We start from the raw sequence: 111,742 nt of genomic DNA, 5'->3' as shown, positions 1-111,742 counted from the left end.
CCGGTCCGGGGGGCTGGGTTAGGTCCAGAGTAAGCGCGGCTCGGCAATTGCCTTCTCTCACAGGCTCTCAGCGCGCCGAACAGACGCGCTGAGGGTGATCAGCGGTCACGGGGTTATGCGGCCTTTACCGTGATCTTCTTCTCGGCCTTCTGCGCTTCGGCCGTCTTGGGCAATTTGACCGTCAGCACGCCCTTGGCGAAAGTCGCCTCGATCTTGTCGGCATCGACCCCTTCAGGCAACTGGAAGGAGCGCTGGAAGGAACCGTAGCGGCGCTCGGACAGGTAGTAGTCCTTGTCCTTCTCTTCTTTTTCCTCCTGCTTCTCGCCCTTGATGGTCAGCATGCGGTTGGCGAGTTTGATCTCGACATTCTTTTCGTCGATGCCAGGCAGTTCTGCCGTGATTTCGTACTCCTTCTCCTTCTCGACCAGATCCATGGCCGGCGCGACCGGCCAGCCCGCATTGCGCAGGGATGGCAGCTCACGACCGAACAGGGAGCGCGTCGAGGGCAGGCGAAAATCGAAAGGATGGAAGTCTTCGAACAGACGGTCGACTTCGCGACGCAGGCTTTCGAACGGAGCGGTCCAATTGCCGGCTGGTGTCGGCGCGGCGCTCTTCTCTGTCTTGACAGGTAGCTTGGTGGCAGTTTCGGCCATGGTTCTTCTCCTTTGGCGAGTTTGATCAGCAGGTGCCGCCGCCTCCGTTCTTCCACCTTAGGTCTCCCAGGAGGCGCTAGAGCTGGAGGTCGGCGGACCCACTTGCCAAGTGTCGTCGTCGAATTGGCCCATTGCTTCGCGAATCCGCGGTTTTGCCGCTGTCCATCGCGCCCGCGTCGCCAAATTTGGCTCGGCCTGGCAAGAACAGCATCAAATCAGCTGAAAAGGGGAGGCTCCTTGATTGGGATCAATTGCGACAGAAAATGTCTTCCGCTGGAGCCCGGACGGAGATGCGCGACCAGCAAGGGATCGCACAGCGGCGGCAGCCAAACGCCGTCCGTCAGCAGTCCAGGGCGCTCCGCTGACTAAAAGTGCTCGCGCTCAAATTCGACGCAGGAGTAGCCGAGTGTCGAAAGACCATCGGCGAGATGGTCCGCGAGCAGCGGCGTCCCACAGAGATAGTCGGCGGTGTGCTCGTTGTGCGCGTCAGCTGCCTGCTGGCGGACACTTTGCCACTCGTCGGCGGACTGGTCGTCGCGTCCCAGCCACATCAGGGCGACCAGGTCGATTTGTGCGTCGACGGAAAGATCGGAAATCAGCGACTGCAGTTCTTCGAGAACCGGGTCGTCGTCATGATCCTCTAGGATCGCGGCGGACTGATCGTCGGACGGATTGGACGCGGGGCTGGGTTCGGTCACCGGATCCTTCGCATCGAACTCGCGCGCCTTCATGATGATAAAGCATACGGTTTCGAGCGGAACTTCAAGTTCCGTTTCGCCGTCGCCAGTCGTGTTCGCCGCTTTTCCCATCATACCGGTTCCTTCGGTTGCTGTTCGTCTTCCCGTCCCCGGACGACGCGCTTGCCTGCCATCGGCCCCCTTGTTTCGGTGACGACGGTGCATCGTCCCTCCGGTTGGCCTTCGGCCTGGAAATAGATCACGACCCAGTCGCTCGTCCGTGCCAGTTCGTGCGCCAGCCTGGTGTTCGAGAAGAACGCGGTGAAATGCCAGTTGTCATGTCGCGCATGCAGGACCGGCAACCAGGCCTCGCCCTTCGGATTGAAGCGCTTCGGCGCAATTTTGCGGAGCACTCCGGCTGCCGCCTTTTCGCGATACATGCGATCGACATCGAGCAGCATCGACACTGGCGGCAGCGGTTGAGGTTGATGGGTCGTGCTCAGGCGAGCCCTGCCGAGCCGCTCGGCGAGGGCTGCCCCCAGCATCTCCTTGCGCCTGTGACCGATGCCCTTGACATGAAGCGCGCCGCTATGGAGCGCGTTTTCGAGGTCTTCGAGGGTCTCGAGCTGTCCGTCCTCGGCGAGGCTGTGCGCGTATCGTGGTCCGATTCCGGGGATCGACCGAAACAGCGCCTCCGGCTCCATATCGCCGCGCAGCCGTTCCAGTTGGGACCAGCGCCCGGTTGCAACCATCTCGGCTATCGCGCCAGCCAGGCCTGTTCCGATGGCCGGGAGGGCGATGAGGCCGTCGCGGCCTTCCTTTGCCAGGATCTCGCCCAAGGGCCGTTCCAGCTTGGAAACGACTTCCGCCGCCCTTCTGTAGGCCCGTGCGCGGAAACCGTCGGCGCCCTGGCTATCGAGGAGATCGGCAAAATCGCGGAATTTTGCCGCCACCCCGATGTTCTCGAGGAGTGGCTTTGTCGCCAATGGCGTCATTGGCTTGACGCTTGGGTTCGGCCTCGCGGTCTGAAGCGGCTCCGGCATGGTTCTCCCCGGCACAGGGGTTGAAGATTGTCGATTGCCCCTCCTAGGCCATTCGATGGCTCGCATCCTTGACGCGCATCAATCCATCAGTGTTCGAAACTGGATAGAAGAAAAACATGCGTTTCTTCGCACTCAAAGGTTCGGAACAACTCGGCGCGGCCGCGGCGCGGGCGCTTTCGATCGAGCTTGATCCGCATGAAGAGCGAGATTTCGAGGACGGGGAGCACAAGGCGCGTCCGCTGGTCAGCGTGCGCGGCCGGGATGTCTATGTGCTGCACAGCCTGGCCGGAAGGGAGGGCGCATCCGCCAACGACAAGCTATGCAAGCTCCTGTTCTTCCTGGCGACATGCAAGGAGAACGGCGCCGCGCGAGTAACCGCGGTCGTTCCCTATCTTGCCTATGCGCGCAAGGACCGGCAGACCAAGGCGCGTGACCCGGTCACCACGCGCTATGTGGCGCAACTCTTCGAGGCAATGGGTACCGACCGGATCATGACGCTCGACGTCCACAATTTCGCGGCTTACCAGAACGCCTTTCGGTGCGAGAGCATCCATCTCGATACGCGAAAGCTCTTTGCCCCGCTGATAGGCAAATTGGCTGGCGATCTGCCGATCACCATTTTTTCACCCGACAGTGGCGGCGTAAAGCGCGCGCAATTGCTCAAGGAGGCCCTGGAGGCGGAAACCGGGAAAGAAATCGGATTTGGCTTCATGGAAAAGCGCCGCAGCCGGAACGTGGTTTCCGGTGAACTGTTTGCAGGCGACGTCGCGGACAAAGCCGTTTTCATTGTCGACGACATGATCAGCACGGGTGGCACGATTCTGCGCGCCGCCCTGGCCTGTCGTGAGCGTGGCGCCAAGGCAGTTTATGCGATCGCCACGCACGGATTGTTTGGCAAGGGGGCCGACGTGCTGTTCGGCAGCCAGGCGATAGACCGCATCATCGTCACTGACAGCGTGGAGGCGGCGGCAGTCGCCAAGGCCCGTTACCCGCAAGCGCCCTTGGACATTGTGCCGATCGGCCGTCTGATCGGCAAGGCGATCAGGCGTCTCCACGCACAGGGGTCGATTTCCGACCTGATCGGGATTGATGACTGAAAATCTCGCGCTCCGCCTGCCTGATGTAGCGGATCGCCTGGGGGCGCCATTTTTCCGGATGACGGATCGGCGTCTCGAGGAGGTGCGCGACCCCGAGACGGGCCTTCAGCAATGCCCGGAAACCGCCATAGAGTGCCAGCAGTTCGGCATCGGGGCTGTCCGGCAGCCGGCTTTGCAGGGCCTTGACCAGCAGCGGCCTGATCCAGGGCGCGCCCAGCATCTCGCATTCCAGGCCCAGATAGTTGATCTCGTCATAGGGATCGATGATGCGCATCGACCGGTTGAACTCGAGGCAGTCGATGATCTGGAGCGGCTGGCAAAGGCAGACGTGTTCGGGGCGCAGGTCGCCATGCCCTTCGACGATCGCGCCGCGAAGGATGCGCGTTTCTATCCGCGGCCTCAATCGCTGCAGCAGGCCGTCCACCATGTCCAAGGCGCCGGACACGATATCCGCCAGCGCGAATTCGGGCCGCAGCAGGATGGCGCGGTTGATGCGCTGTTCTCCTGTGAGGTGGTGCAGATAGGCGCCGCCGTCGTCAATCTCCGCCCGGCGTTGCGCATAAAAGTCCGCCAGCGTCTTGGCAACGTCATCGATCTCCGCCGTGTCCAAGCGACCGCAGGCGATGCGCTCGTCCAGCATGTCGCCTTGCGGCAGGCGCTTCATTTCGACCAGCCAGTCGACCACGCGCCCGCTGCCGTCGAGGGAGAAGCGGCCCGATGCGTCACGGCGAAGAGGAAGGACCCGCCGATAGGTTTCGGCGGCAAGACGGGCGTTCAGCCGCAATTCCTCGCCACAGTTGAAGTGCCGCTTCCTGATCGTGCTGAAGTCGAGGAAGGCATGCCTGACCGGCTTCTTGAGCTTGTAGACCAGGTCGTCCGTGAGGAAGACCCAGGACATATGCGTCTCGCGGACATCCACATGTGTCGTTCCGCTCCCGTATGCCGCCGGATCGCTGAGAAAGCGCACCTTCGTTGCCAGGTCCGCAATTTGCCGGTGCCCCATCATCGACGGTACCATGATGATCAGCAGCGATCCGCACTTTGATGCGCGTCAAGGACGCGCCCGCTGGTCGTGACATTTTGCCTATGAGTGCAATTTCCGGCTGGATGTCATGGATCGCAAACATACCTTCAATATAGGCTACGTCATCGTTGCCATCCTGATCATTGAGCTGTTTCAGGTCTGGTTCGCCTATCGCGACACTGCCCAGCTTTCCTACAGTGACGTGATCCGCCTCACCGAGGAGGGCAAGGTTGCGTCCGTCACGTTGACCGAGACCATGATCGAGGGCGCGTTCAAGGAGCCGCAGGATGGCAAGAAGACGTTCCTTGCCAACCGCGTCGACCCGGCGGCGGTTGCGGTTTTCGAGAAGGCCGGCGTCAAGATCACCGGCGCTTCCGACAGCAACTGGCTGACGACAGTTCTCTCCTGGATATTGCCTGCGCTGATTTTCGTCGGCATCTGGATGTTCTTTTTCCGCGGGTTCGCCGACAGGCAAGGCATGGGCGGCCTGATTAACATCGGCAAGTCGAAGGCGAAGGTCTATCTGGAACGCAAGACAGGTGTGACTTTCGAAGACGTGGCGGGCGTCGACGAAGCCAAGGCCGAACTGCAGGAAATCGTCTCCTTCCTCAAGGACAAGGACAAATACGGTCGCCTCGGCGCGCGTATCCCTAAGGGCATACTGCTGGTCGGGCCGCCCGGAACCGGCAAGACATTGATGGCGCGCGCCGTCGCCGGCGAGGCGGGGGTGCCCTTCTTTTCCATCTCAGGCTCGGAATTCGTCGAGATGTTCGTCGGCGTGGGTGCGGCCAGGGTACGAGACCTGTTCGAGCAGGCCCGGCAGGCCGCGCCTTGCATCATCTTCATCGATGAACTCGACGCGCTGGGTCGCGCCCGCAGCCCGTTCGCGGGTTATGGCGGCGGTGACGAAAAAGAGCAGACATTGAACCAACTGCTCTCGGAACTCGACGGTTTCGATCCGCGTGTTGGTATCGTGCTGCTTGCCGCCACCAATCGGCCCGAAATCCTGGATCCGGCGCTGCTGCGCGCCGGGCGCTTCGACCGGCAGGTCGTGCTGGACCGGCCCGACCGCAAGGGCAGGGAGGCCATCGTCAAGGTCCACATCAAGAACGTCTCGACCGCGCCTGGCGTCAGCACGGACGAGATTGCCGCGATAACCCCCGGTTTCACCGGTGCCGATCTCGCCAATCTGGTCAACGAGGCGGCCATCATCGCCACGCGGCGTGGCGCCGACAAGGTGACGATGGATGACTTCACCAATGCGGTCGAGCGCATCGTCGCAGGGTCGGAACGCAAGAGCCGATTGCTGAAACCGCAGGAGCGTGAGCGTGTCGCCTTTCACGAAATGGGGCATGCCCTGGTGGCGGTCGCGACGCGAAGCGCCGATCCGGTGCATAAGGTATCCATCATCCCGCGCTCGATCGGCGCCCTCGGTTTCACCATGCAGCGTCCGACCGAGGACCGGTTTCTGATCACGGTCGGTGAACTCAAGGACCGCATGGTCGTCCTCATGGGCGGCCGCGCGGCCGAGGAAGTCATATTCGGCGAAGTCTCGACCGGGGCGGCCGACGACCTCGCCAAGGTCACGGATATTGCCCGGCAATGTGTCACCCGCTTCGGCATGGACCCGACGGTGGGACAGGCAGTCCTCGAAGAGCAGCGCCTGCAATGGCTGGGTGACGGTCCTGGCCTGCCGAACAAGAAGGACTATTCGGAGGCCACGGCGCGTGAGGTCGACCTGGCAGTCCGCGGCATGATCGACGAGGCCTTTGCCAGTGCCAGGGATGTGCTCCGCGAAAGGATCACCGATCTGCGCGCCGGCGCGAAGCTGCTGCTCGAGAAAGAAACGCTGACGCCTGACGACTTCGCGCCGTTGCGGCGAACCGCGGTGCTGGTCCCGGCGGCGTGAAGGCGACGCCGGCCATGAAGCCGGCCACCCTTGAACAAACGAGGAGAGTGTCATGAAACACAAGCTTCAGCAGAAGATGATCGCCATCCTGGCGCGTTGCATGGACATGACGATTGCCACGACCCGCGCCGACGGCTCGCCACAGGCGACGGTGGTTTCGTTCGTCCATGACGGTGTGCTGCTCTATTTCGGCTGCGGAGCCGGCTCGCAGAAGGCTATGAACATTTCTCGCGACCCGCGCGTTTCGGTCACCATGACCGCACCTTATGAGAACTGGCTGCAGATCGAGGGGTTGTCGATGGCGGCGACCGCGACGGAGGTCGTTTTGCCTTCCGAACTCTCAGAAATCGGCCGCATGATGGTGCAGCGCTTCCCGCAGATTTCGGCTATCCAGCCTACTGAGGCCGCACCCGTGAAGCTGTTCAGGGTACGGCCCACGATCATCTCTGTACTCGACTACTCCTTGGGTTTTGGTCACGCCGATCTGGTCAAGATCGAGGCTGATGACATCGCCGAGACCCTGGACAGCATGCGACACCATTGGCTTGTAGGCACTTCCGCGACCTCGTGACGGTCGTGCTAGTCGTCCAGCCAACTGATTATTCGACCGGACATTGAGCCGGATCAATGAGCAGGGACGCAAAGGATGCTTTTTGTTTTCGCAGCGGGAGAAGAGCCCACTCAACAAACAGGAGACAGACCATGACGGATCTAGCGTTGCGTCAGAACATTCTCGATGAGTTGGAATTCGAGCCGAGCATTGACGCTGCCCACATCGGCGTCGCCGTGGAAGATGGCATCGTCACCCTGACCGGGCATGTTTCTTCCTATTGGGAAAAGACAACCGCCGAAAATGTGGTCAAGCGGGTCAAGGGCGTGAAGGGCCTCGCCGAGGAAATCGAAGTCCGGCTGGTTGGCTTGAAAGGAACCGCCGACGACGAGATCGCCAAGCGCGCGGTCGATGCGATTACCTGGAATGTCTCCATCCCGAGGGACAAGGTGCAGGTCAAGGTACAGGACGGATGGATCACGCTGACGGGGAGACTCGAATGGCAGTACCAGAAGAATGCCGCGGCCGAGGCCGTGCGCGGGCTGGCGGGCGTCGTCGGTGTTGCCAACCAGATCGAAATCAATCCACGAGCCTCGGTATCCGACATCAAGAAGCGCATCGAGAACGCCCTGAAGCGCAATGCGGAAACCGAAGCACAGACGATCCGCGTCATCGTTCAGGATGGCAAGGTTACCCTTGAAGGCAAGGTCCGGGCGTTGTCCGAGCGTCAGGCAGCCGAGCGTGCAGCCTGGTCCTCGCCGGGCGTCCGGGCGGTGGAAGATCGGATTTCCATAATCTGATAGGGCCAAGCTCGGCGCGGCGGCTTCCATGAGTTGCCGGCGCGCCGAAGCAGGGCGCCGTGTCCAAGAGGCGACGAAGATCGTTGCCAAGGATGGCGAGGGAGTGCGTTGGACCTCGACCAAAAACCACGTCAAAGGAGAAACAAAATGATTCTGGCTAATGGCACTATCATCGTGGTCACCGACGGCGAGAAGCTGCGTCTCTTCCGCAACAAGAGCCGCGAACCCCGGATCGACCTGGTGGAATTGCCCGAACCGGTGCTGCACTCGGCTAACACGGGTTCGGGCGGACGGCATCGCAGTTCCGCGGCCAATCCAGACGATTCCCGCCTGCGCGAAGACGACTTTGCCGCCACCGTGGCAGCCTATCTCAATCGCGAGGCGCTGACGGAAGCGTTCCAGCATGTGGTGGTGATCGCCGATCCGCGCACGCTTGGCGAACTGCGCAAGCACTTCCAGGCTTCGCTGAAGGCAAAGCTGGTGGGCGAGCTGGCCAAGGATCTCGCGAAACATCCCATCGAGGCCATCGAGAACACATTGGCGGCGGATTGAGTCCCGCCCAGGTCATGCACCTGCCAGAGACCGCATGCCACGACCTTGATCGGCATCGATCAAGGGACGTCCCAGGGCGTCGGCTACGTCACCGCCGCGGCTAGAGGAGAGAGAAGTTTGAACCGAGAAAGACGAGAACCTGGCCGGTAATGAGGGGAATTCTCAGCATGGGACCATCCTCGCCGCTATCCTGGATTGGCGATCCCGCGACGTAAGGGTGCCCCTTCAGGACGTCTTTCCATATCGTCGGGAAATCCGCTCCCTTGTTTCTCATGGCGTTGCACGCATTGAGAAGCCTCGCAACGATGTCGGTCATTGAACCTGCATTACTTATCAAGTGATTGATTTCAAATCATATGGAATGAATATGGCGGGGATGGTTTGATCTGGATCAAAAATGCCCTGGCTGCTCAGAGAGGCACCCAGTCCCTGCCTTCCTTGCGATAAAGGCGCTTTACGGCCGCCCAAGCGACGCGGTGCGCTATTTCTTCACGCTCGTGGCCTCGGTCGGCATATTCGTCCCAGGCGCTATTGAAGGCAGCGCGAAAGATCTCCTGGGCATGCAGGGGCAGATGCGTCCTGACGGGCGGTGGAAGATCTTCCTCGGTCGCATAGGGCATTGCTATCCTCACCGCCAAGCCAAACCGACGCCCTTGGCTGGAATGTGGCTGACGAACACGCCACGGCACGTCGAGGGGCGGACGATCAGCTTGACATGAAGCGACAGAGCCGCGTGTTGTCGAGCAGCGAGCGGGTAACGCCGCCGAATACCCATTCCCTGATCCGGCTGTGTCCATAGGCGCCTGACACGATCAGGTCGGCGTTGGCGGAGCTCAGGAGGTCGATCAGCTTGTCGCTCTCGTCGTCGGCCTTCAGCACTTCTGTGCGAGCCGTGATGCCATGCGTGGCCAGGAAGGTCGCGACATCCTTTATGCCGGCCGTGGTCCGGTCGTCCGGCTCGGAGCCGACCGTGACCACGATCACGTCGTCTGCCATCTCCATCAGCGGCACGGCGTCGGCCACCGCGCGCCTCGCTTCGCGCGTGTCCTTCCAGGCGACCACGATCCTGCCTGTCGGCGCATGCTCCGCGCCGCTTGACGCGATCAGCAGCGGCCTGCCGGCGCGCAGCGCGAGGGTGCCGGGATCGACGGTCCGATAGGAATCGCCGGAGGAAGCCCCCTGAGCCGCACCGGTGATGATGAGATCCGCGATCCTCGATGTCGCGACCAAAGCGTGGTTCGGGTTGTCGAGTGCTTCGCGCCATTCCGTCGCCACCGACCCGGCAACCAGGCTGTCAAACTCGGCATGCAGGTCCTTGAACCGTTTCTGGATGTCATCCCTCAATTGCTGCCAGACCTCGGCGGCTATCGCGGCACCCTCGGGCGCCATCGTCACCGGCAAGGGTGCGTCTGCTGCGCAGAAGCCGATCAGCCGAGCCTCGGAACGCCTGGCAAGATCGATGGCGATCTTGGTGATCGGCCCGATTGGACCGTCTACGTCAACATTCAGCAGAATGGATTTGTAGCTCATCGGTGGCGCTCTTTTCCTGTATCGATTGGATGAACCGAAGCTAGACCGGGCAAGGCGTAGCGTTCTTTGATGCCGATCAAGTGGCCGGCTTCAAGGCATGCTTGACTCGAAATGGACGATCTCTCCGTCCACCACGAAGGCTCCATTTCCAACATGGTGGATGGTCTTCGGCCTTGGCTGTTCCGGATCAACCCAGGCCTTCACAACTTCCAGGACGAAGAGATTGTATTTGTTGACCAGCCGGGTATCGACGACGCGGCATTCGAGATTGGCGAAGCATTCAGCGACCAGGGGTGCAGCGACATGCTCGGCGGGCAGCGGCGTCAGCCAGATCGTCGCGAATTTATCTCTGTCGCGGCCTGAGCAGTTGCCGACCTCCACCACTTTTTCCGCCAGCCCCACGGCCGGAATCGCGATCACGCATTCCTTCGTGTCGCGCAACGCGGCAAAAGAGAAGTCGCCGCTCGATACGACACAGGCAATTGTCGGCGGCGTGAACTCCACCATGGTGTGCCATGACATTGTCATGACGTTGGCGCGGCCCCTGGCCCGCGTTGTCAGCAGAACAACGGGACCAGGCTCGATCAGCCGGTAGACGTCGGCAAGCGGCAGTTCCTTCATCTTCATAGCTCCGTCGCATCCCCATATTAGCCAGCGCAAGGCGGTCGCCACTCAGGCGAACGGCCTGTATTCGGCGATATCGTCAGTTCGAAAACAACCGGTTGACCGAGCCTTGCTTGAGCAGGGAGCGGGTCATGCCTCCAAAGGCCCATTCGCGGACCCGGCTGTGACCGTAGCCGCCAGCAACCACAAGTTCGGCACCCATGCCGCGGGCGAGTTCGATGACGGTTTCGCAGGCGTCCGCATGACCGACGCCCAGCACCTCCGATCTCGCCTTGACGCCGTGCCTCATCAGGAACCGGATGACGTCGCTGATACTTTCGCGCGCGTCCCTCTGGTTCTGTTCCTCGACCGTCGCCACCAGCACATCTTGCGCGCCGGTGAGAAAGGGAAGCGCATCGACGACTGCGCGCCTCGCCTCGCGGCTATCCTTCCACGCCACCACAACCTTTTTGGGGTCGAGCGGGGCAAGTCCGTCGGACGCAATCAGCACGGGCCGCCCGGCCGACAGCACCAGCGTTCCTGTATCGACCGCCCGGTGGTGGTCACCGGCAACTCCCGAGGCCGACGCTCCGGTCACGATCAGGTCCGCTGCGCGGGCATGTGTCGCTAGCAGACGTGTCGGATCGCCGATCTCCTCGCGCCATGAGGCCTCGTCTCCGACGACGGCCAGGAATTCTTCCTTCAGGATCTTCAGGCGATCCTCGATCTCGGTTTGGCGTTGACGCATGATTTCCGCCGCCGCCATGCCGCCATCGTCGCCAGGAACAAACACATATGAATCGGCCGCGGCAAAACCGATCAGCGTGGCTTCGAAGCGCCGTGCCAAATCCAGCGCATAGGTCGTTCGCGGTGCCGCCGGAGAATCGACATCGAGTTGAACCATGATGGTGTTGAAGATCATTTTCGTGCCCTCCGATGACATTTGTCGCAGGATCACCGGATGTCCGATCCTGCGCCTTGATGCGCATCAAAGCCTGCATCTCTTGCAAGTCCGTCAGGGCACATCGTCAGGAGAGAACGCGACCTGGGGCGGCGCGGCACTGCCGCGCCGAAATCGTCATCGAGTCGTCTATTTCCACCTCATAAACGACGCTTCGCGCGGTACTACATCGTCATTTCCGGTTCGAGAGCGCGTTCTTTCGCCGGTTCGGGAATTTCGGTCATGGTTGCCTCGGTCAAGAGCAGAACGCTTGCGACCGAGACCGCGTTTTCAAGCGCGATGCGCACCACCTTGGTCGGGTCGATGATGCCGGCTTCGACGAGGTCGACATACACTTTTTGCCCCGCATCGAAGCCGAAATTGCCCGTGCCTTCAATCATCTTGGCAATGACAACGCCACCGTCGACCGCGGAATTCTCGGCGATCTGCCGGACCGGTGCTTCAAGTGCGCGCTTGAGGATCTGTACGCCCGTCCGCTCGTCGCCTTCGCAATGCTGCTCCTCGTCAGCCACCGTCGCGATGCAGCGCAACAGGGCAAGCCCGCCGCCTGGCACTATCCCTTCGGCGACCGCGGCCTTGGTGGCGCTGATGGCATCGTCGAGCGCTTCCTTTTTCGACTTCATTTCGGCCTCCGTCGGCGCGCCGACCTTTATGACCGCGACGCCGCCCGCAAGCTTGGCCAGCCGTTCCTGCAGCTTTTCGCGATCATAGTCGCTGGTCGTGTCGTCGATCTCGCGCCGGATCTGTTCCACTCGACCCTTGATCGCCTTGGCGTCACCGCTACCGCCGATGATTGTCGTATTGTCCTTGTCGACGACCACGCGCTTTGCGCGCCCCAACTGCTCCATCGTGACATTTTCCAGTTTGAGCCCGAGGTCTTCGGAAATAACCTGACCGCCGGTCAGGATGGCGATGTCCTGCAGCATGGCCTTGCGACGGTCGCCGAAACCTGGCGCCTTGACGGCGCAGTTCTTGAACGTACCCCGGATCTGATTGACGATGAGCGTCGCAAGCGCCTCGCCTTCGACTTCCTCGGCGACAACCAGCAAGGGCGAGCCCGACTTTGCCACGGCTTCCAAAAGCTTGATGAGATCGTTCAGCGAAGCGATCTTCTTTTCGACGATGAGCACGACCGCGTCTTCCAGGACCGCTTCCATCTTCTCGGGATCGGTCACGAAATAAGGTGACAGGAAACCCCGATCGAACTGCATGCCCTCGACAACCTCCAGAACCGTTTCCGTGGTCTTCGCTTCCTCGACCGTGATGACGCCTTCGCCGCCGACCTTCTCCATCGCCTCGCCGACGAGTTTGCCGATGAGCGGGTCGTTATGCGCGGAGATCGTCGCCACCTGCTCTTTCTCGCGGCGGGTCGAGACTGGTCGGGATATCTGCTTGAGCGTCTCTATTGCCCGTTTTGTTGCACGATCGAGACCACGTTTGATATCGATCGCGCTGGCGCCGGCGACAACGTTGCGCACGCCGTCGGCGAATATCGCATGGGCCAGAATGGTTGACGTGCTGGTGCCGTCCCCGACCATGTCGCCGGTTTTCTCGGCCGCCTGCCTGAGCATCCGCGCGCCAAGGTTCTCCTCGGGATCCTTCAGGTCGAATTCCTTGGCGATGGTCACCCCGTCGTTGCAGACGATGGGAGCGCCCCATTTCTTTTCGATCAGGACCGACTTCGAGCGCGGCCCGAGCGTCACGCGCACGGCGTCGGCGAGTTGGGTCGCGCCACGAAGGATCTTTTCGCGCGCCGCTGAACGAAACAACACTTGCTTGTGAGCCATGACCACCTCCGAACCGCTGTCCGCTTTAACTAACCGGCATACGTTCCGTCGGCTTTGATGCGCATCAATCGGTATTTCGGGCGATATTGACGAGGATCAACGATGGGTGGGCCTTCACAGGAGTGATATCCCGGCGACGGTCGAAGGGGTTACCCGCCCGCAGTATCGATGGCCTTGGGAAGAGCGCTATGGCCGGGTTTCTCGGCTCCAGAAAAACAGCCTGCCGATAGCAGCGGCGACGAACGCGTCGTGGCATCCAGTTTGCGCGAGCGCAAAGACCCGACGCTTCAAGTCCGGTAGCTTTTCTTCTTTGGCACCGGCTGACGGACAGAACATCGACATGTCGACGCGCGCTTCGGTGCGGCGAATGGTTCTCCCTGCAACGCCAACAAAGCGAAGTGAGACGAACATGAAATTCCAGATCGAGAAGCAAGACGTGCTCGAAGAGCGCCCAAGCCTCGTATTCAGCACTGAAGCGGCAAGCGGCGCAAAGGCAGGCAATACGTTGCTGCCCATGCTTATCGCTGGACTGGCCCTGGTTGTCGTGGGTGGCGTGGTCGTAATGGCCTTCGTGTAGAAAGGAAGTCTGCTCCGTGCTGGCGGTGGATGCATGCATCCCCGTCACGCCGAACTCCAGAGCCGCCACGGGGCCGCGGGGTGAAAGCTACCGACGCCCAACGTCAGCTTGAAGACGTATCAGACAGTTTCTGGCTACTTCAGCAGGCCGACCAGCACGTCGAAAGCCGCGTCGATGTCGGCGCGGACCGCGGCCCGAACCGCCTCCGCATCTCGGTCGCGCAGTGCTGCGAACATCTCCTGATGGTGTTCGTTCGCCGTGGAGTAGTTTCCCGAATCGTGCAGCATGTTGAAGTAGGGGCTGATCTGCAGCCAAAGGTTCTCGATGATATTGAGCATGTTCTCGGAGCCGGCCGCCCGATAGATCGAGAAATGAAAGGCGTAGTTGGCCCTGAGATAGGATTTGACGTCTCCGGCCGCATTGGCCTGTTCGAGCGCATCCAGGTGTTGGCGCAGCAGCGCCACGCCCTGGTCGTCCATGCGCTCCGCCGCCCATGCGGCCGCGATCGCTTCGATCTCGAACCGGACGTTCCTGAGGTCGATGAGGCGCGCTCGGCTTAGTGCCGGAATGCCGATCGAGCGGCCCGAAACCACCATCAGCGCGTTGGCGGCCGTCAGGCGCCGCAGCGCTTCCCTGACCGGCATCGGGCTGACACCAAAAGCGTCGGCGAGGCTTTGAACCGTGACCATCTCGCCAGGGACGATGCTGCCGTCGAGGATCAGTTCGGTGACGTGGCGGTAGACCCTGTCCTGCAAGGTTTCCCTGGACAGGGGCGTGATCTCGACCCCCGGCTTCCTGAACGCCGATCCAGCCATCTCCCGTCAACCTTCCCGCCCAAGGGCGACCCTATCGCCTGTGCCCGGAATGCAAGGTTCGGGATGCCGCGTCAAGCGCCCCGACCGCCGGTTTTGATATTAAGTGATTTCATCATTGATCTTTGATCAAATCATGTTACGGTCGATGGCATCGAATGACAAGGGTTACGTTTCGTGCCCTTGGGAGGCATTCGGTCGTTCGGATTGGGAGGAGTTTAATATGGGTATCGGATTGAAAGTCCGGCGGCTCGCGCTGCTGGCCGGCATGGCTGCGTGCGCCTTCGGCCTGTCCGCCGCGGAAGCGGCCGAAAAGCACAAGATCTTTCTCAGCATGAGCTTCATCGGCAATGACTGGCAGGCCGAGGCCGCCAACATGGTCAAGGCGATGGCGTCGCACAAGAGCCTGGCCGACAAGGTCGACCTGCAGGTCCAGGTGGCCGGGCCGAACGCGCAGCGCCAGATCCAGCAGGTCAACGCGATGGTGCAGGCGGGCGCCGAAGCCATCGTGATCTTCCCGATCTCGCCGACCGCGCTCAACCAGGTGGTCAAGAATGCCTGTGACAAGGGCGTCAAGGTTTTTGCCTATGACGCGGAGATCACCGAGCCCTGTGCCTACAACGTGCATATCGACCAGGAGGAAGCGGGCCGGGTGACGGCCGAATGGCTGGTCAAGAAGCTCAACGGCAAGGGCAACATCATCGCGGTGACCGGCGTTCCCGGCACGTCGGTCGACGATCTGCGCACCAAGGCCGCCAAGGAAGTCTTCGCCAAGTATCCCGATATCAAGATCGTCGGCGAGGCCGTCGGCATGTGGAGCCAGGCCGTCGCTCGCACCGAGCTTTCGAAGATCCTGGCGACGCGCAGCTGGAGCGATATCAACGGGCTGTGGATGCAGGTCGGCTGCTTCACCGCCAACTCCATGCAGCTCGAGGCCGGCAAGAAGACCAGCGAACTCCTGCCTTGCGCTGGTGAGGGCTCCAATGGTGGCCGCATCCAGATGCTGCCGGAGGGCACGGAAGTCGAAGGCGCGGCGTCGCCATATGCGCCGCTCGGCGCGCCCCGCATTTCCTACGCCTCGCCGCCCTACTCCGGGGCGCTTGCACTGAAGCTCGCCGTCGAGGCGATCGAAGGCAAGGACGTGCCGAAGACCACCATCCTGCCGCTGCCGGTCGTCACCAACGAGACGATCAAGCTGTGCAATGAGGGTACCTGGGCGGAGATGAAGGCCGGCTGCAACGCCTTCAAGCCGTCGCTGGTCTCCAACCCCGGCTGGTTCGCTTCGATCTTTTCGGACCAGACACCCGAGATCGGCCTGAGCGCTGCCCTCGTCGGCCAGCCGGAAGACTGAGCCTCCCAAGGCAAATCGCGACGATGCGCGGACATCCTGTCCGTGCATCGTCGATCCGCGCTAATGCATGTCGCCCAGAAGTGCGCAGCCCGGCGATCGAGGACAATGACAGACCACTCCGAGCTTCCCGCCATCGAGATCGACGGCATCAGCAAGGCGTTCGGCCCGACCGTCGCGCTGGACGGCGTGTCGTTCCGGATCGCGTCCGGCAGCGTCCACGCGCTGCTGGGTGAAAATGGAGCCGGCAAGTCGACCCTGGTGAAACTGCTGTCCGGACTGGTCCGGCCGAGCGCGGGTCATGTCCATGTCTTCGGCAAGGAGATCGGCTACGGCGCACCGCGCGCCGCGCATGCGCTGGGCGTGCAGACGGCATTCCAGGAGATGACCCTGGTGCGCGATCTCTCCGTCCTCGACAACATGCTGCTGCCCTACGCCCCCGTGGGCATCTCCGGCCTGATCCGGCGCGCCGCCGCCCGCAAGGCAGTTCGCCGCCACATCGACGATCTCGGCTTTTCCGTCGATCTCGATGCCGAAGTGAGCGAGCTCGAGCTTTCGGTGCGCCAGAAGATCGAGATCGCGCGTGCGGTCTACCGCAAGCCGCGCATCCTGCTGCTCGATGAACCGACCTCGACGCTCGCCGGCCGCGACGTCGACTGGCTGGGCGAGATCATCGCCAGGCTGAAGGCCGCGGGCACGACCATCGTCTTCATCACCCATCGCATGCGCGAGGTCCGCGCCTTTTGCGACACGCTGACGATCCTGAGAAACGGCCGCCACATCGTCACCGCGCCGGTTGCCGACGTCTCGGACGGCGACGTGATCGAAAAGATCATCGGCCGCAGCATCGAGCAGACCTTCCCGCCCAAGCCCGACAGTGCCCAGGCCTTCGGTCCACCGGTTCTGGGCGTGCGCGACCTCAAGGTCGGACGCAAGCTCGACGGTGCCGGCTTCGACCTGCGCCGGGGCGAGATCCTCGGCGTTGCCGGATTGCAGGGCATGGGCCAGCAGGATCTGTTCCTGGCCTGCTTCGGCATGGCTGAAATCACCCGCGGCGATATCCTCGTCGACGGCCGCAAGGTCTGGCTCGGCTCGCCCGCCGATGCCTTGCTGCCCAACATGGCGATCGGCCTGGTGCCGGAAGACCGCAAATCCGAGGGCCTGTTCCTGAAACTGTCGGGCAGCCAGAACGCCACGCTGCCCGTGGTGTCGCGATTTACACGCTTCGGCCTTGTCGACATGGAAGCCGAGGCCCGTTCCGTCGAGGAGGCATTCGCCACCGTCGAGGTCGACCGCCGCGCGCTGTGGACTCGGGCTGGCGCGTTTTCCGGCGGCAATCAGCAGAAGATCGCCATCGCCAAATGGCTGGTGGCGCAGAGCCGCATCCTGCTTTTGTTCGATCCCACCCGCGGCATCGATGTCGGCACCAAGCACGAGCTCTACGTAATGATGCGCAACTACGTGGCCGCTGGCGGCTCGATCGTGCTGCACTCGACGGAGATTCCCGAACTCGTCCACCAATGCGACCGGGTGCTGGTTCTCTACGACGGGCGCATCGCGGCCGAGCTCGAAGGTGACGCCATCACCGAACCGGCCATCATGCGTCCGGCGCTCGGCCATGCCGGGGAAGCCGCGGCATGAGCAGCACGGCAGCTTCATCCCCTGTTTCCGGTGGCTTTGGGCTACGCCGCGCGCTGATGCGCAATCGCGGCGCGCTGATCGCCGCCGCCGTCCTTGCGATCCTGCTCTTCATTGTCGACTGGATCAGTGCTGGGGCGCTGACCTATTTCGATGTGTCGTTCCTGTCGAGCGGCGGCGCGACCTCGGCGCTCGCGGCGATCGGCCAGACGATCGTCATCCTGTCGGGTGGCTTCGACCTGTCCGCCGGCGCGGCGATATCGCTGGTCAATGTCGTGCTGGCATCGAGCATGGACCCGATGGTACCAGGCGCCAGCATCCTGCTGTGGACGGCAGTCGGGATCGGCGTCGGCATGGCTGTCGGTGCCTTCAACGGCTTCTTCATCGCCGTGCTGCGCATGCAGCCGATCGTGGTGACACTGTCCACCATGTTCATCCTGCAGGGTGTCACACTGCTGGTGATGGACAAGCCCGGCGGTTTCGTGTCGCCCGATCTCGGCACGTTCTACCTTGGCGACGCGATCACCAACTGGCTGCCGATGCCGCTGGTGGTGCTGGGCGTCGTCCTGCTCGCCTGGTTCTGGCTGAAAGGAACCCGCTTCGGCACGGCGCTCTACGCGGTTGGCAGCGACGCGGATTCGGCCGCTTCCGTCGGCATCAATGTCGTGCTGGTGCGCTTTGCCGTCTATGTGATCGCCGGCGGCTGCTACGGCCTTGCCGGCGTGTTCATCAGCGCCCAGACCGGCAGCGGCGATCCGCTTGTCGGCAATCCGCTGCTGTTGTCGATGTTCGCGGCGGTCGTCGTCGGCGGCACGCGTCTTGGCGGCGGGCAGGGCGGCCCGGTCGGCACGGTCTTCGGCGCCTATATCCTGATGATGGTGGTGAACATCCTGCTGGTGCTCAATGTGTCGGCCTATTACTCGACCATAGCCGAAGGCACCATTCTCGTGCTGGCGGCTCTCGCCGGCTCGATCTCGCACGCATCGGTGCTTGCCGTGCAATTGCGCGCCGCGCGCGCTAGGCTTGCCGCCTGGCGCGCCGGCATATTGCCCTCGCAACTCGAGCGCGTGGACCGGCGTCTCAGGATCGCCGGACCATCGCATGGCCAACGCACGGCCGCATCGCCGCGCCCTGCCTTCCATCTGCGCAACGCGGAGACGCTGCGTTATGCACTGCCTGCCTATGTCTGCCTGCTCATCATCGTCATCGTCACGCAGATCTGGCTCGGCCGCGCCATCCTCAATCCGGGTTACTGGAATTCGCTGCTCGTGCTGTCGTCCTTCCTCGCCGTCCTGGCGCTCGGGCAAGGAACGGTCATCCTGACCGGCGGCCTTGATCTCTCAGTGCCGTGGACGATCGGCATTTCCGGCATCATCCTGGCCGGCATGGTCAACGGCTCCGATGCCGCGCTCGTCTATGCCTTGCCGGTGGTATTGCTGATGGCCTGCGCCATCGGCTTCGCCAATGGCTTCGGCATCGTCTATCTCGGCATCTCGCCGATCGTCATGACGCTCGCCACCAATGGCATTCTGCAGGGCTGTGCGCTGCTTTATTCGCAGGGAACACCGGCCGGTTTTTCCTCGCCGATGCTGCGCTGGTTCATGACGGCCAAGCTCGGCTTCGTGACGCCGGTCGTCCTGCTGATGGTCGTGTTCGTGGTCGTGGCAGTGCTGCTGCTTGGACGCACGCCTTTCGGACGCCGGGTCTACGGCATCGGCAACGGGCTGCGCGCGGCGCGATTGTCCGGCATCGGCGTCGAACGCACGCTGATCCTGGTTTACATGCTGTCGGCCGTCTGCGCGGCGATCGTCGGCATCATGCTGACCGGCTTTTCGGGCCAGGCAAGCCTCGGCATGGGCGACGACTATCTCTTGCCGTCGATCGCCGTGGTGGTTGTGGGCGGCGCGCTGATCACTGGCGGGCGCGGCCACTATCTCGGCATGCTCGGCGGGGTATTGTTGCTGACGGCGCTGCAGATGCTGCTGGCCGGCACCACGCTTCCCTACGCCACAAGGGCAATTCTTTACGGGCTGGTCGTTCTGGGTGCCGTCATGGCGCTGCGCGAACGGCGGCTGCAATGAGAAGGACAGGACCATGAGCGCAAGCGCACCGGCATCTGCGGACGAATTTCTGAGCGGGCTGAAAGGCCAGCGCGTGCTGGTGACAGCGGGCGCCGGCGGCATCGGTTTTGCCATAGCCGACACGCTGTCGCGGCTCGGCGCGCGCATCGTCGTCTGCGACGTTTCCGACGAGGCGCTAGCCGCCGCTCCCGACAAGATCGACCTGGTCGCGGCGATCAAGGCGGATGTCTCGCGTGACGTGGACGTCGACCGGCTGTTCGAGGCCGTGGAGGAAAAGCTCGGCGGCCTCGACGCGCTGATCAACAATGCCGGCATTGCCGGGCCGACAGGCGGTGTCGACGAGATCGATCCGGCCGACTGGCGGCGCTGCATCGACATCTGCCTGACCGGCCAGTTCCTGTGCGCCCGGCGCGCCGTGCCGCTGATCAAGGCGGCGGGCGGTGGCTCGATCGTGTCGATGTCGTCGGCGGCCGGCCGCCACGGCTATGCGTTCCGCACGCCCTATTCGGCGGCCAAGTTCGGTGTCATCGGTTTCACGCAGAGCCTTGCCAAGGAGCTTGGGCCGCATGGGATCAGGGTCAATGCCATCCTGCCTGGCATCATCGAGGGACCACGTATCGAAGGCGTCATCTCGGCCCGCGCCAAGCAGATCGGCATCAGCCACGAGGAGATGACCGGGCGCTATCTGCAGAACATCTCGCTGCGCCGCATGACCAGCCCCTATGATGTGGCTTCGATGATCGCCTTCCTGCTGTCCGATGCCGGGATCAACATTTCCGGCCAGTCGCTCGGCGTCGACGGCAATGTCGAGACCCTTTGAGGAACCGATCCATGGCCAATGTCGCGATTGTCGGAAGCGGGTTTATCGGCCGGGCCTGGGCGATCAGCTTCGCCCGCGCCGGCCATGATGTGCGGATGTGGGACCAGTCGCCTGCCGCGACAGGCGGTGCCCGCGACTACATTGCCGGCGTGCTCGGCGACCTCGCCTCGAACGACCTGCTGCGCGGTCAATCCGTCGACACCGTGCTCGGCCGCATCGCCATTGTCGCCGAGCTGGCGGAAGCGGTGGCCGATGCAGTCCATGTCCAGGAGAACACGCCCGAAAACCTCGAGGTCAAGCGGGAGGTGTTCTCCCTGATCGACGCCCTTGCCGGCCCGCAAACGGTCATCGCCAGTTCCACCTCGGCACTGTTGCCGTCGAAGTTCACCGATCATCTGCAAGGGCGGCATCGCTGCCTGGTCGTGCATCCGATCAATCCACCCTATCTCATTCCGGCGGCCGAAGTCGTGCCGGCGCCGTGGACGTCCGCTGACACGCTCGAAAGGACCCGCGCCTTCCTCGTCGACGCCGGCCATGCACCGCTGGTGATGAAGCGCGAGCTTGACGGCTTCATCATGAACCGCTTGCAAGGAGCCTTGCTGGAGGAGGCTTTCAGGCTCGTCGCCGACGGCTACGCCAGCGTCGAGGATGTCGATATCGGCATCCGCGACGGGTTGGCGCTGCGCTGGTCGTTCATGGGGCCGTTCGAGACCATTGACCTCAATGCGCCGGGCGGCGTGCGCGACTATGTCGAGCGCTATCAGTCGATCTATTCGAACATCTTCCCGCAGATGCTGCGCCGGGTCGACTGGGCGGGCGAGGTCATGGCGACCGTCGAGGCCGACCGTCGCAAGCGCCTGCCACGGGACAGTCTTGGCGCCCGGCAGGTGTGGCGCGATCGCCGGCTGATGGCGCTGGCGGCGCACAAGAAAAAATCGGATCAGGAGTTCGGAGAATGACCCAAACAAACCGCAAGCCGGGTGCTACCCAAACCAAGGGCAAGGTCATCATCACCTGCGCGGTGACGGGAGCGATCCATACGCCGACCATGTCGCCCTATCTGCCGATCACGCCGGACCAGATCGCCTCCGAGGCGATCGCCGCGGCGGAGGCCGGTGCCGCGATCCTGCATCTGCACGCCCGCGACCCGGAGACCGGCAAGCCCGACCAGACGCCGGAGGCGTTTGCCCGCTTCCTGCCGCGCGTCAAGCAGGGCACCAATGCCGCCATCAACATCACCACCGGCGGCAGCCCCTACATGAAGGTCGAGGAGCGCGTGCGCCCGGCCGCTCAGTTCAAACCGGAGGTTGCCTCGCTCAACATGGGCTCGATCAATTTCGGGCTCTATCACCTCGCCGACAAATACGAGACCTTCAAGTTCGATTGGGAAAAGCCGCATCTGGAGGCGACGCGCGACCTGGTTTTCCGCAACTCGTTCAAGGACATCGAATACATTCTGGCCACCTGCTACGACAACGGCACGCGCTTCGAGTTCGAGTGCTACGACATCGCCCATCTCTACAACCTTTCCCACTTCGCCGATCGCGGGCTGGTGAAGCCGCCTTTCTTCGTGCAGTCGGTGTTCGGGCTGCTCGGCGGCATCGGCACCCATCCAGAAGACGTCGCCCATATGAAACGCACCGCCGACCGGTTGTTCGGTGACCAGTTCCGTTGGTCGGTGCTGGGCGCCGGCGCCAGCCAGCTTCGCATCGCCGCGCAATCGGCAGCGCTTGGCGGCAACATCCGCGTCGGGCTGGAGGACAGCCTGTGGGCGGGCAAGGGTAGGCTGGCGAAGTCGAATGCCGAACAGGTGTTGCTTGCGCGCAAGATCATCGAGGGGCTTGGCATGGAGGTGGCGACGCCCGACGAGGCGCGCGAGATCCTGTCATTGAAAGGCGGCGACAAGGTCGCTTTCTGACGCGGCCTGACCAATCGCTGCACGGCACGAAACAGAGGAGGACGGTATGAAGATCGAAGTCGTGGTGGACGTGAAGACCACACTGGGCGAGGGCCCGCTGTGGGATGTCGAGCAGGAGCGCCTCTACTGGATCGACAGTTTCGACGGGCGGGTGTTCCGCGCGACCGCCGACGGGCGTGAAATCCGCTGCTGGGACGTGCCGATGAAGATCGGCTCGATGGCGCTGCGCAAGGATGGCAGTGGCGCCGTGGTGTCGCTGCAGCGCGGCTTCCATCTGCTCGATTTCGCCACCGGCGACGTGACGCTGATCCACGATCCCGAGCCGGACCGGCCAATGAACCGTCTCAACGACGGCAAGGTCGACCGGCGCGGCCGCTTCTTCGCCGGCTCGATGGACACGATGGAGGAGGGGCCGTCCGGTGGTCTCTACAGGCTCGACCCGGACTTCTCCGTCACCAGGATCGATTCCGGCATCATCTGCTCCAACGGCCCGTGCTGGAGCCCCGACGACCGCACTTTCTATTTCGCCGACACCTGGACCGGCGAGATCTGGGCCTACGACTACGACATCGCCACCGGCGCGGCCACCAACCGACGCACCTTCACCCGCGTCGACACCAGCCGTGGTGGTGCGGCCGACGGCTCGACCGTCGATGCCGAAGGCTATCTGTGGAATGCTCTGGTCTATGACGGAAGGCTGGTGCGTTACGCGCCGGACGGCAGCATCGACCGCGTCATCGACATGCCGGTGAAGAAGATCACCAGCGTCATGTTCGGCGGACCGAAGCTCGACACACTGTACGTCACCTCGATGGCCAAGCCGCCGCTGCCGCGATTTCCCGGCGATGGTGTCTTGCGCGGCAGCCTGTTCGCCATCACCGGTCTCGGTGTGACCGGAATAGCCGAGCCCAGGTTTGCCGGGTAAGAAAGGGGGCGCATTTCCGCCGCCGTATTCTCCTCGGACACCTTGCGACGTCTTGCGTTCTTTCCTGACTGATTGGATGATTGGAGACGTCGTTGCTGCCGAAGCAATCCCGTTCAGCCTCGCAAAGGGCCCAGGGCGTTCAAATCGGTGTTCGCGTGTGAGTGCTAACGACTGTTCGGAATGTAGAACGTCTGCCTGAAATAGGACCGAAATGCTTCCATGGCGGGGGTGAACTGGGCATTGCGCCGCCAGGCCAGGCCGACATCCATTGCCGGGATCGGGTCGCTGGGCACCAGTGTTTCGATGCGCTTGCCTTCCAGCGACCATGGCCGCAAAACCATGTCCGAGAGAATTGCGACGCCCTGTCCGTTGGCGACCATCGAGCGCACCGCCTCGACGGAGGATGTTCGCAGCGTGACCGACGGCTGGTAGGGTGTCTTGCTCCAGTATTTCAGTGAGGTGTGCGCCGCCTCGTCGACGGTCAGCATGATGTAGGGCTCTTGCGAGATTTCCTTCAGGCCCACGGATTCCCGCTGCAGCAGATGATGCTTCGAGGCGACCCAGAGCCGCCGCCGCGAACCCATCAATGTCTCGGTCGTCAGATCCGGATTGAGCACGTTCGAGGTGAGCAGCACGGCGATGTCGTACCGGTTGGACAGAAGACCCTCCTCGATTGCCTCGCGGTTGAGCTCGAAAAGCTGGATGTCGAGCTTCGGGAAATTTCGCTTCAGCTTCTCCAGGTGGTTGGGCAGGAAGTAGCCGATCACCGTATAGGTCGCCGCGACGGTGAGGCTGCCCTCAAGAGTGTTCGCCGGCACATTCAGGCTGGTCGCTTCCTGGACCTTGTTGAGGATGTCATAGGCGTGGAACAGGAACTGGCGCCCGGCGGCGGTCAGTTCCATGCCCTGGGGAGAGCGGACGAACAGGTCGGCGCCGACCTCGCTCTCCAGTTCCTTGATCGCCGTCGTGATCGCCGACTGCGAAATGGCGAGATCGACCGCCGCTTGCGAAATCTGGCCCTGCTCGGCGGTCGAGACGAAATAGCGGATCTGGCGCAGGCTGATTGGCAAAGGACGTAGCTTTCCGTTTATCTGATATCGGAGGCATGCATTTTCTGAAAACACGATACACGCAATTTCTTTGGGCAGCCATTGCCTTTTTGAGTCGCAATGGATGCCAAGGTTTCTGGCGGTATCGCGCGCTTTCTCGTTCAGGCGCATCTCCGATAGGTATCTGAAAATCAGAAAGTCAAATTCTGAGAATAGAATTTTCCAATGTCACGCTCCCGCGTTAACGTTCAAAAAAAACAAGAAGACGGGAACCGCGCTGTCGATCGGCGCATGAATGCAAAGGGAGCAACGTGCCAGTCACGGTTGTCGACATCAATTGCGATATGGGTGAAGCGTTCGGCCAATGGCGGCTGAGCGACACCGACGATGCCAGGCTGATGGAACTGATCAGTTCCGCCAACATCGCCGCCGGTTTCCACGCCGGTGATCCCAATCTGATGGACGCCACCGTACGGCTTGCGACCCAGCACGGCGTCGGCATCGGCGTGCATCCGGGCTATCGGGATCTGCAAGGGTTTGGCCGCCGCAAGATCAACGGCAGCGGCGACGAGATCGTCAACGACATCGTCTATCAGATCGGCGCGCTCAGGGAATTTGCTCGGCGTCATGGCGCCGTCCTGCAGCACGTCAAGCCGCACGGCGCCCTCTACATGGAACTCGCCGCCGACGAGGCGCTGTCACGATCCTTCATCAAGCTGATGCGCACCGTGGCACCCAATGCCTTCGTCTTCTGCATGGGCATGTCGCAGACCTATCGCACCGCGCTCGAAGCCGGCCAACCGGTAATCAGGGAATTCTATGCCGATCGGGACTACGATCGCTCCGGCTCGATCGTGTTCACGCGGCATGTCGGCAAGCTCGATCCGGCAGGCATTGCCGACAAGGTCGTGCGCGCCTGTCTGGAGGGCAAGGTCCGCACCGTCGATGGCGCCGACATCGACATCGATTTCGAGTCGATCTGCTTTCATTCCGACACGCCGGGTTGCCTGGAGATCGCCGCCACCATGCGTTCCGCTTTGGTCGCGAACGGGATCCGGATCGCACCGGTGACGGAAGTGTCCGCCCAACAGACCCATGCCGCAAGGGGATCAAAATGAGCAAAGCCGAAATCAAGTCGCCGCTGCCAGGCATGTTCTACCGCAGGCCATCGCCGGACAGTGCGCCGTTCAAGAACGATGGCGATGCCGTTTCCGCCACCGATGTGATCGGCGTTGTCGAGGTGATGAAGTCTTTCCATGAAGTGACGGCGGGCATCGACGGCAAGGCGATCCGCTTCCTCGTCGACGACGCCGATGCGGTCATGGCCGGCCAGGCGCTTGCCGAGGTCGAGGCATGACCATCGGTTCCGTCCTGATTGCCAATCGAGGCGAGATCGCGGTGCGGATCATCCGCGCGGCGAAGGCCCTGGGGCTGAGGACAGTGCAGGTGTACAGCCACGCCGATGCCGGCTCGCTGGCGGTGCAACTGGCCGACGAGGCGATCGACATCGGGCCGCCGGCGGCGAAGAAATCCTACCTGAACGTCGAGGCGGTGCTCGCGGCGGCCAAGGCGGCCAAGGTCGATGCCATCCATCCGGGCTATGGCTTCCTGTCGGAGAATGCCGACTTCGCCGAAGCCGTGGTTGCAGCGGGAATGAAATTCGTCGGGCCGGACGCCTCGGCCATCAGGCTGCTTGGCGACAAGGTGGCGGCGCGCCAGGTCGCGGCCAAGGCCGGCGTGCCGACCGTGCCCGGCAGCGACGGGCGCGTCTCCGACATCACCGAGGCGGCGGCGATTGTCGCGCGCATCGGCTTGCCCGTGATGATCAAGGCGGCCGCCGGCGGCGGCGGCAGGGGCATCCGCATCGCACACACCTTCGAGGACTTCGAACGTCACTTCCCACAAGCTTCGGCCGAGGCCGCGGCGGCCTTCGGTGATGGCGGCCTCTACATCGAGAAGGTGATCGAGAAGGCGCGTCATGTCGAGGTGCAGATCCTCGGCGACGGCAGGAATTTCGTTCATTGCTACGAGCGCGAATGCTCGCTGCAGCGGCGTCGGCAGAAGGTCTGGGAGGAAGCCCCGGCCGTCGGACTGCCGGCCGATGTGCGCAAGAGCCTGTGCGACAGCGCCGTCGCCCTGGCGCGCTCGGTCGGCTACAGCGGCGCCGGAACGGTCGAATATCTCTACGACGACGCCAGCCGCGACTTCTATTTCATCGAGGTCAACACCCGCATCCAGGTCGAGCATCCGGTGACGGAGATGATCACCGGTCTCGATCTCGTGCAGGAGATGCTGCGCATCGCCGGTGGCCAGCCTCTGTCGGTCAGACAGGAAGACATTTCCATTGCCGGCCACGCCATCGAATGCCGGATCAACGCCGAGGACCCACACAGGGGTTTCATGCCCGGTCCTGGCACCATCGAGACGCTCGTCGTGCCGCAGGGCGAGGGCATCCGCTTCGACACCATGCTGTTTGCCGGCTACACGGTGCCGCCCTTCTACGATTCGCTTTTGGGAAAGCTCATCGTGCATGGCGCCGATCGCGCCGCCTGCCTGGCGAAGCTGCGCACGGCACTTGCCGGTCTCAGGATTACCGGCATCCCGACGACCGTGCCGCTGCATCAGGCGCTCGCCGCCGATGCCGACGTGGCGGCCGGGCGCTTCCATACGCGTTTTCTCGAGGACTGGCTGGAAACGAAATTCGCCGCTTCGCCAGGCGGCGCGAGGGAGGTGGCCTGATGAAGAACCGCTATTCATTCGGTGGCGACGAGCATCTCTTCGTCGAATGCGACGAGAGCATGTCGCTGGAGGCGTTCTTCAAGAGCCTCTCGATGACCAATGCCGTGCGCGACAGTCAGATCAGAGGCGTGACCGAGATCTGCCCGGCGAACGCCTCGTTCCAGATCAAGTTCAATCCCGACATCATCCGGCCCGACGACATGCTGCGCGAGGTGCAGGCCATCGAAAGTGCGGCCAGCAAGACCGATCCGGTGATCGCCACCAGGATCATCGAAATCCCTGTTTTCTACCAGGATCCCTGGACACACGAGACGCTGATGCGTTTCCGCGAGCGGCACCAGGATCCCCAAGCCACCGATCTCGAATACGCCGCCCGCATCAACAACTACGCCACGGTCGACGACTTCATCGCCGCCCATGCCGGCTCTCCGTGGTTCGTGTCGATGGTCGGCTTCGTCGCCGGATTGCCGTTCATGTACCAGATGGTCGACCGGCCGCGGCAGATCCAGGTGCCGAAATACCTCAGGCCGCGCACCGATACACCAAAGCTCACCATCGGCTATGGCGGCTGCTTCTCCTGCATCTATTCCGTGCGCGGCGCCGGCGGCTACCAGATGTTCGGCATCACGCCGATGCCGATCTTCGATCCGGAGCAGAAGACCAGCTACCTCCGTGACTTCATGGTGTTCTTCCGCCCGGGCGACATCGTCAAGTTCAAGCCGATCGGCCGCGAGGAATACGACCATACCGTCGAGGAAGTCGCCGCCGGCCGGTTTGCCCCGGCAATCAGTGACGTCACCTTCGACCTGCGTGAATTCCAGAAGGACATCGACGGCTACAACGCCAGGCTGGAGGGCATGATCAATGGCCGTTAAGGTACTCAATCCGGGGCTTTCGACCACGGTTCAGGATCTTGGCCGTCCCGGCTACTTTCATCTCGGCATCCCGATCGGCGGTGCCATGGACCGGCTGGCGCTGCGAGCCGCCAATCTGATCGTCGGCAATGACGAGGGTGCGGCCGGTCTCGAGGCGGTGTTTATCGGGCCGCAGCTCGAATTCACCCGCGACGCGCTGATCGCGGTGACCGGTGCCGACATGCCGATCAAGCTCGACGGCGAGGAAAAGCCGTCCTGGACCGGGCTGAATGTCAAGGCTGGCCAGGTGCTGAGCTTTGGCTTCCTGCAGACAGGCGCGCGCATCTACATCGCAATCGCCGGCGGCATCGACGTGCCGATCGCGCTCGGCAGCCGCTCGACCTACCCGATCGGCGCGCTGGGCGGCTTCAAGGGCCGCGCCATCGCCAAGGGCGACGAGTTGCCTGTCGGCAACGCCACTTCCGGCAAGGAAGGGCGAAGTGTCCCGGAAGCTTTGCGTCGGCGACCGGGAATGCCGGCCGAACTGCGGGTCCTGCCGGGCCTCTATTGGCATCGCGTCACCGAGCAGTCGCATCAGAACTTCTTCGACGACCAATGGAAGGTGGCGCCCGAGGCAGACCGCATGGGTTATCGCTTCCGCGGCGGCCGGCCGTTGCAATTCGTCGAACGCGACCAGCCGTTCGGGGCAGGGTCGGATCCCTCCAACATCGTCGACAGCTGCTATCCCTACGGTTCGATCCAGGTGCCGGGCGGCACCGAGCCGATCATCCTGCACCGCGACGCCGTCTCGGGTGGCGGCTACTTCATGGTCGGCACCGTGGTCTCGGCCGACATGGACCTGATCGGCCAGCTGCAGCCGAACACACCGACACGTTTCGTCAAGGTCGACATGGACGGCGCGCTGAAGGCCCGCGCCGACCGGGCGGCATTGCTGGGCAGGATCAGGAGCGTTTTCAACTGACATTTGGGTAAGTGCGGCCGAACCGTCCTCGAGGCGGCGGCCGATAACAAGGAAGGGGAATGACATGAAAAATCTCGGAAAAATGATGCTTGTGACGGCGACGACCTTGATTGCCGGCGCCGCCTATGCCGCCGACTGGTATCCATACGACGCGGCCAAGATCGAGCCGCCTTTTGCGGCCGACGGCAAGTCGGTCGATGTCACCTACGTGCCGCTCGACAAGGCGTCGAAACCCTGGAACATCTGCGTTTCCTTTCCGCACATGAAGGACGCCTACTGGCTCGGTGTCGATTACGGCGTGGCGGAGGAGGCCAAGCGGCTCGGCGTCAAGATGAACCTGTTCGAAGCTGGCGGCTATACCGAGCTCGACAAGCAGATTTCGCAGATCGAGGATTGCGTCGCCGCCGGCGCGCAAGCGGTCGTCATCGGAGCGATCTCCGCCGACGGCCTCAACAATCTCGTTTCGGAAATCCACAAGAAGAACATCCCGGTGATCGACGTAATCAACGGCATCTCATCGCCGGACATCTCGGCGAAGTCGCTGGTGTCCTTCTACACGATGGGTTCGGAAGCTGGCGCCTATCTGGCCAAGAAACATCCGGCGGGCAGCGAAGAGGTGGAGGTGGGCTGGTTCCCCGGACCGGCGGGGGCCGGCTGGGTGGGCGCGGCGAACCAGGGCTTCCTCGACGCCGTCAAGGGCTCCGCTGTCAAGGTGCTGGAACCCAAGTTCGGCGACACCGGCAAGGAAGTGCAGCTGAAGCTCGTCGAGGACGCGCTGCAGGCCAATCCGAACATCCGCTACATCGCGGGCACCGCGGTGACGGCGGAAGCCGCGCAGGGCGTCATTCGCGAGCGCGGCCTGCAAGGCAAGGTCGACCTGCTGTCCTTCTACATGACGCCTGGCGTCTATGAGGGCATCAAGCGCGGCTTCATCCTCGCTTCCCCGGCCGACTCGATGGTCATCCAGGGTCGTATTGCCGTGGACCAGGCGGTCCGCATCCTGGAGGGCAAGGACTACATCAAGCACGTCGGTCCGAAAATCTTCGTTGTCGATCCGTCCAATATCAAGGACGTTTCGCCGACGAACATCTTGCCGCCGGATGGCTACAAGCCGGTCTTCAACGTGAACTGATCGCGACAAGCGCTGTCCGGTTCCGCCAGGCAAGGCGGGACCGGATCGACCGGGTTGGCAAATGGACAACGCAAACACCCCACTGGTGGAAATGACCCGGATCTCGAAGGAGTTTCCCGGCGTCAAGGCTCTCGATGGCGTCGATTTCAGGCTCGAGCGTGGAGAGGTCCATGTGCTGTTCGGCGAGAACGGTGCCGGAAAGTCGACGCTCATCTCGATCCTCTCCGGCCTCTACAGGCCGACATCGGGTTCGCTGCGCATCGATGGCGAGGAAGTCGACCTGCGTTCGGTGCATGACGCCGCCAGGCATGGCATCGGCACCGTGTTTCAGGAATTCTCGCTGATCCCGACATTGCGTGTTTTCGAGAACGTCTATCTCGGCCGCGAGCTCAAGCGCGGTCCTTTGACCGACCGGCGCGCCATGGCCGAGGGCGCACGCGCTTTGTTCCAGGACCTGGGCTTCGAGATCGACATCCGACGGCGCGTTTCCACTCTGTCGCGTGCCGAGCAGCAGATGGTGGAGATCGCCAAGGTGTTTCTGGGCAAGGCGAGGGTCCTGATCCTCGACGAGCCGACCGCCTCGCTTACCGAGAAGGAAACGCGCAAGCTTTTCGCCTTCATCGCCAAGGCGAAGGCCGACGGCGTCGGCATCATCTACATTTCACATCGCATCCAGGAATTTCGCGAAATCGCCGACAACATCAGCGTGCTTCGTGACGGCCGTCTGATCGGGACCGTGTCGGCGCGCGACACCTCCGAGAAGACGCTCGTCGAGCTGATGACCGGTCGGGCGATCGATCAGATCTATCCCGAGATCGGCCGCCAGCCGGATGGCAAGACGCTGATGACGCTGCGCGGGATGCACGGCGCCGGCTTTCATGGCGTTGATATCGACGTGCGCGCCGGCGAGGTGCTGGGCGTTGCCGGCCTGGTCGGCAGCGGCAAGTCGCGGATCTGGCGCAGTGTTCTTGGCTTGCAGCCGATCCGGTCAGGCACGGTCACGCTCAAGGGGCGCGACGTGACCCATGCGGCGACGAGGCATATGCTGCGCGGCGGCGTCCACTATTTGCCGCCTGACCGCAAGGGCGAGGGCCTGCAATTGGCGGCGACGGCACGCGAAAACATCAAGCTCAACCTGCTCGGCCGGGCCGAGATCGTGGGGCGCCTCGGAATTGTTGCGCCGCGTCGCGCAAGGGCGCTGGCCGACAAGATCGGCGAGCGCGTCGGCATTGCTTCAGCCCATATGGGCCGCATTGTCTCGAAGCTTTCGGGCGGCAACCAGCAGAAGGTGCTGTTCGGCAAGGGATTTGGCGAGGAGCGGGACATCTACATCTTCGATGAGCCGACGGTCGGCGTCGACATGGGCACCCGCGCCGCGCTCTACCGGTTGATCAAGGAGATCGCCGAGGCCGGCAAGGCGGTGGTGGTGATCTCCTCCGACCTGCCGGAGGTGATGAACCTTGCGCACCGCCTGCTGGTCTTCTCGAAGGGCAGAGTATCGGCCGAACTCACCGGCGCCGAGATCGCGGAGGAAAATGTCCTGAAATATTTCTTTGCGGAGACGGGAATCCAGCCATGACCATTCAGAGCAGCCGAACCGAGGATGCAGGGGCGCCACGAACCCGCGCCACCATTCTGCTGGCGGCCATAAGATTCGTGTTCCTGCGTGTCGGGGTGCTGCCGTTTTTCCTGGTCTTTTCGCTGATCGTCTTCTCACTGATCTCGAACCAGTTCCTGTCGATCCAGAACCTGACCAACGTCGCCAGGCAGTCTGTCTATCTGGTTCTGGTTTCGCTGGGTCAGATGCTGGTCCTCATCACCGGAGGTTTTGATCTCTCGGTTGGCACGGCGATCGCGATGACCTCGGTTGTGTCGGCGATGGCGATGGTCGCGCTGGCGCCGGTCATGCCAGACATGATCTGGCTGGCGATCCTGCTTGGCGCCGGTGCGGGATTGGGCGCCGCGCTGCTGATCGGATGCCTGAACGGGCTCGGTATCGCCCAGTTCGACGTCTCGCCATTCATCATGACCCTTGGCGTGCAGTCGGTCGGTGCGGGCATCGCGCTGTTCCTTACCGGCGGCGTTCCGATATCCGGACTGCCCTACGATTTCGGCAATTTCTTCGGCTTCGGGCGGGTGCTCGGCATTCCCGTGCCGGTGATGATCGCCTTGCTGGCGATCGTTGGCATCTGGCTCTTGATGAACCGAACGAAACTGGGTTCTCACATCTACGCGGTCGGCGGCAATGTCAGGGCGGCCAACCTCTCGGGCGTCAACACCAAGCGGGTGCTGTTCCTGGCCTATGTCCTGTGCGCGATGCTGGCTTCTCTGGCAGGTCTTCTGCTCACGGCCCGGGTCGAGTCCGGCGAAACCAATCTTGGCGGCACGATCGCGCTGGAATCGATCGCCGCCTGTGTCATCGGCGGGGTTTCCCTGCGCGGAGGGCTGGGCCGTGTGGAGAATGTCGTTCTCGGCGCCTTCTTCATCGTGCTGCTGCAGAACGGCATGAACATCGCCCAGATCGGCTCGTACATGCAGATGGTGCTGCTCGGCTCGCTGCTGGTTCTCGCCGTCATCCTCGACCAATTCCGCTACCGCATGCTGGTTGGCGACCGCTGACGGCAATCACTCAACACCGAAAGGAAAGACCATGATTTCCTCAACCTATCCCACGCTTGCAGAACAGGCCTTCTCCGGCCGCACGACAGCGCTCAGGAATGGTGTTCTGGCCATCGCCGGATCGCTGGCCCTGTGGCTGTCAGCCAAACTGCAGGTTCCGTTCTACCCGGTGCCGATGACCATGCAGACCTTTGTCGTCCTGTCGATCGGGACAAGTTTCGGATGGCGGCTGGGCGCTGCCACAGTCGCTCTCTATCTCATCGAAGGCGCGCTCGGGCTTCCGGTTTTCGCCGGAACACCTGAGAAAGGCATCGGTCTCGCCTACATGGTCGGTCCGACCGGCGGCTACCTCCTCGGCTATCTGCCCGCCGCGGCACTTTGCGGCCTCCTCGCCAGCCACGGCTGGGATCGCAGGATCGTCACGACGGCGCTTTCCATGCTTTTGGGAACGGTCGTCATCTATGCCTTCGGACTTTCCTGGCTGGGCACCGTCGTTGGGTGGGACAAGCCGATCCTGGCCTGGGGTCTCACGCCCTTCGTCCTCGGCGATCTGCTCAAGCTGGCGCTTGCCACCGCGGTCCTGCCGCTGGCCTGGAAATTTGTTGGCCGGACGCGCGACGGCGATCGCTGAAAGCGGAATTGCCAAGGTTGCGCAGCGATCCTCAGATCCATCCGGCAGGAGGGACCCAATAGCGTGCCCGGACAGAATGGAGAGCGCTTCCATGCAGCGACGTCGCTGGCCGATGCGATAGCCGCTCTTGCCGATCGCGGGTCGGCTGGAGCAGCTCTTGCCGGCGCGACCTGGATCATGCGGGCTCCGCTCAGGCACGAGCGGCGGGAGCTGTCCTATGTGGCGATTTGCAAGATCGACGAGTTGCGGCGGCTGGATATTCTCGATCGCGAGATCAGCATAGGTGCCTGCGTTACCCATGCCGAACTGGCAAGCTCGCTTGGATCGCTGCCCGAATGCCGCGCGCTGGCACAGGCCGCCGTCAACGCCGCAAATCCCGCAGTCCGCAACGTTGCCACGATCGGCGGAAATCTCTGCGCTTCGGCCTTTGCCGCGGCTGATCTGGTGCCCGCCCTGCTATGCCTCGATGCCGAGCTCGAAATAGAAGGTGCGAAAGGGTCCGAACGGATGACGGTGAAGCGTTTCCTGGAGGTGAGGACAGGCATTGGACCCGACCGTCTCGTCCGCCGTGTGATCGTTCCGCGCACGGCTCGGCGCTCGGCGCATATAAGGCTCCCGCTGCGCAAGGCGGGAGATTACCCCGTGGCAATCGTGAGCCTGGCGGCGACCTTGAACCCGACCGGCGTCGTCGAAAGCGCCAGGGTGGCGGTCGGCTCGGTCGAACCCGTTGCGCGCCGCTGGGAGCAGCTCGAAACAAGCCTTGTCGGCCATAGCCTCGATCCACACCGCGCGACCGAACAAGCCGAACGGTTTTGCGGAGATTTTTTGGGCCGCGAAGGCGTCGAGGCGCCAGGCTGGTACCGGGTGAAAGTGCTTCCCAGCCTCGTGCGCCGCGCCGTGCTCGCCCTTCAAGAGCAGTCCTAAAGCTCGTACCCGGAAGAGATCAAGCCGATGTCCTTGCGTCTCGTTGTCAATGGTGAAGACCGAGTTTCGCGCGCCGAACCGCTCACGCCGCTTGTCGACGTGCTGAAGGACGAGTTCCATCTGACCGGAGCGAAAGTCGCATGCCGCGAGGGCTTCTGCGGGGCCTGCACCGTCCATCTCGACGGACAGCCGGTCGTGTCCTGCCTGGTGCCGCTCGGCATGGCCGAGGGACGAGAGGTCTACACGGTCGAATCGCTTGCGACGGCGGGCGAGCTATCGCCTCTGCAGCGGATCATGGAAGAGCACGATGTCGTCCAGTGCGGCATGTGCTTTCCCGGTATCCTGATGGTCCTCACGAGCTTCTTCCAGGAGCATCCGCGGGCCGAGAGGGATGAAATCAAGGCGGCGCTTGTCGGCAATATCTGCCGGTGTACCGGCTATGAGCGCCTGGTCGATGCGGCCGTGGCGTTGGCGAAGCGGAGCTGAGCAATGGCAACGGCCGACCCGTCAAACGTCACGATGAACCTGCGACGGCGCGACGCACGCGACAAGCTGCTCGGCCGCACGCGCTACACCGTCGACCGTATGCTGCCGCGCATGCTTCACGCGGCGATCTTGCGATCGGAGGTCGCGTCGGCCCGCATCCTGAAGATCGACATCACGCGCGCCCGTCAAATGCCGGGCGTGCGCGCCATAGCGCTTGCCGAAGACGCCCCGGGAATGCACGGTATCGGCATCGCCGATCATCCGCTCTTCGCCTCGGGCGTCATCCGCTTTCATGGCGAGCAGATCGCCGCGGTGGCCGCCGACACTTACGAGCAAGCCCGGGCGGCGGCACGCGCGATCGAAGTCGAACTTGAACCCCTTCCCATCGTGCTCACCATGGCGGATGCGCTGGCGCCTGGCGCTCGCTTGGTTCACCCTGACTGGAAGAACTACGAACTTCTGTTCGAAGGCGGCGCTCGTGGCGGCAACGTTGCCTGGGAAGCGGCGGTGGTCCGGGGCGATACCGAGGCAGCATTCGCCCGCGATGACGTCGTGGTCGTGGAGAGCTGCTTTCGGGTCGGCCGGCAGAACCATGTCTCGCTCGAACCCCGGGCCGTCGTCGCCTCCTACGAAGACGGCCGCTACCATATCGAGACGTCGACACAGGTCCCATGGACGGTTCGCAACATGACGGCGAAGCTGCTTGGTGTTCCTGCCTCTCAGGTGCATGTCACGGTGCCGCCCGTGGGCGGGGGGTTCGGTCAGAAATTCGACTGCACGCTGGAGCCTTATGCCGCGATCCTGGCGCGCAAATCCGGGCAGCCAGTGCGCCTCGTCTATTCGAGGCAGGAGGAGATGCTGACCTGCCTCTGCCGCGAAAACGCCGAAATCAAGATCCGATCCGCGGTGACCCAAAGCGGCGACATCGCTGGACGCGAAGCCGTCGTGCTGATGGACTGCGGCGCCTATGGCGGCGAGCAGATATTCCTCACGACGATGACGGCGCACACACTCGGCGGCAACTACAGGCTTGGCTCGGTCAAGCTGGCGAGCCGTGCCGTCTACACCAACACTCCCCCCAACGGGGCCTTTCGTGCCTGCAACGGTGTCTACAACACATTCGCACTGGAGCGGCATACGGACGAGATCTGCCAGGCCATTGGGATGGATCCGCTCGAATTCAGGCGGCGGAACGTCCTGGGCGACGGAGACCTTGGCGCAACGGGACAGGTCTTCGAAGGCGACGTGCTCGGCCCGATGCTTGATCGGATGGCAAGGCTGCGGGAAGCGTCTCCCAGCAAGGAGCCTTTGGCGGGCGGGCGCCTGTACGGCCGGGCCACCGTGGTGGGCACCTGGTTCATCTTCGTCGGCCCCTCGACGGCCACCATCAACCTGAATGCCGACGGCAGCGCGACGCTCATCACCGCCGGGGTCGAGCTAGGCCAGGGCACGATGGTGCAGGCGTTGCCGCAGATCGTCGCCTATGAGCTCGGAATTCACCCGAATGACGTGATCGTTCGCAATGCCGATACGGATGCAGCCGGTTTCGATCTCGGCGTCGGCGGAGGCCGCACGACCGTTTCCGTCGGCGCGGCGAGCCTCGCCGCTGCCGCGGACGTGCGCAACAAGATCCTGCACACGGCGAGTGAGCTGCTGCAGACCCAGCCGGAACGGCTGGTCTTGCGCAATGGACGGGTTGAGATCGCCGGCATCGAGGGATCGGGTATGACCATTGCCAAGGCCGTGCAGCACGCGCACCGGTTGACGGGTCCAGTGGTCGGCAGCGGCTCGTTCACCAATCCCGGCGTGCCGGCGATGCCCGGCTGCGCGGCGGGCCATTTCATCGACGCAATCGATATTCCCGTCTTCAATGTCCATGATTGCGAGGTCGCCGTGGACCCCGACACCGGCCATGTCGAAATCCTGAGCTACAAGGTGGTGCAGGATGTCGGCCGGGCGCTCAACCCGCGCGCCATCCACGGGCAGATCCAGGGCGGGGTCACGCAGGGGCTCGGCTACGCGCTGCATGAAGAGCACACCATCGGCGAGGACGGGTGCATCCGACAGGGCAGCCTCGAGACCTATCGCGTCCCACTCGCGTTGGATACCGTGCCTGTCGAGATCGACCTCTACGAAGGCGCGCCTTCCATCGGCCCGCTCGGCGCCAAGGGCGCGGGCGAGGTGCCCATTCTCAATCCCCCGGCAGCCGTCGCCTGCGCCGTCGCCAATGCAACAGGGTGCCGTGTCCAGCAAATGCCGCTCACGCCGCCGCGTGTGCTGGGGCTGCTGCTGGGCAAGGAACCTGCCGTCGAACTGACTCACATCGCCGACAACTGGTGGGACAATGTGCTGATGAGGCCCAGGCCCATTGATCGATGAGGGATCCTTCCCGTGATCCCGGCGCGCAAATGACCGTCCGTCGGGGGCTGCGTCGAGCGAGCGGTTGTCGCGCAAGCACCGGCGGCAACTACATTTCCGTCACGAACTTGGTCCGCAGGTAGGCGTCGAGGCCTTCGATGCCGCTCTCCGAGCCATAGCCGGATTCGTTGACGCCGCCGAAGGGCGTTTCGGGCGTCGAGACCATCATGTGGTTGACGCCGACCATACCGGCTTCCAGCGCCGCTTCGGTCTTTTGGGCAAGGCTGAGGTTGCGGGTGAACACAAACGAGGCCAGCCCGTAAGGCAGCGAGTTTGCCCGCTCGATCATGTCGTCGAAGGTTGAGAACGGGGTCGTCGGGGCGATCGGCCCGAATGGCTCCTCGGACATGATGCGCGCCGTGTCTGGCACGTCCTTCAGCAATGTCGGGGCATAGAAATAGCCCTTGTTGCCGATACGCTTGCCGCCGGTGACGACGGCCGCGCCCTTCGCCGTTGCGTCGCTGACGAAAGCGTCCATGGCATCCAGCCGTCGTGGCGCGATCATTGGACCCATCTGCACGTTTGTGTCGAGGCCGCCGCCAATCCTGAGCTTTTCGGCGCGGGTGGCGAAGCCGTCGATGAAGCGGTCATAGACAGCCTCATGCACGTAGAAACGGGTCGGCGAGGTACACACCTGGCCGGCATTGCGAAACTTGAATGCGACGACCGTATCGAGCGTCCTTTCGAGATCGGCGTCCTCATAGACGATGACGGGGGCGTGGCCGCCGAGCTCCATGGTGCAGCGCTTCAACGTGTCCGCCGCCTGCTTCTGCAGCAGCTTTCCAACCGCGGTCGAGCCGGTCAGCGAGACTTTCTTCGGGATCTGCGAGGCGATCAGATAGGACGAGACGTTGGCCGGTTCGCCGAAGACGATGTTGAGTACGCCCGCCGGCAGTCCTGCGTCCTGGAAGCAGCGGGCGATGGCCACGGCGGTTCCGGGCGTTTCCTCCGCCGGCTTCAGGATGATCGAGCAGCCGGCGCCAAGCGCGCCGGAAATTTTGCGGATGACATTGCTGGCCGGAAAGTTCCAGGCGGCGAAAGCGACGACCGGTCCGACCGGCTCCTTGAAGACCATCTGCCGTACGCCGGGCAGCCGGGCAGGGACGATGCGCCCGTAAGCGCGCTTGCCTTCTTCCGCGTACCAGCGGGTCGCATCGGCGGCGAACTGCACCTCGCCGGTGGCCTCGGCCAGCGCCTTGCCATTCTCCATCGTCAGGATGCGGGCGATGGTCTCCTTGCGCTGTTCGATCACGTCGGCGGCCTTGTCCATGATCGCCCAGCGCTGCATCGCGGTCATCGCCTTCCACAGCTTGAAGCCCTTGGCCGAGGCCGCAAGAGCGCGGTCGAGATCGGCCTCCGTGGCGTGCGGCACGGATGCCAGCACCTCTTCGGTGGCGGGATTGATCAACGGTTCGGACTTGCCGTCCGATCCCTGGCACCACGCACCGTCAATCAGCAGCTCGATCGTCTCTGGATACATGTCCTGGCCCCTTTCAGCCCGGCGGTCCGCGGAAGGCCGCCGGCAGATTGCACGTCAAAAGAAATTACCGCGATGGCTTGACCTGTACATTGTATACAGTATGGTGTCGACATGATTTTAGCACGCTTTCAGAAATTGTCGGTCGCCATCCCCGAGAATCTCGCCGAGATGCTGGAGGAAGAGATCATCTTCGGCCGCATCAAATCCCGGGAGCGACTGACCGAGGAAATGGTCGCCGAACGATACGGCGTCAGCCGGTCGCCGGTGCGTGAGGCGTTGCGGCTGCTCGAGCGCGATGGCCTGGTGATGCGCGAGGCCCGGCGCGGCATCTGGGTTTCACCGATGTCGCAGCGCGACTTCGATGAGGTCTATATGTGCCGCATCGAGCTGGAAGGACTGGTCGCCAAGCAGGCCGCCGAATCCAACGACATCGAGAAGAAGGCCGAGTTCAAGATCCTGCTGTCCGAGCTGAAGGAGGCGCAGTCCAGGAACGACGCCCGGCAGTTCTTCATCGTCGACGTGCGCGGATCCTTTCTGACCTACGATCTTGCCGGCAACAAGACGCTGACGCGCCTGCTTGGCGGGCTCGAAAAGCAGGCCTTGCGGTATCGCTACCACGCCTACGAGAAGGATCCGAAGATCATCCAGCTCTCCCTGGATGACACGGCCCGCATTTACGACGCGATCACCGAGGGCGATGGCGAAAGCGCCAAGGCGATGACCGAAAACCTCATTCGGGAAATCTGGCAGAGCATGCGGGCCGGCATTCGCGACGCCTTCGGAGAGGGCTAGTTCGTGACTACCATTTCGTCAGCGTTCAGCGTCATTGATTCTCATACGGCCGGTCATCCCACGCGAGTCATCCTGAGCGGTGTCCCGCAGCTTGCCGGTTCGAGCGTGCGGGACAAGCGCGACCATTTCCGTCAGCGCTTTGATCATCTCCGTCCGGCATTGCTTCATGAGCCGCGAGGTCATGCCGCCATGGTCGGCCTGGTGCCCGTCGCCTCCGACGTCGCCGACTATGGTGCGTTCTTCATCTCGTCCTATGTCTATCTCGACATGTGCGGTCACGGCACGATCGGCTTTGCCAGGACGCTGGCCTTCACCGGGCAGATCAGCGCTGAAACCGGTGACAGCTTCACGCTGGAAACGCCGGCCGGTATCGTAACGGTTCATCTGATCTGGAATGAACACGGCTCGCTCGATCGCGTGCGGATAGCCAATGTCCCAAGCTATGTCGGGCTCGAGCATCTGAGCGTTGTCGTCGAAGAGCTTGGCGCGGTCGATGCGGCAATCGTCTACGCCGGCATGTGGTATGCGCTGGTCGACGCCGCACCGCTCGGACTCGAGCTTGTTCCGGACAGCGCATCGACGCTGATGCGGGCGGGCGCCAGGATCAAGGACGCAATCAAGGCGGCAACGCAGGACATGCCGCTGTTTGCCGGCGCCGCCGCGCCGAGCGTTCTTTTCTACGATGCCGACAGCGAGAATTCGGCAACGCATTTCCTTGTTCTGGAATCGAACAAGTTCGACCGCTCGCCTTGCGGCACCGGGACCTCGGCGCGGCTGACTTTTCTGCTGGAGAAGGGGCTCATTGGCCCCGACCAGACCTACCATGCCAGGAACATACTCGGCATTCCGTTCGAGGCGCGCCTGCAGCAGCGCGTCCGGGCCGAAGGCCGGGACGCGATGATTGTCGAGATCGAAGGCGCCGCCTTCATCACCTCGACCCAGACCATCTTCTTCGAGAAAGGCGATCCTCTCTCGCAGGGATTTTTATGCCGCTAACCAACCAATAATTCAGAAAGGGGAATGAAATGAAACTCACAGTCATTCGTACGTTCATGGCCGCCTTGACCATCGGCCTGGGCCTGCTCTCGGCACCCATCGCCGCTTCGGCCGACGACAATCCATCCGCCGTCATCGAACAGATCCGTGCCAGCGGCGTGCTGAAAGTGCCGGTCATGACCGGCGAGGAGCCGGGCTACATCAAGGACCCGGCCACCGGCCAGTGGAGCGGCTTCTACTACGAATTCCTCGGCGAGATCGCGACCCAGCTCGGTGTCAAGCTCGAGCCTGTCGAGACGACCTGGGGCAACCTGGCCGCCGACTTCCAGTCCAACAAGATCGACATCGCCATCGGCGTCAATCCGAACCCGAAGCGCGGTCTCGTCGTCGACTATCTGTGGGAGCCGCTGTTCACCGACGCCTGGGCCGTGCTGACGCCTCCCGGCAAGCCGGTCAAGACCTGGGCCGAACTCAACTCGCCCGACAAGACCGTCGTCGTCCAGAAGGGCAGCACCATGCAGGTCGTCGCCGAAGCCTTGCTGCCGAAGGCGAAAATCACCCCGGTGGAGGATCGCGGCCTGGCGCTGATGGAACTCCAGGCTGGCCGCGCCGATGGCGTCGTCTTCTCCATTTTCGACGCTTTGCAGATCACCAACCAGAAGATCGGCAATGTGTCGCTTCCCGAGCCGATCTTGCGCAATCCGGCAACGCTTGCCGTGGCGCGCAAGCCCGGCAATGCCGGCTTCATCAACTTCCTGACCAACTGGATCCTGCAGGAGCGTTCGCTCGGCCTCGCCCAGGGCAAGCTTGCCCGCTCATGGGAAGCCCGTGGCATCGATCTGTCGATCCTTCCGGCAGGCTTCAGCTTCTGATCGCAAACAGCCTGACCGCCGCACAGCGCGGCGGTCAGGCCACCACTGGACGTGCATCGAACCAGTGAGGACGCCATGTTCGACTATACAGTCATAACCAACAACATCGGGCTGCTCTGGCAGGGCCTCCTGATGACGCTCTACTTCACCGTGATCACGATCGGCGCGGGCATGCTGATCGGCCTTTTCATCGGGCTCATCCAGCTGAGCAGGTTCCGTCCGCTGGTCATCCTCGGCCAGATCTACGTGGAGTTCTTCCGCAACATTCCGCTGCTCGTCACGCTGTTGTGGGTCTACTACGCCTTCCCGATCTTCGCCGGCATCAATGTCACCAAATTCTGGGCCGGCTTCATCGGGCTCAGCTGCTACGTCGGCTCCTTCTACGCCGAAATCCTGCGCGCCGGCGTCCAGTCGGTCGATCCCGGCCAGACGGATGCGGCGACCGCCATCGGCATGTCCTATGGCCAGCGCATGCGCCGGATTATCCTGCCGCAGGCCTTTCGAAAGATGATCCCGCCGCTCGCCGGTCAGTCGATCATCCAGATGAAGAACACGACGCTGCTGTCGATGATAACGGTCCCCGACCTTCTTTATCAGGCCAGCTACATCAGCAGTTTCACCTATCGGCCGATGGAGGTTTACACCGCCGTTGGCGTCATCTTCCTGATTATCCTGGTTCCGCTGACGCTGCTGTCCCGGAAACTCGAAAAGAGCGGGGCCAGCGTAAAATGAGCATCACCCAATCGAATGCCCCCGCGCCGGAGAAGAGCGACAAGCCGGTGCTGCGGCTGGATCGCATCTGCCTGAAGTTTGGCGACAAGCGGGTGCTGAACGGCATCGACCTCTCGGTCGTCGAAGGCGAGGTGGTCGTGCTGATCGGCGCCAGCGGATCGGGCAAGACATCGCTGCTGCGCTGCATCAACCTGCTCAACACTCCGACCAGCGGCAGCATCGTCATCGGCGACGAGGTTCTGTTCCAGAAGGAAGCTGACGGCAAGGGCGGGTCCCAGATTCCCAACCAGGAAGTCAACCGGATACGCTCGAAGACCGGCATGGTGTTCCAGCAGTTCAACCTCTTCCCGCACATGACGGCGCTCGAGAACGTCATGGAAGGCCCGGTCATCGTCAAGAAAGAGCCGAAGGAGCAGGCGCGTCAAACGGCGCTGAAGCTTCTCGATATCATGGGGCTGGCACAGCATGTGGAGAAATATCCGCGCCAGCTTTCCGGCGGCCAGCAGCAGCGGGTCGCGATCGCCAGGGCCATGGCCATGCAGCCCAAGGTGATGCTGTTCGACGAGCCGACCTCGGCGCTCGATCCCGAACTGGTCGGCGAAGTGATGAAGGCGATGGTCGAACTGGCCAAGAGCGGCATGACCATGGTGATCGTCACCCACGAACTGGGCTTTGCCTTCGAGGTCGCCGATCGGGTCGTATTTCTCGATCAGGGACTGGTTGCCGAGGAAGGGCCACCGTCCAAGGTGCTGCTGCATCCCGAACATCCGCGTCTGAAGAGTTTTGTCGGACGCTTCCACGAATCGGCGGATCTGCTTCGCCCGTTCCTCGAGGCGCGTGAGGCCGAGAAGGCGTGCTGAAGGCACGCCGCTTCACGCGCAACAGTCAAGTGGCCGTCGTCGGCAACGGGACCGCACCAATCCATGCGGACCCTTCGAGTTGGCCGCAGAAGGAAAGATATCAATGACGCTGAGTTTCGATCCCGCCACGGTTTCCATTCCCAAGGGCCATCACATCGGGGGGCAGTATGTTGAGCTGCCGGGCACGGAGATCGAGGTTCTCAGGCCTTCCGATCTCCAGCACATGGGCATGATCGCCGATGGCGGCGAAGCCGCGGTGCAGCAGTCGGTCGATGCCGCGAAAAAGGCGCTGGCGCAAAGCCGCTGGGCGAAGATCGCGCCGCGCGATCGCGCCGCCGTGCTGTTGCGCTTCGCGGCATTGATCGAACAGAACGCCACCTACCTCGGACAGCTGGAGGCGATGGGGTCGAGCCGGCTGATTTCGATGACGATTGCCCGCGACGCGGTGCGCACCGCCGGCGTCGTGCGCTACTACGCCGAGTTCTGCGACAAGATCGAAGGCACGGTCACCTCGACCGAGGCGAATGCGCTCAGCATCGTCAAGCATGAGCCTTACGGCGTCGTCGGCGCGATCGTTCCCTGGAACTTCCCGATGATCACGGCGGCCTGGAAATTCGCCCCGGCGCTGGCCGCCGGCAATGCGGTGGTGATGAAGACGTCGGAACTGACCCCGCACAGCCTTCTCGCCTTGGCTGAGCTTGCCGCCAAGGCCGGCATTCCCGCCGGCCTGTTCAATGTCGTCAACGGCTATGGCCACACGACCGGGGCGGCGATCGTGCGCCATCCCGATATCCTGAAGATCTCGTTCACCGGCTCGACACAGACGGGTGCCGCGATCATGACGCTGGCGGCTCAGTCCGGCATCAAGCCCGTCACCCTCGAGCTCGGTGGCAAGAGCCCGCAACTGGTGCTCGCCGATGCCGGCGATATCGACGTGGTGGCCGGCCGGGTCGCGGCGGCGTTCATGGACAATGCCGGCCAGGTCTGCACGGCGGGCTCGCGGCTGATCGTCGAGGACAGGATTGCGGACGAACTCGTCGAGCGCGTCATCGCCCGGACAAAGGCGATCAAGGCGGGACCGACTTGGGACGAGACGACGACCTTCGCACCGATCATCAGCCGCAAGCAGCTCGAGCGCATCGATACGATGGTCCGCGCCAGCGTCAATGAGGGCGCCTCGGTGGTCACCGGCGCGACGGTGCTCGAAGGCCGCAACGAGGGCAGCTTCTATGCGCCGACGATCCTGGAAAACGTCTCGGACGACAATATCGGTTTCAAGGAAGAGTTCTTTGGTCCGGTGCTGACCGTGCGCACCTTCGCCGATCTCGAGGAAGGCCTCGCCCAGGCGGCGCACCCGGTCTACGGGCTTGCCGCCAGTGTCCACACCACGGACCTGAAGAAGGCGCTCAAGGCAGCGGATTCGATCGAGGCCGGCATGGTCTGGATCAACCAGCACGGGCGCGGCCCGGAGTTCACCTATCCGGCCGGTGGCTACAAGGGGTCCGGCTTCGGCAAGGACATGGGCCGTGCCGGTATCGAGGCGTTCCTGCGCCAAAAGGCCATCTGGGCCAACTACGCCTGAAGCGAGCGCACGCCTATGCAATTCGACTACATCATCGTCGGTGGCGGCTCGGCCGGAGCCGTGCTTGCCAGCCGTCTTTCGGAAAACGGCACCAGGCAGGTCGCGCTTTTCGAGGCCGGGCCCGACACGCCTCCGGACGATGTCCCGGAGGTGATCGCGGACAGCTACCCCGGCCTTTCCTATTTCGACCCGAAATACCACTGGACGGAGCTGCGCGTCTTCAACCGCTCGCCGAAGCAGAACGCGCAAGTGGTCAAGACCGCCAAGCTCGAGCAAGCCAAGGTGATGGGCGGCGGCTCCAGCATCAACGGCCAGTTCGCGGTGCGCGGCCTGCCGCACGACTATGACGAATGGGAGGGCCTAGGCCTCACCGGATGGGGATGGGACGGCATGCTGCCCTATCTCAAGAAGCTCGAGCGCGACCTCGACTTCGATGGCGATCTCCACAACAAGACCGGCCGGATTCCCATCCGCCGGGTCTTTCCGCAGGACTGGGCCGGCTTCACCAAGTCGGTCCTCAAGGCGACGGAAGGCGAGTACCCCTATCGGCCGGACTACAATGGCAGCTTCGAGGACGGCTCGTTCCCGCTGCCCTTGTCGAACGAGAACGACCGCCGCGTGTCGACGGCCATCGGCTATCTCGACAGCGAGGCGCGCGCCCGCAAGAACCTGCACATCTTCGCCAATGCCTTCGTCGAGAGACTGGTGACCAAGGGGACGCGCATTACCGGCGTCGAGGTCACCATCGATGGCCAGACGAAGACCTACAGCGCCGGCGAGACAATCGTATCAGCCGGCGCCCTGCATTCGCCGGCGATCCTGCTGCGCGCCGGCATCGGTCCGGCGGCGCAACTGAAGCGGCTGGGCATCGAGGTCATTGCCGATCGCCCCGGCGTCGGCGAGAACCTGACCGATCATCCACATCTGGCGGTCGGCGCGCATTTCAAGAAATCGGCGCGTCTGAAACCCGGCCAGCGGCGCCATATCTTTCTCGGCGTCAGATACTCCTCGAATTATGCCGACTGCCATCTGGGCGACATGCTCTTGATGCCCGTCAACCGCGCCGGCTGGCATCCGCTCGGCAAGGCGATGGGTGCGCTCAATGTCTGCGTCAACAAATCCTATTCGCGCGGAACCGTCACCTTGAAGACAGCGGCCCAGACCGACGAACCGATCGTCGATCTGAATCTCGCCTCCGACGGCCGCGACCTCATGCGCCTGGTCGACGGCTTCAAGCGCATCTGCCGGATCATGGACACGCCTGACGTCCAGCAGCATGTGAACACCTGGTTCCTGGCCGGCTACAGCGACGAAGCCCGCGCGCTCAGCGTCCGCAAGCCGTGGAACTGGGTCAAGACGGCATCCGCCGCCTACCTCTTCGACTATGCGCCGCTGTTTCGCGAAACCTTGCTCAGGCGCAAGTTCGGCACCACCGACCGCATCCGCACGATGCTCGGCAACGAAGATCTGATCGCCGATTGGGCCAAGCAATCCGTCTGGTCCGGCTGGCATGTCTCCGGCACCTGCAAGATGGGCAGTGACAACGATCCGCTGGCGGTGCTCGACGCCGAGTGCCGGGTGCGCGGCGTTGAGGGGCTGCGGGTCGTCGACGCCTCGATCATGCCGACGATCATTGCCGCCAACACCAACATCACGACGATCGCCATCGCTGAAAAAGCGGCGGACCTGATTTTGCATTCCCGATAATCGAAAAGGACATCAAGGCTATGCGCAAGAACAAGGTGAAGGACATCTGGGCCGCCGGCGGCGAAGTGGTGACAGGCTGGCTGGGTATTCCCTCGTCGATCTCGGCGGAACTGATGGCCCAGCAGGGCTGGGACGCGCTGACCATCGATCTCCAGCATGGCGCGACCGACTATGTCGACGCGGTGCCGATGCTGCAGGCGATCTCGACCACGGACACGACGCCGATGGTGCGCGTGCCGTGGAACGATCCGGCGATCATCGGCAAGGTGCTCGATGCCGGCGCCTATGGCGTGATCTGCCCAATGGTCAACACCGCCGAGGAAGCGGACGCCTTCGTCAGGGCATGCCGCTATTTCCCCAAAGGCGGTCGCAGCGTCGGTCCGCTGCGCGCCTCGCTCTATGCCGGCGCGGACTACTTCCAGCACGCCAACGACACCATCATCACCATGGCGATGATCGAGAGCGATCAGGCGGTGAAGAACCTCGAGGACATCCTGAAGACGCCGAATCTCGACGCCATCTTCGTCGGTCCGTCGGACCTCGCCGTCACCATGGGCGAGGCGCCGGGCTTCGATCCGCGCTATCCGGCCGTCTACGAGGCGATCGAATACATCGCCGCCAAATGCAAGGAAGCCGGTGTCATTCCGGGCATCCATTGCGGCTCGGTCGCCTATGGCGTCGACATGCGCAGGATGGGCTATCGCTTCATGGCCTACCTGTCCGACTTCCGCATGCTGCAGCAAATGGTGTCGCGTTCACTGCCGGCCTTCCGCGCCGGCACGCCGAGCGCGATCGCACCCTGATCGGCATAATCCGGATCGATCGCCATGACATCGACAAGCACGCCGCGCGGCAAGGTGACGGTCATCGGCGCCGGCATCATCGGCGTCTGCACCGCGAACTACCTGCTTGAGCAGGGTTTTGCCGTCGAGGTGGTCGATCCTGCTTTGCCGGGGTCGGAGGAGCAGTGCTCTTTCGGCAATGCCGGCGGCATCTGTCCGGGATCCTGCATCCCGAACTCGATGCCGGGTGTGCTCGGCAACGTGCCGAAATGGCTGATGGATCCGGAAGGGCCGTTGATCGTGCGGCTGGCCTACCTGCCGCACGCGCTGCCCTGGCTGCTGCGCTTCCTTGCCGCCAGCCGCAAATCCCGCGTCGAGGAGATATCGTCGGCGATGCGCTCGCTGCACCGCTATACATTCGAGTGCTACGAACCATTGATCAAGGCTGCCGGCTGCGAGGACTTGCTGCAGAAACGCGGCCAGCTCTTCGTCCACGAAACGGCCGACGGGCCGTCCAAGGGCGCCTACGGCCTGGGGCTTCGGCGCGAGCATGGCGTCAAGGTGGATATCCTCGATGCCGACGAAATCCGTCAGCTCGAACCGGCGCTGGCGCCGATCTTCAAGAGCGCTGTCTATCTGCCCGAACAGGGGCAATGCCCCAATCCCGGCCGCCTTGTTGCAAAGCTCGCCGAACATGCAGCGCGCCAGGGCGCCCACTTCACCAGGGCAAAAGTGCTAGGCTTCGACATGGCCGCCTACGGTCCGTCGGCGCTGCGGCTTGAGGGCGGTGGCCGCATGCCGGTCGAGACCGTGGTGCTTTGCGCCGGCGCCTGGTCGGGCGACCTTGCCGGCAAGCTCGGCGACCGCATTCCGCTGGAGAGCGAGCGCGGCTACCACATCATGGTCAAGGGCGCCGATACGGGCCTGCGCATCCAGACCATCTCCGCCGACCGCAAGTTCGTGGCTTCGCCAATGGAGGACGGCCTGCGGATCGCCGGCAATGTCGAATTCGCCGGCCTGAAGGCGCCGGCAAACATGCACCGGGCGGACGTTCTTCTCAAACAGGCGCGGCCGATGTTCAGGAAACTGGAGGTTGGCGAAGTCACGCGCTGGATGGGTCATCGTCCCGGCACGCCCGACAGCATACCGGTCATCGACCGGGCGCCGCGGGCGAAGAACGTCATCTACGCCTTTGGCCACGGCCATCAGGGCCTGATCGGCGGCGCCGTCACCGGCAAGATCGTGTCGCAGCTTGCCGCCGGTTTGCCGCCGGCGATCGATCTCGCGCCGTTCCGGGCGGATAGGTTCTGATTATTCAGAGCGCGCTGCTGTACCGGCAGGCCTTTCCGTTCTTGCATGGGGAAACGACGTGACCGCAAACACCAATACACAGACTGTAGAGCCAATCGACCCGCAGCGCGTCTACACCGTGCTGATCTGCGATCTGGTCGGCCTGCGCTTCGGACCCGATGGCAAGCCTGACCCGAGCGAAGTGCGTGCCCACATCGAGGCCAAAGGCGGCCGCTTTCACGCAACGGCGCTAGCCGACAGGGCAGACCTAGAACATGGCCGCGTGCATTTCTTCTACCAGCCGGAGCTCAGCACTCGCGAAGAGCTGATCGATGCCGCCGGCGATGGACGCTATGACGCCGTCATCGCCGCCGCGACCTTCCTGCCCGCCGAAACCGTCTTTCCGCTCGCCGGCGTGCGGATTGGTGCCGGCACCGGCAATATGGGCTCACGCTCTTGGGGTGGCGGCAATGGCGAGGGTGGCACCGCGGTGCTGATGAACACGCCCGGCATCAACAGCCGTGCCACCGCGCAGATGGTGATGAAGGCGATCCTCAAAGTGTTGCCGGACCTTCCGGTCGACAGGCTTCACGAGCGGGTGGCGCACGGTGCGTTCGACACCGGCAGGGACCTGCGTGATTTTCCGACGGAAAAGCTCGAAGGCAAGACGATCGCGATCATCGGCTATGGCAATATAGGCCGCGAGGTGGCCAAGCTTGCCCGCGCCTTCGGCATGCGCGTGGTAATCCACGCACGACCCCGACACCGGGACTGGATAGAAGCCGAGGGCTTTGCCTATGCGCCGGACCTCGGCGACGCGGCTGAAGGCGCCGATGTGCTGAGTGTCCATGTCGGTCTGGGCAAGCAGGACGCGCAGAGCGGGCGCTATGCCAATGCCGGGCTCATCGGCGCGGATGTCCTGTCACGCATGAACAAGGGCGCGGTTCTGGTCAACTACGATCGCGGCGAGCTTGTCGACATTGCGGCCCTTGGCGACGCCCTGGACACAGGGCAGGTGCGCCATGCCGCCATCGATGCTGATCTGTTCAGGGATGCCTCGACCGGGAGCCTTTCCGGTCCGATGCTGCCCTATCTCGATCTCGTCGAAAAGCATGGTGCCAGGCTTGAACTTCTGCCGCATGCCGCGGCCGATACGGACCATCCTTCGCGTGTCGCCGGCGCCAGGCAGGCCGTCGACCAGATCTTCGACGCCATCTGCCGCAAATCGGTGACGAATGCCAAAGGCACCGTCCCGGAAGGGTATCTTGCGCTGGGGGTGACCACGCCTCCCGGCATCGGACCGGTGACGGCTCGCAACCTCAGGACATTGACCGCTGACGAATGCTCCGAATTGGCCGGTCTGTGTGAACGGCAAGCCCAGTTGTGGAAGGCTCTTTCAATCGCGCTGCCAGAGCAACGCGGCAAGGTCATCGCCGAACAAGGCGAGGAGCTTGTCCGGTTGACAAATCGGTTTTGCACTCTGGCTGGGAACCTGAACCTCAGAGGCCCGTATCAATAGGATCAAGCTGCCCCGGAGGTGGACACATGCCGGGGCAAGCCTCGCTGCATTCTTCCCGCCGGTGCCTGAGCGCTCGATCCTGCGCATCGAGGTTGCCGCGATCCCGACTGATGCCGTAGACACAGCGACTGTGGTTGGCGTTTTGAAATGGCGGAGAAGAAGCACATGTCAGAGCAGATGAAGATCATCTCCGCAGCCAAGTCACATGGCGGCATGCAAGGCGTCTATTCCCACGCTTCGGATGCCTGCGCCTGCGACATGACGTTTGCCGTTTTCGTGCCGCCGCAGGCCCGTGAAGCGCCTTGCCCGGTGGTGTGGTACCTCTCCGGCCTCACTTGCACCCATGCGAATGTGATGGACAAGGGCGAGTACAGGCGGATGGCCGCGGAGCTTGGCTTGATCGTCGTCTGTCCCGACACCAGTCCGCGTGGCGCCGACATTCCTGACGAGAAGGACAATTGGCAGTTTGGCTGTGGCGCCGGCTTCTACGTCGATGCGACGCAAGAGCCTTACGCGAAGAACTATCGCATGTACTCCTACATCACCGAGGAACTGCCGGCTCTGATCGCGCAGGAGTTTCCGGCCGACATGACGCGCCAGGCGATCTTTGGCCACTCGATGGGTGGCCACGGCGCGCTGACGATGGCGCTGAAAAATCCCGAGCGCTTCAAAAGCTGCTCGGCGTTTGCGCCGATCGTGCAGCCAGCCACCGCCGGCTGGTCGAGGCCGGCCTTCGAAAAATATCTCGGCAACGACGAGGCCTCGTGGCGGAGCTACGACGCCACCTCGCTTGTCGAGGACGGACATCGTTTCCCGGAATTTCTCATCGACCAGGGTACGTCTGACGGATTCCTCAACGATGGGCTGAGGCCCAGGCTGCTGGAAGCGGCCTGCGCCCAAGCCGGCATCCCGTTAAAATTGAGGATGCAGGACGGCTACGATCATTCCTATTTCTTCATTTCGACATTCATGGACGACCATCTGAAATGGCACTCCAAAAGATTGTCTGATCCAAAAGCCGGCGCATAAGGCCTTTTGCTATCCCGGCGGGTCGATTTCCTTCCGCGACGGACGCCGCCGAATGCAAGACTGAAATGACAGCGCTTAGCACTGCCGCTGGTGTATACGGGGATACCTATATCCATTACTCTGGCCATCGCGTGAAAATGGGAGCATTGCTTGCGAGGGTTTGCGGAAAGCGTGCAGGGGCCGCGGACCGTCGCCGAGCAGGTCGCGAATGTCCTGCGCGAGGCCATTGCCAACGGCAGTCTCGAGGCGGGCACACCGCTTCGCCAGGACGATTTGGCCGAGCAGTTCGGCTTCAGTCGGATGCCTATACGGGATGCCCTTCGTCAGCTGGAAACCGAGGGCATTGTTTCCATTCACCCGACAAAGGGCGCGCATGTCGCCAGGATGGACAGCGCCGAGATCAGCGAAATCTACGCGTTGCGCGAATTGCTCGAAAGCGAGGCGCTCCGGCTCTCGATTCCCAATCTCGCCGGCGCGAAGCTCGATGAGGCCGAACAGGTGTTCGGTCAGATCGACGCGGAGCGCGATGTCGGCCGTTGGGGAGCGCTGAACCGGGCCTTTCATCTGGCTCTCTACGATGGCTGTGGCAACCACCGATTGCTCGACCTGATCGAGGCGCACCACAATGCGGCCGACCGCTATGTCCGTATCCTGCTATCGAACCTGGACTATCGCAACCGCTCGCAGATGGAGCACCGCGACCTGCTGGCCGCCTGCCGGCGGCGCGACGGCGCCAAGGCCGTAAGCATTCTCAAGCAGCATCTTCGCGAAGGAAGCAAGACGCTCGTCAACGCGATAAAGCGAGACGGTCTGTCGCGAACATCCTAGGTCGTGTTGGAGCTTCAGCCCTGCGCCGGCTTGCGTTCGACGATGTAGATGTGGTCGGCCGCCAGCACCACTTCGCCGCGCTGGTTGATCACCTCGCAGCGCTCGATCACCCGTCCCGAACCTGGCCGCTTGGTATCGTCTTCCTTGGCCGCGATGGTGGTGCGCGTACGGATCGTGTCGCCGATGAACACCGGCTTGATGAAGCGCAGCCGGTCGTAGCCATAGGAAAAGGCGACGGGATTGACGACGCTTGCCGTCAGCCCGATGCCGACCGAGAACACCAGCGTGCCATGGGCGATGCGTTGGCCAAACGGCGTCGTCTTCATGTACTCGGCGTCCATGTGGTGTGGGAAGAAATCGCCGGTGTGGCCGGCATGGACGATGAAGTCGGTTTCGGTGATGGTGCGGCCGCTGGTGAGGCGCGAGGAGCCGATCTCGTAGTCCTCGAAATACTGGATCTGTTCCATCAGGGCCTTTCCGCGATCGGCGTCGCCGGCGCCGCGCTCGATTGATAGGCGGCCTCGACCAAAGCCATCGTGCTCCACGCATCCTCGACCGGGCTGATCAGCTCTACGTCTTCGCCCACTGCAAAGCGCTGGACATTGGCCATGCGGCCGACAAAGGCGTCCGGAAACCACTCGCCGGCCAATGGCACGGCAACCCAGTCCGTCCCACCTTTCGGGTAAATCTCCAATACATCCGGTTCGCCGCGCGGATAGTCGAGATTGAGGCCGAGCTTGAGATAGGCCGCTCCCTCGGTACCGCAGATGCGGAACTCGCAGGCCTGGTGCCGACGGCCGAATTTGTGATCGTGATTGATCGACAGTGCGCAGCGCACGCTGTCGCCATAGTCGAGAATGGCGCTGGTGCGCGTCTGCGCCACCGCATGGTTGGGGTGGCCGAGCGTCTTGGCGTGGACACCTTGCGGGTCGCCGAGCAACTGCCGGATCAGGTCGAGATAGTGGATCGAATGCATGGCGATCTCGACACGCGGCGCCTTGAGCAGGAATTCCCACAGCTCCCAAGGTGTCGCCACCGCCAGCCAGGCGTCGAAGTCGACGATCTCGCCGAGCCAGCCCTTGCCAATCGCATCCTTGAGCGCCAGCATCATTGGCGCGAAGCGCAGCTGGAAGTTCACCGCCGCATGGAGCTTCTTGGCGCGGCAGATCTCGAGGATCGTGGTCGCCTCGGCAAGGTTGCTGCCCATCGGTTTCTGGATCAGCGCCACGGCGCCGTCGGGCAAGGATTTCAGCACATCCGCATGGCGGGATGGTGGCGTGGCGAGGTCGAAGATCGCCCCCTCGACGGCGGCGGCTTCCTCGGCCGAGCGAAAGGCGGTTACACCCCATTGATCCGCCAGCCTTGCGGCCCTGGCATGATCGGGATCGTAAAGCCCGGTGACTGGAAAGCCGGCCTTCCTGTAGGCCGGGAAATGCGCGTCGCCGACGATCGATCCGGCGCCGAAGGTGACGATCGGCCGGGGCTTCGAAGGCTTGGGCCAGGACTGAACGAGTGAGGCAGGATCGAAACCGCCCTCAGTCATGATGGAAGACCTCGTCCATGGCTGCCCACCATTCACCATCCTTGCGCGTCGCCAGTGGCTCCTGGCAAGGCATGCAGACCGCCCACCATTCCTGCGTCCGGGGATCGGCCGCCATCCTGGCCATGTCGGCCCCGTAGTCGGTGCCATGGTATTCGAAAGTGCTGAACAGTAGGTTCTCCGGCCGCTTCAGGTAGATAGAATAGTTCCTGATGTTGCAGGCCGAGATCATGGTCAGCACGTCGGGCCACACGGCGGCATGAAGGCGGACATACTCCTCGACCTTTTCCGGCTTCAGCCCAAGAACCATCCCCATCCGCTGCATGCCAGTCTCCTATTTCGAGATCGCCGTGGTGAACTCGGCGATGCTCATGGCCTTGACCGCGTCCCAGTCCCAGTCGATGCCGATGCCCGGTTCGTCCGGCGCCAGCGCCTGGCCATCCTCGATGCGCATGTGCTTGCCGGTCAACTGGTCGAGCTGCGGAATGTACTCGACATATCTGCCGTTCTGAACAGCGCAGGTCAGGCTGACATGCAGTTCCATCAGGAAATGCGGGCAGACCGGAATGTCGAACGCCTCCGCCGCATGGGCAATCTTGAGCCAGGGCGTGATGCCGCCGATGCGGCCGACATCGACCTGGACGATCGAGCAGGCGCCTTTCTGCATGTATTCGCGGAAATGGCGGATGGAATAGAGCGACTCGCCGATGGCGATCGGCGTCGGCGTCGAATTCGACAATCGCACATGCCCATCAATGTCGTCGGCCGGCAGCGGCTCCTCGATCCAGGCGAGGTCGAGCTCGCGCAGCCTTGCCGCGCGCCGGATCGCCTCGTCGACCGAGAATCCCTGATTGGCGTCGGTCATGATCTCGTAGCCGTCGCCAACCGCCTTGCGCACCGCCGACAGGCGCGCAAGATCCTCCGCGCCATGCGGCTTGCCGATCTTCACCTTCGAGCCGCGAAAGCCCTTCGCCTTGGCAGCCAGCGCGTCGTCGACCAGAGCTTGTGTCTCGATGTGCAGCCAGCCGCCTTCGGTCGTATAGAGCGGGCAGCGGTCCTTGGCGCCACCGGCCAGTTTCCACAAAGGCAGGCCCTGTTTCTTCGCCCGCAGGTCCCAAAGCGCTGTGTCGATCGCAGCGATCGCGATTGCGGTGATCGCGCCGATCGTGGTGGCATGCGTGGCGAATTCGAGATCGTGCCAGATCGCCTCGATCATGTCGGGGTCGCGGCCGATCAGGCGCGGCACCAAATGGTCCGAGAGCAGCCGCATCACCGACGAGCCGCCGGTGCCGATCGTGTAGCTGTAGCCGGTGCCGACCGCACCGTCGGAATCGGTGATCGTGACGATCGGCGTTTCCTGGCTGATGAAACTCTGGATCGCATCGGTGCGCTTGACCTTGGGCACAAGGTCCACCATCCGCAGTTCGACTTTCTCGATTCTAGCCATGTCGATCAGCTCCGCAATGTCTTTCCGGTGTCGGCGGCAAACAGATGCGCCTGCGACATGTCGAGGCTCATGGCGACCCGCTCGCCCGACTTGAGCTGTCGCGGATTCAGCATGCGCGACACCCAGTCCGTGCCGTTGAACTCGACGAACACCAGCGTCTCGTTGCCGAGCGGTTCGGTGACCGTGATCGGCAGTTCGATCTGGTGGACGTCGGCGACGCCACCTGAGCTGATACCATGGCCGGTCGGATAGATGTCGTCCGGCCGCAGCCCGAACACCACCTTTTCGCCGGTGGCGACATTGGCCTTGAACTGACCGGGCAAAGGCAGTCTTTCGCCGCTGGCGAAAACCATCTGGCCGTCGTAGATCGTGGCTTCATGCAGGTTCATTGGTGGCGAGCCGATGAAGCCGGCAACGAAGCGTGTCGCCGGCCGCCGGAAAACCTCGTCGGGCGTGCCGACCTGTTCGATATGGCCGTCGCGCATGATGACGATGCGGTCGGCAAGCGTCATCGCCTCGACCTGGTCATGGGTGACATAGATCACCGTCGACTGCACTTTGGCATGCAGTTTCTTGATCTCGGTCCGCATCTGCGTGCGCAGCTTGGCGTCCAGGTTGGAAAGCGGCTCGTCGAACAGAAATACGTCAGGATCGCGCACGATGGCGCGGCCCATGGCAACACGCTGGCGCTGGCCGCCGGACAGTTGCGACGGGCGGCGATCCAGCAGCGCGTCGAGGCCGAGGATGGCAGAGGCTTCGGCGACGCGGCGATCCATGTCTTCCTTGGCCGCACCCGCGATCTTCAGGGAGAAGCCGAGATTCTCGCGCACCGTCATGTGCGGGTAGAGCGCGTAGGACTGGAACACCATCGAGATGTTGCGCGAGCGCGGCGGCAGATCGTTGACGACACGTCCGCCGATCTCGATCGAGCCCTGGCTGATCTCCTCGAGCCCGGCGATCATGCGCAACGTCGTCGACTTGCCGCAGCCGGAGGGGCCGACCAGCGCGATGAATTCGCGGTCGGTGATGTCGAGATCGATGCCATGCACGATCTCGATGTTGCCGTAGCGCTTGGTCAGCTTTTTGAGGGAAACGGTTGCCATTGGATCAGCCTTTCACCGCGCCGGAGGTCAGGCCGCCGACAAGGTGTTTCTGGACGATGTAGGTGAGGGTGAGAGCCGGAATGATCATCACCACGGCGAGCGCGCACATGCCGCGCCAGTCGATGGTGAACTCGGCGGTGTAGTCGAGCAGGCCGACCGGCAGCGTCTTGGCGCTCACCGAGCGGGTCAGCTGCGAGGCCAGCGCGAACTCGTTCCAGCAGGTCAGGAAGGCGAAGATCGCGGCGGACGCTATGCCCGGCCCGGCGAGCGGGAACTCGACCTGCCAGAAGGCCTGCCAGCGGGTGCATCCGTCGATCTGGGCTGCTTCGGCGAGGTCTTTGGGCACCTGGCGGAAAAAGCCATCGATCAGCCAGATCGTGAACGGCACGTTGAGCGCGACATAGGCCAGGATCAGCCCGAAATGTGTGTCGATGATGCCGAGACGCACATAGAGGAAGAACAGCGGCAGCGACAAAGCGATGCCCGGCACCGTGCGCGTCAGCATCAGGCCAAGGAACACGCTGGACTTGCCGCGGAAGCGGTAACGCGCGAAGGCGTAGCCGCCGGCCATGCCGATGGCGACCGCGATGATCGTCGAGGTGACCGAGATGATCAGCGAGTTGCGGAAATATTCGATCACCGGGATGCCGCCCTTGCCGATGCCGCTGAACATGGCGACATAGGCGTCGAGCGAGATCTCCTGCGGGATCCACACGGGCGGCTTGGCCATGATCTCGACGGTCGGCCGTAGCGACGAGATGACGATCCACAGGCCCGGCAGGCAGATCGTCAGCATCGCCAGGAACAGGCCGATGCGATAGACGATGCCCAGCAACCGACGCTTGAGGCGGGCGGAAGAATTCTCGTCCATTCTCACCACTCCGCACCGATCTGCGTGCGCGCCGCGGCGAGCTTGTTGAAGAAATAGACGGTGAAGGCGATCGACAGCAGGATCGAGAAATAGGCCATGGCGTTGGCCATGCCCATGCGCCCGTCGCTATAGGCGGTGCGCGCCACCAGCGTCCACAGCAGCTCGGTGCGGCCCGCCGGTCCGCCGTCGGTCATGATCTTGACGATGTCATAGGCGCGCGCGACGTCGAGCGAGCGGATGGTCATGGCGATGTAGGCGAAAGGCATGACGAAGGGCCAGGTCACATAGCGAAATGTCTGCCACGGCGTGCAGCCGTCGACCCGCGCCGCCTCGATCGGCTCCTTTGGCATGGCCAGCAGGCCGGCGAGGATCAGGATGGCGAAGATCGCCGTCGATGACCAGATCTCGGCGATCGAGATGGCGATGAAGGCGAGATGGCCTTCGATCAGCCACGGAATGGCGTCCTGCGTGATGCCGAGCGACTGCAAGGCATTGTTCACCAGGCCGATATTGTCGTTGAACATGAACTTGAACTGGAAGCCGACCAGGATCGGCGAGAACATCATCGGAAACATCATCAGCGTGCGCAGGATGCGCTGGCCGCGTGTCGCTTTCTCGACCAGCATCGCCAGGCCAAGGCCGAGCAGCATTTCGAGATTGAGCGCGATCGTCAGCAGCAGAACCGTGCGGCCGAACGCCCACCAGAAATCGGTGTTGGACAGGATCGACAGATAGTTCCGGATGCCGATGAAGACGTAAAAAGTCTCCGGCTTGGTCAGGCGGAATGGCGTGAAGCTGGAATAGAGCGATAGAAGCAGTGGCACGACGACGACCGCCGCCAGCACGATCATCGCCGGAAGCAGCAGCAGGAATGGCGCGGATGGCTTGAAGCCCTTCATAGAGGTCCTGTGTGGTGTTGCATGCGACTGTCGGTGCCTCTTCCACGCCGAAGCCCACGGCGGGCGGCGGAAGGGCCATCATGGATCGGCCCGCGGCTTCGCCCGGAAAGGCGCGATCGCCTCCCCCATCTTCCTGATGGGGGAGGCAGCCTTTGGGAGCGGTTGCTAGAGCTTGCCGGCGTCCTGGAGGATCTGCGTCGCCTTGGCAGCGGCTTCATCCAGGGCCTGCTTGGACGTCTTGTCGCCGAGGATCGCCGCCTGCAGTTCGGGATAGACGGCGTTCGAGATCTCGATCCACGAAGGGGTCTGCGGCACGGCGAAGGCGCTCTTTGCCTCTTCCTGGAAAGCCGCCAGCACTTCCTTCTTGTAAGGATCATTGGCTGCCTGCTGCAGGTCCCAGTCCCAGACCGCCGTGCGGGTCGGCAACGGGCCTGCGGCAGCCTCGAGCTTCTGGCTGTCCTCGTTGGTCAGCCACCATACCAGCGAGGCTGCGGCCTCCTTGTTCGGGCAGTTCTCGGTCACCGAGAAACCGTGGAAGCCGGACCAGCCGGTGCGCTTGCCCGACGAGCCCTTCGGCGCAACTTTCACGCCGACATTGCCCGCGACCTTCGACGACTTCGGATCGTTGAAGAAACCGGCCCAGCCCGGCCAGTCGAGATTGATGGCGACGGTGCCGGAGGCAAAGCCCTGGCCGAGATCGTCCCACAGGTAGTTGGTCGTTCCGGCTGGCACGGCCTTGGCCTTGTAGAGATTGACGAACCAGTCGAGCGCCCTGATGCCGGCCTCTGAGTTGAAGACGGGCTTGCCGTCCTTGTCGAGATACTCGCCGCCTTCGGCGACGACCATCTCGTAGAAGCGGCCATTGATCGCCTCTTCCTTGCCGGCGAATTGCGTGCCGTAGAAATTGGGCGGGTTGGCGAAGAACTCGGCCTGGTCGGTGACTTCCTTCCAGGTGTCCGGCGGCACCAAATCATAGCCGTATTTCGCCTTGAACTTCGTCTTGTTGTCGGCGTTCTCGTAAAGGCTCTTCTGGTAGTAGAGCGCCGAAACGTCGAACTGCGCGCGCGGCAGCATCTCCAGCTTGCCGTCGATGGTCGCCGCCTTGATCGTCGACGGCACGAAGGCGTCGATCTCTTCCTTGGGCAGCAGCTTGCCGAGGTCGGTGTAGAGGCTCGTATACTGCGGCGCGAACGATGAATGGTTCCAGCCGACGCACCAGTTGGTGCTGCCCGAGGCGATGTCGGACTTGAGTTCCTTGTCGATATCGAAGCCGTTCTTCTTGGTCAGGATGTTGACCTTGGCGCCGGTCAGCTTCTCCCATTCGGGGATCCGCTCGTAGAGTTTCTCATATTGCTGGCCGCCGATCAGTTTGGCGTCGATGGTCACGCCTTCGAACTTGCCGGGCAGGTCGCCGGCAAGGGCAGTGCCTGCACCGAATGCAAGCAACAATGCGCCGGCGGATACGCCGGAAAGCAGTCTGTTCATTGGTATCCTCCCTTGGTGCGCCTCAGCGGCGACCGCAACTCGTCTGATGACAAGAAGTGCTACATTCATATACAAACAAAACATTCATGGATACGTCAAGGCGAAATTTGTTTCCGCTGGTCACATTCCTGCGTATATGAAGGACAGAATTCACTGGAGGGACGAGCCATGGACGACAGCGAAGACGAGCGCTATCGCGCGCCGGCGCTCGACAAGGGGCTCGACATCCTTGAGCTGCTGGCGGGCGTCGACGGTGGCCTGACGCAAGCGGAAATCGCCAAGAAACTCGACCGCAGCCCGAACGAATTCTACCGCATGCTCGACCGGCTGGTGCGGCGCGGCTACGTCACGCGGTTGGATGGAGACCGCTATTCGCTGACCCTCAAGCTGTTCGGCCTGGCGCAATTGCATGCCCCGGTGCGCCGCCTCGTTTCCTACGCCACGCCGCTGATGCGTGAGTTGGCCGAGACGTCGCAGCAAGCCAATCAACTCGTTGTTTTTGATCGTGGTTCCGCCGTCGTGATCGGTCAGCAGGAGGCGCCGAACTACTGGGGCATATCGATCCGGGTCGGCTCGCATATCAGCCTGTTCGATACCGGTTCGGGACATGTCCTGCTTGCCTTCCGTTCGCCCGAAGAACGGCAGATGATGATTTCCGAGCATGTCCGCAGCACCGACAAGACGGCGCAATCGGCCGAATTCTTCACCCGTCTCGATCAGATCCGCGACCGTGGCTACGAGATGATGGCCTCGATGCAGACCGCCGGCGTCTTCAACCTGTCGGCGCCCGTGCGCAGTTCCGACGGCAAGGCGATCGCTGCGCTGTCGATTCCCTATATCACCGTCGTCAATGCACCTTCAGCGCCCGACATCACCAGGACGATCGAACTGTTGCTGGCCACGGCTGACAAGTTGTCGCGCCTGGCCGGGTCGGCGGTCGGCTCATCGGCGTAAATTCTTATTTGAATGAAGAATTCCTCCGTGAGATGATCTGAAAAAGCCAAGGAGGAGGGGAGCCACCATGATCATCGACACCCATCTGCATCTCATCGATCGCTCGGCCTTGCGCTATCCCTGGCTCGCTGGCGTGCCGGCGCTCAACCGCGATTTCTCCTACGAGGAATACGCTGTGGAGGCGCAGCGTGTCGGCGTCGAGCGCGTGCTGCACATGGAAGTCGATGTCGATCCAGCCGACATCGAGGCCGAGACCGCGCGTGTCCAAGGATTGTCTGGGCAGCCCGGCAGCATGCTGGCCGGGGCGATCGCATCCTGCCGGCCGGAAGAGACGGATTTTGCGGCCTATCTCGAACGCCAGCGAGCAAATCCCTTCGTCAAGGGTTTCCGCCGTGTCCTCCATGTCGTGCCGGATGATCTCTCGGAAGGCGCGCTGTTCCGGGACAACATCAAGCGGCTTGGCGGCACCGGCCTGACCTTCGATCTCGTCGTGCTGCCGCACCAGATTCCCAAGGCGATCGCGCTTGCCGACCTTGCGCCCGATGTAAGGTTCGTCCTCGACCATTGCGGCGTCCCCGACATCAAGGGCGGAGCCGAGCATCCCTGGCGCGAGCATATGAGCGAGATCGCACGGCGCCCGAATGTCATGGCCAAGATTTCCGGTGTCGTCGCCTATGCCGATCCCGGCAGCTGGACGGCCGAGACGTTGCGGCCTTATGTCGAGCACACCATCGGTGTGTTCGACTGGGACCGTGTCATCTGGGGCAGCGACTGGCCGGTCTGCACGCTCGGCGGCGGCCTCTCGACCTGGGTGGCGGCGACCCATGCGCTGCTTTCGGGTTGCAGCGTTTCGGAACGTGACAGGCTGTTGTCCGCGAATGCCCGCAAGCTGTGGCGGCTCGAATAGGCGGGTCCGCTTGGTATTGCGTCAGATCGTCGTCGAGACGTGCCGCTCGCGGCCATAGAGCGAGACCAGCAGCACGATGATGAAACCAAGCGCGGCCTGCACGGCCGAGGGTTGGAAGCCGAGGCCGATCAGCAGCGTGTTGATTTCGGTCAGCACCAGCACGCCGGCAATCGTGCCGAGATAACTGCCACGGCCACCGACCAGCGCCGCACCACCGACGACGACCGCCGCGATGGTCTGGAACAGATAGGGCTGGCCGACATCACCATAGGCCGAACCGGTGAAGCCGAGCAGCAGCACGCCCGCGACCGCAGCGAAGAAGGCGCTCGCCGCATAGGTAATGACCCACATGCGAACCGGGTCGATCAATGCCAGCGGTGCCGCGCCCGGATTGCTGCCCAGCGCATAGAGCCGACGCCCATAGGGCGTCCGCTCCAGCACCAGGACGACGAGTGCCGCCAGCACGACCAGGCTCGGCACCAGCCATGGAACCGGCAGCGGCCCGGCCGATCCGCCGATCGACACGAAGCTGGAAACCGCTTGCGGTGCCGAGCCTGACGGGAAACCGGCTGTCCACAACAGCACCAGCCCTTGCACGACCATGCCGATGCCCAGCGTGACGATGAGCGGCTGGATGTCGAGGCTGCGCGAGATCAGCCCGTTCAGGCCGCCGATGACGAGTGCCAGCACCGCGACGAGGCCGCAGACGAGAAAAAAGTTCCAGCCGTCGCCGTAAAGCTGTGCCGCCACGACATTGGCGAAACCGATGACGAAGGGGATGGACAGGTCGATGCCACCCATGATGACGACCAGCGTCTGCCCGATCGAGGCGACCGCCAGCAGCGAGGCGAGCACCAGCATCGCGCGCACCGCGAATGGCGAGGAGTAGCCGGGGATGAGGACTGTGCCGGCGAGATGCAGAACGGCGGCGACGCAAAACGCACCGACGACGCGGGCATTGGTTGTCGCGAACAGGTTTCGCCCAGTGGCCATGTCAGCGTCCCCTCATGGCAACACGTTCCTGCAGCGCGGTCAGCATCACCGCCAGCACCAGTATGGCGCCATAGGCGATCTGCAGCACGAAGGTCGAAACGTTGAACGTCGTCAGCACGCTTTGCAGGAGAAAGATGTCGATGGCGCCGATCGCAGCCCCCGCGACACCGCCGCGGCCGCCGGCCAGGCTGACGCCGCCGAGAGCGACGGCGGCGATGGCGATCAGCGTGTAGGTCGGCCCGATATTGGGATCCGCGGAGCCGATCAGCGCCGTCAGCATCAGCCCGGCGCATCCGCCAAGAAGTCCGGTCATGACATAGGCGATGAAGCGCACGCGCGTGACATCGACACCGGCAGTGTAGGCGGCGCGGTCGTCGCTGCCGACCGCCATCAGCTGGTCGTAGTATGGAGTGCGCCGAACCAGCCACCAGGCAAGGAACATCGCCGCCAGCGGCAGCATCGAAAGCGGGCCGGACAGCGCCTTGAGCCAGGCAGGCGCGGGGCCGATCGGTGCCGGCAGGATCGTCAGCGTCACGCCGGTGAGGATCAGATAGGTGCCGAGCGTAGCAACGATCGGCTGGATGCGAACGACCGTCGCCAGGAAGCCGTTCGCCGCGCCCACCAGCGCGCCAACGAGCAGCGCTGCCGGAACGAGCACCAGGGGCGACGAGATGCCGGCGCCGAGGAACAGCACCTGGATCGCAAAAGCGTTGACAAAGCCCATCAGCGGGCCGACCGAAATATCGATGCCGCCACGGCCGGCGAGGATCACCGGTGTCGAAGCGATGGCCGCACCAATCAAGGGCGCGGCCAGCCCGAGCAGGGCGCCCCAGGATCCTGGCTGAAACCGCGCCGGACTGAGGATGAGATTGACCGCAAGCAGGATGACCAGCAGCACGACGGCGAAACCGACGCTTCGTCCAAGAGACAGGAGGCGATTAACTGGGGTCATGCCGCCCGTCCGAACATGGCAGCGATTACGCTGTCGGTGGTGAGCCGCTCACCGGCGATTTCGGCCGCGACTTCATTCTCCCGGAACACCAGCACGCGATGGCACAGGAGAAGAATCTCCTCGATCTCGCTGGACAGGATGACGAGCCCCATGCCGTCGGTGGCCAATCCGCGAAAGACGTCGTAGAGGACATGCCGCGTCGCCACATCGACGCCGCGTGTCGGGTCGTTGAGCAGCAGGATCGCGGGTTCCAGCGCCAGCGCCCGTGCCAGCAGAACCTTCTGCTGGTTGCCGCCCGACAGGGTGGTGATCGGCGCATCGGGCCGGGGCGCGACGATCGACAGTTTCTCGCGATAGATGTCGTAGCGCGCCTTGCGCGCCGCCGGGCTGATCAGGCCGAGGCGTGTATCGCGCGACAGTGTCGAGACAGCGAAATTGTCGAGCACCGACTGTGTCGGGAAAATGCCGTTCGCCCGCCGGTCGCGCGGCAGATAGGCGATGCCGCTGGAGACGGCTTTGCGGAACCCGGTGATCTTGCGGGGTGCGCCGGGCATGCCGATTTCAATCGAGCCGCCAAGTGGTGGCACGAGGCCGGCGAGCATCTTGAGGAACAGCTCCTGGCCGTGGCCGTCGAGCCCGGCAAGGCCTACGATCTCGCCGGGAGCGATCGCTTGCGTGATCGGGCTGGCGCCCGGCGCAATGACAAGGTCACGAACGGTGAGGCCGCGAAAATCAGGAGCCATGCGCCAGCTCCGCCGCCGTGCGTGGCGCCATGGCCTTGAGGAGTTCCGCCGGTGTCGAGGCGCCCCGTTCTTCGGTGCGCACGACGCGGCCGCCGCGCAGGATCGAGATGCGATCCGAAAGTGACATCACCTCGTCCATGCGATGGGTGATGAACAGGATGAGGCAGCCGTCGCCAGCAAAAGCGCGCATCAACGAGAAGACAGACTCGCGATCGGCGAAGTCGAGCGCGGCGGTGACCTCGTCGAGGATCAGGATTTTTGGATTGCGCACGATCGCGCGGGCGAGGACGACCAGTTGCTGCGCGGCAAGCGGCAACAGGCCGGCGCGCGTATCGAGCGGAACGTCGCTGACGGCGAAGCGCTTCAGCGCGGCCGCCGCCCGGTCGCGGCGCTCGTTGCGGGGGACAGTGCGTCGGATCATCCCGTCGAGGCCGAGCAGGATGTTGTCTGTCACGCTGCGGTCCGGTGCGACCAACACCTCCTGGAACACCGTGGCGAAACCTTGCGCCTGGAAGGCCGAGGGGCCGGCGCCTGAGAACGGCTTGCCTTGCAAAAGGATCGCGCCACTGTCCGGCTGGACGATGCCGGACAGAAGCTTGACCATCGTGCTCTTGCCTGAACCGTTCTCACCCAGAATGGTATGGATGGTCCCCGCCCGGAACGCGATCGAAGCGTCCGCGAGCGCGATCGTTTCGCCGTAGCGTTTGGATATGTTTCTGATTTCAAGCATGTCGTGTTTCGATGCTAGCTGGCCGGCTCCCCGAAAGGAGCCGGCTTGCCGAGACCCTATTTGGCGCCGGCGTCACTTTGCACAGGTGTCACTTTGCACAGGCATCGGGCACCTTCGAATAATCCCAGCCCTTGGTCGGCGCCGGGTTGGAGAAATAGGCGTCGAGCCATTCCTCCGGCATCGGGTCCTTGGGCGGAATCGGGAAGATCGAGACGGCATCCGTCGTCATGCAGTCCTTGTACCATTGACCGAGATCGGCGCTGTGGACCGGCGGGATCGGGATCAGCAGCGTGTTCAGTTTCGGCTTCTGGCCGTCGAGCATGCGCTCGCCGACACGGAACAGCGTCTCGGCGGTCCAGTGCGGCAGCACCGCATGGCCTTCGAAGCGGTACTTGTCGGGGTTGGCCTTCCAGTAGCCCAGCGCATCACCGGTGATCGAGCCGGTGATCAATGGCGCCGGCCGGCCAGCTTCGGCGAAGGCTTCGGCGACGACACGGCTTTCGCTGCCGGTCGTCCACACCGCGTCGATCGGTGCCGGGTTGGTGGCGATCGCCTGCAGCACCACCGTCTTGGTGACGTTGGCCGTCCAGTTGCCGTTGACGTTGCGCGAGATCTTCAGCTTCGGATTTTCCGCCAGCGCCTTGTCCGCGCCCTGGCGCTCCTGGACCACGATCGGGTGGCCGGCAATGCCTTCGACCAGCAGGATGCTGGCGCCGTCGGGCTGTGCCTTGCCGATCGCCGTCATCATGTCATAGCCCCAGCGCGCATAGTTGGAATCGACATTGATCGCGTTCGGGCTGGTCACCGAACCGGCCGCGGTGATGAACGGGATGCCGGCCTTGGCCGCGGCATCGATGGCATCGTCAAGCGCCGTCGCCGAACCGGGGATCGAGGTGATGATCGAGCATTTCTTGTCGATGAAGGCGCGGATCTGATTGATCTGCTGGCTGGCGTCATTGTTGGAATCCGACACCTCGAAGCTGGACACCGTGCCGTCGGCGATCAGCCCGTCGACCAGCCGCTTCAGCTCCTTGGTCACCGTGACCCGCCACGGATTGCCCTGGTAGGATTCCGAGTGGCACCATTTCCACGGCTTCGGCGGTGGGGTGAAATTGTCCCAGGCCGAGGGCAGCACTTTCTGCGGCGCGCCGTCATATTGCGCCTTGAGTTCGGTCGGCAGCCCGCCGATGACGCCTTGCACGTCCTCGGCAAAGGCGGTCGTTGCAAGCGAGGCAAGCGCCGTTGCGGCCAGCAGGCCGCGGATCATTGCTGTCATTCTCGTTCTCCTCCGTTCGGTTTCGTTCAGGCTCCTCCACCGGCAGCGCCGGACACCTGCGCCGGGGAGCTCTCCCGGAACAGGCGATTGAGATCGGCAACGACCTGGGCGGCCTTGTGCCCGGAGGTCATGCCGGAAAGGATGCGGTCGGATGCCGCCTGCTGGAACGCCATGTAGCCATCATGGCGCGGCCGCACCCATGCGCCCTCCAGCGTCGCGCGCGTATCGCTGTAGAAATTGCCGGTCGCGGCATTGACCGTCTGGTCTTCCCAGGCGTCCGCATGACCGGGCTGACCGCCGGCGGCGGCATAGGCGCTGTGCTGGACATCGCCACTGGCGACCCAATAGGCGAAGTCGATCGCGGCCTCTTTCGCCTTCGAAAAGGCCGACACGGCGATGCCTGTGCCACCGAGCGCCGAACCGACGGGGCCGCTCGCACCGATGACCGGGATGTCGGCGAAGGCCAACCGGATCGCGCGAAATCCCGTCACCGCATAGGAGACGTAGCCGTAGATCAACGGTGCGCAGACGAACCGGGAGCCGGACTCTACCATGCGCTCCGAAACGGCGATCGGGTCCATCTCGAAACAGGCCGGGTCGACCAGCGCCGCGATCTCGCGCATCGTCTCGAAGACTTCGCTGCCCGTCTCGATGTCGATGAGATCGCGGGACGGATCGGTCGCGCAGGGATGACCGAGATTGCCGGCCAGCGTGTAGAACGTCATCAGCACATGCGGCGGCCGCAAGGGCAACAGCACGCGGCCTTGCCGGGTGAGATCGAGCACGTCGCTCCAGCGCGGTGGCGGTGCCTCTAGCGCATCCGGCCGCCAAGCCTGGACTTGGCTGGCAGCATCGATCGGAAACGCCCACTGCCGCCCCTGCCAGTTGTAGCTCGGATAAGACTGGCCGACGCTGCCCGTCGCAAGTGCGGCGCGCTCCGTCTCGCGGCCGGCGACGTCGAGGGGTTCAAGGCAACGCTCCGCCGTGATCTGGCCGACATGCGGATGGTCGATGACGATGAGATCGTAGGCCCGTGCCAGTTCCTCGACAGGGAAGGACTCGAAATCCTGCAGCGAGCGCTTGTCCCACTTGATCGAGACACCCGTTCGTTGCCGCCACAGGGACGAGCAGGCGACCATCGGATCGTAGCCACGCGGATGGCTCCAGGTCATGCCCTTGAGGGTGTTCAGGCTCACAGGCCGAACTCCTTGCGGATCGCCGCGCTGTGCTCGCCGATGCGTGGAGCTGCCCGATCGACCTTGGCTCTGACACCATCGACCCTGAGCGGCGAACTGGTGGTGAGGATCGAGACGTCGTCCTCGCGCGTGACCGTCTGCAGCATGTCGAGTGACTGGAAGCCCTCGCTTGCCAGCATCTCAGGCCAGGTCAGCACCTTGGCGCACCAGATATCGGCCGGCTCCAGAATGGCCAGCCATTCGTCGATGGTCTTGGTGGCGATCCGCTGCGCGATGATCGCCTTGATGTCGTCACGCGCGGTAAACCACGATGCCGGTCTGTCGCGATAGGGCGCCAACTCCTCGAGCGACAGAAGATCAGCCAGCTTGGGGATCGGCGTCATGGCGATGGCCAGATAACCGTCCTTGGCCGGATACACGCCATAGGGCGCCGACAGATAGGCGTGCGCGCTGCGGAAGTTGGAGCGCCTGGGCAAGCGCCGGCCGTCATTGAGATGCGTGGTCAGCACCTCGAACTGGAAATCGACCAGCGCTTCCAGCAGGCTGGTTTCGATATGACTGCCCTGACCGGTGATGCCGCGCCGCACCAGCGCCGCCAGGATGCCTTGCGCGCAGGCCGCACCCGCCAGCATGTCGCCGATGGCAAGCCCGAACGGCACCGGTCCCTGGTCCTCGTCGCCGTTCAGCCACATCACGCCGGAGCGCGACTGCGCCAGGAGATCCTGGCCCGGACGCTTGACCCATGGACCTTCTTCGCCATAGCCGCTGATCGAGGCATAGACCAGCCGCGGGTTGATCTTGCGGACAGCCTCATGGTCGAGGCCAAGCCGCTCGATGACGCCCGGCCGGAAATTCTGGATCAGCACGTCGGCCTTGGCCAGAAGGCCGCGCAGCGCCTTGAGGTCGGCCTCGTTCTTGAGATCGATGGCGAGGCTTTCCTTGGCCCGGTTGATGGCATGGAAGATGGTGGAATCGCCGCCGATCTCGGTGTCGCTGAGATAGAGCCGGCGTGACAGGTCGCCGCCATCCGGACGCTCGATCTTGATGACGCGCGCGCCGAGATCGAGCAGCCTGAGCGAGCAGTAGGGCCCGGACAGGAACTGGCTCATGTCGACGACGACGAGACCGGCAAGCGGCAATTCGGCTGCTGCCGGCATCTCTATTTCTCCGTCTTGCCGACGAAATCGGCCGGGTTGCGGTACTTCACCGTCTGCAGATGCTCGCAATAGAGAACCAGTTCGCCTTCGCCCTTGAACACTTCATAGCTGGCGCGGATCAGCCCCATTTCCTTGTAGCGGGGCTTCTTGTCGAGATTGGAGCGGATCGAATAGATCGTGTCACCAATGAAGACGGGCTTTATGAAACGCAGTCTGTCGTAGCCATAGGAAAAGGCATTGACGCAATTGGTGGCGACCAGCCCCAGGCCGGCCGAGAAGACAAAGGCGCCGGCCACCAGCCGCTTGCCGAAAATGCCCTCGGTCTCGGCAAACATCTGGTCCTGCACGTAAGGGTGGATGTCGAGCACCAGCGTGTTGAAAAGGTGACTGTCGCCTTCGGCCATGGTGCGGCGCAACGAGCGGATCTTCTGGCCGACCGGCCAGTCTTCATAGAACCAGTTCTCGGCGTTCCAGACCGGCAGGGCGGCGTGGTCCTCGGGCATATTTCTCGGGTACGTCGAGGCGACGCCGACGGTAGGCGCGAAATCGGTCATGGCTGGCTCCGATGGTCTCGTGCTGGGGTCCGGCAAACCATATGACCACGCGTCAAAGCGCCTGATTGCACGACATCTCCTCCCGTCAATCTTCTTTTGTAAATAGTATTTTCACATATGGGGTTGCGTTGCAAGCATGAACAGGCGAAATTTTGGCTGCTCCCGCGCACCCAAGCGCTGGCGGGCAGGGGAGGAAATCATGCGCGCGGATTGTCTGGTCTTTGTCGGCAGCCTGAACCGGGAGGCGCCCTATTTTCAGGGCGCGCGCGGCGTCGGTCTCAGCGTCTACAGCTTCGACGAGGAAACTCTGGGAACATCGAAACTGGCCGAGACCAATGACATCGACAATCCGACATTCCTGTCGGTGACGCCGGATGGCTCGCGCCTATACGCCAATTCGGAGGTCTTCACCTGGCGCGAGGGCACCGTGTCCGCCTACAGCTTCGATCGCGCCTCGGGGACGCTCAGCTATCTGAACAAGCAGCCCTCGCTGGGCAGCATCACCGCCCACAACACCATCACCCAAGACGGGACGAAACTGCTGGTCGCGAACTACGGCATGGGCGAGGGTGGTCCGGATCGCGCCGTGGCGGTCTATGGCTTCGAAAAGAACGGTGCCTTGTCGGCACCGCTGGCCAGCGTTTCGCATAAGGGCACCGGCCCGAATGCGGCGCGGCAGGAACGATCGCATGCCCACAGCGTCACCGAAACCATCGCTGGCGGAACGGCTATTGTCGCCGACCTCGGCATCGACCGCTTGGTGTCCTACCGCATCGAGCGTGATGGCAGCCTGAGCAAGTCAGCCGAATCCGCTTTGCCGCCGGGCGCCGGTCCGCGCCATCTCGCACTGCATCCCCGCGGGCGCTTCGTCTTCGTCATGAACGAGCTGGATTCGACCATCGTGTCGATGGCGCTCGACGAGGCCACCGGTAAGCTGTCGATGATCGACGCCAGGCCGGCCGTGCCGACCGAGGCGCGCGACAGCAATCATTGTGCCGACATCCAGATCTCGCCCGACGGCCGTTTCGTCTATGGCTCCAACCGTGGCCACGACAGCGTCGTCATCATGGCGGTCGACCAGCAGACCGGCGCGTTGAGCCTCGTCGGTTATGTTCCTTGCGGCGGCGCGACGCCGCGCAACCTGGCGCTGACGCCGTCCGGCGGCCATCTGTTCTCGGCCAACCAGAATGCCGACCGCATCTCGATCTTTGCCCGCGATGCCGACAGCGGCATGCTGACCGACACCGGCCGCGCCATCGAGATCGGCACGCCGATGTGCGTCAAGATCGTGCGTTGAACCTCCTGCCATCAACCAGGGCTCATGCCTGTTGTATTGCCGAGAGCTTCCAGTTCGAGCCATTCTCACGTGTGAATGTCCACAACTCGGTCGTCTCTGTGGGATGGTCCTCGTCGCCCTCGACGATCTTGCCGCTGGCGCGTTCGCGCGTCACGTGACGAGACTCGTAGCGCAATGCGGCCGTGGCGTAGTCGCGGTCCTCCTCGCGCCAGCTTTCCGCGATGTCGGCCTGCAGCAAGGTGATGTCAGAGACCTCGTTCCTGAGACCTTTCTGGGCATTGTCGGCCAGTTCTTCGGACAGATAGGACACCATCTCGGGGGTCGTCGCCCGACGCAGAGCGGCATGGTCTTCGCGCCCGAATGCTTCCTGGAGATCGGTCAACAACTGCTGGAATGCGTCGAGGTCGGTCTGGGCCAGCGTGATGTCCTCGGAACCGGTGGCCGGAGAGCCGGCGCCCGAACCGCCGCCAAAGCCGGGAATTGTGAAGGCGCGTGCAGTGTCCGTTTGCTGCTGTGCCGTTGCGCGGTTCTCAAATCGCGACGCTTGGCCATTGCCTGCACCGGCGAGCGCTGGGGCAGGGCCACGAGCGGATTGCGACCGAAAGAAGCGGATAACCAGCATGATCGCGCCACCGATGAGCAGGGCCTGGAGCAGGAAACCGAACATGCCGGCCAGGCCACCGAAGCCTTGGCCCACGAGCAGGCCGATCAGGCCGCCGAGCAGCAGGCCGCGCATCATCGTTCCGCCAAAGCCGCTCATGAAGCCGGGCCTCTGCAGGCCGGCCTGCGGCTGCCGGGCCTGCGTGTTCACACCGGTGTTGGGCGTCATCGAACGTTCGAGCGGAGCGGTCGGCGCCGGTGCGGTTCTGGTCGGCGGCGCCGATTGGAACGTGCGCGTGCCACGACTGCCGAAACTGCCGCCGCGCCGAGCCTCGGCATGATCGATCGCGACCATGGAGAATGCAAGGAACAGTCCTGCAAAGAGGGTTGCAAATCGGCTTGTGCGAGACATCATCGGAGATAGGCCTTTGTGGATGTGATTTCGGAAATTTTCAGCGAACGCCGGACCCGGGTACCGGGGCGCCAAGCGGTCAATCGAACAATTCTTCGAAGAATGATTTCTTCCGCTTCGGATAGCGGTGGCCCTGCGAGCGGGAATAGTCGTCATCGCGGCCGTGGCCGTGTTGTGGCTGGGAAAACGCTGTCGGCTGTGGCTGCGGCGCGGCATCCCTGCCGGAACGCTCGATGATCTTGTCGAGTTCGCCCCGATCAAGCCAGACGCCGCGGCACTGCGGACAGTAGTCGATCTCGATACCCTGGCGTTCGCTCATTGTGAGCGCAACGCGGCAGGAAGGGCAAACCAGGCCAAGGAGAGAAGATGTCATGCGGGGCTCCAAACCGAGAGGAATGAGCCCGCTTGACCGAAAAGGATGGAAACGGGCCCGTTAAAGCGGTCCGACATCACAATCACAGAAGCGATCGTCAGAGGGGCCCGGCCCGCACCGGACAGTTAGGAAGGCAGAGCCGCGCCTTCAAGGGCGATATTGCCCGCAAGAATGGTTTGTTGGCATTGCGGCTGAGACCGCCCTGTTCGGTCCATTCAGCGTCCGGAACATAATGGTCTCGGATCGCGGAGCCAGTGCTAGATCCGAAGATGGGCAATGGTTGTTGCTACGATCCGTAGCCTCTTTGAGGCGTCGCGTTCCGGTGCCATATGAAGGTGGCTGGCGGGATGTAGGCATTGCAGGAGAGTTGGTTCATGACCAAAGGTTCGAATCTGTTCGTTGCGGCCCTCGAGAATGAAGGGGTCGAGCGGATCTTCGGCATTCCGGGCGAGGAAAATCTCGACATCGTCGAATCGATCCGGCGCTCGTCGATCCAGCTGATCCTGACCCGCCACGAGCAGGCGGCCGCATTCATGGCCGCCACCTATGGCAGGCTCACCGGCAAGGCAGGTGTCTGCATCACCACGCTTGGCCCCGGCGCGCTCAATCTGACAACCGGCTCGGCCTATGCGCTGCTCGGCGCGATGCCGATGATCATGATCACTGGCCAGAAGGGCATCCTGTCATCGCGGCAGGCGCGCTTCCAGATCGTCGACATCGTCGCGGCGATGAAGCCGCTGACCAAGCTGTCGCGCCAGATCGTCTCGCCGAAGATGATCCCGTCACTGGTGCGCGAAGCCTTTCGCGTCGCCCAGGAGGAGCGCCCCGGCCCCGTGCATCTGGAATTGCCGGAAGACATTGCCGCGGCGGAGTGTGAGCCGGTCGCGCTTGTGCCGACGCATCCGGTCGAGTTGCCCCTGGCCAGCGCGACCGCGCTCGATCGTGCCGCCCGCATGATCATGGAAGCCAGGCGTCCGCTGCTGATGTTCGGCGCGGCGGCGTCGCGGCCACGCGTCACCCCCGATGTCGCCCAGTTCGTCCTGCGCACGCAAATTCCCTACTTCACCACGCAGATGGGCAAGGGCACCGTGCCGGGCGGAACCGAGCTCTACATGGGAACGGCGGCACTTTCGGAACGCGACTATGTACACGAGGCCATCGAGCAGGCCGATCTGATCATCACCATCGGCCACGACACGGTCGAGAAGCCGCCTTTCATCATGGGCGCCAAGGGGCCGACGGTCATCCATGTCGGCTATCACTCCGCCGATGTCGAGCAGGTCTATTTCCCGCAGGCCGAGATCGTCGGCGACCTCGGCCCCTCGCTGGCGCTGCTGGCGGACCGTATCGAGGGCAAGATCCCCAATGCGCAGGCCCTGCTGCCGCTGCGGGAAGGCATTTTGAGCCGGATCGCCGCGCGCGCCACCGAAGACCGTTTCACGCCACAACGCATCGTGCACGATGTGCGTGCGGTGATGCCGGCAGACGGGATCCTCGCCCTCGACAACGGCATGTACAAGATCTGGTTTGCGCGCAACTACCGCACGCGCATGGCAAACACGCTGCTGCTCGACAACGCGCTCGCCACCATGGGCGCGGGCTTGCCGTCGGCGATGATGGCGGCACTGCTCTATCCCCAGCGCCGTGTCATGGCCATCTGCGGCGATGGCGGCTTCATGATGAACAGCCAGGAACTGGAGACCGCCGTCAGGCTCAAGCTCAACCTCGTCGTCATGCTGTTGGAAGACCATGCATACGGCATGATCCGCTGGAAGCAGGCGGTCGATGATTTTCCGGATTTCGGCATGACCTTCGGCAATCCCGATTTCGTCAAATACGCCGAGGCCTATGGCGCCAAGGGGACCAGGGTTGACACGATTGCCGAATTGCGGCCGGCGCTGGAGCAGGCCTTCGCCGGCGGCGGCGTGCATCTCGTCGTCGTGCCCATCGACTATTCCGAAAACACCAGGGTGTTCGTCGACGAACTGCGCGAGCGGCTGCCGGCGCCGCAGACGCCCTGACGGCAGCGGCAACGCCGCCGTCAGGATTGCCTGGAGGCGCAGCCGAAATGCACTACACCTTGCAGTAGGGCGTTACCGGCGCAATCGTCCCGAAATCCTTGACGATCTCGTAGCCGATGCCGTCGGCCGCGGCCTTGCCGACATAGGAGTGGCAGAGCGTGTGGTTGTTGGTCGCGTCGACGCGGATCTTGCCTTGCGGCGCGTCGAACTCGATCGTCGGCAATGCGGCCAGCACATCGTCGTCCTTCAGCGATCCGGCCTTCCCTGCGGCCAGCGCGTAGAGATGCAGGCCGTTGTAGCCGGCTTCGCCGATGCCGTTGACCATCTTCTCCTGGCCGAACTTTTCGCGGAAGCTCGAGATGAACTTCTTGTTGACCGGATTGTCGAGCGCCATCCAGTAGGGCTGCGGCGCGTAGGTGCCGGCCGCCACGCCGGGCGGCAGCGCGTCCTTGTTGAAGACCTCGTCGAGCGGCGCGATCAGCGGCTGCTTGATGTCGAAGGAGCGATATTGCTTGAGCTGGGTGACGGCGTCGTTGCCGACCACCATCGACCAGACGACATCGGGCTTCAGCGACTTGATCTTCTGGAAGGCGGGGCCGAAATCCGTGGTGCCGAAGGGGTAATAGTCGGCGCCGATGATCTTGCCGCCGGCCTTCTCATAGGCCGCCGTGATCGCCTCGGTCATCTTCTGCGGCCAGGCATAGTCCGAAGCCATGACGTAGATCGTCTTGCCGAGGTTTTCGGCCACCCACGGCATCATCGGGTCGACCTGCTGCATCGGGATCGGGCCGGTGGCGACGAAGTAGCGGTTGCATTCGCCGCCCTCGAAATTGGTCGGGTAGAAGAACAGCTTCTTGGCCTTCGAGGTCACCGACAGCGTCGCGCTGCGCTCCGGCGAAATGATAGTGCCCATGATCACGTCGACCTTGTCCTCGTTGAGGAGCTTGCGCGCCTTGTCGATTGCGCCCTTGGTCGTGGTCTGGTTGTCCTCGATGAACAACTCGACCTGGCGCCCGCCAATGCCGTTGGCGGCGTTGAGCTCGGCGGCGGCCAGCTGGTAGCAATTGAGCAGCGTCTCGCCGAGGATCGCCTGCAGCCCGGTGATCGGGATCGACAGGCCGACCTTGACGGTGTCGGCGGCGCGCAGGATCGAGGGCGCGCCGACCATGGCGAAGGCCGCGGCCGCGCCGCCGGATTTCAGGATAGTTCTTCTGCTTATCATTGTTGTGTTCCCTTCCAGTCCCAGGCGCGCCCCATGCACGCCTTACAAAGCCGACAAGTCCCGGGCGCGCTCCAGGCGCGCCCTATAAAGCCAACAAATCCTTGAGCAGGGTCTCGTCGGCGAACGCCTCCGGCGCGCCTTCGTGCACGATCCTGCCCTTCTCCATCACCAGGCAGCGGTCGGCCGCCTTGAGAACGAGATCGAGATTCTGTTCGACCAGAACGATCGCGATGCCGCGCTCGCGGGCGATGCGCGGCACCAATTCGGCGATCGACTGCACGATGTTCGGCTGGATGCCTTCCGAGGGCTCGTCGAGCAGCAGCGCCGACGGCAGGCCGCACAGCGCGCGGCCGATCGCCAGCATCTGCTGCTGGCCGCCCGAGAGCGTGCCGGCGACCTGGGCTTCGCGTTCGCGCAGGATCGGAAAATAGCCGAAGATGTCGTCAGGAATGCCGCCGTCGCCACGGTCCCTCGCGGCACGGGTGCCAACTTCGAGGTTCTGCCGCACGGTCAGCTGGTTGAAGATGCCGCGCCCTTGCGGCACATGCGCGATGCCGGCCCGTGCCCGGCGGAAGGCGGGAGCATTGGTAAGGTCCTGGTCGCCGAGAACCACCGCGCCGCCGCTTGCCCGCAGGGCGCCGGCGATGACGCGCAGCAGCGTCGTCTTGCCGGCGCCGTTGCGGCCGAGCAGGCCGACGACTTCGCCCGGTGCGACGCCGAGGTCGATGCCGTTCAGCACCGGGAGCAGGCCGTAGCCGGCCGAGACGGCAAGTGTCCGCAGCATGGTCAGCGCCTCCCCAGATAGACGTCGCGGACCATTTCGTCGGTCTCGATGTCATGGAAAGGACCGCTGCGCAGGCGGCGCCCCTGATGCAGCACCAGCGTTTCGCAGTTCAGGGCCCGCACGAAGCGGATGTCGTGCTCGACCGCGACGATCGAGAACTCGCCCTTCAGCCGCAGCAGCATCTCGGCGGTCGCCAGCGTTTCCTGCGGTGTCATGCCGGCGGTCGGTTCGTCGAGCAGCAGCAGCCTTGGCTCGATCGCCAGCGCCATGCCGATCTCCAGCCATTGCTTCTGGCCATGCGCGAGTTCACCGGCCAGCGTGGCGGCGCGATTTGTGAGCGCGACCAGATCCAGCAGTTCATCGACCGGGCGCACCGGTGAGGGGACACCCCACCGTGCGACCTTCAGATTGTCCTCCACCGAGAGGCTGGGAAAGACCGACGGGATCTGGAATTTTCGCGCGATGCCGAGCCGGGCGATGCGGTGCAGCGGCAGTCCGGCAATGTCGTGGCCGAGAAACCGCACGCTGCCGCTGGTTGGGCGAAGCGTGCCGGTCAACACGTTGAGGAACGTGCTCTTGCCGGCGCCGTTCGGCCCGATGATGCAGCAAAGTTCCTTGTCACGCACCGTGAGGTTCAACGCTTCGAGCGCCTGCAGCCCGCCAAAGCGGATGCCGACATTCTCGGCCTGGAGCAGGACGTCGCTCATGACGCGCGCCTCCGGCCGTTGAGCAGGGCCTTCAGCCGCGCGTAGATCGACAGGATGCCATCGGGCAAGACAAAGACTATGACGACGAAGACGCAGCCGAGCAGGAGTGGCCACAGGCTTGGATTGAAGCTGCTGATCGTCTGCTGCGCACGCTGAATGAAAATCGCGCCGAGAACGGGACCAAGCAGAGTACCGCGCCCGCCGACCGCCACCCAGACGATGACCTCCGTGGACAACAGCAGCCCGGAAAGGTCGGGCGCCACCAGCCCCGCCATGCAGACATAAAGCGCGCCGGCGAGCCCGGCGATGGCTGCCGAGAGGACGAAGGTGACGAGCAATCGCAAGGGTGCGTTGTGACCGAGAGCGGCGGCCCGGACCTCATTGTCCTGGATCGCGATCAGCACCGTGCCCCAGCGGCCACGGCTGATCGACCACAGAGCCAGCACGACCACGGCGACGATGGCCGCGACGAAGATGTAGGAGGGCAGGTCCTGGCTGAGATCGACATGCAGCCCGCCAAGATCGAATTCGATCGGCGGGATGCCGATCAGACCGCTGTCGCCGCCGGTGACCGAGCTCCATGACACCGCCGCCTGCTGGCATATGACGCCCATGGCCAGCGTGACGATGGTGAAATAGCTGCCGCGGATGCCGCCGAAGAACAGGAAGTAGCCGATGATGGCGGCGACGAAGGCAGCACCAGTCACCGCGCCCATGATACCGAGCAGGCTGGCGAAGGGGATGGCATCGTTGAGCGTGACCAGCGCCATGATGTAGCCGCCGATGCCGAAGAAGGCGGCGTGGCCGAAGCAGAGAATGCCGGTGCGGCCCCAGAAGAAGTCGAGGCTCGCCGCGAACAGGCCGAAGATCAGCGCGTCGCGGATCACCGTCAGCTGATAACCGTCGGCGATGAACGGATAGAGGATGGCGAGTGTTGCGCAGACGGCGAAGATCAGCAGCCAGTTGCGGTCCCGGGCGATCATCGCGCTGCCCCGTTGAACAGGCCGTTGGGCCGCAGCCGCACGGCGACGATGGCCGCGAGCAGCACGATCGCTTGCGCCAGCGATGGCGATATCTGGTAGTTGAGGACGCTGGTCAGCCCACCGACGAAGACGCTGCCGGCGACGAGGCCGCCGATCGAGCCGACACCGCCGACGATGACGACGAAGAAGGCGTTGGCGAGATAGTTTACCCCCATCTGCGGCAGCACGATCGCCAGCGGCGCGACCAGCCCGCCGGCGAGCCCGGCGATGGCCGCGCCGAAGGTAAAGGCAATGGCATAGGTGCGCCGCGTGTTGATGCCGACGCCCTCGGCCATCTCGCGGTTCTGGATGACGGTGCGGATATCGAGCCCGAACGATGTCCGGCTGATCAGCAGGACGACGCCGAGCAGGGTCAGCGTGGCGATGGCGATCAGGATCAGCCGGTAGGCCGGATAGACGGTGAAGAAGAGGTCGAGCGTGCCTTCGATCGGCGGCGTCACCGGCTTGGCGCCGAGACCGAAGGTCAGTTCCAGCCCTTGCTGCAGGATCAGGCTGACGCCCCAGGTGGCGAGAACGGTCGAGACCGGCCGCGAATAGAGATGGCGGATGATGGCGAATTCCAGGACGCAACCGACTGCGGCGCCGGCGATGGGCGCCGCGGCGAGCCCCAGCCAGAACGAGCCGCCCACGCTCTGGACGAAATAGACGGCGAAGGCGCCGACGGTGACGAACTCGCCATGCGCCAGGTTGGTCACGTTCATCAGGCCGAAGCTGATCGCCAGCCCGAGCCCGACCAGCATCAGGATGCTGATCAGCGTCAGCGCGTTGAGGAGCGTGGTGACGACAAAATCCATCGCGTCAGGCCGCGCTGGCGAGGCGTTGGCGCAGGCCGGCGAGCAGGGCTTCGGCGGCGTCGATCACATCGGCCTGATGCGGCTGCAGATCCTGCCCGGCCCATTCGTCGATATGGTCCGACAGCGGGTCGACGACTTCGGTGCGATGATTGGCCAGCGTCTCGATGACGGCATGGCCGCAGAACGGCACATAGCCTTCCGAATAGCCGCCTTCATGGGTCATCATCAGGCGTCCCTGCGACGTCTCGGCGGCCAGCGCCACCATGCGTGCGGCGAGGCGCCGGAAGCACTCGCTGTTCAGCATCATGCGGCCGAGCGGATCGAAGCCCGACGCATCGAAGCCGGAAGCGACGATGACGAGATCGGGCTTGAAGGCGCGCAGTGCAGGGGCGACGACGCGGTCGAAGGTCGATTCATAGGCGCCGGTACCGCTGCCGGCGGGCAGCGGGATGTTGATGTTGTAGCCTTCGCCGGCGTCCTTGCCGTTGTCGGCCAGCGCGCCGCGGCCGGTCGGATAGAGATTGTCCTGGTGCACGGAAATGGTCAGCACCGACGGGTCGGAATAGAAGATCGTCTCGGTGCCGTTGCCGTGATGCACGTCCCAGTCGACTATCGCGGCGCGGCCAAGCAGGCCTTCGTGCTGCAGCCGGCGCACGGAAACGCCGATGTTGGAGAAAAGGCAGTTGCCCAACGCCTGGTCGGGTTCTGCATGGTGCCCGGGCGGCCGCGCCAGCGCATAGGCGTTGTCGACGCGGCCAGTCAGCACGGCGCGCATGGCGGCATAGGTGGTGCCGGCCGAAAGCAGGGCGATGTCGAAACTGTTGAGTCCGATCGGCGCCTGCGGTCCGGCGAAACCGGACCCCCGCTCGCTCAGCATGCGGATATCGTCGACGTGGCGCTGCGTATGCACGCGCATCAGGTCCTCGACCGAGACCGGTTCGGGAATGATCGGCACCAGGTGGCGCGACAGGCCGCTGACCTGGATGAGATTGTTCAACCGGCGTTTTGAGCCGGGGGATTCCAGATGCCGGCCGGGCTCCACGAAACGGCCGGGAGGCATCATGTCGGCGCTGGAGCCGGTGTCATGCCACATCAGCTGTTCGTGAAAAACATAACCCGTCGCCATCGGCAGCGCCCTCCAAAACCAGGTGACGCTAGCAGGCTCGCATCGGCTCCGCCCGACCCGAAAGGGGGGGCTGCGCCCATCTTCTATGCCCCTCCTTTCGGAGGGGGCGGGTGGCTCTCTGCCGCCTGTGCGGCGCGCACCGCCTGGACCCGATTGGTCACTGACAGCTTGCCGAAGATGTTTTTCAGATGCCATTTCACCGTCGTTTCGCTGACTGACAGGGCGAAGGCGATATCGCGATTGGACATGCCTTCGGTCAGGCAGCGCAGCAGTTCGGCCTCGCGCTGGGTGAGCTGTTCCTTGTCTGCGGTTGGCGCGGCCAGCTTGCGCGTCGCCACAGGCATGGTCTGCGCGGCATCGATGATGCGCGTGGCATAGGCGGACAGTGCCGGATCGGTTTTTGCCTGAGCCGCACGCAGCCGCATCAGCCCTTCGATAACAGGCCTTCCCTCGTCAACGAAGGAGCGGATGAAGCCGGAGGGTTGGGCGAGGCGCAGGGCGTCGAGCAGGTAGCGGTCGGCCTGGCGTTGCTCGTGGCCGGCGCTGGCCACCTTGGCGCGCAGGATCAGCGCCAGGATGTGGCGGCGCATGCGCCCGCTGCTTTTTGTTCGCTTCAGCAGCGCATCGAAAAGCGCCGCGGCCGCCGTGTAGGATTGTTCCGCCGTCAGCAGCCTGCCCTCGGCGAAGTATTCGAATTCGTTGGCGACAGTGGGGGCGGTTTCGGCGCTTTCGCGGCGATGCTCGCTCAGCAGGGCGCGCGCCTCGGCGACGCGGCTCTGGTCGAGCAGGAGTCGGATGCGGTCATGCATGATCATCGATGCCAGGCGGCGGTACACCGTGCCCCGCACGCGCTGATAGACGCGGTCAAGCATGTCCAGGGCAGCTTCGGTGCGACCGGTCAGTTGCAGCACGCGGGCATAGGTCGGCACGCTGGCCAGCGGATAGACGATGACCGCGGCGCCCTCGATCAGCGGCCCGAGATTCTCGACCAGCGTCAGTGCTTCGCCCGACGAATTGGTTTCGTAGGCAAGCTCGGCAAGCAGCGTTCCGGCCAAGGCTTCGGCATAGGAGTTTGCACCGATCCGCGCCCTGGCCTCGATGATGGCGTTGCGCAGCAGCCGTTCCGCGGCGGGCAAGCGTCCAGCAGAGCGCTCGATGACGGCCATGTAGCAATTGGCGATGGTGACGCCGAGCAGGCTGCCGCTTCGCTCGTGCGCCTTGCGCGCCGCGTCCACCGCCGTGCGCGCGCCCTCGAGGTCGCCCAGCGCATAGAGATTGTAGCCGATCACATTGGCCGTCGCGCCTTCCATGAACCAGGCGTCGGGCGCGATGACGCGCAAGGCCACGAGTGCGGTGTCGCGCGCCTGTTCAAACTGCTCCAGCGTGCTGTGCACGGCGGCATCGAGCACCACGAGTTCGGCCTCGATTGTGGTGCCGGTCAACGTGCCCGGATCATTGCCGTCAACCGGTCCGGTTTCGACCAGCTTGCGCGCATTGTTCAGCGTCTGTTGGGCAATCTCCGGCTGGCTGCTGTGCACCGCCAGCCACAGCACGACCAATTGCAGCCTGATGCGCTGGTCGATCAGCGTCCTGGGCAGCAGTGCCAGCAACTGGCGGACATAAAGAAGCTGGCACTGGGCGATGAGGTCGAGCGCGTTGTTTTCGACGAACACCGCCGCACGGGCCTGGTCGCCGGCAGCCAGCGCGTGTCCGATGGCCTCGGTCAGCATCCTGCGCTCGCCGAACCATTCGGCAGCCGCCAGATGCAGCGGTGCGATCATCTCCGGTTCGCGCCGTTCCAGTTCGCGGCTGAGGAAATCGCGGAACAGATGATGATAGCGGAACCAGCGTCGCTCTTCGTCGAGCGGCACCAGGAACAGGTTGCGTGTCTCGATTTCCGTGATCGCCGCCTCGGCGTCCGCCGCGCGCATCACCGCCCGGCAGGCCTCTGCGCTGAAGCGTTCGAAGATCGAGCTGTAGAGCAGGAACTTCGCGATCGCCGGCGGCAGTTCCAGGAACACTTCCCCCATCAGGAAATCGGCGACGTTGCGGTTGGCGCCGGTGAAATTGCCGATGACGGTTTCGGGCGCATGCGCGGCACTGAGCGACAGCGAGGCCAGCTGCAGGCCCGCGGCCCATCCCTCCGCTCGGGAGCACAAGGTCTCCACCGCGCCGCTGCTGACGCTGAGGCCAAGCTTCTCGTTGAAGAAGGCCTCGGCTTCGGACGAGGCGAAGCGCAGGTCGTCGCGGCCGATTTCGAACACGTCGCCAAGCACCCTGAGCTTGCCCAGCTGCAGGTCGGGCAGGCTGCGCGAACCGATGACGAAGGCGACGTTGGCGGGCGCCTGCCGGGTCAGGCGCTCCATGAACCGCCTTACCGCCGGCGTCTCGATGGCGTGGTAGTCGTCAAAGAACAAGGTGATGTTGGCGTCGCGCGCCGCGAGGCCCGCCAACAGCGCGGCGAGCACGACATCGAGCTGCGGGATCGGGCTCGACTGGAAGGCAAGGTCGAGTTCCGCCGGACTCTGGACGAGATGGCGCAGCGCTCCCACCAGATGCGACAGGAAGGCGCCCTCGTCATTGTCGGTTACCTCACAGGACAGCCATGCGGTCAGCCGGCCATGGCGAGCGACTTCCGCGGCCCACTGCGCCATCGTCGTCGACTTGCCGAAGCCGGCGGGCGCCGCGAACAGCACGATCCGCGTATCGATATGCCGGCTCAGCGTCGACAGGATGGTCTCGCGGCGGACCCATCGGCGGTGATGCAGTGACGCGTGCGTGGCGGATTGCGGAGGTGTTCTCATCTAGGTCTGGGCAACCTGTCGGTTCGCCGGGGAGGCCGGCGCTCCCTTGCCATTGCCGCCCCTGGGATTGCAAGCACTCCACTCTGCTTCGATCAGGGGAATCTGCGGTGCGGCGCTGCGTGGCAAGGTTCCCTTTATCCGGGGATCGTCGATGATTTCGAACCCGGTCGCGAAGGGCACAAATCCGCAAGCGCTGTAGAAACCGATGACGCTGTGATGATCGAAGCTGCTTGTGTGCAGCCAGATGCGGTTTGGATTGAGGCGCCATGCCAGATCGAGCGCCCCCGCCATCAGCCGCTTGCCGAAACCGCGGCCGGTCAACGAAGGGAACAGGCCGAAATAGGTGATCTCGATCTCGTTGCTGTCGGCGGCGAAGAATTCGACCATGCCGAGATGCGTGCCGCTTTCATCATGGCCGTAGTAGAGATGCTGGCGCGGATCGGTGAAATGCTCCGCTATCTCGGCGTCGGACATTTCCGAAACGCGGTCCCACAGCCAGGGCGCGCCGATCTCCAGGAAGATCGCCCGATACGACGCGCAGTCGGGTATCGTGATCCGGTTCATGGCCAGGGGTTGCGCCAGATCGGGTTGCGGGGCGCGCAGCTCCATCCACGTCACCGCATTGGCGAGCTTGCCCGCTGGCAGGCGCCGGTAGCCGATGGCGAGATCGGTAATTTCGGCAGGCATCGTATCTTCTGTAATCAACGCATTCCTCTTCCTGTCTGTCCGATAGCAGTATCGGCTTGCGACAGCCGATGCCAACTCTCAAGAACGTGCAGCATCGAACGGCAAGCTCTGGACTGAGCTTTTTGGCGCCGGTGCCTCTTGCATTTCACAGAAATGGCATATGAGATATGATACACCATCCAGATGAAAGCGAAATATGATGCCTGAGCGCATTGCGGACGAGGCCATTCTCAGCGCGGTCGACGACGGCTTCGCGCGACAGGTTGCGTTCCTGGCTGACCTCGTGCGCTTTCCCTCCCAGCGTGGCGAGGAACACGCCGCGCAATCCTTCATGGCGGCTGCCTATGAAGCGGAGGGCTATGCGGTCGACATGTGGCGTGTCGATGTCGATGCGATTCGCGACCTGCCGGGTTTTTCACCCGTGGCGGTTTCCTATGACGATGCCTTCAACGTCGTTGCCACCCACACGCCGCGAAACGCCACCGGCCGCTCGCTGATCCTCAACGGCCATATCGACGTGGTGCCGACGGGACCGCTCGACCGCTGGGTGCGGGATCCCTACGATCCGGAGATCGAAGATGGCTGGATGCATGGCCGCGGCGCCGGCGACATGAAGGCCGGCCTGTCGGCCTGTCTCTATGCGCTGACCGCATTGCGCAGCCTCGGCTATCAGCCGGCGGCTAACGTGTTCCTGCAATCGGTGGTCGAGGAAGAGTGCACCGGCAATGGCGCGCTCGCTTGCCTGCAGCGCGGCTACCGCGCCGACGCCGCCTTCATCCCGGAACCGCTGGAGCCGAGGCTGATGCGCGCGCAGGTCGGGCCGATCTGGTTCCGGGTCGAGGTCGATGGCGATCCGCAGCACGCGTCGGGCGCCTTCTCGGCCGGCGCCAATGCCATCGAAAAGGCATTCGTCATCATCCAGGCGCTGAAGCAGCTGGAAACCGTCTGGAACGCGCGCAAGGTCGATGACCCGCATTTTTGCGATCATCCGCACCCGATCCGTTTCAACCTCGGCAAGATCGAAGGCGGCGAGTGGACATCGAGCGTTCCGGCGCGCTGTGTCTTCGAAATGCGCGTCGCCACCTATCCCGGCCAGAAGCTGGAGGACGCCAGGGCCGAGCTCGAGGCGTGCATCGCCGATGCGGCGCGCGCCGATCCGTTCCTGGCCAATCGCCCGCCAAAGATGACCTATAACGGTTTCATGGCAGAGGGCTATGTGCTGGAAGGGGCCGACGAGATGGAAGCCGTGCTGCGCCGCAGCCATGTCGCGGTCTGGGGCGAGCCGCTGACGGAACACGTCACCTCGGCGACGACCGATGCGCGTTTCTTCGGCCTTTATGCAGACACGCCGGCGATCGTCTACGGCCCGATCTGCCGCATGCCGCATGGCTATGACGAAGCCGTCGATCTGGATTCGGTGCGCAAGGTCACCCAGACCATCGCGCTGTTCATCGCCGACTGGTGCGGCCTCGAACCGGTCGCTCCCGAGGCAAAACCATGAACGCGGCCGTACCCGATGCTTTCGGCGACACGCTCGCCGAGGGCGCGCCGCACGTTTCGACAGCCGACGCGCTCGCCATCTTGCGCCAGCACTACGGGCTCACCGGCACCGCGCGTCCGTTGCCCGGCGAACGCGACCACAATTTCCACATCCAGACCGACGGCGAGGGCGAGTTCGTCCTGAAAATCTCCCATCCGGCGGAAGAGCCCGGCTTCACCGACTTCCAGAACAAGGCGCTCGACCATATCCTGGCGATCGACCCCACCTTGCCGGTTCCATCGGTACGCAAAAGCCTTCAGGGCGAAGCTCAATTCGCGGTCAGCGTCGGGGGGGCGGCGCCGCGTATCGTCCGGCTGGTCACCTATCTGCCCGGCCAGTTACTTTCGCGCTCGCCAGCATCAGCGGCGCAGGATCGCAATCTCGGCATCTTCCTCGCCCGCCTCGGCAGGGCGCTGCGCGGCTTCTTCCATCCGGCCGCCGGCAGCGACCTGCTCTGGGATATCCGCAAGGTCGCCAAGACGCGGCCGATGATGGCGCATATCACCGACGCAGGCCGGCGCGCCATGGTCGAACGTGCGATCGACGCCTTCGAGGAGCATGCGGCACCGGTCATCCCGAAACTGCGCGCCCAGATCGTCCACAACGACATGAACTCCTACAATGTCGTGATGGACGCTTCGCGGCCGGAAGTCGTGAGCGGCATCCTCGATTTCGGCGATATGATCCATTCGCCGCTGATCTGTGACCTCGCCATAGGCGCCGTCTATCGCTGGCCGGCGGAAGGCCATCCACTGGCACCGGCCGCGCGCTTCGTCGCCGGCTATCAATCGGTGCAGCCGCTCGAGGTCGAAGAGATCGGCATTCTTTTCAATCTGATCCGCGCCCGCCTTGCGCTCATCGTGAACATCGCCACCTGGCAGGCGGAGCGGTTCCCAGCCAAACGCGACTATGTCCTGCGCCACGGCGCGGAAGTCTGGGCTTCGCTCGAACGGCTGGACGGTCTGTCGTCCATCGATGCCCGCCAATATTTCCTCGACCATTCCAATCCGGAGTAGATGCTCGTGTCCCAGTCCTCGCCAAACCCTGCAAATGTCGACGCGACGGCATCCCAGCGCGCCCTGCTCGAGCGTCGCGCCAGACTGCTTGGCCCGACCTACCGCGCCTTCTACCGCAACCCGATCCATCTGGTGCGCGGCAGCGGCGTCTGGCTCTACGATGCGCAGGGCCGGAAATTCCTCGATGCCTACAACAATGTCGCCTCGGTTGGGCATTGCCATCCGCGCGTTGTCGAGGCGCTGGCGGGGCAGGCCGCCACGCTCAACACGCACACCCGCTATCTCAGCGAGATCATCCTCGACTACGCGGAAAAGCTTCTCGGCACCTGTCCGCCCCATCTGGGACACGCCATGTTCACCTGCACCGGCAGCGAGGCCAATGACCTCGCCATCCGCATCGCCCAGCATTCCAGCGGCGGCACCGGGGTGATCATCACCGACTTCGCCTATCACGGCGCGACGATCGCGACCGCGCAGCTGTCGCCGGCGGCGGTCGGGGCAAAGGGTGTGCCCGCGCACCACCGCACTGTCGCGGCGCCCGACACGTTCCGCGACCACGGCCGAACCGCGCGCGATTTTGCCAAAAATGTCGCCGCCGCCATCGACAGCATGCGTGCGCAGAACATCCGTCCGGCAGCAATGCTTCTCGACTCGGCCTTTTCCAGCGACGGCATCTTCTTTCCCGACGCCGAGGTGATGCGCGAGGCGGCGGATCACGTCAAGCAAGCCGGGGGGATTGTCATCGCCGACGAAGTCCAGTCCGGCTTCGGACGGCTCGGCCAGGGCATGTGGGGCTTCGCCAATTATGGCATCGAGCCCGATATCGTCACGCTGGGCAAGCCGATCGGCGCCGGGCATCCGATGGGAGCGGTGCTCGTGCGGCCGCAGCTCGTTGCCTCCTTCGGCTCGAACACCGGTTACTTCAACACCTTTGGCGGCAATCCTGTCGCGGCTGCCGTCGGCATCGCCGTTCTCGAGGTGATCGAAGGCGAGGGACTGATCGAGAATGCGCGCATGGTCGGTGCCTATACGGCTGACCTGTTGAGCGCGCTGCAGAGCCGGCACGGCATGGTCGCCGATATCAGGCAAAACGGCCTCTATTTCGGCGTCGAGTTGACGGCGGAGGGCGACGAAGCCTTGGCCGCCACCAAGACATCGGCGGTTGTCGAAGCCATGCGCGAGGACGGCGTGCTGATCTCCTCCTGCGGCCCGCGCGGCAATGTCCTCAAGATTAGGCCGCCTCTGCCGTTTGCCAGGGACAATGCCGAGCAACTGGCCGAGACGCTCGATCGCGCACTGTCGCAATGGTGACCGGAGCGGGCCGCGCATGCTGAAGCTTGAACATCAGACCCTGAACGACCGCGCCTATGGCGCGCTCAAACAGGAGTTGATTTCAGGTGGCTTCAGCCCGGGCCAGACACTGGTCATCCGCAAGCTTGCCGAGACGTTCGGGATATCGACGACGCCGATCCGCGAGGCGCTGCAGAGACTTGTCGCCGAGCGGCTGCTCGAGATGCAGAACAACCGCTCGATCATCGTGCCCTTGCTGTCAGCGCCTGCCTTCGAGGAACTGACGCGCATTCGCATCGCCGTCGAGGGACTGGCGGGCGAGATGGCTGCCTCGCGGATGACCGAAAGCGGGCTGGCTGACCTGCAGGTCACGCTCGACGGCATGCAGCGCGCCATCGAGGCTGGTGACGCCAGGGCCTATCTCACGCTGAACGAGGCCTTCCACTTCGCTATCTACCAGCACGCAGGTGCGCCGATCCTGCTCAACATGATCCGCGACCTTTGGGGGCGGGTAGGGCCGTATCTCAAGCTGCTGATGCAGGCCGATCGCTACATCCCGCAGTCGAACGATGCGCATCGCAGGATCGTTGTCGCGTTGGAGCAGCACAGCGGTTCGGCGGTTCGAGCATCTCTCGAAGACGACATCGCCGTGGCGGCTGCGATTCTCTCCGAAAATCTTCGCAGGACCGACTGATCGTCCGCACGCCCAGGCTCGCTATCCAGCCTCGTCCATTCGGTCGCGCAGCATGCTCCAGCCGAGCAGCATGTTGGGCGCATGCCGCAGCACCGCATGGAACGGGATCGGCGCCGGCGGCCCGAAGGGCAGCGGCAGGTCGCGGGCGTCGGTTCCTGCGGCCCAGTCGGCCAGCACCTTGCCCATCGCCGTCGTCATGGCGATGCCGCGTCCGTTGCAGGCGCGACCGGCGATCAGGCCCCGTCCGAGATCGAGGAGATGCGGCAGGAAATCCGGTTCGACCGCTGCCATTCCCGACCAGCTATAGGCAAGCGGCGGCAGATCGGGCAGGTCGAGATGCCGGGCAAGCCGTCGCCAGATCGTTTGCGGCACGCGCGTATCGGCGCCGGCGCCAAGGATGTGCATGCCGCCGCTGATCAGCCGGTTTTCGGCGTCGAAGCGGAAGGTGAAGAGATTGCGTCTGGTGTCGCCGACGCCTTGCCCGCCCGGCAGCAAGCGGGTGCGTATCTCGCGCGGCAGCGGCGCGGTGGCGATCTGGAAAACTTTTAGCGGAAAATAGGTTCGCTGCAGCAAAGGATTCAACGGCCCGCCATAGGCGTTGGTAGCGATCAGCACCTTGGCGGCGCGCACCGAGCCCGCCGGCGTTTTCAGTGTCCAGCCTTCGGCCATGCGATCGACCGAGGTGACGCGTGTCTGCTCGAAAATCCGTGCGCCGGCCTTCTGGGCCGCATCGGCCAGCCCGCGCGCGTATTCGACCGGATTGAGCACGCCGCCCGAACGATCCATCCAGCCACCGACATAGCCCTTGGCGCCCGTCAGGGCTTCGACCTCCTGCCGGTCCAATGCTACGACCGGCCGGCCGCGCTGCGCCCATTGGTTGGCGCGTGATCTGACCTTCTCGAGCGCGGCGGGGGAATGCGCCGGCTGGATCCATCCGTTCTGCACCGCGTCGCAGTCGATGCCGAGCCGCTTGATCAGGCCGAAGACGAGGTCGGCGCTGCCGGCGGCGAAATCGATGAGCCTTTCGCCGCGCTCCGCTCCAAGATGAGCAAGGATATTGTCCGGATCCATCTTGGCGAAGTTCGGCACGACGAAACCGGCATTCCTGCCGGTCGCGCCCCAGGCAATGAATTCGGCTTCGAGAACGGCGACGGAAAGTCCTTTCCCGCCGGCGTGCAACGCGGTTGAAAGACCGGAAAAACCGCCGCCGATGATAGCGAGGTCGACATCGAGGCCGCCTTGCAGCGCCGGCCGGTCGCGATGGTTGCGGCCGACGGCATGCCAGAGCGAAGCGCCATGCGCCTCCGGCCGGGCCACAGCGTTCATGATCCGGAACTGCCCTTGGCCGCGGCGATCTTCGCCCGCTTGCCGAACCGTGGCCGCCGCGGCCTGTCGCCGAACAGGCCGTTCGGCCGGATCAGCAGGATGACACAGAGCATGACGCCGATGGCGACGATCTGCAGTGAGGCGGCACGGGCCTGCTGCTCTGGCGGGAACAGCACGCTGGTCAGCGTGCCAGACCCTGCCCATATCCCCCAGACCAGGATGCTGCCGATGACGGCACCGAGATTGCTGCCCGAGCCGCCGACGATCAGCATCACCCAGACCTGGAAGGTCAGGATCGGCAGGTAATTGTCCGGGGCGATGAAGCCGGTGAAATGCGCCTGCAGCGCGCCGGCCAGCGCCATGATGGCACCGCCGACGGCAAAGGCCTGGACACGGTAGAAACGCGCGCTCTTGCCCAGCGAGATCGCCGCCCGCTCGTCCTCGCGCAGCGCCTTCAGCACGCGCCCCCACGGGCTGCGCGACAGGTGCTCCAAGGCGAGATAGGCGATGAGCGTCACCGCGCAGACGACGGCGAGGTTGGAGAGGTTGAACAGCAGCGGTGTTTCGGCGAGGCTGCCGAAGGGGCGCGGGATGAAGCCAATGCCGAATGGGCCGCCAGTCAATTTCTGCGCGTTGAGTGCCACCAGTTGCACGACGACGGCGACGCCGAAAGTGGTGATCGCCAGATAGTCGGATCGCAAACGCAGCGTCGCCATGCCGGTGAGAGCGGCGGCGATGCCGCCGACGACCATGGCACCGAGCCAGCCGACAAGGATGGGCAGGCCGAAGCCGCCGAGCCGCGCGGCGTCGTCCGGTGTCGTCAGCAGCGCCGAGGTGTAGGCGCCGATGGCGACAAAGCCGGCGAGCCCGACATTGAACAGGCCGGTCAGGCCCCACTGCAGATTGAGCCCGAGCGTGACCAGCGAAAAGATCAGCGCGGTGGTCAGGAAGAAGGCGCCATAGCCGAGCAGATCCATCAGCGTTCCCTCACACCAAAAAGGCCGATCGGCCGCACGAACAGCACCGCCATCAGGATGATGAAGGAGACGGCGGCGCGCCATTCGGCGCCGATCAGTTGCACCGCGCCGGCTTCGGCGAGCCCGATGATCAGGCCGCCGAGCACGGCGCCGGGGATGCTGCCGATACCACCGAGGATGGCGGCGGCGAACATCGGCAGCAGCATGTCGAAGCCCATGAAGGGGCGGATCTGCACCAGGATGCCGATCATCACGCCGGCCACGCAGGCCAGCGCCCCGCCGATGACCCAGGTGACGCGCACCACGCTGGCGACGTCGATGCCGACGATGCGGGCCAGTGCCGCGTTCTGGCTCAACGCCTGCATGGAGCGGCCGGTCTGCGTACGCGTCATCAACAGATGCACGCCGAGCACGAGCACGGCGGTCAGCAGCAAAAGCGCGATCTGGTCGGGCGTGAAGCGGATGCCGAAGCCGACCGGCATGGCGATCTGGATCGCCCGGCCGAAATAGGTCGGGCGCGAGGTGAAGGTGAATTCGAGCAGGCTCCGGAGCGCCATCGAAGCGCCGAAGCTGGCCATCACCACGATGATGGCCTGGCCTTGCGAGCGCAACCGCGCGAACAGCACCCTGTCCAGTAGCAGCGCCAGGAGGGCGGTGAATGCCATCCCGACGACCAGTGCGACAAGCAGCGGCCAGCCGAACGACAATGGCGCGATCGGCGCCACCTTGCCGACTGTCGCGCCGATGGCGCTGACGACGGCGAGCGTCGCATAGGTGCCCCAGGCCATGAAGTCGCCATGGGCGAAATTCGAGAAGCGCAGGATCGAATAGGTGAGCGTCACGCCGATGGCGCCCAAGCCGATCATCGAGCCGGTCAGCAACCCGTCGACGACAAATTGCAGGCTCATGCCGCGCCTCCTTTCTCGGCGTGCAGCGGGCGCTGGCCGAGATAGAGTTCGGCGACGACCGGATCGTTCCACAGTTCGGAGGCAATGCCTTCGTGCCGGTCCTTGCCTTCGACCAGCACATAGGCGCGGTCGCCGATGGCAAGTGCTGCCTTGGCGTTCTGTTCGACCAGCAGGATGGTGACGCCGGACTTGCGGATGCCGGCCAGCATCTCGAATACCATCGACACGAATTTCGGTGACAGGCCGGCCGACGGCTCGTCGAGCACCAGCACCTTGGGGTGGACGATCAGCGCCCGTGCGACGGCGAGCATCTGCCGCTGCCCGCCCGACAGATTGCCGGCGGCGGTGCGGCGCTGGCGCACGAGGTCGGGAAAGGCCGCATACATTTCCTCGATACGGCCAGGGATTTCGCGCCGCTCGAGAATGCCGCAGGCGACCCTGAGATTGTCCTCGACCGACATCAGCGGAAAGATGTTTTCGGTCTGCGGCACGAAGGCGAGGCCAAGCCGCACCATGGTGTGGGCAGGGGCTGCGGTTATGTCCTTGCCGTCCAAGAACACCGTGCCGCCGGTGATCGGGACGAGGCCGGCGATCGCCTTGATGAAGCTCGACTTGCCGGCGCCGTTGGGGCCGAGGACAACGACGATCTCGCCCTTGTTGACGGTGATCGAGGCGCCGCGAACGATCGGCACGCCGGGTTCGTAACCGGCTTCCAGGTCGTGGACATCGAGAACGGTCTCGCTCATGCGGTGCCTCCGAGATAGGCCTCGATAACGCGTGGGTCGCGGGCAACTTCCTCCGCCGTACCTTCGCTGAGCAACTGGCCGCTGGCCATGACCAGCACGCGGTGGCAGAGCCGCGTCACCATGTCGATGTTGTGCTCGATCAGCAGGAAGGTGATGCCACGCGCGTTGATGTCGCGGATGCGGTCGATGATGACTTCGAGCAGCGTCGCGTTGACGCCGGCCGCCGGCTCGTCGAGCAGGATGATCGCCGGGTCGGCCATCATCACGCGGGCAAGTTCGAGCAGCTTGCGCTGGCCGCCGGAGAGCACCCGCGCCGGTTCATGCGCGAGGTGGGTGAGGGTGACGAGCTCCAGCAGTTCGAGCGCTTTTGTCCTGGCAGCCCTTTCCTGCGCCGCCACCCGCCATGGCGTGACGAAGTTGGCGAGCAGCTTTTCGCCGGCCTGGCCCTGTGCGGCCAGCATGATGTTTTCGATCAGCGTCAGGTTGGGCAGCGGGCGCGGGATCTGGAAAGTGCGGCCGAGACCACGACCGATGCGCAGATGCGCGGCTTCCCCCGAGACGCGCGCACCGTTGAGGAAGATCTCGCCGCTGGTTGGCAAGATGCTGCCGGCGAGCAGGTCGAACATCGTCGTCTTGCCAGCGCCGTTGGGTCCGATGAGGCCAAGGATTTCTCCCGCCCTGACATCAAACGAGACATCGTTGACGGCGACAAGACCGCCGAAACGCCTGACGACATTCCTTGCCGCCAGAACCGGGACGCGGTTTTCCTCCCTTTGCCGTTTGGCTGCCTCGCTCATCAAACCCTCTGGCCGAAGACGGTCATCGCCGCCTCCTGATTTTTGATTTGTGATCACACTTGCTTTGATCACGCTATTCGGCTTTAATTTCGTCCGCAAGCCGAAAACCGGCCAAGAACGGAATTCCATGCAAAAGGCTGCCATCGAAAAGAACAACGAGGTGATCGCGGCCCAGCTTGCGCCGGTCGGCCGCGAAACCGTGCAGGATCGCGTCTATTCCGAGCTGCGCCGCGCCTTGATCGGCGGCCTGTTCGAGCCAAGCCAGGTGCTTACGATCCGTGGGCTTGCCGATGCGCTGGTCACCTCGACCATGCCGGTGCGCGAGGCGCTTGGCCGGCTGATCACCGAAAAGGCGCTGGAGGCGCTGCCCAACCGTTCGGTGCGGGTACCGCCGATCACGCTGGAACGGCTCGACGATCTCTTGCGGGCCCGCATCCTGATCGAGGGTGAGGCGATCGCGCTTGCCGCCGCCCGCATGGGTCCGCGCCAGATCGCCACCATCGAGACCATTCTGGGCGAATGGGACGAGATGCGGGCGCTGAAACACAAGAAGGACGTCGATCGCGAAGTGACGCTCAACCAGAGCTTTCATTTCGAGATCTACCGCTCCTGCGGCTCGGCCGTGCTGATCCCGATGATCGAGAGCCTGTGGCTGCAATCGGGACCTTGCATCCGTGTCGCCATCTATGCCTTCTCGGAAGCCGGCGAGGTCGACACCGCCCAGTATCACCGGCGCATCGTGACGGCCCTGTCCACGCAGGACGCGCAGGCAGCGCGCGAGTCGCTGGTCGCCGACATCAGCCGGCCCTTCACCTTCCTGCGCAGCAAGCTGCAATCCGCCGCCGCGAAAGACCAGACATGACCGCCATCAGGATCACCGAGCCGCGCTCGAAGCTTGCCGTCACGGCGCTGCTGCTGCCCGAGAAGGCGCCGGAAAATGCTGCCTTTCTCAAGGCATATCTTGGCACGCCGCGCGTCGTCCCGGGCATCCATGCGATGTGGACGGGGCCCGAAATCTCCTGCCCGGTTCCATCAGCCGATCTCGAGGGCCAGGCCTATGCCAGGCCGTTGCCGGCGGAGAACGCGACCTTGACGCCACAGCCGGGTGACATCGTCTTGTCCTATGTGCCGCCGCGCATGTGGGGCGGCAATCCCAATGCAATCTTCGACATTGGCCTGTTCTACGGGCAGGGCGCGCGGCTCTTGTTCCCGATCGGCTGGCTCGCCGGCAGCGTGATGGCGCAGGTGCTTGCTGGGGAGCGTGATCAGTTCGCCGCCGCCTGTGGGGTGATCCGGCGCAACGGCGCCTGCGACATCACCTTCAGCCTGGTGGAGGTCTGAAATGGCCGACGACAGTTTCGAGCTCTTCGATCTTCGCGTCGAGGCGGTCATTCCCGAGGGCAAGCCGATCTATTGCGGCGCCAAGGCCGGCGACTATTTCGAGCTCAAGGGCGAGATGCTGTCGATGCCGGCAGGCCAAGGTTTTTCGATCTATTCGCTCGCCGCCGTGTTGCCGCTGCTGGCGGCCAAGCAGCGCCCGACCGACAGGAATGACTGGATGACCTCGGACGCCGAGATCGCTTGTCCCGATCCCAATTGCGCCAGCCGGCTGAGGATCGTCAGGACCGGTAAGCGGCGGTTCAGCCATGCCGAAACCACGGCCGTGCCGCTGCCGAAGGAGAATGACCAGAGATGACCGCCAAGACCTTCGAACTCAGCCCCGGCTACACCATCTCGCGCGTCATTCGCGGTGGCTGGCAGCTGGCGGGAGGCCACGGCGCTATCGATCGCAGCCAAGCGGTCACCGACCTGATCGCTACCTTCGATGCTGGCATCTGGACCTATGATTGCGCCGACATCTACACCGGCGTGGAGGAACTCATCGGTGCCGCGCGCCTGCGGCTGGCCAGCGAGCGCGGCCTCGACGTCGCCGCCAGGATGAAGGTGCACACCAAGCTGGTGCCCGACCTCGAACGGCTGGCCACCATCAGCCGCGATTACATCAGGGGTATCGTCGACCAGTCGCTGCGGCGGCTGAAGACCGAACGGCTCGATCTCGTGCAGTTCCATTGGTGGGACTATGCGATGGCCGGCTATGTCGATGCGATGGGCTGGCTCGACGAACTTCGGCTGGAAGGCAAGGTGCGCAATCTCGGCACCACCAATTTCGACACGCCGCGGCTGGCCGAAATTCTCGCCGCCGGCATCCCGCTGGTCAGCCAGCAACTGCAATATTCCGTGCTCGACCAGCGGCCAGCGAACAGCCTGGCGGGCCTCGCCGCGAAAAACGGCATCAGCTTCCTTTGCTATGGCTCTGTCGCCGGCGGCTTCCTCAGCGACAAATGGCTTGGCGTGGCCGAGCCCGCCACGCCGCTCGAAAACCGCTCGCTGGTCAAATACAAGCTGATCATCGATGACTTCGGCGGCTGGGAGCTGTTCCAGCAGCTGCTTCGGGCGCTGAAGACCGTCGGCGATCGCCACGGCGTCGACATCGCCACCGTCGCCAGCGCCTGGGTGCTGCAGCAGCCGCAAGTGGCCGCGGTTATCGTCGGAGCCCGCAACCAGGCACATGCGCTGGCAAATGCAAAAATCATGGACGTTGCGCTCGATGCCGAGGACATGGCGGGGATCGCTGCCGTGATCGCGCAAAGCCAAGGCCCCCTGGGCGACGTCTATACGCTGGAGCGCGACCGCCACGGCCGCCACGGTTCGATCATGCACTACAATCTGAACGCGGGCCGGACATGATCGCTAACAACGAGACACTGTTTTCCAGGGCCAGCGCCGAGGTCATCGACCTGCATCGCTTCTTCGTCGACTGGTTCGTCGCGGCGCGCGCCGACAAGGCGGATTTCAGCCGTTTCGAGCGTGCCATGGGTGACGGCTTCGGCATGGTCGCGCCGGACGGCAAGGTCCTCGATCGCGACGCGGTCGTCGATCATGTCCGCTCCAGCCGCGCCTCTTGCGACGACGGCTTCACCATTTCGATCGAGGATATCCGGCCCGGCTGGCAGGACGCCGACACGGTCGTCGTCTTCTACGTCGAGGCGCAGCTGCGCGCCGGCAAGCGCAGCCGTCGCCAGTCCAGCGCCGTCTTCACCACCAGTTCATCGGCGCCCAACGGCGTCCAATGGCGGCATCTGCATGAAACCTGGCTGCAGGCGCCGGAAAGCTGAACAGGCTCCAGAGATCAAATACAGTCGAGTAACGAAAGGGGAACAACAATGACAAAGACCATACTCCAACTCACCACCGCGCTCGCGCTCGTGACGATGGCCGGCGCGGCGCAGGCCGCCGATTGCAAGATCACCGTCGGCCTCGTCATGGAACTGACCGGCCCGGCCGGCGAGTACGGCCAGGCCGGCGCCAAGTCGGTCGAGATGGCCTTCCGTGACATCAACGCCGCCGGCGGCGTGCGTGGCTGCGATCTGGCAACCGACACACGCGACAGCCAGAGCCAGGGCAACATCGCCGTCGACGCGGCGACCCAGCTGGTTCAGGTCAAGAAGGTGCCGGTGATCATCGGCGGCATCATCTCCTCGGTGTCGATCCCGATCCTGACCTCGGTCACCGCGCCGGCCAAGATCGTCCAGGTGTCGCCGGCGTCGTCCTCGCCGACGCTGACGGCGCTCGGCCGCGACGGCAAGACCAACGGCATCTTCTTCCGCACCATCACCTCGGACGCGCTGCAGGGCGTCGCCGCCGCCAAATATGCCATCGACAAGGGCTTCAAGAAGCTGTCGATCATCCACGTCAACAACGACTTCGGCGTCAACATGGTGGCCGAATTCTCGCGCGCCTACAAAGCGCTCGGCGGCACCATTGTCTCCGACACGCCATACAACGAAAAGCAGTCGAGCTATGCCTCGGAAGTCACGGCGGCGATGGCCGGCGAACCGGACGGGCTCTATCTCGTCAGCACGCCGGTCGACGGCGCAACCGTTGCCCGCACCTGGATTTCGCAAGGCGGCGTGCAGAAATTCCTGCTCAATGACGGCATGAACAGCCCGGACTTCATCGAGTCGGTCGGCGCCGACTATCTGAAGGATGCCTATGGCACGTCGTCGGGTACCAGCCCGACCGCATCGACCGACTACTTCATGAAGAACTACAAGGAATTTTCCGGCATCGAGCCGTCCAATCCAGCCGCCGACCGTTCCTATGACGCCGGCGCTATCGTAGGGCTGGCCATCGCCATCGCCGGCTCCGAGGATCCGGCCAAGATCAAGGACGCGATGTACAAGGCGGTCGACCCGGCCGGCACGCCGATCTTTGCCGGCAAGGACGAATTCGCCAAGGCGCTCGGCCTGATCAAGGACGGCAAGCCGATCCGCTACGAAGGCGTCATCGGCCCGGTCGCTTTCGACAAGTATGGCGACATCACCGGCCCGTTCCGGCTGTGGAAGATTGTCGATGGCAAGGTGACGACCGACGGCGAAATGACCACCGACGACGTCAACGCGCTGCAGGCCAAGCTTCAGTAAGACGATCCTGTGTCCGGCGTCGATCCGATCCCATCGTGATCGATGCCGGACGGTTGGCCTGTCGGCATCGTCTGCGGACGGTCGTGCGGACGGGCCTGCACGGGCTGGGGTTTGGCCAGCAGTCGATCATGAATAGGATTGGCCGATGGCGCCTGAAACCCAACAGCTTCTCTCTGCTCTCGGCGATCGGTTGGGCGCGGGCGGCGTGCTCGCCGGCTCCGACGTCGACCAACGCTATCGCGACGATCCGGAGGGCAGGCTCGGCGTGCTCCCGGAGGCGGTGCTGCGCCCACGCGACACTGAGGGTGTCGCGGCGGTGTTGACCGCATGCAACCATCTCGGCCAGCCAGTTGTCGTGCAGGGCGGACGCACCGGATTGACCGGAGCCACGCGCGTGCAGCCGGGTGAGATCGTGCTGTCGCTGGAGCGCATGGCCGGCCTTGCCGCGCCGGATCGCCAGGCTGCCAGCATCGTCGCGGAAGCAGGCGCGACGCTGCAGGCGGTGCAGGAAGCGGCCGACGACGCCGGTCTGATGTTCGGCGTCGATATTGGTGCCCGCGGCTCGGCAACGGTCGGCGGCAATGTCGCCACCAATGCCGGCGGCATTCGCGTGCTGCGCTACGGCATGTACCGCGCGCAGGTGCTGGGGTTGGAGGCGGTGCTTGCCGATGGCAGCGTGCTGACTTCGCTCAAGGGCCTGCCCAAGGACAATTCCGGCTACGACCTCAGCCAGCTCTTCATCGGCACCGAAGGAACACTCGGCGTCGTCACGCGCGCCGCGCTCAGGCTGCATCCCAAGCCGGCATCCGAAGTAAATGCCTTCTGCGCGCTCCCCTCGCTCGACGCGGCGATCGCTTTGCTTGGGCTGCTCCGGCAAAAGCTCGGCCCGCTACTGTCCGCCTACGAGGTCAACTTCGCACCGCTCTATGACGTCATGGTCGCCAGCATGGCCATGCCGGCGCCGCTGCCGACGGGCTCGCCCGTCTATGTGCTGGCCGAGATCCAGGGCAGCGAGCCCGAACGCGACGGCGAGCGCTTCGCCGAGGTGTTGATGCAGGCGGTCGAGGATGGCGCGATCGACGATGTGGTCGTCTCGCAGTCGCCGCGCGAATTCCGGGCACTGTGGGATGTGCGCGAGGATGCCAATCGCGTTCTGTTTTCGATAAAGGACCTGGTCGGGGTCGATATCAGCATCCCGCTGTCGCGCATGGACGCCTTCCTGCGGGAAGCGGACGCTGCCATCCACGCCGTCGACCCCGGCGCCGACATCTATGTCTTCGGCCATCTCGGCGACGGCAATCTGCACTATCAGGTCCGCACGGTGGATCCGGCGGCGGCATATGACATCATCTATCGCGGCGTGGCGGCGGCCGGAGGTGGCGTCTCGGCCGAACATGGCATCGGCCTCGACAAGAAGAAATGGCTGCATCTGGTCCGTAGCGACGCCGAGATCGCCACGATGCGGCGGCTGAAGACGGCACTCGACCCGAAGAACATCCTCAATCCCGGGCGGGTCTTCGACCTCTGACCGTCTGCCTTGCCTCGATGACAGTTGCCCGGTAACTCAGGTCCGTTCCGTCGCGACTTGCCTGGGGATGAGAAAACGGGCGGCAAGCACGCAGAGCAGCACGGTGAACATCAGGATCAGTGCTACCAGCGCGTTGATGTCGGGCGAAAAGCCAAGCCGCATCATCGCCCACAGCCTGACCGGCAACGTGCTTTGCGTGCCTGTGACCAGGATGGTGATCATCGTCTCGTCGAACGACAGGGCAAAAGCCAGGATAGCCCCGCCGACCATCGCGCTCGACAGGTTTGGCAGGATGATGCGCCAGAACGTCTGCCAGCCGGTGGCGCCAAGATCGTAGGACGCTTCGACCAGGGTGCGGCTCATCGACTGCAGGCGCGTCAGCACCGTGCGGTAGACGATCGCCAGCACGAAGACCGTGTGTCCGATGATGACGGTCAGCAGCGAGCGTTCGAGATGGATCTCGCGGAAGAAGATCAGCAGCGCCAGGCCGCTGATGATCGGCGGCATCAGGAACGGCAGGAAGATGATGAACTGCAGCACAGAACGCCCGGAACGGCGTCCGTGATAGTAGAGCGCCAGCAGCGTTCCGCTGACCACCGACAGGACGACGGTGCAGACACCGACGATCAGCGTGGTGCGCAAGGCGGCCAGGATGTCATGGTTCTCGGCCAGCGCTACATAGGTCGAGAGGGTCGGTGACGACCAGTCGACATCGCCATGCGAAATGGTGAAGAACGACGACACGATCGGCACGAACAGCGGGCTGTACAGCAGCACGGCAACCAGCGTCGTGATTGCGGCCAGGAAGATGGTGGACAGCCGGGGCAGGGCGCTCATATCGACGTCCCCCGGTTGCGGCCGAAGCGCTCGCCGACAAGAATTGCCGCGATCACCACGACAGCCAGCGCCACCGACAGCGCCGCGCCGAACGGCCAGTTATAGGCCGTGCCGAACTGGCTGTAGAGGATGCGGCCGAAAGTGAATCCGCTGATCCCGCCGACCATTTGCGGCGTCAGGAAATCGCCGATCGCCAGCACGAAGACGAAGCTCGCCGCCGAGGCGACGCCGGGCAGGCTGAGCGGCAAGGTGATGCGCAGGAATGTCTGCAATCCGCTCGCCCCCAGATCGTCGGAGGCGCGCAGCAGCACCTGCGGGATACGCTCCAGCGACAGGAAGATCGGCAGGATGGCGAAGGGGATCAAGAGCAGCGTCAGCGTCAGCAGGATGGCATTCATGTTGAACACGAAAAGCGTCGACGGCTGCTGCAGGATGCCGACCGCCACCAGCGCCTTGTTGAGGAAGCCGTTGAGGCCAAGGATGCTGCGGATCGCGTAGATCTTGATGACGTAGCTCATCAGCAACGGCACCAGCAGCAGCATCAGCAAGGCATAACGCCAGCGCCCCTTCAGCGTCGTCAGGAAATAGGCCGCGGGGTACGCTAGGAGAACGCAGATGATGGCCACGGATACACACAGCACGATGGTGTTCCAGAACACCGGGAGGAAGATCGGGTCGGTGAAGAAGCGGACATAGTTGCCCAGCGACAGCCCGTAGACGATCGTGCCCTGGTCGACGCTGAAGAAACTGTAGCCGAGGAAGATCACCAGCGGCACCAGGACGAAGAGCACCGGCAAGGCGAAGGCCAGCACCGTCACCAACAGCGACAACCGTCTTTCCGCGGGCTGCATCGAACCGGCTTCGCTCATGCCAGCACCAGATGGCCTTCATGCGGCGCAAACGAAAGCGATACCGTCTCGCCGGATTTCAGCGCGCTGCCCTCGACCCGGCTCGGCACGCGCAGCCGCAGGCGTTGCGCGGCATTGCCGGTGCCGGCCGCGATGGTGGCGACGGTCGATGAACCGGCAAAGGCCAGATCGGCGATCGTGCCGGAAAAGCGGTTGTCGGTGTCCTGTCTATCGGCGAGGTGCAGGGCCTCGGGGCGGAACGCCGCGTAGGCGCTGGCGCCATCCGGTGCGGCCTTCAAATGCGGCTGGCCACTGATCGAGCAGATGAGGCGACCGAGCGCCGTCTCGATCGATCGCAGTTCGCCCTGGACCATCCCGAGTTTTCCGGCCACCAGATTGTTCTCCCCGAAGAAGCGCGCGACGAACTCGCAATTCGGTTTGTAATAGAGGTCGTGCGGCGTGCCGAGCTGGCGGATATGGCCGGCCTCCATCACGCAGATCCGATCGGCCATGCCGATGGCTTCTTCCTGGTCATGGGTGACGAACAGGAAGGTGGTCTTGATTTCGCGCTGGATGGATTTCAGGAACTCCTGCATCTGCCGGCGCAGTTCGAGGTCGAGCGCCGCCAGCGGCTCGTCGAGCAGGATCAGGCGCGGCTGGCAGATCAGCGCACGGGCCAATGCGACGCGCTGGCGCTGGCCACCGGAGAGCTGTGCTGGAAAGCGATCGGCGAAACGCCCAAGCTGGACCAGTTCCAGGGCCTCCGCGACACGGCGCACGATCTCCTTGCGCGGCACGTGGCGAACCGAAAGCCCATAGCCGACATTGCCGGAAACGGTGAGGTGCGGGAACAGCGCATAGTCCTGGAACACGGTGTTGAACGGCCGCAGGTTGATCGGCATGTGGCCGATGTCCTGGCCGTCCAGTCGGATCTCGCCCGAGGTCAGCGGCTCCAGCCCGCCGATCAGCCGCAGCACCGTGGTCTTGCCCGAGCCCGACGGCCCGAGAACGGTCAGGAACTCGCCGTCGCGGATCGACAGGTCGATGTCATGCAGCACGGGAACCGTGCCGTAGGATTTCGAGACGGACCGCAGCGTCAGCAGGTCGGTGTTCTTGTTCATAAGCCATTCTCGCATACGCTGCGGCGGTCCGGAATGTCCGGACCGCCGGGTCCTTCGAAGTCAGGGTTCGGAAGATCAGGGCGTCGCCTTGACCTCGTTCCACATGTCCGAACGCTTTAGCGGGTCTTCGACATTGTTGAGCCAGACCAGCTTGTCGTTGCCGCCGGCGCTGCTCGACTCGACCACGGTGTTGCCGAAGCCGGTGCGCTCGGAAAGCTCGCCGCTGACCTTCTTGCTCAGCATGAAGTCGATCCACTTCTCGGCAGCCGCATTGTCGCGAACACCCTTGGAAATGACCCAGTTGTCGAGCCAGGCAAGCGCGCCCTCGCTCGGATTGACGTAGGCGACATGGGCGCCGATCTTCTGCAGCGCCTTGACCTGCTGCTGGCCGTAATTGGCCCATATCAGGGCAACGTCATTGTTCTGGTAGATCTGCTGCGCCTCGTCGGCGGTGGTGTAGAAGCTCAGCACGTTGCGCTTGAGTTCGACCAGCTTGGCCTTGACCGCCGCCATCTGCTCTTCGTTGAGATTGAACGGATCCTTGTAGCCGAGCGTCAGCGCGGTGAACGAGAAATTGTGCTCGCCATTGTCATAGGCCAGCACCTTGCCCTTGTAGGCCGGGTCCCACAGGACCGACATCGACGTCGGCGCCGGCTTGACCTTGTCGGTGTCGTAGATCAGGCCGATGGAATCGAAGCAGAACGGAATGCCGTAGACCTTGCCGTCCTTGGTGTCGCCGCTGACCTGAGACAGATCGCGGAAGCGCGGCAGCACTTCCTTCTGGTTGGCCAGCTTGGTGATGTCGATCGGCGACACCAGATCGGCCTTGATGTAGCGCTGCAACTGGGCGGTGTTGACGGCGAAAACGTCGAAGTCCTGCCCTTCGCTGCCCTTGATCTTGGCCCAGATCTCGTCGTCGCTGCCGATGAAGACGACATCGACGCCGATGCCGGTTGCCGCCGTGAAATCCTTGACCCAGTCCGGGTCGGCGTAGCCGTCCCAGGCCAGAACCCGAAGGTTCGCGGCCAGGGCCGCCGATGTCATCAGGCCGATGCCGAGCCCGATTGTCGCCATTCTTAGAAACAGTTTTTTCAGTCCCATTTTTCAATCTCCCATTGTCGTTCTGGTGGACCGCTATTTCCGGACCTTCGCCGTCACAGCTGAGTGACAGCGACCAGTCCCTCGTCCGGCACCGAAATCATCCGGTTGCGCAGTGGCTTGCCGAATGTCTGTGCCTGGATTTCATACTCGTCGCCGGAGGCCGTCTTGATGCCGGAGGCGTAGCTCATCACCGCCGCACCGAAGAAATAGGCGTGCAGGTCGCCCGCCCTGCGGTGCATCGGGTAGCGGAAATGGAAGTGTTCGAGATTGGCGATCGAGTGCGACATGTGCGCTTCGCCCGACAGGAACTCCTGCTCCCAGATGACGGTGCCGTCGCGCAGGATGCGGGAATGGCCGCGCACTTCGTCGGGCAGGTCGCCGATCAGCAGCTCCGGGCCGATCGAGCAGGAGCGGAGCTTGGAATGGGCGAGATAGAGGTAGTTCTCGGCTTCCGTCACATGGTCGGAATATTCGTTGCCGAGCGCATAGCCGATGCGGTAGGGGCGGCCATCCGGCCCGTTGAGATAGAGACCGACGATCTCGGCCTCTTCGGCGCCGGCGCGCGCGAAGGCCGGCATTGGTAGCGCAGCGCCTGGAGGCACGACACAGGTACCGACGCCCTTGAAGAACCATTCGGGCTGGATTCCGATCTGCCCGGCGGCGGGCTTGCCGCCCTCCAGGCCCATGCGGAAGATCTTCAGCGAATCCGATTCCTCGGCATCCTCGCCATGGGTCAGCACATGCATCTTGTCGCGTGCGGCGGCACTTCCAGTATGGGTGAGCCCCGTGCCGGTGACCAGGAAGCGCGCCGGTTCGGGATGGTCGACAGGGGCCAGCACACGGCCATCGCGCAACAGCTCGTCATAGTCGATCGTCGCGCTTCCGGTCCGCTTCTCGACCAGCGATGCGATGGACGCGCCCTCGGCGATTGCCGCCTCTGCCAGTTCCAGCACGGTGCTGGTCTTTTCGAGCGGGCGCAGGCGATTGCCGTCATCGGAGACGCGGCCGACCCGCCTGCTGCCATCTGGCATTCTGTACTGAACAAGACGCATGAAATACCCTTCTTCCCTTGAGACCGTGCGGGTCACACCCAGCCCGCATCGACGATGAACTGCTGGCTTGTGCACATGCGGCTGTCGTCGGCGGCGAGGAACAGCGCCATGCGCGCGATATCGGCGGGCTGCAGCCGGTCGGGCAGGCACTGCCTCTCCTCGATCTGGCGCTCTCCGGCCGGGTTCAGCCACAGCCGCACCTGGCGCTCGGTCATCACCCAGCCCGGCACCATGCAGTTGACGCGGATGCGCTCGGGGCCGAGCTCACGCGCCAGCGCCCGCGTCATGCCGTAAACGGCGGCTTTTGCGGTGACATAGGCTGGGCAATCGGGATCGCCGACCATCCAGGTGATGGAGCCGAAATTGATGATCGAGCCGCCGCCCAGCGCGCTCATCTGCGGGCGTACCGCCTGCGCCGCGAAGAACTGGTGGCGCAGATTGACCGCCATCCGGTCGTCCCAGTAGGCGACCGTGACGTCCTTGGTCTGATGGCGGTCGTCATTGCCGGCATTGTTGCACAGCACCTGGATCGGACCGTTCTGCCGCATTGCTTGCGCCGTGGCTGCCTGCAGTTCTTCGACATTGCGCAGGTCACAGGGAATGAACAGTGGTGCGGGATGCCCCTCGGCCGCGATCGCGTCGACCAGGCGCCGTGAAGGCTCCTGCGCCACATCGACGAAGGCGACGCGGCTGCCTTGCGCGCAGAAATGGCGCACCAGGCTTTCGCCGATGCCGCTGCCGCCGCCGGTTATGAAGACGCTGCGGCCATTGAGGCTTGGGTAGATGGCGTAGCTGCCGATCTGATCAGTCATCGCGCGCTTCTCTAATGGGAATGCCGGGGGATGCCGGCGTCGCGCCGGCCGACCAGAAAGTCGAAATCGCAACCCTTGTCGGCCTGCAGAACGCGCTCGACATAGAGGCTCTGGTAACCGCCCTCGGGCGGCGTCGGCGGCTGCCAGTCGCGCCGGCGGGTCGCCAGTTCCTCATCCGATACCAAAAGCTCCAGCCGGCGGCCGGCGACATCGAGCTCGATGAGATCGCCGTCGCGCACCAGGGCCAGCGCGCCACCTGCCGCGGCCTCCGGCGCCACGTGCAGCACGACGGTGCCGTAGGCGGTGCCGCTCATGCGCGCGTCCGATATGCGCACCATGTCCGAGACGCCCTGCTTGAGCAGCTTCGCCGGCAGCGGCATGTTGCCGACCTCGGCCATGCCGGGATAGCCGCGCGGTCCGCAGTTCTTGAGCACCATAACCGAGGAGGCGTCGATATCCAGTTCCGGATCGTCGATGCGGGCGTAGTAGTGCTCGATGTTTTCGAACACCACCGCCTTGCCACGATGCTGCATCAGCTCGGGCGTCGCCGCCGACGGTTTGATGACCGCCCCGTCGGGCGCCAGATTGCCGCGCAGGATCGAGATGCCGCCTTCCTTGGTCAGCGGATGGCTCAGCGGCCGGATGACCTCGCTGTTGTAGTTGGGCGCGCCGTCGATCAATTCACCGATGGTCTTGTCGCTGACGGTCATGACGTCGCGATGAAGAAGCCCCACTTCATCAAGCGACGCCATGACCGCAGCTAGCCCCCCGGCATAGTAGAAATCTTCCATCAGGAACCGGCCCGACGGCATCAGGTCGACAATGGTTGGAACGTCGCGGCCAAGGCGATCCCAGTCCTCGAGGCTGAGATCGACACCGAGCCGGTTGGCGATGGCGATGAGATGCAGCACCGCATTGGTCGAGCCGCCGATCGCGCCGTTGACGCGAATGGCGTTCTCGAACGCTCGCCTGGTGAGGATCTGCGCAATCGTGACATCCCTGCGGACCAGCTCGACGATCTGGCGTCCGGCCATCTGGGCGAGCACGCCTCGGCGCGAATCCACCGCCGGGATCGCGGCATTGTCCGGCATGCCGATGCCGAGCGCCTCCACCATGCTGGCCATGGTCGAGGCTGTGCCCATTGTCATGCAGCTGCCCGCCGATCGGCTCTGGCCCTGCTCGGCCGCAAGGAAATCGGCGATCGGCATGCGGCCGGCCTTCACCTCCTCGGCGAATTTCCAGACATGCGTGCCCGAACCGATATCCTTGCCGCGGAACTTGCCGTTGAGCATCGGCCCACCCGACACGGCGATGGTCGGCAGATTGCACGACGCAGCACCCATCAGCAGCGCCGGCGTGGTCTTGTCACAGCCGACCAGCAGGATGACGCCGTCGATGGGATTGCCGCGGATGGACTCCTCGACATCCATACTGACTAGGTTGCGGAACAGCATGGCGGTGGGGCGCATGTTGCTCTCGCCCAGCGACATCACCGGAAACTCCAGCGGCAGGCCGCCGGCTTCATAGACGCCACGCTTGACGTGGTCGGCCAGCGCGCGGAGATGGGCATTGCACGGCGTCAGTTCCGACCAGGTGTTGCAGATACCGATCACGGGACGGCCGTCGAACTCGTCGGCGGGAATGCCCTGGTTCTTCATCCAGCTTCGGTGCATGAAGGCATTCTTGCCTTCACCACCGAACCACGCCTGGGAACGCAGCTTGCGTTTCTCGTCCGTCACGATGTCTGTTCCCGATCCTGGCGACGCTTGTTGCGGTTCTCGACGCTGCGGCGCACGTCTTCCTCGGCATTGTCGATGAGCACCAGCAGTGCCCTTTGCGCGCCGGTCGCGTCGCCGGCGGCAATCTTTTCGGCCACTTCCCGGTGCAGCGGCAGAGAGTGGCGCTGCCCTTCCGGATTGTCGTTGGAGAGGCGAAAGCTCATCACCAATGCGGTTTCGACCAGCGCCGCCAGCGAGCCGATCAGCTCGTTGCCGGTCATGCGCAGGATGGTCTGGTGGAACAACAGGTCGGGCTTGGCGAAGCGGTCGCCGTCGTCGCTCACCGCTTCCATTTCAGCCAGCGCGGCATTGATCTCGGCAATCTGCGCCGGTGTGGCGCGCTGCGCGGCAAGTGCTGCCGACATCGGCTCGATGGCCCGCCGCAGCTCGAACAGCGCCCTGACATCGTCGGCGCTGACACCAGTGGCGTAGCGCCACGACAGGACATCCGGGTCGAGGAAATTCCAGTCGGAGCGAGGACGTACCCGTGTGCCGGTCTTCGGCCGCGACTCGACGAGCCCCTTGCCCGCCAGCACCTTGATCGCCTCGCGCAGCACGGTGCGGCTGACCCCCAGCATCTCGCTGGAATCGTCGGCGTTGGGCAGTGCTTCGCCGGGCAGGAAATCGCCTTGCACGATGCGCAGACCGATCTGCTCGACGACCGTCGCGTGCAGCGCGGTGGAGCCGCTGGAAACCGCGACGGCGATGCGCGAAGTGCGTGCCGTGCTGAAAGATTTCTTATTCTTCATACTATTCATATGATATGTCTTAAAGGCATTGCGATTGGAGTCAAGGGATGGGGGAATGCCGATGACAAAGAATTCCGCTGTCGTTGCCGAACAGCATCCAGAGCTGATCTCGATCAGCGACGGCATCGCGACTGTCGACATTGCTCCGGCTGCCGGCGGCGCCGTGGCGTCGTATCGCTGGTGGCAGAACGGGTCTGCCGTCGATTGGCTACGCCCGGCCGATCAGGCGGCGATCAGCCGCCGCGATGCAGGCGCGATGGCCTGCTTCCCGCTCGTCCCCTATTCCAATCGCATAAGGGGCGGCCGCTTCGAATTCGCGGGCCGCACCGTCGAGTTGCCCAGCCGGCCGGAGGACCCGCACCATGAGCATGGCCATGGCTGGCGCAGGCCATGGACAGTCATGCGGTGCGAAGCCGGCACCATCGTCCTGCGCTATCGCCACATCGCCGATTCCTGGCCGTGGAGCTATGAGGCCCGGCAAGTGATCTCGCTGATCGATGGCAGGCTGGTGATTGCCATTTCGGTGCGCAACCTGTCAGACACACCGATGCCAGCCGGATTCGGGCTCCACCCCTTTTTCCCGTCGACGCCATGGACGCATGTCCAGGCGCGGGTGTCCGGCATGTGGGAGACCGACGCGGACGTCTTGCCAACCCGCCACGTGGCGCCGCCGGCTGGAGCCGATCCGACCACCGGCTTCGATGTTTCGGAAACGGACTTCGACACGGTCTTCACCGGATGGACACGCCGCGCCCGGATCAGCTGGCCGGAGCATGGACGGCAGCTGGACATCGAGGCCGAGGCGCCGCTCGATTTCCTCGTCCTCTACACGCCGCCCGGCGAGCCGTTCTTTTGTGCCGAGCCGGTCAGCAACATCACCGATGCGTTCAACCGCGCACATGACGCCGGCATCGACACCGGCGGCATTGTGCTCGCGCCTGGGCAGATGCGATCCGCAAGCGTTCGCTTCACGCCTTCACAGGCATTCTGATCGCCCATGGCGAGCTGCCCAATGCCGGGCCGGTCAGAACGGGTAGTGCTGTCCTGGATCCTCGATCGTCACCCAGCGCAGGTCGGTGAATTCGGCGATCGACGCCTTGCCGCCAAAGCGGCCATAGCCCGAGCCCTTGACGCCACCGAACGGCATCTGTGCCTCGTCGCCGACGGTCGGGCCGTTGATGTGGCAGATGCCGGCCTCGATGCGCGCGGCCACCGCCATGGCACGCTTGATGTCGCGGCTGAACACGGCTGACGACAGGCCGTATTCGGTGTCGTTGGCGACCCGAATGGCTTCGTCCTCGCCCTTTACCCGGATCACCGGCTTGACCGGCCCGAAGGACTCTTCGGCGTAGACGCGCATCGCCGGCGTGACGTGGTCGAGCAATGTCGCTTCGACGACGGTGCCGCTGCGCTTGCCGCCCGCGACAAGCTTCGCGCCCTTGCTGACGGCGTCGGCGATGAGTTCTTCCATCTTGTCGGCGGCCTGGCTGCTGATCAGCGAGCCCAGCACAACGTGGCCGCGCGGGTCGCCTGCCGGCAGTTTCGATGCGCGCGCTGCCAGTTTGGAGACGAATTCGTCAGCGATCTTTTCATCGACGATCAGGCGCTCGGTCGACATGCAGATCTGGCCTTGATGCATGAAGGCGCCGAAGGTCGCGGCATTCACCGCCGCGTCGATGTCGGCATCATCCAGCACCAGCAATGGCGCCTTGCCGCCGAGTTCCAGCAACGCCGGCTTCAGGTGCCGTCCGGCGAGTTCGGCGATGATCCTGCCGACCTTGGTCGAGCCGGTGAAGTTGACGCGCTTGACCGAGGGATGCGCGACCAGCGCCTCGACGATGCCGGCGGCGTCCTTCGGGTCGTTGGTGACGACATTGATGACGCCTTTGGGCAGTCCGGCCTCGACCAGCACCTGGCCGATCAGCCGGTGTGTGCCGGGGCACATCTCGGATGCCTTGAGCACGACGGTGTTGCCGCAGGCGATCGGCATCGCGACGGCGCGGGTGCCGAGAATGACGGGTGCATTCCATGGCGCGATGCCGAGGCACACGCCGGCCGGCTGGCGGATCGCCATGGCCAGCGTTCCGGGCTTGTCGGAGGGGATGATCTCGCCCGAAATCTGCGTCGTCATCGCCGCTGCCTCGCGCAGCATGTTGGCCGCCAGCATGACGTTGAAGCCGGCCCAGGGGCCGGTAGCACCGGTCTCTTCCATCATCAGCCTGGTGAACTCGCCGACCTTCGAGGCCATCACGTCAGCGGCCTTGGACAGCAAGGCGCGGCGCTCGCCAGGCCCGGTCTTCGACCAGGCCGTAAAGGCCGCCGCGGCGGCCTCGACCGCTGCGTTGGCGTCGGCGACGTTGGCCGCGGCGGCGCGTGTCGCCAGTCTGCCGGTGAATGGGTCCATGCGCTCGTAGGAGGCCGCACCGGACGCATCCCTTTTATCGCCGTCGATCAGAAGTCCGATATCCATGATTGTCTCCATTGCTCTCGCGAGCGTCTTCATTCGTGTTCTAGAAACCAAGCACTTCGGCGTTGATCGAGGCCTCGAGGCCGCCATCGACCGGCACATTGGCGCCATTGACCCAGCGCGCGCCGTCCGAGCACAGGAACAGCACCACCGGCGCGATGTCGCCCGAGGTGCCCGCGCGCCCGACCCTTGCAATGTCGCTGTCGACGCGGGCGTCGCCGAGCACGCTGCGGAACTGTTTCAGGATCGGCGTTTCGACCGGCCCCGGGCTCACCGCATTGACGCGGATGCCACGGTTCTTGAACAGGTCCTGATGCGCGGCACGGAAAGTCCAAAGCAGCAGCAGTTCCTTCGAGACCGGATAGCCTTCCTCGTTCTTGACCGCGTGGTCGGCGACCACCTTCGCAACATTGGGAAAGCCCTCGATGCCGACCATCGAGGCTGCACGGTTGAGATTGGCGCGCCAGCCATAACCGGCGATCGAAGCGACGTTGACGATGGCGCCGCCTTCGCGAAGCTTAGGCGCCAGGCCTTCCGATAGCGCCCGCAGCCCGAAGAAGTTGACCGCCAGCGTCGATGCCGCTCCGGTGTTGCCGGAGAGGCCGGCGACGTTGCAGAGCGCGTCGATGCGTTGCGGCAGGCTTGCGACGAGATCGTCGACACCGGCCTTCGACGAGATGTCGGCCTTGACGAAGCTGCCGACCGGCCCGGCCGGCTCACGGACATCGACACCGATCACGTCGGCGCCGAGCTGGCCGGCGAGTTCCGCCGTGCGGGCGCCGATGCCGGAGGCGACACCGGTGATGAGGATCGTCTTGCCGAAAAGCATGGTCATGCCTTCTCCTGATGCTGTGTGGTTTGTCGCGGCGAGGGCGCGGTGCCATCGTCGGCCGCGGCTGCCGGATTGCCCGGCAGCCTGACGCGGTAGCCGACCGGCAGCAGGCGCAGTCCAAAACGCTCCTCGACCGTCCCCCACAGGCCGCGCGGCAGGAAAAGCGAGAACAGCACGGCGGTGGCGCCAAGCCCGATCAGGTACCAGACGCCGGTGCCGCCGAACCAGGTCTCGATGAGGAAGAACACCAGCGCGCCTAGAATGGCGCCTTCGAAGGTGCCGATGCCGCCGACCAGCACCATGAAGATCATGTAGGCGGTCCACTGGACGTTGAAATAGGTTTTCGGCTGGAAGGTGATGGAGGTCGCCAGCCACAGCGCGCCGGCGATGCCGATGCCGAAGGCGGCAAGCACGAACAGCAGCCGCTTGGTGCCGGTGACGCGCACCCCGACCGACGCGGCGGCATTCTCATTGTCCCGGATGGCGCGGATCGCGGCACCGGTGCTGCCGCGCAGCAGGCCGAACAGCATGGCGAGCAAAGCCGTCATCGACGCCAGCGCCAGCCAGTAGATCGTCATTCGTCTGGTGCCGGCATCATAGGCGTTGAGCGAGATCAGCGAGGTGCCAGTTTCGCCCTGCACGAGCCGGTCGAGATTGACCAAGAGATGCGTCAGCGCCGCGATCACCCACATGCCGATGGCGAATTCGCCGTTTCTCAGCCGCAGCATGAACAGCGACAGCGGCACCGACACCAGGCCGACGATGATCGCCGAAACGAAAAGCGAGGCGAAGGGGTTGAGGCCTGCATCGGCCAGTCGGATGGCGAAGTAGGCGCCGAGCCCGAAGAACACCTGCTGGCCGACAGACACCAGCCCGCCAAAGCCGGCCAGCGCGTTCCACATCGCCGCCAGGATCACATAGATGAACAGCGCCGTCATCCGGTCGACCGCGCCGGCCGACAGGAACTGCGGCGCGATGGCCAGCAGCGCGATGATGACGGCGACCGCAATCGCGGCGATCCGCGACGTCGCTGTGCCGCGCTCGATGACAGGCGAGGTCGAGGCAGCGCTCATGACGTGCTCCGGGAAGGCAGGCGCAGCAGGCCGCGCAGGCCAAGGCCGGATGCCGAAAGCCGCACGAACAGCACGACAAGGAACACGGCGTGGCCGCCGATCAGAAAACCTTGCGGATGCACCTGGGCGCCGAGCGTCTGCGCAAGCGCCAGCACGATGCCGCCGATCAGCGTTCCCCACAGCGAACCGGCGCCACCGATCACCGCGGCTTCGAAGGCGAACAGCAATTGTGGCGCGCCGGCATAGGGATCGAAGGTGGCGCGCATGCCGAGGAAGGCGCCGGCAAGGCCGACCGTGACCATGGCTATTGCCGCGGCGATGGCATTGGCGCGGCGCGCGTCGACGCCGACCAGGCCGGCTGTATCGGGGTCCTCCGAAGTGGCGCGGATCGAGCGCCCGAGCCTGGTGTGGGTCAGGAAAAGCTGCAGCCCGCCAAGCAGGACCACGGCGGTGGCGAACATGATCACGGCCAGCTTGCCGACATAGATGCTGCCCGGCCACTCCCAGGAATCATAAGAGAGGCTGCCGATATAGGGCGCCAGCGAGCGGGTGTCGGCGCCGAACTGCTCGAACAGCAGATTGTCGATGACGATGGCAAGGCCGAACGTGGTCAGGATCGGCAGCAGTGCACCGCCGCGCGCGCTGCGTTCGAGCAGGAAGCGCTGCAGCGCCCAGCCGATCGCCGCCATCAATGGCAGCACGATGAGCAGGCCGACAAAGGGCGAGACATGGAACCGCGAGGCCAACAGCCACAGCGCATAGGCGGCGAGCACGGCCAGGCTGCCATGGGCGAGGTTGATGATGCGCATCACCGAAAACATGAAGGACAGGCCGCAAGCGATCAGCGCATAGTAGCCGCCAAGCAGGATGCCCTGGATGATCTGGTTGCTCATGCGGGAACGCCCCCGGGGCTTTTCCTGTGCAGGCCGAAATAGGCCTTGGTCACATCCTCGCGCGAGATATCCCTGGTCGATCCTTCGAGCGCGACGCGGCCTTCGAGCATGCAGATGACCCTGCCGGAGACCGCGAGCGCCCGGTTGAGATCCTGTTCGACCAGGATGATCGTCGTACCCGATCTGATCAGGCCCTGCAGCGCGGCATAGACACGGTCGACGATCAGCGGCGACAGGCCAAGCGAAACCTCGTCGAGCAGCAGCACGTCCGGATTGCTCATCAGCGCCCGACCGATCGCAGTCGCCTGCTGTTCGCCGCCAGACAGGTGACCTGTCCTGGCATGGCGGCGCGGCTTCAGGTTGGGGAACATCTCGAGCACCTTGTCGACGCTCCAGTCGCCCGGCCGGCCGGCGGTCCTGCCGAGCAGAAGGTTCTCCTCGACCGTCATCTGGACGAACAGCTTTCGCCCCTCCGGCACCAGCGCGATGCCCATGCCGACGCGCCTGTGCGATGGCACGCCCGTGAGATCGGCCCCGTCCAGCAGCACGCGGCCGGCCGCCGGCTGATGGGCGCCGGCGATTGCCCTG

General features: G+C 63.9%; 111 protein-coding genes (1 of these 111 running past the window's edge). 53 read left to right on the top strand and 58 right to left on the bottom strand.

Features of this window, described 5'->3' with window-relative positions; genetic code table 11:
* Positions 1-113: 113 nt before the first annotated feature.
* The 3 genes from NR193_RS06670 to NR193_RS06660 all read right to left on the bottom strand — a co-directional run bounded on the left by NR193_RS06670 (position 114) and on the right by NR193_RS06660 (position 2,373).
* The gene (locus NR193_RS06670; protein ID WP_256750079.1) at positions 114-653 is read right to left on the bottom strand and encodes an Hsp20/alpha crystallin family protein; all 540 of its coding nucleotides are present in this window, start codon (positions 651-653) and stop codon (positions 114-116) included.
* 365 nt (positions 654-1,018) lie between these two features.
* Complete coding sequence (locus NR193_RS06665; RefSeq protein ID WP_256750078.1) at positions 1,019-1,462, bottom strand: DUF3775 domain-containing protein; 444 nt, start codon at positions 1,460-1,462, stop codon at positions 1,019-1,021.
* A complete protein-coding gene (locus NR193_RS06660; protein WP_256750077.1) occupies positions 1,462-2,373 on the bottom strand; it encodes a DNA-binding protein in 912 nt (303 codons plus the stop codon). The genes NR193_RS06665 and NR193_RS06660 overlap by 1 nt, the downstream gene beginning before the upstream one ends.
* Before the next feature lie 116 nt (positions 2,374-2,489).
* On the opposite strand from NR193_RS06660, the gene NR193_RS06655 reads away from it, so the two are divergent.
* Positions 2,490-3,470 (top strand): ribose-phosphate pyrophosphokinase, encoded by a 981-nt coding sequence (locus NR193_RS06655; protein ID WP_256750076.1) that lies wholly within the window; start codon positions 2,490-2,492, stop codon positions 3,468-3,470.
* On the opposite strand, the gene NR193_RS06650 is transcribed toward NR193_RS06655, so the two are convergent.
* A complete protein-coding gene (locus tag NR193_RS06650) occupies positions 3,415-4,368 on the bottom strand; it encodes a hypothetical protein (protein WP_256750075.1) in 954 nt (317 codons plus the stop codon). The two genes, NR193_RS06655 and NR193_RS06650, sit on opposite strands and share 56 nt — an antisense overlap.
* A gap of 214 nt (positions 4,369-4,582) precedes the next feature.
* On the opposite strand from NR193_RS06650, the gene ftsH reads away from it, so the two are divergent.
* From ftsH to NR193_RS06630, 4 genes are all read left to right on the top strand, one after another.
* Entirely contained in the window at positions 4,583-6,403 is a 1,821-nt protein-coding gene (ftsH, locus tag NR193_RS06645; protein ID WP_256750074.1) for an ATP-dependent zinc metalloprotease FtsH, read from the top strand.
* A 52-nt stretch (positions 6,404-6,455) separates the two neighbouring features.
* Positions 6,456-6,974, top strand: a complete 519-nt coding sequence (locus NR193_RS06640) for a pyridoxamine 5'-phosphate oxidase family protein (RefSeq protein WP_256750073.1) — start codon at positions 6,456-6,458, stop codon at positions 6,972-6,974.
* Positions 6,975-7,105: 131 nt separating this feature from the next.
* Positions 7,106-7,753 carry a BON domain-containing protein gene (locus NR193_RS06635; RefSeq protein ID WP_256750289.1) on the top strand — a complete coding sequence of 216 codons (648 nt, stop codon included), beginning with the start codon at positions 7,106-7,108 and terminating at the stop codon, positions 7,751-7,753.
* A gap of 108 nt (positions 7,754-7,861) precedes the next feature.
* Complete coding sequence (locus NR193_RS06630; RefSeq protein ID WP_306279967.1) at positions 7,862-8,305, top strand: host attachment protein; 444 nt, start codon at positions 7,862-7,864, stop codon at positions 8,303-8,305.
* Positions 8,306-8,405: 100 nt separating this feature from the next.
* Here the strand turns inward: NR193_RS06630 and NR193_RS06625 are convergent, their stop codons facing one another.
* From NR193_RS06625 to NR193_RS06595, 7 genes are all read right to left on the bottom strand, one after another.
* Positions 8,406-8,621 carry a hypothetical protein gene (locus NR193_RS06625; protein ID WP_256750072.1) on the bottom strand — a complete coding sequence of 72 codons (216 nt, stop codon included), beginning with the start codon at positions 8,619-8,621 and terminating at the stop codon, positions 8,406-8,408.
* 94 nt (positions 8,622-8,715) lie between these two features.
* Positions 8,716-8,925 carry a ChaB family protein gene (locus NR193_RS06620; protein ID WP_256750071.1) on the bottom strand — a complete coding sequence of 70 codons (210 nt, stop codon included), beginning with the start codon at positions 8,923-8,925 and terminating at the stop codon, positions 8,716-8,718.
* A gap of 85 nt (positions 8,926-9,010) precedes the next feature.
* A complete protein-coding gene (locus tag NR193_RS06615; protein WP_256750070.1) occupies positions 9,011-9,835 on the bottom strand; it encodes a universal stress protein in 825 nt (274 codons plus the stop codon).
* Between the two features lie 90 nt (positions 9,836-9,925).
* On the bottom strand, positions 9,926-10,456 hold the full coding sequence (locus tag NR193_RS06610) for a flavin reductase family protein (RefSeq protein ID WP_256750287.1): 531 nt from the start codon (positions 10,454-10,456) through the stop codon (positions 9,926-9,928).
* A gap of 82 nt (positions 10,457-10,538) precedes the next feature.
* The gene (locus NR193_RS06605) at positions 10,539-11,360 is read right to left on the bottom strand and encodes a universal stress protein (RefSeq protein ID WP_256750069.1); all 822 of its coding nucleotides are present in this window, start codon (positions 11,358-11,360) and stop codon (positions 10,539-10,541) included.
* Between the two features lie 203 nt (positions 11,361-11,563).
* The gene (groL, locus tag NR193_RS06600; protein ID WP_256750068.1) at positions 11,564-13,186 is read right to left on the bottom strand and encodes a chaperonin GroEL; all 1,623 of its coding nucleotides are present in this window, start codon (positions 13,184-13,186) and stop codon (positions 11,564-11,566) included.
* Positions 13,187-13,372: 186 nt separating this feature from the next.
* A complete protein-coding gene (locus NR193_RS06595; protein ID WP_256750067.1) occupies positions 13,373-13,597 on the bottom strand; it encodes a hypothetical protein in 225 nt (74 codons plus the stop codon).
* Here NR193_RS06595 and NR193_RS06590 point away from each other — a divergent pair.
* Positions 13,596-13,763 carry a hypothetical protein gene (locus NR193_RS06590; RefSeq protein WP_256750066.1) on the top strand — a complete coding sequence of 56 codons (168 nt, stop codon included), beginning with the start codon at positions 13,596-13,598 and terminating at the stop codon, positions 13,761-13,763. The genes NR193_RS06595 and NR193_RS06590 overlap by 2 nt on opposite strands.
* Positions 13,764-13,897: 134 nt before the next feature.
* Here NR193_RS06590 and NR193_RS06585 read toward each other — a convergent pair whose 3' ends face one another.
* Positions 13,898-14,578 carry a GntR family transcriptional regulator gene (locus NR193_RS06585; RefSeq protein WP_256750065.1) on the bottom strand — a complete coding sequence of 227 codons (681 nt, stop codon included), beginning with the start codon at positions 14,576-14,578 and terminating at the stop codon, positions 13,898-13,900.
* Positions 14,579-14,798: 220 nt separating this feature from the next.
* Here NR193_RS06585 and NR193_RS06580 point away from each other — a divergent pair, with 220 nt between their 5' ends.
* The 7 genes from NR193_RS06580 (at position 14,799) to NR193_RS06550 (ending at position 23,305) form a co-directional block, all read left to right on the top strand.
* A complete protein-coding gene (locus NR193_RS06580) occupies positions 14,799-15,926 on the top strand; it encodes a sugar ABC transporter substrate-binding protein (RefSeq protein ID WP_256750064.1) in 1,128 nt (375 codons plus the stop codon).
* 105 nt (positions 15,927-16,031) lie between these two features.
* Complete coding sequence (locus NR193_RS06575) at positions 16,032-17,564, top strand: sugar ABC transporter ATP-binding protein (protein WP_256750063.1); 1,533 nt, start codon at positions 16,032-16,034, stop codon at positions 17,562-17,564.
* Entirely contained in the window at positions 17,561-19,642 is a 2,082-nt protein-coding gene (locus tag NR193_RS06570; RefSeq protein ID WP_256750062.1) for an ABC transporter permease, read from the top strand. Before NR193_RS06575 ends, NR193_RS06570 begins: the two co-directional genes overlap by 4 nt.
* 13 nt (positions 19,643-19,655) lie before the next feature.
* Positions 19,656-20,462 carry an SDR family oxidoreductase gene (locus NR193_RS06565; protein ID WP_256750061.1) on the top strand — a complete coding sequence of 269 codons (807 nt, stop codon included), beginning with the start codon at positions 19,656-19,658 and terminating at the stop codon, positions 20,460-20,462.
* An 11-nt stretch (positions 20,463-20,473) separates the two neighbouring features.
* Positions 20,474-21,421, top strand: a complete 948-nt coding sequence (locus NR193_RS06560) for a 3-hydroxyacyl-CoA dehydrogenase (protein ID WP_256750060.1) — start codon at positions 20,474-20,476, stop codon at positions 21,419-21,421.
* Positions 21,418-22,380, top strand: a complete 963-nt coding sequence (locus NR193_RS06555) for a 3-keto-5-aminohexanoate cleavage protein (RefSeq protein ID WP_256750059.1) — start codon at positions 21,418-21,420, stop codon at positions 22,378-22,380. The genes NR193_RS06560 and NR193_RS06555 overlap by 4 nt, the downstream gene beginning before the upstream one ends.
* A gap of 46 nt (positions 22,381-22,426) precedes the next feature.
* Positions 22,427-23,305, top strand: coding sequence for an SMP-30/gluconolactonase/LRE family protein (locus NR193_RS06550; RefSeq protein ID WP_256750058.1), 879 nt, complete (start codon positions 22,427-22,429; stop codon positions 23,303-23,305).
* A gap of 164 nt (positions 23,306-23,469) precedes the next feature.
* Here the strand turns inward: NR193_RS06550 and NR193_RS06545 are convergent, their stop codons facing one another.
* Complete coding sequence (locus NR193_RS06545) at positions 23,470-24,375, bottom strand: LysR family transcriptional regulator (protein ID WP_256750057.1); 906 nt, start codon at positions 24,373-24,375, stop codon at positions 23,470-23,472.
* Between the two features lie 290 nt (positions 24,376-24,665).
* Here NR193_RS06545 and NR193_RS06540 point away from each other — a divergent pair, with 290 nt between their 5' ends.
* The 12 genes from NR193_RS06540 (at position 24,666) to NR193_RS06485 (ending at position 37,100) form a co-directional block, all read left to right on the top strand.
* Positions 24,666-25,472, top strand: coding sequence for a 5-oxoprolinase subunit PxpA (locus tag NR193_RS06540; RefSeq protein WP_256750056.1), 807 nt, complete (start codon positions 24,666-24,668; stop codon positions 25,470-25,472).
* Positions 25,469-25,711 carry an acetyl-CoA carboxylase gene (locus tag NR193_RS06535; protein WP_256750055.1) on the top strand — a complete coding sequence of 81 codons (243 nt, stop codon included), beginning with the start codon at positions 25,469-25,471 and terminating at the stop codon, positions 25,709-25,711. Before NR193_RS06540 ends, NR193_RS06535 begins: the two co-directional genes overlap by 4 nt.
* Positions 25,708-27,093: an acetyl-CoA carboxylase biotin carboxylase subunit gene (locus tag NR193_RS06530; RefSeq protein WP_256750054.1), complete on the top strand. Its 1,386-nt coding sequence runs from the start codon at positions 25,708-25,710 to the stop codon at positions 27,091-27,093. The genes NR193_RS06535 and NR193_RS06530 overlap by 4 nt, the downstream gene beginning before the upstream one ends.
* The gene (locus tag NR193_RS06525) at positions 27,093-27,968 is read left to right on the top strand and encodes an allophanate hydrolase subunit 1 (protein ID WP_256750053.1); all 876 of its coding nucleotides are present in this window, start codon (positions 27,093-27,095) and stop codon (positions 27,966-27,968) included. Before NR193_RS06530 ends, NR193_RS06525 begins: the two co-directional genes overlap by 1 nt.
* Positions 27,958-28,929, top strand: a complete 972-nt coding sequence (locus tag NR193_RS06520) for a biotin-dependent carboxyltransferase family protein (protein WP_256750052.1) — start codon at positions 27,958-27,960, stop codon at positions 28,927-28,929. The genes NR193_RS06525 and NR193_RS06520 overlap by 11 nt, the downstream gene beginning before the upstream one ends.
* A 64-nt stretch (positions 28,930-28,993) precedes the next feature.
* On the top strand, positions 28,994-30,061 hold the full coding sequence (gene torT, locus NR193_RS06515; RefSeq protein WP_256750051.1) for a TMAO reductase system periplasmic protein TorT: 1,068 nt from the start codon (positions 28,994-28,996) through the stop codon (positions 30,059-30,061).
* A 61-nt stretch (positions 30,062-30,122) separates the two neighbouring features.
* On the top strand, positions 30,123-31,640 hold the full coding sequence (locus NR193_RS06510) for a sugar ABC transporter ATP-binding protein (RefSeq protein ID WP_256750050.1): 1,518 nt from the start codon (positions 30,123-30,125) through the stop codon (positions 31,638-31,640).
* The gene (locus NR193_RS06505; RefSeq protein ID WP_256750049.1) at positions 31,637-32,680 is read left to right on the top strand and encodes an ABC transporter permease; all 1,044 of its coding nucleotides are present in this window, start codon (positions 31,637-31,639) and stop codon (positions 32,678-32,680) included. The genes NR193_RS06510 and NR193_RS06505 overlap by 4 nt, the downstream gene beginning before the upstream one ends.
* A gap of 31 nt (positions 32,681-32,711) precedes the next feature.
* A complete protein-coding gene (locus NR193_RS06500) occupies positions 32,712-33,311 on the top strand; it encodes a biotin transporter BioY (protein ID WP_256750048.1) in 600 nt (199 codons plus the stop codon).
* 63 nt (positions 33,312-33,374) lie between these two features.
* A complete protein-coding gene (locus tag NR193_RS33555; RefSeq protein ID WP_256750047.1) occupies positions 33,375-34,235 on the top strand; it encodes a xanthine dehydrogenase family protein subunit M in 861 nt (286 codons plus the stop codon).
* A gap of 27 nt (positions 34,236-34,262) precedes the next feature.
* Positions 34,263-34,721, top strand: a complete 459-nt coding sequence (locus tag NR193_RS06490) for a (2Fe-2S)-binding protein (protein WP_256750046.1) — start codon at positions 34,263-34,265, stop codon at positions 34,719-34,721.
* 3 nt (positions 34,722-34,724) lie between these two features.
* Positions 34,725-37,100 (top strand): xanthine dehydrogenase family protein molybdopterin-binding subunit, encoded by a 2,376-nt coding sequence (locus NR193_RS06485; protein WP_256750045.1) that lies wholly within the window; start codon positions 34,725-34,727, stop codon positions 37,098-37,100.
* Positions 37,101-37,188: 88 nt separating this feature from the next.
* Here the strand turns inward: NR193_RS06485 and NR193_RS06480 are convergent, their stop codons facing one another.
* The gene (locus NR193_RS06480) at positions 37,189-38,619 is read right to left on the bottom strand and encodes an NAD-dependent succinate-semialdehyde dehydrogenase (protein ID WP_256750044.1); all 1,431 of its coding nucleotides are present in this window, start codon (positions 38,617-38,619) and stop codon (positions 37,189-37,191) included.
* A 111-nt stretch (positions 38,620-38,730) separates the two neighbouring features.
* Between NR193_RS06480 and NR193_RS06475 the strand changes: the two genes are divergently transcribed.
* The 12 genes from NR193_RS06475 (at position 38,731) to NR193_RS06420 (ending at position 51,608) form a co-directional block, all read left to right on the top strand.
* Positions 38,731-39,411, top strand: coding sequence for a GntR family transcriptional regulator (locus tag NR193_RS06475; protein WP_256750043.1), 681 nt, complete (start codon positions 38,731-38,733; stop codon positions 39,409-39,411).
* 3 nt (positions 39,412-39,414) lie between these two features.
* A complete protein-coding gene (locus tag NR193_RS06470) occupies positions 39,415-40,407 on the top strand; it encodes a proline racemase family protein (protein WP_256750042.1) in 993 nt (330 codons plus the stop codon).
* Between the two features lie 29 nt (positions 40,408-40,436).
* Positions 40,437-41,279: a transporter substrate-binding domain-containing protein gene (locus tag NR193_RS06465; RefSeq protein ID WP_256750041.1), complete on the top strand. Its 843-nt coding sequence runs from the start codon at positions 40,437-40,439 to the stop codon at positions 41,277-41,279.
* A 75-nt stretch (positions 41,280-41,354) separates the two neighbouring features.
* The gene (locus tag NR193_RS06460; RefSeq protein WP_256750040.1) at positions 41,355-42,011 is read left to right on the top strand and encodes an amino acid ABC transporter permease; all 657 of its coding nucleotides are present in this window, start codon (positions 41,355-41,357) and stop codon (positions 42,009-42,011) included.
* On the top strand, positions 42,008-42,871 hold the full coding sequence (locus NR193_RS06455; protein WP_306279966.1) for an amino acid ABC transporter ATP-binding protein: 864 nt from the start codon (positions 42,008-42,010) through the stop codon (positions 42,869-42,871). The genes NR193_RS06460 and NR193_RS06455 overlap by 4 nt, the downstream gene beginning before the upstream one ends.
* Positions 42,872-42,974: 103 nt before the next feature.
* The gene (locus tag NR193_RS06450; protein ID WP_256750039.1) at positions 42,975-44,453 is read left to right on the top strand and encodes an aldehyde dehydrogenase; all 1,479 of its coding nucleotides are present in this window, start codon (positions 42,975-42,977) and stop codon (positions 44,451-44,453) included.
* Between the two features lie 15 nt (positions 44,454-44,468).
* Positions 44,469-46,160, top strand: a complete 1,692-nt coding sequence (locus NR193_RS06445) for a GMC family oxidoreductase (protein ID WP_256750038.1) — start codon at positions 44,469-44,471, stop codon at positions 46,158-46,160.
* A 20-nt stretch (positions 46,161-46,180) separates the two neighbouring features.
* On the top strand, positions 46,181-46,963 hold the full coding sequence (locus NR193_RS06440; RefSeq protein WP_256750037.1) for an HpcH/HpaI aldolase/citrate lyase family protein: 783 nt from the start codon (positions 46,181-46,183) through the stop codon (positions 46,961-46,963).
* Positions 46,964-46,987: 24 nt separating this feature from the next.
* Positions 46,988-48,253: an FAD-binding oxidoreductase gene (locus NR193_RS06435; protein WP_256750036.1), complete on the top strand. Its 1,266-nt coding sequence runs from the start codon at positions 46,988-46,990 to the stop codon at positions 48,251-48,253.
* A 58-nt stretch (positions 48,254-48,311) separates the two neighbouring features.
* Positions 48,312-49,751, top strand: a complete 1,440-nt coding sequence (locus tag NR193_RS06430) for a 2-hydroxyacid dehydrogenase (protein ID WP_256750035.1) — start codon at positions 48,312-48,314, stop codon at positions 49,749-49,751.
* A 165-nt stretch (positions 49,752-49,916) separates the two neighbouring features.
* A complete protein-coding gene (gene fghA / locus NR193_RS06425) occupies positions 49,917-50,780 on the top strand; it encodes an S-formylglutathione hydrolase (RefSeq protein ID WP_256750034.1) in 864 nt (287 codons plus the stop codon).
* A 150-nt stretch (positions 50,781-50,930) separates the two neighbouring features.
* Positions 50,931-51,608, top strand: a complete 678-nt coding sequence (locus tag NR193_RS06420; RefSeq protein ID WP_256750033.1) for a GntR family transcriptional regulator — start codon at positions 50,931-50,933, stop codon at positions 51,606-51,608.
* Positions 51,609-51,622: 14 nt separating this feature from the next.
* Here NR193_RS06420 and NR193_RS06415 read toward each other — a convergent pair whose 3' ends face one another.
* The 8 genes from NR193_RS06415 to NR193_RS06380 all read right to left on the bottom strand — a co-directional run bounded on the left by NR193_RS06415 (position 51,623) and on the right by NR193_RS06380 (position 58,953).
* The gene (locus NR193_RS06415) at positions 51,623-52,078 is read right to left on the bottom strand and encodes a MaoC/PaaZ C-terminal domain-containing protein (protein ID WP_256750285.1); all 456 of its coding nucleotides are present in this window, start codon (positions 52,076-52,078) and stop codon (positions 51,623-51,625) included.
* Positions 52,075-53,151 carry a Gfo/Idh/MocA family protein gene (locus tag NR193_RS06410; RefSeq protein ID WP_256750032.1) on the bottom strand — a complete coding sequence of 359 codons (1,077 nt, stop codon included), beginning with the start codon at positions 53,149-53,151 and terminating at the stop codon, positions 52,075-52,077. The genes NR193_RS06415 and NR193_RS06410 overlap by 4 nt, the downstream gene beginning before the upstream one ends.
* Positions 53,144-53,473, bottom strand: coding sequence for an L-rhamnose mutarotase (locus tag NR193_RS06405; RefSeq protein ID WP_256750031.1), 330 nt, complete (start codon positions 53,471-53,473; stop codon positions 53,144-53,146). Before NR193_RS06405 ends, NR193_RS06410 begins: the two co-directional genes overlap by 8 nt.
* A gap of 9 nt (positions 53,474-53,482) precedes the next feature.
* Positions 53,483-54,595, bottom strand: coding sequence for a mandelate racemase/muconate lactonizing enzyme family protein (locus NR193_RS06400; RefSeq protein WP_256750030.1), 1,113 nt, complete (start codon positions 54,593-54,595; stop codon positions 53,483-53,485).
* A 5-nt stretch (positions 54,596-54,600) separates the two neighbouring features.
* Positions 54,601-55,698: an ABC transporter ATP-binding protein gene (locus NR193_RS06395; protein ID WP_256750029.1), complete on the bottom strand. Its 1,098-nt coding sequence runs from the start codon at positions 55,696-55,698 to the stop codon at positions 54,601-54,603.
* A gap of 4 nt (positions 55,699-55,702) precedes the next feature.
* Positions 55,703-56,569 (bottom strand): carbohydrate ABC transporter permease, encoded by an 867-nt coding sequence (locus NR193_RS06390; protein ID WP_256750028.1) that lies wholly within the window; start codon positions 56,567-56,569, stop codon positions 55,703-55,705.
* Between the two features lie 2 nt (positions 56,570-56,571).
* Positions 56,572-57,468: a carbohydrate ABC transporter permease gene (locus NR193_RS06385; RefSeq protein ID WP_256750027.1), complete on the bottom strand. Its 897-nt coding sequence runs from the start codon at positions 57,466-57,468 to the stop codon at positions 56,572-56,574.
* Between the two features lie 165 nt (positions 57,469-57,633).
* The gene (locus tag NR193_RS06380; RefSeq protein WP_256750026.1) at positions 57,634-58,953 is read right to left on the bottom strand and encodes a sugar ABC transporter substrate-binding protein; all 1,320 of its coding nucleotides are present in this window, start codon (positions 58,951-58,953) and stop codon (positions 57,634-57,636) included.
* A 168-nt stretch (positions 58,954-59,121) separates the two neighbouring features.
* On the opposite strand from NR193_RS06380, the gene NR193_RS06375 reads away from it, so the two are divergent.
* Both NR193_RS06375 and NR193_RS06370 read left to right on the top strand, forming a co-directional pair.
* Positions 59,122-59,907, top strand: coding sequence for an IclR family transcriptional regulator (locus NR193_RS06375; RefSeq protein ID WP_256750025.1), 786 nt, complete (start codon positions 59,122-59,124; stop codon positions 59,905-59,907).
* Between the two features lie 67 nt (positions 59,908-59,974).
* Complete coding sequence (locus NR193_RS06370; protein ID WP_256750024.1) at positions 59,975-60,814, top strand: amidohydrolase; 840 nt, start codon at positions 59,975-59,977, stop codon at positions 60,812-60,814.
* A 21-nt stretch (positions 60,815-60,835) separates the two neighbouring features.
* On the opposite strand, the gene NR193_RS06365 is transcribed toward NR193_RS06370, so the two are convergent.
* The 8 genes from NR193_RS06365 to NR193_RS06330 all read right to left on the bottom strand — a co-directional run bounded on the left by NR193_RS06365 (position 60,836) and on the right by NR193_RS06330 (position 68,415).
* The gene (locus tag NR193_RS06365) at positions 60,836-61,807 is read right to left on the bottom strand and encodes an ABC transporter permease (protein ID WP_256750023.1); all 972 of its coding nucleotides are present in this window, start codon (positions 61,805-61,807) and stop codon (positions 60,836-60,838) included.
* Between the two features lies 1 nt (position 61,808).
* Complete coding sequence (locus NR193_RS06360) at positions 61,809-62,759, bottom strand: ABC transporter permease (RefSeq protein ID WP_256750022.1); 951 nt, start codon at positions 62,757-62,759, stop codon at positions 61,809-61,811.
* The gene (locus tag NR193_RS06355) at positions 62,756-63,502 is read right to left on the bottom strand and encodes an ATP-binding cassette domain-containing protein (RefSeq protein ID WP_256750021.1); all 747 of its coding nucleotides are present in this window, start codon (positions 63,500-63,502) and stop codon (positions 62,756-62,758) included. Before NR193_RS06355 ends, NR193_RS06360 begins: the two co-directional genes overlap by 4 nt.
* Positions 63,492-64,232, bottom strand: coding sequence for an ATP-binding cassette domain-containing protein (locus tag NR193_RS06350; protein WP_256750020.1), 741 nt, complete (start codon positions 64,230-64,232; stop codon positions 63,492-63,494). The genes NR193_RS06355 and NR193_RS06350 overlap by 11 nt, the downstream gene beginning before the upstream one ends.
* Before the next feature lie 88 nt (positions 64,233-64,320).
* Positions 64,321-65,508 carry an ABC transporter substrate-binding protein gene (locus NR193_RS06345; RefSeq protein ID WP_256750019.1) on the bottom strand — a complete coding sequence of 396 codons (1,188 nt, stop codon included), beginning with the start codon at positions 65,506-65,508 and terminating at the stop codon, positions 64,321-64,323.
* Between the two features lie 26 nt (positions 65,509-65,534).
* Positions 65,535-66,704, bottom strand: a complete 1,170-nt coding sequence (locus NR193_RS06340) for an extracellular solute-binding protein (RefSeq protein WP_256750018.1) — start codon at positions 66,702-66,704, stop codon at positions 65,535-65,537.
* Positions 66,701-67,861 carry a CaiB/BaiF CoA-transferase family protein gene (locus NR193_RS06335; RefSeq protein WP_256750017.1) on the bottom strand — a complete coding sequence of 387 codons (1,161 nt, stop codon included), beginning with the start codon at positions 67,859-67,861 and terminating at the stop codon, positions 66,701-66,703. Before NR193_RS06335 ends, NR193_RS06340 begins: the two co-directional genes overlap by 4 nt.
* 2 nt (positions 67,862-67,863) lie before the next feature.
* Positions 67,864-68,415 (bottom strand): MaoC family dehydratase, encoded by a 552-nt coding sequence (locus NR193_RS06330; RefSeq protein ID WP_256750016.1) that lies wholly within the window; start codon positions 68,413-68,415, stop codon positions 67,864-67,866.
* A 199-nt stretch (positions 68,416-68,614) separates the two neighbouring features.
* On the opposite strand from NR193_RS06330, the gene NR193_RS06325 reads away from it, so the two are divergent.
* Positions 68,615-69,712, top strand: a complete 1,098-nt coding sequence (locus NR193_RS06325) for a lactonase family protein (protein WP_256750015.1) — start codon at positions 68,615-68,617, stop codon at positions 69,710-69,712.
* Positions 69,713-69,734: 22 nt separating this feature from the next.
* Here NR193_RS06325 and NR193_RS06320 read toward each other — a convergent pair whose 3' ends face one another.
* Together NR193_RS06320 and NR193_RS06315 are read right to left on the bottom strand one after the other, a co-directional pair.
* On the bottom strand, positions 69,735-70,727 hold the full coding sequence (locus NR193_RS06320) for a Tim44 domain-containing protein (RefSeq protein WP_256750014.1): 993 nt from the start codon (positions 70,725-70,727) through the stop codon (positions 69,735-69,737).
* A gap of 76 nt (positions 70,728-70,803) precedes the next feature.
* Positions 70,804-71,097 (bottom strand): zf-TFIIB domain-containing protein, encoded by a 294-nt coding sequence (locus NR193_RS06315; protein ID WP_256750013.1) that lies wholly within the window; start codon positions 71,095-71,097, stop codon positions 70,804-70,806.
* 374 nt (positions 71,098-71,471) lie between these two features.
* Between NR193_RS06315 and NR193_RS06310 the strand changes: the two genes are divergently transcribed.
* Entirely contained in the window at positions 71,472-73,118 is a 1,647-nt protein-coding gene (locus tag NR193_RS06310) for an acetolactate synthase large subunit (RefSeq protein WP_256750012.1), read from the top strand.
* A 52-nt stretch (positions 73,119-73,170) separates the two neighbouring features.
* On the opposite strand, the gene NR193_RS06305 is transcribed toward NR193_RS06310, so the two are convergent.
* From NR193_RS06305 to NR193_RS06270, 8 genes are all read right to left on the bottom strand, one after another.
* Complete coding sequence (locus NR193_RS06305) at positions 73,171-74,340, bottom strand: substrate-binding protein (protein ID WP_256750011.1); 1,170 nt, start codon at positions 74,338-74,340, stop codon at positions 73,171-73,173.
* 82 nt (positions 74,341-74,422) lie between these two features.
* The gene (locus NR193_RS06300) at positions 74,423-75,124 is read right to left on the bottom strand and encodes an ABC transporter ATP-binding protein (RefSeq protein ID WP_256750010.1); all 702 of its coding nucleotides are present in this window, start codon (positions 75,122-75,124) and stop codon (positions 74,423-74,425) included.
* A gap of 2 nt (positions 75,125-75,126) precedes the next feature.
* On the bottom strand, positions 75,127-75,831 hold the full coding sequence (locus NR193_RS06295; protein ID WP_256750009.1) for an ATP-binding cassette domain-containing protein: 705 nt from the start codon (positions 75,829-75,831) through the stop codon (positions 75,127-75,129).
* A complete protein-coding gene (locus tag NR193_RS06290) occupies positions 75,828-76,814 on the bottom strand; it encodes a branched-chain amino acid ABC transporter permease (RefSeq protein ID WP_256750008.1) in 987 nt (328 codons plus the stop codon). Before NR193_RS06290 ends, NR193_RS06295 begins: the two co-directional genes overlap by 4 nt.
* Positions 76,811-77,668, bottom strand: coding sequence for an urea ABC transporter permease subunit UrtB (gene urtB, locus NR193_RS06285; protein WP_256750007.1), 858 nt, complete (start codon positions 77,666-77,668; stop codon positions 76,811-76,813). The genes NR193_RS06290 and urtB overlap by 4 nt, the downstream gene beginning before the upstream one ends.
* A 4-nt stretch (positions 77,669-77,672) precedes the next feature.
* The gene (locus NR193_RS06280) at positions 77,673-78,794 is read right to left on the bottom strand and encodes a class II histone deacetylase (protein WP_256750006.1); all 1,122 of its coding nucleotides are present in this window, start codon (positions 78,792-78,794) and stop codon (positions 77,673-77,675) included.
* Positions 78,795-78,877: 83 nt separating this feature from the next.
* Positions 78,878-81,598, bottom strand: a complete 2,721-nt coding sequence (locus NR193_RS06275) for a LuxR C-terminal-related transcriptional regulator (protein ID WP_256750005.1) — start codon at positions 81,596-81,598, stop codon at positions 78,878-78,880.
* Positions 81,599-82,285 carry a GNAT family N-acetyltransferase gene (locus NR193_RS06270; RefSeq protein WP_256750004.1) on the bottom strand — a complete coding sequence of 229 codons (687 nt, stop codon included), beginning with the start codon at positions 82,283-82,285 and terminating at the stop codon, positions 81,599-81,601. It abuts the gene before it with no gap.
* Positions 82,286-82,484: 199 nt separating this feature from the next.
* Here NR193_RS06270 and NR193_RS06265 point away from each other — a divergent pair, with 199 nt between their 5' ends.
* Genes NR193_RS06265 through NR193_RS06250 form a run of 4 tightly spaced genes read left to right on the top strand, consistent with a single transcriptional unit; the run spans position 82,485 to position 86,825 of the window.
* A complete protein-coding gene (locus NR193_RS06265) occupies positions 82,485-83,786 on the top strand; it encodes an ArgE/DapE family deacylase (RefSeq protein WP_256750003.1) in 1,302 nt (433 codons plus the stop codon).
* The gene (locus NR193_RS06260) at positions 83,783-84,841 is read left to right on the top strand and encodes a phosphotransferase (RefSeq protein ID WP_256750002.1); all 1,059 of its coding nucleotides are present in this window, start codon (positions 83,783-83,785) and stop codon (positions 84,839-84,841) included. The genes NR193_RS06265 and NR193_RS06260 overlap by 4 nt, the downstream gene beginning before the upstream one ends.
* The gene (locus NR193_RS06255; protein WP_256750001.1) at positions 84,842-86,152 is read left to right on the top strand and encodes an aspartate aminotransferase family protein; all 1,311 of its coding nucleotides are present in this window, start codon (positions 84,842-84,844) and stop codon (positions 86,150-86,152) included.
* Positions 86,153-86,168: 16 nt separating this feature from the next.
* Positions 86,169-86,825, top strand: a complete 657-nt coding sequence (locus NR193_RS06250; RefSeq protein WP_256750000.1) for a GntR family transcriptional regulator — start codon at positions 86,169-86,171, stop codon at positions 86,823-86,825.
* 21 nt (positions 86,826-86,846) lie between these two features.
* Here the strand turns inward: NR193_RS06250 and NR193_RS06245 are convergent, their stop codons facing one another.
* The 5 genes from NR193_RS06245 to NR193_RS06225 are packed head-to-tail and all read right to left on the bottom strand — an operon-like array spanning position 86,847 to position 91,579.
* Positions 86,847-88,151 carry an FAD-binding oxidoreductase gene (locus NR193_RS06245; RefSeq protein ID WP_256749999.1) on the bottom strand — a complete coding sequence of 435 codons (1,305 nt, stop codon included), beginning with the start codon at positions 88,149-88,151 and terminating at the stop codon, positions 86,847-86,849.
* On the bottom strand, positions 88,148-89,131 hold the full coding sequence (locus tag NR193_RS06240) for a branched-chain amino acid ABC transporter permease (RefSeq protein WP_256750284.1): 984 nt from the start codon (positions 89,129-89,131) through the stop codon (positions 88,148-88,150). The genes NR193_RS06245 and NR193_RS06240 overlap by 4 nt, the downstream gene beginning before the upstream one ends.
* Positions 89,128-90,036 carry a branched-chain amino acid ABC transporter permease gene (locus tag NR193_RS06235; protein WP_256749998.1) on the bottom strand — a complete coding sequence of 303 codons (909 nt, stop codon included), beginning with the start codon at positions 90,034-90,036 and terminating at the stop codon, positions 89,128-89,130. Before NR193_RS06235 ends, NR193_RS06240 begins: the two co-directional genes overlap by 4 nt.
* Positions 90,033-90,782: an ABC transporter ATP-binding protein gene (locus tag NR193_RS06230; RefSeq protein ID WP_256749997.1), complete on the bottom strand. Its 750-nt coding sequence runs from the start codon at positions 90,780-90,782 to the stop codon at positions 90,033-90,035. Before NR193_RS06230 ends, NR193_RS06235 begins: the two co-directional genes overlap by 4 nt.
* Positions 90,779-91,579: an ABC transporter ATP-binding protein gene (locus NR193_RS06225; RefSeq protein WP_256749996.1), complete on the bottom strand. Its 801-nt coding sequence runs from the start codon at positions 91,577-91,579 to the stop codon at positions 90,779-90,781. The genes NR193_RS06230 and NR193_RS06225 overlap by 4 nt, the downstream gene beginning before the upstream one ends.
* A 127-nt stretch (positions 91,580-91,706) precedes the next feature.
* Here NR193_RS06225 and NR193_RS06220 point away from each other — a divergent pair, with 127 nt between their 5' ends.
* From NR193_RS06220 to NR193_RS06190, 7 genes are all read left to right on the top strand, one after another.
* Positions 91,707-92,441, top strand: a complete 735-nt coding sequence (locus NR193_RS06220; protein ID WP_256749995.1) for a GntR family transcriptional regulator — start codon at positions 91,707-91,709, stop codon at positions 92,439-92,441.
* A complete protein-coding gene (locus NR193_RS06215; protein WP_256749994.1) occupies positions 92,438-92,920 on the top strand; it encodes a DUF3830 family protein in 483 nt (160 codons plus the stop codon). The genes NR193_RS06220 and NR193_RS06215 overlap by 4 nt, the downstream gene beginning before the upstream one ends.
* 1 nt (position 92,921) lies before the next feature.
* On the top strand, positions 92,922-93,275 hold the full coding sequence (locus NR193_RS06210) for a TIGR04076 family protein (protein WP_256749993.1): 354 nt from the start codon (positions 92,922-92,924) through the stop codon (positions 93,273-93,275).
* Positions 93,272-94,327: an aldo/keto reductase gene (locus tag NR193_RS06205; protein ID WP_256749992.1), complete on the top strand. Its 1,056-nt coding sequence runs from the start codon at positions 93,272-93,274 to the stop codon at positions 94,325-94,327. Before NR193_RS06210 ends, NR193_RS06205 begins: the two co-directional genes overlap by 4 nt.
* Positions 94,324-94,755 (top strand): DUF4440 domain-containing protein, encoded by a 432-nt coding sequence (locus NR193_RS06200; RefSeq protein ID WP_256749991.1) that lies wholly within the window; start codon positions 94,324-94,326, stop codon positions 94,753-94,755. The genes NR193_RS06205 and NR193_RS06200 overlap by 4 nt, the downstream gene beginning before the upstream one ends.
* Positions 94,756-94,803: 48 nt before the next feature.
* Positions 94,804-96,063: an ABC transporter substrate-binding protein gene (locus NR193_RS06195; protein WP_256749990.1), complete on the top strand. Its 1,260-nt coding sequence runs from the start codon at positions 94,804-94,806 to the stop codon at positions 96,061-96,063.
* Positions 96,064-96,208: 145 nt separating this feature from the next.
* Complete coding sequence (locus NR193_RS06190) at positions 96,209-97,591, top strand: FAD-binding oxidoreductase (protein WP_256749989.1); 1,383 nt, start codon at positions 96,209-96,211, stop codon at positions 97,589-97,591.
* A 36-nt stretch (positions 97,592-97,627) separates the two neighbouring features.
* Here the strand turns inward: NR193_RS06190 and NR193_RS06185 are convergent, their stop codons facing one another.
* The 8 genes from NR193_RS06185 to NR193_RS06150 form a co-directional block, all read right to left on the bottom strand.
* Positions 97,628-98,428 carry an ABC transporter permease gene (locus NR193_RS06185; RefSeq protein ID WP_256749988.1) on the bottom strand — a complete coding sequence of 267 codons (801 nt, stop codon included), beginning with the start codon at positions 98,426-98,428 and terminating at the stop codon, positions 97,628-97,630.
* Entirely contained in the window at positions 98,425-99,297 is an 873-nt protein-coding gene (locus NR193_RS06180) for an ABC transporter permease (protein ID WP_256749987.1), read from the bottom strand. The genes NR193_RS06185 and NR193_RS06180 overlap by 4 nt, the downstream gene beginning before the upstream one ends.
* Positions 99,294-100,397 carry an ABC transporter ATP-binding protein gene (locus NR193_RS06175; RefSeq protein WP_256749986.1) on the bottom strand — a complete coding sequence of 368 codons (1,104 nt, stop codon included), beginning with the start codon at positions 100,395-100,397 and terminating at the stop codon, positions 99,294-99,296. The genes NR193_RS06180 and NR193_RS06175 overlap by 4 nt, the downstream gene beginning before the upstream one ends.
* Before the next feature lie 75 nt (positions 100,398-100,472).
* Positions 100,473-101,498 (bottom strand): ABC transporter substrate-binding protein, encoded by a 1,026-nt coding sequence (locus NR193_RS06170; RefSeq protein WP_256749985.1) that lies wholly within the window; start codon positions 101,496-101,498, stop codon positions 100,473-100,475.
* A 53-nt stretch (positions 101,499-101,551) separates the two neighbouring features.
* Complete coding sequence (gene araD1 / locus NR193_RS06165; protein WP_256749984.1) at positions 101,552-102,550, bottom strand: AraD1 family protein; 999 nt, start codon at positions 102,548-102,550, stop codon at positions 101,552-101,554.
* Positions 102,551-102,582: 32 nt separating this feature from the next.
* Positions 102,583-103,362, bottom strand: coding sequence for an SDR family NAD(P)-dependent oxidoreductase (locus NR193_RS06160; protein WP_256749983.1), 780 nt, complete (start codon positions 103,360-103,362; stop codon positions 102,583-102,585).
* A gap of 11 nt (positions 103,363-103,373) precedes the next feature.
* Entirely contained in the window at positions 103,374-105,101 is a 1,728-nt protein-coding gene (locus NR193_RS06155) for an IlvD/Edd family dehydratase (RefSeq protein ID WP_256749982.1), read from the bottom strand.
* Positions 105,098-105,889 carry a FadR/GntR family transcriptional regulator gene (locus NR193_RS06150; protein WP_256749981.1) on the bottom strand — a complete coding sequence of 264 codons (792 nt, stop codon included), beginning with the start codon at positions 105,887-105,889 and terminating at the stop codon, positions 105,098-105,100. The genes NR193_RS06155 and NR193_RS06150 overlap by 4 nt, the downstream gene beginning before the upstream one ends.
* Before the next feature lie 61 nt (positions 105,890-105,950).
* On the opposite strand from NR193_RS06150, the gene NR193_RS06145 reads away from it, so the two are divergent.
* The gene (locus NR193_RS06145; protein WP_256749980.1) at positions 105,951-106,880 is read left to right on the top strand and encodes an aldose 1-epimerase; all 930 of its coding nucleotides are present in this window, start codon (positions 105,951-105,953) and stop codon (positions 106,878-106,880) included.
* A 33-nt stretch (positions 106,881-106,913) separates the two neighbouring features.
* Here the strand turns inward: NR193_RS06145 and NR193_RS06140 are convergent, their stop codons facing one another.
* The 5 genes in view from NR193_RS06140 to NR193_RS06120 are tightly spaced (at most 40 nt apart) and all read right to left on the bottom strand, a layout consistent with a single transcriptional unit that may run on beyond the window.
* Positions 106,914-108,359 (bottom strand): aldehyde dehydrogenase, encoded by a 1,446-nt coding sequence (locus NR193_RS06140; protein ID WP_256749979.1) that lies wholly within the window; start codon positions 108,357-108,359, stop codon positions 106,914-106,916.
* A gap of 40 nt (positions 108,360-108,399) precedes the next feature.
* Positions 108,400-109,185, bottom strand: coding sequence for a coniferyl-alcohol dehydrogenase (locus tag NR193_RS06135; RefSeq protein WP_256750283.1), 786 nt, complete (start codon positions 109,183-109,185; stop codon positions 108,400-108,402).
* 2 nt (positions 109,186-109,187) lie between these two features.
* Complete coding sequence (locus tag NR193_RS06130) at positions 109,188-110,261, bottom strand: branched-chain amino acid ABC transporter permease (protein ID WP_256749978.1); 1,074 nt, start codon at positions 110,259-110,261, stop codon at positions 109,188-109,190.
* Positions 110,258-111,154, bottom strand: coding sequence for a branched-chain amino acid ABC transporter permease (locus NR193_RS06125; RefSeq protein ID WP_256749977.1), 897 nt, complete (start codon positions 111,152-111,154; stop codon positions 110,258-110,260). The genes NR193_RS06130 and NR193_RS06125 overlap by 4 nt, the downstream gene beginning before the upstream one ends.
* Positions 111,151-111,742 carry the 3' portion of an ABC transporter ATP-binding protein gene (locus NR193_RS06120; RefSeq protein WP_256749976.1) on the bottom strand. Its footprint extends 137 nt past the window's final position, so 592 of the gene's 729 nt are visible here — the last part of the coding sequence; its start codon lies off the right edge, out of view — the gene reads right to left on this strand; its stop codon occupies positions 111,151-111,153. Before NR193_RS06120 ends, NR193_RS06125 begins: the two co-directional genes overlap by 4 nt.

Origin of the sequence: Mesorhizobium sp. Mes31, from assembly GCF_024519675.1 — a bacterium.
In the GTDB taxonomy this organism is placed as follows: domain Bacteria; phylum Pseudomonadota; class Alphaproteobacteria; order Rhizobiales; family Rhizobiaceae; genus Mesorhizobium.
Note: the sequence above shows the minus strand (reverse complement) of the source record. Positions and strands in the feature narration are given on the sequence as shown.

Excerpts from the sequence above, each read along its gene's own strand:
- NR193_RS06355 (WP_256750021.1), bottom strand. The coding sequence starts at position 63,502 with ATGGCTCCTGATTTTCGCGGCCTCACCGTTCGTGACCTTGTCATTGCG.
- NR193_RS06400 (WP_256750030.1), bottom strand. The coding sequence starts at position 54,595 with ATGGCTAGAATCGAGAAAGTCGAACTGCGGATGGTGGACCTTGTGCCC.
- NR193_RS06670 (WP_256750079.1), bottom strand. The coding sequence starts at position 653 with ATGGCCGAAACTGCCACCAAGCTACCTGTCAAGACAGAGAAGAGCGCC.
- NR193_RS06565 (WP_256750061.1), top strand. The coding sequence starts at position 19,656 with ATGAGCGCAAGCGCACCGGCATCTGCGGACGAATTTCTGAGCGGGCTG.
- NR193_RS06530 (WP_256750054.1), top strand. The coding sequence starts at position 25,708 with ATGACCATCGGTTCCGTCCTGATTGCCAATCGAGGCGAGATCGCGGTG.
- NR193_RS06125 (WP_256749977.1), bottom strand. The coding sequence starts at position 111,154 with ATGAGCAACCAGATCATCCAGGGCATCCTGCTTGGCGGCTACTATGCG.
- fghA (WP_256750034.1), top strand. The coding sequence starts at position 49,917 with ATGTCAGAGCAGATGAAGATCATCTCCGCAGCCAAGTCACATGGCGGC.
- NR193_RS06135 (WP_256750283.1), bottom strand. The coding sequence starts at position 109,185 with ATGCTTTTCGGCAAGACGATCCTCATCACCGGTGTCGCCTCCGGCATC.
- NR193_RS06250 (WP_256750000.1), top strand. The coding sequence starts at position 86,169 with ATGCTGAAGCTTGAACATCAGACCCTGAACGACCGCGCCTATGGCGCG.
- NR193_RS06500 (WP_256750048.1), top strand. The coding sequence starts at position 32,712 with ATGATTTCCTCAACCTATCCCACGCTTGCAGAACAGGCCTTCTCCGGC.
- NR193_RS06570 (WP_256750062.1), top strand. The coding sequence starts at position 17,561 with ATGAGCAGCACGGCAGCTTCATCCCCTGTTTCCGGTGGCTTTGGGCTA.
- NR193_RS06485 (WP_256750045.1), top strand. The coding sequence starts at position 34,725 with ATGGCAACGGCCGACCCGTCAAACGTCACGATGAACCTGCGACGGCGC.
- NR193_RS06450 (WP_256750039.1), top strand. The coding sequence starts at position 42,975 with ATGACGCTGAGTTTCGATCCCGCCACGGTTTCCATTCCCAAGGGCCAT.
- NR193_RS06550 (WP_256750058.1), top strand. The coding sequence starts at position 22,427 with ATGAAGATCGAAGTCGTGGTGGACGTGAAGACCACACTGGGCGAGGGC.
- NR193_RS06375 (WP_256750025.1), top strand. The coding sequence starts at position 59,122 with ATGGACGACAGCGAAGACGAGCGCTATCGCGCGCCGGCGCTCGACAAG.
- NR193_RS06140 (WP_256749979.1), bottom strand. The coding sequence starts at position 108,359 with ATGGATATCGGACTTCTGATCGACGGCGATAAAAGGGATGCGTCCGGT.
- NR193_RS06185 (WP_256749988.1), bottom strand. The coding sequence starts at position 98,428 with ATGAGCGCCCTGCCCCGGCTGTCCACCATCTTCCTGGCCGCAATCACG.
- NR193_RS06200 (WP_256749991.1), top strand. The coding sequence starts at position 94,324 with ATGATCGCTAACAACGAGACACTGTTTTCCAGGGCCAGCGCCGAGGTC.
- NR193_RS06230 (WP_256749997.1), bottom strand. The coding sequence starts at position 90,782 with ATGAGCGAGACCGTTCTCGATGTCCACGACCTGGAAGCCGGTTACGAA.
- NR193_RS06460 (WP_256750040.1), top strand. The coding sequence starts at position 41,355 with ATGTTCGACTATACAGTCATAACCAACAACATCGGGCTGCTCTGGCAG.
- NR193_RS06635 (WP_256750289.1), top strand. The coding sequence starts at position 7,106 with ATGACGGATCTAGCGTTGCGTCAGAACATTCTCGATGAGTTGGAATTC.
- NR193_RS06270 (WP_256750004.1), bottom strand. The coding sequence starts at position 82,285 with ATGCCTGCCGAAATTACCGATCTCGCCATCGGCTACCGGCGCCTGCCA.
- NR193_RS06655 (WP_256750076.1), top strand. The coding sequence starts at position 2,490 with ATGCGTTTCTTCGCACTCAAAGGTTCGGAACAACTCGGCGCGGCCGCG.
- NR193_RS06660 (WP_256750077.1), bottom strand. The coding sequence starts at position 2,373 with ATGCCGGAGCCGCTTCAGACCGCGAGGCCGAACCCAAGCGTCAAGCCA.
- NR193_RS06235 (WP_256749998.1), bottom strand. The coding sequence starts at position 90,036 with ATGAGCCTGCAATTTGTCGTCGACGGGTTGCTGACCGGCTCGATGATC.
- NR193_RS06665 (WP_256750078.1), bottom strand. The coding sequence starts at position 1,462 with ATGGGAAAAGCGGCGAACACGACTGGCGACGGCGAAACGGAACTTGAA.
- NR193_RS06330 (WP_256750016.1), bottom strand. The coding sequence starts at position 68,415 with ATGACCGATTTCGCGCCTACCGTCGGCGTCGCCTCGACGTACCCGAGA.
- NR193_RS06445 (WP_256750038.1), top strand. The coding sequence starts at position 44,469 with ATGCAATTCGACTACATCATCGTCGGTGGCGGCTCGGCCGGAGCCGTG.
- NR193_RS06595 (WP_256750067.1), bottom strand. The coding sequence starts at position 13,597 with ATGTTCGTCTCACTTCGCTTTGTTGGCGTTGCAGGGAGAACCATTCGC.
- NR193_RS06505 (WP_256750049.1), top strand. The coding sequence starts at position 31,637 with ATGACCATTCAGAGCAGCCGAACCGAGGATGCAGGGGCGCCACGAACC.
- NR193_RS06160 (WP_256749983.1), bottom strand. The coding sequence starts at position 103,362 with ATGACTGATCAGATCGGCAGCTACGCCATCTACCCAAGCCTCAATGGC.
- NR193_RS06295 (WP_256750009.1), bottom strand. The coding sequence starts at position 75,831 with ATGAGCGACGTCCTGCTCCAGGCCGAGAATGTCGGCATCCGCTTTGGC.
- NR193_RS06335 (WP_256750017.1), bottom strand. The coding sequence starts at position 67,861 with ATGCCGGCAGCAGCCGAATTGCCGCTTGCCGGTCTCGTCGTCGTCGAC.
- NR193_RS06365 (WP_256750023.1), bottom strand. The coding sequence starts at position 61,807 with ATGGCCACTGGGCGAAACCTGTTCGCGACAACCAATGCCCGCGTCGTC.
- NR193_RS06180 (WP_256749987.1), bottom strand. The coding sequence starts at position 99,297 with ATGAGCGAAGCCGGTTCGATGCAGCCCGCGGAAAGACGGTTGTCGCTG.
- NR193_RS06475 (WP_256750043.1), top strand. The coding sequence starts at position 38,731 with ATGATTTTAGCACGCTTTCAGAAATTGTCGGTCGCCATCCCCGAGAAT.
- NR193_RS06350 (WP_256750020.1), bottom strand. The coding sequence starts at position 64,232 with ATGCTTGAAATCAGAAACATATCCAAACGCTACGGCGAAACGATCGCG.
- NR193_RS06525 (WP_256750053.1), top strand. The coding sequence starts at position 27,093 with ATGAAGAACCGCTATTCATTCGGTGGCGACGAGCATCTCTTCGTCGAA.
- NR193_RS06225 (WP_256749996.1), bottom strand. The coding sequence starts at position 91,579 with ATGAGCGAGGCAGCCAAACGGCAAAGGGAGGAAAACCGCGTCCCGGTT.
- NR193_RS06300 (WP_256750010.1), bottom strand. The coding sequence starts at position 75,124 with ATGCTGCGGACACTTGCCGTCTCGGCCGGCTACGGCCTGCTCCCGGTG.
- NR193_RS06305 (WP_256750011.1), bottom strand. The coding sequence starts at position 74,340 with ATGATAAGCAGAAGAACTATCCTGAAATCCGGCGGCGCGGCCGCGGCC.
- NR193_RS06510 (WP_256750050.1), top strand. The coding sequence starts at position 30,123 with ATGGACAACGCAAACACCCCACTGGTGGAAATGACCCGGATCTCGAAG.
- NR193_RS06605 (WP_256750069.1), bottom strand. The coding sequence starts at position 11,360 with ATGATCTTCAACACCATCATGGTTCAACTCGATGTCGATTCTCCGGCG.
- NR193_RS06275 (WP_256750005.1), bottom strand. The coding sequence starts at position 81,598 with ATGAGAACACCTCCGCAATCCGCCACGCACGCGTCACTGCATCACCGC.
- NR193_RS06580 (WP_256750064.1), top strand. The coding sequence starts at position 14,799 with ATGGGTATCGGATTGAAAGTCCGGCGGCTCGCGCTGCTGGCCGGCATG.
- NR193_RS06405 (WP_256750031.1), bottom strand. The coding sequence starts at position 53,473 with ATGCAGCGGATGGGGATGGTTCTTGGGCTGAAGCCGGAAAAGGTCGAG.
- NR193_RS06435 (WP_256750036.1), top strand. The coding sequence starts at position 46,988 with ATGACATCGACAAGCACGCCGCGCGGCAAGGTGACGGTCATCGGCGCC.
- NR193_RS06170 (WP_256749985.1), bottom strand. The coding sequence starts at position 101,498 with ATGGGACTGAAAAAACTGTTTCTAAGAATGGCGACAATCGGGCTCGGC.
- NR193_RS06150 (WP_256749981.1), bottom strand. The coding sequence starts at position 105,889 with ATGAAGAATAAGAAATCTTTCAGCACGGCACGCACTTCGCGCATCGCC.
- ftsH (WP_256750074.1), top strand. The coding sequence starts at position 4,583 with ATGGATCGCAAACATACCTTCAATATAGGCTACGTCATCGTTGCCATC.
- araD1 (WP_256749984.1), bottom strand. The coding sequence starts at position 102,550 with ATGCGTCTTGTTCAGTACAGAATGCCAGATGGCAGCAGGCGGGTCGGC.
- NR193_RS06490 (WP_256750046.1), top strand. The coding sequence starts at position 34,263 with ATGTCCTTGCGTCTCGTTGTCAATGGTGAAGACCGAGTTTCGCGCGCC.
- NR193_RS06610 (WP_256750287.1), bottom strand. The coding sequence starts at position 10,456 with ATGAAGGAACTGCCGCTTGCCGACGTCTACCGGCTGATCGAGCCTGGT.
- NR193_RS06395 (WP_256750029.1), bottom strand. The coding sequence starts at position 55,698 with ATGGCAACCGTTTCCCTCAAAAAGCTGACCAAGCGCTACGGCAACATC.
- NR193_RS06220 (WP_256749995.1), top strand. The coding sequence starts at position 91,707 with ATGCAAAAGGCTGCCATCGAAAAGAACAACGAGGTGATCGCGGCCCAG.
- NR193_RS06575 (WP_256750063.1), top strand. The coding sequence starts at position 16,032 with ATGACAGACCACTCCGAGCTTCCCGCCATCGAGATCGACGGCATCAGC.
- NR193_RS06585 (WP_256750065.1), bottom strand. The coding sequence starts at position 14,578 with ATGGCTGGATCGGCGTTCAGGAAGCCGGGGGTCGAGATCACGCCCCTG.
- NR193_RS06615 (WP_256750070.1), bottom strand. The coding sequence starts at position 9,835 with ATGAGCTACAAATCCATTCTGCTGAATGTTGACGTAGACGGTCCAATC.
- NR193_RS06560 (WP_256750060.1), top strand. The coding sequence starts at position 20,474 with ATGGCCAATGTCGCGATTGTCGGAAGCGGGTTTATCGGCCGGGCCTGG.
- NR193_RS06410 (WP_256750032.1), bottom strand. The coding sequence starts at position 53,151 with ATGACTGAGGGCGGTTTCGATCCTGCCTCACTCGTTCAGTCCTGGCCC.
- NR193_RS06345 (WP_256750019.1), bottom strand. The coding sequence starts at position 65,508 with ATGACAGCAATGATCCGCGGCCTGCTGGCCGCAACGGCGCTTGCCTCG.
- NR193_RS06465 (WP_256750041.1), top strand. The coding sequence starts at position 40,437 with ATGAAACTCACAGTCATTCGTACGTTCATGGCCGCCTTGACCATCGGC.
- torT (WP_256750051.1), top strand. The coding sequence starts at position 28,994 with ATGAAAAATCTCGGAAAAATGATGCTTGTGACGGCGACGACCTTGATT.
- NR193_RS06380 (WP_256750026.1), bottom strand. The coding sequence starts at position 58,953 with ATGAACAGACTGCTTTCCGGCGTATCCGCCGGCGCATTGTTGCTTGCA.
- NR193_RS06210 (WP_256749993.1), top strand. The coding sequence starts at position 92,922 with ATGGCCGACGACAGTTTCGAGCTCTTCGATCTTCGCGTCGAGGCGGTC.
- NR193_RS06290 (WP_256750008.1), bottom strand. The coding sequence starts at position 76,814 with ATGATCGCCCGGGACCGCAACTGGCTGCTGATCTTCGCCGTCTGCGCA.
- NR193_RS06325 (WP_256750015.1), top strand. The coding sequence starts at position 68,615 with ATGCGCGCGGATTGTCTGGTCTTTGTCGGCAGCCTGAACCGGGAGGCG.
- NR193_RS06195 (WP_256749990.1), top strand. The coding sequence starts at position 94,804 with ATGACAAAGACCATACTCCAACTCACCACCGCGCTCGCGCTCGTGACG.
- NR193_RS06260 (WP_256750002.1), top strand. The coding sequence starts at position 83,783 with ATGAACGCGGCCGTACCCGATGCTTTCGGCGACACGCTCGCCGAGGGC.
- NR193_RS06440 (WP_256750037.1), top strand. The coding sequence starts at position 46,181 with ATGCGCAAGAACAAGGTGAAGGACATCTGGGCCGCCGGCGGCGAAGTG.
- NR193_RS06535 (WP_256750055.1), top strand. The coding sequence starts at position 25,469 with ATGAGCAAAGCCGAAATCAAGTCGCCGCTGCCAGGCATGTTCTACCGC.
- groL (WP_256750068.1), bottom strand. The coding sequence starts at position 13,186 with ATGGCTCACAAGCAAGTGTTGTTTCGTTCAGCGGCGCGCGAAAAGATC.
- NR193_RS06385 (WP_256750027.1), bottom strand. The coding sequence starts at position 57,468 with ATGAAGGGCTTCAAGCCATCCGCGCCATTCCTGCTGCTGCTTCCGGCG.
- NR193_RS06390 (WP_256750028.1), bottom strand. The coding sequence starts at position 56,569 with ATGGACGAGAATTCTTCCGCCCGCCTCAAGCGTCGGTTGCTGGGCATC.
- NR193_RS06650 (WP_256750075.1), bottom strand. The coding sequence starts at position 4,368 with ATGTCCTGGGTCTTCCTCACGGACGACCTGGTCTACAAGCTCAAGAAG.
- NR193_RS06315 (WP_256750013.1), bottom strand. The coding sequence starts at position 71,097 with ATGACATCTTCTCTCCTTGGCCTGGTTTGCCCTTCCTGCCGCGTTGCG.
- NR193_RS06520 (WP_256750052.1), top strand. The coding sequence starts at position 27,958 with ATGGCCGTTAAGGTACTCAATCCGGGGCTTTCGACCACGGTTCAGGAT.
- NR193_RS06620 (WP_256750071.1), bottom strand. The coding sequence starts at position 8,925 with ATGCCCTATGCGACCGAGGAAGATCTTCCACCGCCCGTCAGGACGCAT.
- NR193_RS06175 (WP_256749986.1), bottom strand. The coding sequence starts at position 100,397 with ATGAACAAGAACACCGACCTGCTGACGCTGCGGTCCGTCTCGAAATCC.
- NR193_RS06370 (WP_256750024.1), top strand. The coding sequence starts at position 59,975 with ATGATCATCGACACCCATCTGCATCTCATCGATCGCTCGGCCTTGCGC.
- NR193_RS06480 (WP_256750044.1), bottom strand. The coding sequence starts at position 38,619 with ATGTATCCAGAGACGATCGAGCTGCTGATTGACGGTGCGTGGTGCCAG.
- urtB (WP_256750007.1), bottom strand. The coding sequence starts at position 77,668 with ATGGATTTTGTCGTCACCACGCTCCTCAACGCGCTGACGCTGATCAGC.
- NR193_RS06320 (WP_256750014.1), bottom strand. The coding sequence starts at position 70,727 with ATGATGTCTCGCACAAGCCGATTTGCAACCCTCTTTGCAGGACTGTTC.
- NR193_RS06640 (WP_256750073.1), top strand. The coding sequence starts at position 6,456 with ATGAAACACAAGCTTCAGCAGAAGATGATCGCCATCCTGGCGCGTTGC.
- NR193_RS06190 (WP_256749989.1), top strand. The coding sequence starts at position 96,209 with ATGGCGCCTGAAACCCAACAGCTTCTCTCTGCTCTCGGCGATCGGTTG.
- NR193_RS06625 (WP_256750072.1), bottom strand. The coding sequence starts at position 8,621 with ATGACCGACATCGTTGCGAGGCTTCTCAATGCGTGCAACGCCATGAGA.
- NR193_RS06590 (WP_256750066.1), top strand. The coding sequence starts at position 13,596 with ATGAAATTCCAGATCGAGAAGCAAGACGTGCTCGAAGAGCGCCCAAGC.
- NR193_RS06245 (WP_256749999.1), bottom strand. The coding sequence starts at position 88,151 with ATGAACGCTGTGGCCCGGCCGGAGGCGCATGGCGCTTCGCTCTGGCAT.
- NR193_RS06205 (WP_256749992.1), top strand. The coding sequence starts at position 93,272 with ATGACCGCCAAGACCTTCGAACTCAGCCCCGGCTACACCATCTCGCGC.
- NR193_RS06265 (WP_256750003.1), top strand. The coding sequence starts at position 82,485 with ATGCCTGAGCGCATTGCGGACGAGGCCATTCTCAGCGCGGTCGACGAC.
- NR193_RS06555 (WP_256750059.1), top strand. The coding sequence starts at position 21,418 with ATGACCCAAACAAACCGCAAGCCGGGTGCTACCCAAACCAAGGGCAAG.
- NR193_RS06145 (WP_256749980.1), top strand. The coding sequence starts at position 105,951 with ATGACAAAGAATTCCGCTGTCGTTGCCGAACAGCATCCAGAGCTGATC.
- NR193_RS06360 (WP_256750022.1), bottom strand. The coding sequence starts at position 62,759 with ATGACCCCAGTTAATCGCCTCCTGTCTCTTGGACGAAGCGTCGGTTTC.
- NR193_RS06310 (WP_256750012.1), top strand. The coding sequence starts at position 71,472 with ATGACCAAAGGTTCGAATCTGTTCGTTGCGGCCCTCGAGAATGAAGGG.
- NR193_RS06280 (WP_256750006.1), bottom strand. The coding sequence starts at position 78,794 with ATGGCGACGGGTTATGTTTTTCACGAACAGCTGATGTGGCATGACACC.
- NR193_RS06455 (WP_306279966.1), top strand. The coding sequence starts at position 42,008 with ATGAGCATCACCCAATCGAATGCCCCCGCGCCGGAGAAGAGCGACAAG.
- NR193_RS06215 (WP_256749994.1), top strand. The coding sequence starts at position 92,438 with ATGACCGCCATCAGGATCACCGAGCCGCGCTCGAAGCTTGCCGTCACG.
- NR193_RS06130 (WP_256749978.1), bottom strand. The coding sequence starts at position 110,261 with ATGAGCGCTGCCTCGACCTCGCCTGTCATCGAGCGCGGCACAGCGACG.
- NR193_RS06255 (WP_256750001.1), top strand. The coding sequence starts at position 84,842 with ATGCTCGTGTCCCAGTCCTCGCCAAACCCTGCAAATGTCGACGCGACG.